Origin of the sequence: Mesorhizobium carmichaelinearum, assembly GCF_900199455.1 — a bacterium.
GTDB lineage: Bacteria > Pseudomonadota > Alphaproteobacteria > Rhizobiales > Rhizobiaceae > Mesorhizobium > Mesorhizobium carmichaelinearum.
Map to the genome: position 1 here is coordinate 216,358 of NZ_FZQR01000008.1, position 112,440 is coordinate 328,797.

At 62.8% G+C, this 112,440-nt stretch carries 103 protein-coding genes, 1 tRNA gene and 2 pseudogenes (1 of these 106 only partly in view); 61 read left to right on the forward strand and 45 right to left on the reverse strand.

Translation table 11 applies throughout. The annotated features are described in order from the left end of the window. Window positions 1-442: the 5' end (the start) of a serine hydroxymethyltransferase gene (gene glyA, locus CKW40_RS20130; RefSeq protein ID WP_095201590.1), read on the reverse strand. Its footprint begins 872 nt before the window's first position; the window shows 442 of its 1,314 coding nt (coding positions 1-442); its start codon is at window positions 440-442; its stop codon lies beyond the left edge, outside the window. 186 nt (window positions 443-628) lie between these two features. Further along, window positions 629-2,272 carry a Na+/H+ antiporter gene (locus CKW40_RS20135; protein ID WP_095201591.1) on the reverse strand — a complete coding sequence of 548 codons (1,644 nt, stop codon included), beginning with the start codon at window positions 2,270-2,272 and terminating at the stop codon, window positions 629-631. 27 nt (window positions 2,273-2,299) lie between these two features. On the opposite strand from CKW40_RS20135, the gene CKW40_RS43845 reads away from it, so the two are divergent. Then, a complete protein-coding gene (locus tag CKW40_RS43845; protein ID WP_179298036.1) occupies window positions 2,300-2,452 on the forward strand; it encodes a helix-turn-helix domain-containing protein in 153 nt (50 codons plus the stop codon). A gap of 58 nt (window positions 2,453-2,510) precedes the next feature. Here CKW40_RS43845 and CKW40_RS20140 read toward each other — a convergent pair whose 3' ends face one another. From CKW40_RS20140 to CKW40_RS20160, 5 genes are all read right to left on the reverse strand, one after another. Next, complete coding sequence (locus CKW40_RS20140; RefSeq protein WP_095201592.1) at window positions 2,511-3,764, reverse strand: L,D-transpeptidase family protein; 1,254 nt, start codon at window positions 3,762-3,764, stop codon at window positions 2,511-2,513. A gap of 336 nt (window positions 3,765-4,100) precedes the next feature. After that, window positions 4,101-4,445: a hypothetical protein gene (locus CKW40_RS20145; protein WP_244571228.1), complete on the reverse strand. Its 345-nt coding sequence runs from the start codon at window positions 4,443-4,445 to the stop codon at window positions 4,101-4,103. A gap of 274 nt (window positions 4,446-4,719) precedes the next feature. Continuing rightward, window positions 4,720-5,235, reverse strand: a complete 516-nt coding sequence (ldtR, locus tag CKW40_RS20150) for a transcriptional regulator LdtR (RefSeq protein ID WP_095201593.1) — start codon at window positions 5,233-5,235, stop codon at window positions 4,720-4,722. Window positions 5,236-5,473: 238 nt separating this feature from the next. Next, a complete protein-coding gene (locus CKW40_RS20155) occupies window positions 5,474-5,896 on the reverse strand; it encodes a DUF6163 family protein (RefSeq protein WP_095201594.1) in 423 nt (140 codons plus the stop codon). After that, window positions 5,893-6,936: an enoyl-CoA hydratase/isomerase family protein gene (locus CKW40_RS20160; RefSeq protein WP_095201595.1), complete on the reverse strand. Its 1,044-nt coding sequence runs from the start codon at window positions 6,934-6,936 to the stop codon at window positions 5,893-5,895. Before CKW40_RS20160 ends, CKW40_RS20155 begins: the two co-directional genes overlap by 4 nt. Before the next feature lie 186 nt (window positions 6,937-7,122). Here CKW40_RS20160 and CKW40_RS20165 point away from each other — a divergent pair, with 186 nt between their 5' ends. Then, window positions 7,123-7,944, forward strand: a complete 822-nt coding sequence (locus tag CKW40_RS20165) for a DUF8605 domain-containing protein (RefSeq protein WP_095201596.1) — start codon at window positions 7,123-7,125, stop codon at window positions 7,942-7,944. Between the two features lie 111 nt (window positions 7,945-8,055). After that, window positions 8,056-9,087: a porphobilinogen synthase gene (gene hemB / locus CKW40_RS20170; protein WP_095201597.1), complete on the forward strand. Its 1,032-nt coding sequence runs from the start codon at window positions 8,056-8,058 to the stop codon at window positions 9,085-9,087. Window positions 9,088-9,111: 24 nt separating this feature from the next. Here the strand turns inward: hemB and CKW40_RS20175 are convergent, their stop codons facing one another. Beyond that, a complete protein-coding gene (locus CKW40_RS20175; RefSeq protein WP_095201716.1) occupies window positions 9,112-9,792 on the reverse strand; it encodes a glutathione S-transferase family protein in 681 nt (226 codons plus the stop codon). A gap of 139 nt (window positions 9,793-9,931) precedes the next feature. Here CKW40_RS20175 and CKW40_RS20180 point away from each other — a divergent pair, with 139 nt between their 5' ends. From CKW40_RS20180 to CKW40_RS20190, 3 genes and pseudogenes are all read left to right on the forward strand, one after another. Next, window positions 9,932-11,140 carry a polyhydroxyalkanoate depolymerase gene (locus CKW40_RS20180; RefSeq protein WP_095201598.1) on the forward strand — a complete coding sequence of 403 codons (1,209 nt, stop codon included), beginning with the start codon at window positions 9,932-9,934 and terminating at the stop codon, window positions 11,138-11,140. Window positions 11,141-11,245: 105 nt separating this feature from the next. Beyond that, a pseudogene (locus tag CKW40_RS20185) lies at window positions 11,246-11,353 on the forward strand (glyoxalase superfamily protein); the annotation flags it as partial. A 179-nt stretch (window positions 11,354-11,532) separates the two neighbouring features. Then, entirely contained in the window at window positions 11,533-12,180 is a 648-nt protein-coding gene (locus CKW40_RS20190; RefSeq protein ID WP_095201599.1) for a dihydrofolate reductase family protein, read from the forward strand. A gap of 102 nt (window positions 12,181-12,282) precedes the next feature. On the opposite strand, the gene ppk2 is transcribed toward CKW40_RS20190, so the two are convergent. Further along, entirely contained in the window at window positions 12,283-13,203 is a 921-nt protein-coding gene (gene ppk2, locus CKW40_RS20195) for a polyphosphate kinase 2 (RefSeq protein ID WP_095201600.1), read from the reverse strand. 281 nt (window positions 13,204-13,484) lie between these two features. On the opposite strand from ppk2, the gene CKW40_RS20200 reads away from it, so the two are divergent. Further along, complete coding sequence (locus CKW40_RS20200; protein WP_095201601.1) at window positions 13,485-14,528, forward strand: aldo/keto reductase; 1,044 nt, start codon at window positions 13,485-13,487, stop codon at window positions 14,526-14,528. A gap of 18 nt (window positions 14,529-14,546) precedes the next feature. Here CKW40_RS20200 and CKW40_RS20205 read toward each other — a convergent pair whose 3' ends face one another. Next, complete coding sequence (locus CKW40_RS20205) at window positions 14,547-15,518, reverse strand: glycosyl transferase family 90 (RefSeq protein WP_095201602.1); 972 nt, start codon at window positions 15,516-15,518, stop codon at window positions 14,547-14,549. Between the two features lie 195 nt (window positions 15,519-15,713). Here CKW40_RS20205 and CKW40_RS20210 point away from each other — a divergent pair, with 195 nt between their 5' ends. Further along, window positions 15,714-15,860 carry a hypothetical protein gene (locus tag CKW40_RS20210; protein WP_095201603.1) on the forward strand — a complete coding sequence of 49 codons (147 nt, stop codon included), beginning with the start codon at window positions 15,714-15,716 and terminating at the stop codon, window positions 15,858-15,860. A gap of 54 nt (window positions 15,861-15,914) precedes the next feature. Here the strand turns inward: CKW40_RS20210 and CKW40_RS20215 are convergent, their stop codons facing one another. Both CKW40_RS20215 and CKW40_RS20220 read right to left on the reverse strand, forming a co-directional pair. Then, complete coding sequence (locus tag CKW40_RS20215; RefSeq protein WP_027028494.1) at window positions 15,915-16,175, reverse strand: DUF982 domain-containing protein; 261 nt, start codon at window positions 16,173-16,175, stop codon at window positions 15,915-15,917. Window positions 16,176-16,279: 104 nt separating this feature from the next. Then, window positions 16,280-16,945: a GntR family transcriptional regulator gene (locus CKW40_RS20220; protein WP_095201604.1), complete on the reverse strand. Its 666-nt coding sequence runs from the start codon at window positions 16,943-16,945 to the stop codon at window positions 16,280-16,282. A 118-nt stretch (window positions 16,946-17,063) separates the two neighbouring features. On the opposite strand from CKW40_RS20220, the gene CKW40_RS20225 reads away from it, so the two are divergent. Both CKW40_RS20225 and CKW40_RS20230 read left to right on the forward strand, forming a co-directional pair. Further along, window positions 17,064-18,317: an MFS transporter gene (locus CKW40_RS20225; RefSeq protein WP_095201605.1), complete on the forward strand. Its 1,254-nt coding sequence runs from the start codon at window positions 17,064-17,066 to the stop codon at window positions 18,315-18,317. Window positions 18,318-18,353: 36 nt separating this feature from the next. Continuing rightward, window positions 18,354-18,713, forward strand: a complete 360-nt coding sequence (locus tag CKW40_RS20230) for a DUF423 domain-containing protein (protein ID WP_095201606.1) — start codon at window positions 18,354-18,356, stop codon at window positions 18,711-18,713. Between the two features lie 12 nt (window positions 18,714-18,725). Here the strand turns inward: CKW40_RS20230 and CKW40_RS43850 are convergent, their stop codons facing one another. Then, window positions 18,726-18,875 (reverse strand): hypothetical protein, encoded by a 150-nt coding sequence (locus CKW40_RS43850; protein WP_095201607.1) that lies wholly within the window; start codon window positions 18,873-18,875, stop codon window positions 18,726-18,728. Between the two features lie 359 nt (window positions 18,876-19,234). Here CKW40_RS43850 and CKW40_RS20245 point away from each other — a divergent pair, with 359 nt between their 5' ends. Then, window positions 19,235-20,311: a LacI family DNA-binding transcriptional regulator gene (locus CKW40_RS20245; RefSeq protein WP_095201609.1), complete on the forward strand. Its 1,077-nt coding sequence runs from the start codon at window positions 19,235-19,237 to the stop codon at window positions 20,309-20,311. 12 nt (window positions 20,312-20,323) lie between these two features. Here CKW40_RS20245 and CKW40_RS20250 read toward each other — a convergent pair whose 3' ends face one another. Continuing rightward, window positions 20,324-21,523 carry an OpgC family protein gene (locus tag CKW40_RS20250; protein WP_095201610.1) on the reverse strand — a complete coding sequence of 400 codons (1,200 nt, stop codon included), beginning with the start codon at window positions 21,521-21,523 and terminating at the stop codon, window positions 20,324-20,326. 201 nt (window positions 21,524-21,724) lie between these two features. On the opposite strand from CKW40_RS20250, the gene CKW40_RS20255 reads away from it, so the two are divergent. The 5 genes from CKW40_RS20255 (at window position 21,725) to CKW40_RS20275 (ending at window position 26,960) form a co-directional block, all read left to right on the forward strand. Then, a complete protein-coding gene (locus tag CKW40_RS20255; RefSeq protein ID WP_095201611.1) occupies window positions 21,725-22,384 on the forward strand; it encodes an alpha/beta hydrolase in 660 nt (219 codons plus the stop codon). A gap of 175 nt (window positions 22,385-22,559) precedes the next feature. Further along, complete coding sequence (locus CKW40_RS20260; RefSeq protein WP_095201612.1) at window positions 22,560-23,639, forward strand: toxic anion resistance protein; 1,080 nt, start codon at window positions 22,560-22,562, stop codon at window positions 23,637-23,639. An 11-nt stretch (window positions 23,640-23,650) separates the two neighbouring features. Beyond that, on the forward strand, window positions 23,651-25,222 hold the full coding sequence (locus tag CKW40_RS20265; protein WP_095201613.1) for a substrate-binding domain-containing protein: 1,572 nt from the start codon (window positions 23,651-23,653) through the stop codon (window positions 25,220-25,222). 14 nt (window positions 25,223-25,236) lie between these two features. Continuing rightward, on the forward strand, window positions 25,237-25,854 hold the full coding sequence (locus CKW40_RS20270) for a 5-bromo-4-chloroindolyl phosphate hydrolysis family protein (protein WP_095201614.1): 618 nt from the start codon (window positions 25,237-25,239) through the stop codon (window positions 25,852-25,854). Beyond that, window positions 25,854-26,960, forward strand: coding sequence for a type 2 periplasmic-binding domain-containing protein (locus CKW40_RS20275; protein ID WP_095201615.1), 1,107 nt, complete (start codon window positions 25,854-25,856; stop codon window positions 26,958-26,960). The genes CKW40_RS20270 and CKW40_RS20275 overlap by 1 nt, the downstream gene beginning before the upstream one ends. Before the next feature lie 3 nt (window positions 26,961-26,963). Here the strand turns inward: CKW40_RS20275 and sthA are convergent, their stop codons facing one another. Beyond that, window positions 26,964-28,352, reverse strand: a complete 1,389-nt coding sequence (gene sthA, locus CKW40_RS20280) for a Si-specific NAD(P)(+) transhydrogenase (RefSeq protein WP_095201616.1) — start codon at window positions 28,350-28,352, stop codon at window positions 26,964-26,966. A 216-nt stretch (window positions 28,353-28,568) separates the two neighbouring features. Here sthA and CKW40_RS20285 point away from each other — a divergent pair, with 216 nt between their 5' ends. From CKW40_RS20285 to CKW40_RS20295, 3 genes are all read left to right on the forward strand, one after another. Beyond that, on the forward strand, window positions 28,569-29,039 hold the full coding sequence (locus tag CKW40_RS20285; protein ID WP_095201617.1) for an RDD family protein: 471 nt from the start codon (window positions 28,569-28,571) through the stop codon (window positions 29,037-29,039). Window positions 29,040-29,178: 139 nt separating this feature from the next. Next, entirely contained in the window at window positions 29,179-29,943 is a 765-nt protein-coding gene (locus CKW40_RS20290; RefSeq protein WP_095201618.1) for an arginyltransferase, read from the forward strand. Between the two features lie 129 nt (window positions 29,944-30,072). Then, window positions 30,073-30,969, forward strand: coding sequence for a DMT family transporter (locus tag CKW40_RS20295; protein ID WP_095201619.1), 897 nt, complete (start codon window positions 30,073-30,075; stop codon window positions 30,967-30,969). Window positions 30,970-30,984: 15 nt separating this feature from the next. On the opposite strand, the gene CKW40_RS20300 is transcribed toward CKW40_RS20295, so the two are convergent. Both CKW40_RS20300 and parC read right to left on the reverse strand, forming a co-directional pair. After that, complete coding sequence (locus CKW40_RS20300) at window positions 30,985-32,199, reverse strand: AI-2E family transporter (RefSeq protein ID WP_095201620.1); 1,215 nt, start codon at window positions 32,197-32,199, stop codon at window positions 30,985-30,987. Between the two features lie 280 nt (window positions 32,200-32,479). Beyond that, window positions 32,480-34,732 carry a DNA topoisomerase IV subunit A gene (gene parC / locus CKW40_RS20305; RefSeq protein ID WP_095201621.1) on the reverse strand — a complete coding sequence of 751 codons (2,253 nt, stop codon included), beginning with the start codon at window positions 34,730-34,732 and terminating at the stop codon, window positions 32,480-32,482. Between the two features lie 338 nt (window positions 34,733-35,070). Here parC and CKW40_RS20310 point away from each other — a divergent pair, with 338 nt between their 5' ends. Next, window positions 35,071-36,261, forward strand: coding sequence for an aq_1923 C-terminal domain (locus CKW40_RS20310; protein WP_095201622.1), 1,191 nt, complete (start codon window positions 35,071-35,073; stop codon window positions 36,259-36,261). A 116-nt stretch (window positions 36,262-36,377) separates the two neighbouring features. Here CKW40_RS20310 and aspS read toward each other — a convergent pair whose 3' ends face one another. Both aspS and CKW40_RS20320 read right to left on the reverse strand, forming a co-directional pair. Beyond that, complete coding sequence (aspS, locus tag CKW40_RS20315; RefSeq protein ID WP_179298047.1) at window positions 36,378-38,168, reverse strand: aspartate--tRNA ligase; 1,791 nt, start codon at window positions 38,166-38,168, stop codon at window positions 36,378-36,380. Between the two features lie 139 nt (window positions 38,169-38,307). Continuing rightward, the gene (locus tag CKW40_RS20320; protein WP_095201624.1) at window positions 38,308-39,066 is read right to left on the reverse strand and encodes a DeoR/GlpR family DNA-binding transcription regulator; all 759 of its coding nucleotides are present in this window, start codon (window positions 39,064-39,066) and stop codon (window positions 38,308-38,310) included. Between the two features lie 111 nt (window positions 39,067-39,177). On the opposite strand from CKW40_RS20320, the gene CKW40_RS20325 reads away from it, so the two are divergent. Continuing rightward, a complete protein-coding gene (locus CKW40_RS20325) occupies window positions 39,178-40,386 on the forward strand; it encodes an MFS transporter (RefSeq protein WP_095201625.1) in 1,209 nt (402 codons plus the stop codon). Window positions 40,387-40,430: 44 nt separating this feature from the next. Here CKW40_RS20325 and CKW40_RS20330 read toward each other — a convergent pair whose 3' ends face one another. Next, window positions 40,431-41,711 (reverse strand): D-tagatose-bisphosphate aldolase, class II, non-catalytic subunit, encoded by a 1,281-nt coding sequence (locus tag CKW40_RS20330; RefSeq protein WP_095201626.1) that lies wholly within the window; start codon window positions 41,709-41,711, stop codon window positions 40,431-40,433. Further along, complete coding sequence (locus CKW40_RS20335; protein ID WP_095201627.1) at window positions 41,711-42,691, reverse strand: tagatose kinase; 981 nt, start codon at window positions 42,689-42,691, stop codon at window positions 41,711-41,713. The genes CKW40_RS20330 and CKW40_RS20335 overlap by 1 nt, the downstream gene beginning before the upstream one ends. 302 nt (window positions 42,692-42,993) lie before the next feature. On the opposite strand from CKW40_RS20335, the gene CKW40_RS20340 reads away from it, so the two are divergent. The 4 genes from CKW40_RS20340 (at window position 42,994) to CKW40_RS20355 (ending at window position 47,600) form a co-directional block, all read left to right on the forward strand. Then, on the forward strand, window positions 42,994-44,313 hold the full coding sequence (locus CKW40_RS20340; protein WP_179298037.1) for an ABC transporter substrate-binding protein: 1,320 nt from the start codon (window positions 42,994-42,996) through the stop codon (window positions 44,311-44,313). Between the two features lie 312 nt (window positions 44,314-44,625). Continuing rightward, the gene (locus CKW40_RS20345; protein WP_095201718.1) at window positions 44,626-45,396 is read left to right on the forward strand and encodes an L-iditol 2-dehydrogenase; all 771 of its coding nucleotides are present in this window, start codon (window positions 44,626-44,628) and stop codon (window positions 45,394-45,396) included. Window positions 45,397-45,427: 31 nt separating this feature from the next. Continuing rightward, a complete protein-coding gene (locus tag CKW40_RS20350; RefSeq protein WP_095201628.1) occupies window positions 45,428-46,441 on the forward strand; it encodes a zinc-dependent alcohol dehydrogenase family protein in 1,014 nt (337 codons plus the stop codon). 151 nt (window positions 46,442-46,592) lie between these two features. Then, on the forward strand, window positions 46,593-47,600 hold the full coding sequence (locus CKW40_RS20355) for a LacI family DNA-binding transcriptional regulator (protein ID WP_244571233.1): 1,008 nt from the start codon (window positions 46,593-46,595) through the stop codon (window positions 47,598-47,600). Window positions 47,601-47,633: 33 nt separating this feature from the next. Here CKW40_RS20355 and CKW40_RS20360 read toward each other — a convergent pair whose 3' ends face one another. After that, window positions 47,634-48,500, reverse strand: coding sequence for a LysR family transcriptional regulator (locus CKW40_RS20360; RefSeq protein ID WP_095201630.1), 867 nt, complete (start codon window positions 48,498-48,500; stop codon window positions 47,634-47,636). A gap of 93 nt (window positions 48,501-48,593) precedes the next feature. Between CKW40_RS20360 and CKW40_RS20365 the strand changes: the two genes are divergently transcribed. The 3 genes from CKW40_RS20365 (at window position 48,594) to rnd (ending at window position 52,080) form a co-directional block, all read left to right on the forward strand. Next, complete coding sequence (locus CKW40_RS20365) at window positions 48,594-49,499, forward strand: DMT family transporter (protein ID WP_095201631.1); 906 nt, start codon at window positions 48,594-48,596, stop codon at window positions 49,497-49,499. Window positions 49,500-49,608: 109 nt separating this feature from the next. Then, the gene (locus CKW40_RS20370) at window positions 49,609-50,850 is read left to right on the forward strand and encodes an MFS transporter (protein WP_095201632.1); all 1,242 of its coding nucleotides are present in this window, start codon (window positions 49,609-49,611) and stop codon (window positions 50,848-50,850) included. A gap of 78 nt (window positions 50,851-50,928) precedes the next feature. Further along, window positions 50,929-52,080, forward strand: a complete 1,152-nt coding sequence (gene rnd / locus CKW40_RS20375; protein WP_095201633.1) for a ribonuclease D — start codon at window positions 50,929-50,931, stop codon at window positions 52,078-52,080. A 46-nt stretch (window positions 52,081-52,126) separates the two neighbouring features. On the opposite strand, the gene CKW40_RS20380 is transcribed toward rnd, so the two are convergent. The 3 genes from CKW40_RS20380 to guaB are packed head-to-tail and all read right to left on the reverse strand — an operon-like array spanning window position 52,127 to window position 54,654. Next, window positions 52,127-52,546 (reverse strand): MAPEG family protein, encoded by a 420-nt coding sequence (locus tag CKW40_RS20380; protein ID WP_095201634.1) that lies wholly within the window; start codon window positions 52,544-52,546, stop codon window positions 52,127-52,129. A 28-nt stretch (window positions 52,547-52,574) separates the two neighbouring features. Continuing rightward, on the reverse strand, window positions 52,575-53,201 hold the full coding sequence (locus CKW40_RS20385) for a hypothetical protein (RefSeq protein WP_095201635.1): 627 nt from the start codon (window positions 53,199-53,201) through the stop codon (window positions 52,575-52,577). Continuing rightward, window positions 53,152-54,654, reverse strand: a complete 1,503-nt coding sequence (guaB, locus tag CKW40_RS20390) for an IMP dehydrogenase (RefSeq protein ID WP_095201636.1) — start codon at window positions 54,652-54,654, stop codon at window positions 53,152-53,154. Before guaB ends, CKW40_RS20385 begins: the two co-directional genes overlap by 50 nt. Before the next feature lie 39 nt (window positions 54,655-54,693). On the opposite strand from guaB, the gene CKW40_RS43855 reads away from it, so the two are divergent. Both CKW40_RS43855 and CKW40_RS20395 read left to right on the forward strand, forming a co-directional pair. Further along, window positions 54,694-54,843, forward strand: coding sequence for a hypothetical protein (locus CKW40_RS43855; RefSeq protein ID WP_179298038.1), 150 nt, complete (start codon window positions 54,694-54,696; stop codon window positions 54,841-54,843). A gap of 115 nt (window positions 54,844-54,958) precedes the next feature. Next, window positions 54,959-56,380 carry an MFS transporter gene (locus CKW40_RS20395; RefSeq protein WP_095201637.1) on the forward strand — a complete coding sequence of 474 codons (1,422 nt, stop codon included), beginning with the start codon at window positions 54,959-54,961 and terminating at the stop codon, window positions 56,378-56,380. A gap of 175 nt (window positions 56,381-56,555) precedes the next feature. Here the strand turns inward: CKW40_RS20395 and CKW40_RS20400 are convergent, their stop codons facing one another. Together CKW40_RS20400 and CKW40_RS20405 are read right to left on the reverse strand one after the other, a co-directional pair. Continuing rightward, a complete protein-coding gene (locus CKW40_RS20400; RefSeq protein ID WP_095201638.1) occupies window positions 56,556-57,269 on the reverse strand; it encodes an RlmE family RNA methyltransferase in 714 nt (237 codons plus the stop codon). Next, the gene (locus CKW40_RS20405) at window positions 57,269-58,687 is read right to left on the reverse strand and encodes a Ppx/GppA phosphatase family protein (protein ID WP_439330999.1); all 1,419 of its coding nucleotides are present in this window, start codon (window positions 58,685-58,687) and stop codon (window positions 57,269-57,271) included. The genes CKW40_RS20400 and CKW40_RS20405 overlap by 1 nt, the downstream gene beginning before the upstream one ends. Before the next feature lie 354 nt (window positions 58,688-59,041). On the opposite strand from CKW40_RS20405, the gene CKW40_RS20410 reads away from it, so the two are divergent. Continuing rightward, on the forward strand, window positions 59,042-59,974 hold the full coding sequence (locus tag CKW40_RS20410; RefSeq protein WP_095201639.1) for a lysylphosphatidylglycerol synthase domain-containing protein: 933 nt from the start codon (window positions 59,042-59,044) through the stop codon (window positions 59,972-59,974). A gap of 179 nt (window positions 59,975-60,153) precedes the next feature. Next, window positions 60,154-60,227: transfer RNA gene (locus CKW40_RS20415), tRNA-Gln, on the forward strand. Between the two features lie 68 nt (window positions 60,228-60,295). Here CKW40_RS20415 and CKW40_RS20420 read toward each other — a convergent pair. Then, entirely contained in the window at window positions 60,296-61,561 is a 1,266-nt protein-coding gene (locus tag CKW40_RS20420) for a tyrosine-type recombinase/integrase (RefSeq protein WP_095201640.1), read from the reverse strand. Window positions 61,562-61,913: 352 nt separating this feature from the next. Here CKW40_RS20420 and CKW40_RS20425 point away from each other — a divergent pair, with 352 nt between their 5' ends. From CKW40_RS20425 to CKW40_RS20475, 11 genes are all read left to right on the forward strand, one after another. Continuing rightward, the gene (locus tag CKW40_RS20425; RefSeq protein ID WP_095201641.1) at window positions 61,914-62,117 is read left to right on the forward strand and encodes a helix-turn-helix domain-containing protein; all 204 of its coding nucleotides are present in this window, start codon (window positions 61,914-61,916) and stop codon (window positions 62,115-62,117) included. A gap of 195 nt (window positions 62,118-62,312) precedes the next feature. Next, window positions 62,313-62,606, forward strand: a complete 294-nt coding sequence (locus tag CKW40_RS20430; protein WP_143748339.1) for a hypothetical protein — start codon at window positions 62,313-62,315, stop codon at window positions 62,604-62,606. After that, window positions 62,603-62,782, forward strand: coding sequence for a hypothetical protein (locus CKW40_RS20435; protein ID WP_095201643.1), 180 nt, complete (start codon window positions 62,603-62,605; stop codon window positions 62,780-62,782). The genes CKW40_RS20430 and CKW40_RS20435 overlap by 4 nt, the downstream gene beginning before the upstream one ends. Beyond that, a complete protein-coding gene (locus CKW40_RS20440) occupies window positions 62,779-64,056 on the forward strand; it encodes a virulence-associated E family protein (protein ID WP_095201644.1) in 1,278 nt (425 codons plus the stop codon). Before CKW40_RS20435 ends, CKW40_RS20440 begins: the two co-directional genes overlap by 4 nt. 325 nt (window positions 64,057-64,381) lie before the next feature. Continuing rightward, window positions 64,382-64,777, forward strand: coding sequence for a hypothetical protein (locus CKW40_RS20445; RefSeq protein ID WP_244571229.1), 396 nt, complete (start codon window positions 64,382-64,384; stop codon window positions 64,775-64,777). Continuing rightward, the gene (locus CKW40_RS20450) at window positions 64,774-66,273 is read left to right on the forward strand and encodes a terminase large subunit domain-containing protein (protein WP_143748340.1); all 1,500 of its coding nucleotides are present in this window, start codon (window positions 64,774-64,776) and stop codon (window positions 66,271-66,273) included. Before CKW40_RS20445 ends, CKW40_RS20450 begins: the two co-directional genes overlap by 4 nt. 12 nt (window positions 66,274-66,285) lie before the next feature. After that, window positions 66,286-66,582 carry a hypothetical protein gene (locus CKW40_RS20455; RefSeq protein WP_095201646.1) on the forward strand — a complete coding sequence of 99 codons (297 nt, stop codon included), beginning with the start codon at window positions 66,286-66,288 and terminating at the stop codon, window positions 66,580-66,582. A gap of 13 nt (window positions 66,583-66,595) precedes the next feature. Then, window positions 66,596-67,351 carry a hypothetical protein gene (locus CKW40_RS20460; protein WP_095201647.1) on the forward strand — a complete coding sequence of 252 codons (756 nt, stop codon included), beginning with the start codon at window positions 66,596-66,598 and terminating at the stop codon, window positions 67,349-67,351. Window positions 67,352-67,362: 11 nt separating this feature from the next. After that, complete coding sequence (locus CKW40_RS20465) at window positions 67,363-67,719, forward strand: phage upper tail fiber protein (protein ID WP_095201648.1); 357 nt, start codon at window positions 67,363-67,365, stop codon at window positions 67,717-67,719. Between the two features lie 11 nt (window positions 67,720-67,730). Then, window positions 67,731-67,955 carry a hypothetical protein gene (locus CKW40_RS20470; RefSeq protein ID WP_095201649.1) on the forward strand — a complete coding sequence of 75 codons (225 nt, stop codon included), beginning with the start codon at window positions 67,731-67,733 and terminating at the stop codon, window positions 67,953-67,955. 315 nt (window positions 67,956-68,270) lie between these two features. Then, window positions 68,271-71,177 (forward strand): hypothetical protein, encoded by a 2,907-nt coding sequence (locus tag CKW40_RS20475; protein ID WP_179298039.1) that lies wholly within the window; start codon window positions 68,271-68,273, stop codon window positions 71,175-71,177. A 41-nt stretch (window positions 71,178-71,218) separates the two neighbouring features. On the opposite strand, the gene CKW40_RS20480 is transcribed toward CKW40_RS20475, so the two are convergent. Next, entirely contained in the window at window positions 71,219-71,440 is a 222-nt protein-coding gene (locus tag CKW40_RS20480; protein WP_143748342.1) for a hypothetical protein, read from the reverse strand. 300 nt (window positions 71,441-71,740) lie between these two features. Here CKW40_RS20480 and CKW40_RS20485 point away from each other — a divergent pair, with 300 nt between their 5' ends. Further along, window positions 71,741-71,962 carry a DUF768 domain-containing protein gene (locus tag CKW40_RS20485; RefSeq protein WP_095201652.1) on the forward strand — a complete coding sequence of 74 codons (222 nt, stop codon included), beginning with the start codon at window positions 71,741-71,743 and terminating at the stop codon, window positions 71,960-71,962. A gap of 224 nt (window positions 71,963-72,186) precedes the next feature. On the opposite strand, the gene CKW40_RS20490 is transcribed toward CKW40_RS20485, so the two are convergent. The 4 genes from CKW40_RS20490 to CKW40_RS43860 are packed head-to-tail and all read right to left on the reverse strand — an operon-like array spanning window position 72,187 to window position 73,458. After that, window positions 72,187-72,372 (reverse strand): hypothetical protein, encoded by a 186-nt coding sequence (locus CKW40_RS20490; RefSeq protein WP_095201653.1) that lies wholly within the window; start codon window positions 72,370-72,372, stop codon window positions 72,187-72,189. Window positions 72,373-72,383: 11 nt separating this feature from the next. Continuing rightward, window positions 72,384-72,710, reverse strand: a complete 327-nt coding sequence (locus tag CKW40_RS20495; RefSeq protein ID WP_143748343.1) for a hypothetical protein — start codon at window positions 72,708-72,710, stop codon at window positions 72,384-72,386. 59 nt (window positions 72,711-72,769) lie between these two features. Beyond that, on the reverse strand, window positions 72,770-73,297 hold the full coding sequence (locus CKW40_RS20500; RefSeq protein ID WP_095201655.1) for a DUF3102 domain-containing protein: 528 nt from the start codon (window positions 73,295-73,297) through the stop codon (window positions 72,770-72,772). Next, window positions 73,294-73,458 carry a type II toxin-antitoxin system antitoxin gene (locus CKW40_RS43860; RefSeq protein WP_179298040.1) on the reverse strand — a complete coding sequence of 55 codons (165 nt, stop codon included), beginning with the start codon at window positions 73,456-73,458 and terminating at the stop codon, window positions 73,294-73,296. Before CKW40_RS43860 ends, CKW40_RS20500 begins: the two co-directional genes overlap by 4 nt. A gap of 100 nt (window positions 73,459-73,558) precedes the next feature. Between CKW40_RS43860 and CKW40_RS20505 the strand changes: the two genes are divergently transcribed. The 4 genes and pseudogenes from CKW40_RS20505 (at window position 73,559) to CKW40_RS20530 (ending at window position 77,504) form a co-directional block, all read left to right on the forward strand. Beyond that, a complete protein-coding gene (locus CKW40_RS20505) occupies window positions 73,559-73,915 on the forward strand; it encodes a hypothetical protein (protein WP_143748344.1) in 357 nt (118 codons plus the stop codon). A 44-nt stretch (window positions 73,916-73,959) separates the two neighbouring features. Next, entirely contained in the window at window positions 73,960-74,373 is a 414-nt protein-coding gene (locus CKW40_RS20510; RefSeq protein ID WP_143748345.1) for a hypothetical protein, read from the forward strand. Window positions 74,374-75,967: 1,594 nt separating this feature from the next. Continuing rightward, a pseudogene (locus CKW40_RS45585) lies at window positions 75,968-76,164 on the forward strand (hypothetical protein). A gap of 959 nt (window positions 76,165-77,123) precedes the next feature. After that, window positions 77,124-77,504, forward strand: a complete 381-nt coding sequence (locus CKW40_RS20530; RefSeq protein ID WP_095201660.1) for a cupin domain-containing protein — start codon at window positions 77,124-77,126, stop codon at window positions 77,502-77,504. Window positions 77,505-77,636: 132 nt separating this feature from the next. On the opposite strand, the gene CKW40_RS20535 is transcribed toward CKW40_RS20530, so the two are convergent. Beyond that, complete coding sequence (locus CKW40_RS20535) at window positions 77,637-78,029, reverse strand: hypothetical protein (protein ID WP_095201661.1); 393 nt, start codon at window positions 78,027-78,029, stop codon at window positions 77,637-77,639. Window positions 78,030-78,294: 265 nt separating this feature from the next. On the opposite strand from CKW40_RS20535, the gene CKW40_RS20540 reads away from it, so the two are divergent. The 3 genes from CKW40_RS20540 (at window position 78,295) to CKW40_RS20550 (ending at window position 81,632) form a co-directional block, all read left to right on the forward strand. Then, entirely contained in the window at window positions 78,295-78,927 is a 633-nt protein-coding gene (locus CKW40_RS20540; protein ID WP_095201662.1) for a hypothetical protein, read from the forward strand. Between the two features lie 175 nt (window positions 78,928-79,102). Next, the gene (locus CKW40_RS20545; RefSeq protein WP_095201721.1) at window positions 79,103-79,816 is read left to right on the forward strand and encodes a hypothetical protein; all 714 of its coding nucleotides are present in this window, start codon (window positions 79,103-79,105) and stop codon (window positions 79,814-79,816) included. A 136-nt stretch (window positions 79,817-79,952) separates the two neighbouring features. Next, entirely contained in the window at window positions 79,953-81,632 is a 1,680-nt protein-coding gene (locus CKW40_RS20550) for a tetratricopeptide repeat protein (protein WP_095201722.1), read from the forward strand. A gap of 706 nt (window positions 81,633-82,338) precedes the next feature. Here the strand turns inward: CKW40_RS20550 and CKW40_RS20560 are convergent. Both CKW40_RS20560 and CKW40_RS20565 read right to left on the reverse strand, forming a co-directional pair. Then, window positions 82,339-83,103: a YciC family protein gene (locus CKW40_RS20560; RefSeq protein ID WP_143748347.1), complete on the reverse strand. Its 765-nt coding sequence runs from the start codon at window positions 83,101-83,103 to the stop codon at window positions 82,339-82,341. Window positions 83,104-83,115: 12 nt separating this feature from the next. Further along, window positions 83,116-83,898 (reverse strand): YciC family protein, encoded by a 783-nt coding sequence (locus CKW40_RS20565; RefSeq protein ID WP_095201664.1) that lies wholly within the window; start codon window positions 83,896-83,898, stop codon window positions 83,116-83,118. A gap of 149 nt (window positions 83,899-84,047) precedes the next feature. Here CKW40_RS20565 and CKW40_RS20570 point away from each other — a divergent pair, with 149 nt between their 5' ends. From CKW40_RS20570 to CKW40_RS20600, 7 genes are read left to right on the forward strand one after another with little or no spacing between them, the layout of a single operon-like run. Then, a complete protein-coding gene (locus CKW40_RS20570; RefSeq protein ID WP_095201723.1) occupies window positions 84,048-84,674 on the forward strand; it encodes a DUF4129 domain-containing protein in 627 nt (208 codons plus the stop codon). Beyond that, window positions 84,671-85,885: a DUF4350 domain-containing protein gene (locus CKW40_RS20575; RefSeq protein ID WP_095201665.1), complete on the forward strand. Its 1,215-nt coding sequence runs from the start codon at window positions 84,671-84,673 to the stop codon at window positions 85,883-85,885. The genes CKW40_RS20570 and CKW40_RS20575 overlap by 4 nt, the downstream gene beginning before the upstream one ends. Continuing rightward, entirely contained in the window at window positions 85,872-86,828 is a 957-nt protein-coding gene (locus tag CKW40_RS20580) for an AAA family ATPase (RefSeq protein WP_095201666.1), read from the forward strand. Before CKW40_RS20575 ends, CKW40_RS20580 begins: the two co-directional genes overlap by 14 nt. Then, the gene (locus CKW40_RS20585; RefSeq protein WP_095201667.1) at window positions 86,825-88,129 is read left to right on the forward strand and encodes a DUF58 domain-containing protein; all 1,305 of its coding nucleotides are present in this window, start codon (window positions 86,825-86,827) and stop codon (window positions 88,127-88,129) included. Before CKW40_RS20580 ends, CKW40_RS20585 begins: the two co-directional genes overlap by 4 nt. Further along, window positions 88,126-89,145, forward strand: a complete 1,020-nt coding sequence (locus CKW40_RS20590) for a stage II sporulation protein M (RefSeq protein ID WP_095201668.1) — start codon at window positions 88,126-88,128, stop codon at window positions 89,143-89,145. The genes CKW40_RS20585 and CKW40_RS20590 overlap by 4 nt, the downstream gene beginning before the upstream one ends. Further along, window positions 89,132-89,995: an RDD family protein gene (locus tag CKW40_RS20595; RefSeq protein WP_095201669.1), complete on the forward strand. Its 864-nt coding sequence runs from the start codon at window positions 89,132-89,134 to the stop codon at window positions 89,993-89,995. Before CKW40_RS20590 ends, CKW40_RS20595 begins: the two co-directional genes overlap by 14 nt. Before the next feature lie 24 nt (window positions 89,996-90,019). Beyond that, complete coding sequence (locus CKW40_RS20600; RefSeq protein WP_244571230.1) at window positions 90,020-90,301, forward strand: hypothetical protein; 282 nt, start codon at window positions 90,020-90,022, stop codon at window positions 90,299-90,301. 19 nt (window positions 90,302-90,320) lie between these two features. On the opposite strand, the gene CKW40_RS20605 is transcribed toward CKW40_RS20600, so the two are convergent. Next, on the reverse strand, window positions 90,321-91,007 hold the full coding sequence (locus CKW40_RS20605; protein WP_095201670.1) for a D-lyxose/D-mannose family sugar isomerase: 687 nt from the start codon (window positions 91,005-91,007) through the stop codon (window positions 90,321-90,323). Between the two features lie 187 nt (window positions 91,008-91,194). Here CKW40_RS20605 and CKW40_RS20610 point away from each other — a divergent pair, with 187 nt between their 5' ends. Then, window positions 91,195-92,253: a D-TA family PLP-dependent enzyme gene (locus tag CKW40_RS20610; protein ID WP_095201671.1), complete on the forward strand. Its 1,059-nt coding sequence runs from the start codon at window positions 91,195-91,197 to the stop codon at window positions 92,251-92,253. 32 nt (window positions 92,254-92,285) lie between these two features. Here CKW40_RS20610 and CKW40_RS20615 read toward each other — a convergent pair whose 3' ends face one another. The 8 genes from CKW40_RS20615 to hutI form a co-directional block, all read right to left on the reverse strand. Further along, window positions 92,286-93,044 (reverse strand): heme ABC transporter permease, encoded by a 759-nt coding sequence (locus tag CKW40_RS20615; RefSeq protein ID WP_095201672.1) that lies wholly within the window; start codon window positions 93,042-93,044, stop codon window positions 92,286-92,288. Window positions 93,045-93,212: 168 nt separating this feature from the next. Then, a complete protein-coding gene (locus tag CKW40_RS20620; RefSeq protein WP_095201673.1) occupies window positions 93,213-94,985 on the reverse strand; it encodes a glucan ABC transporter ATP-binding protein/ permease in 1,773 nt (590 codons plus the stop codon). Window positions 94,986-95,357: 372 nt separating this feature from the next. Further along, complete coding sequence (locus tag CKW40_RS20625; RefSeq protein WP_095201674.1) at window positions 95,358-103,961, reverse strand: glycoside hydrolase family 94 protein; 8,604 nt, start codon at window positions 103,959-103,961, stop codon at window positions 95,358-95,360. Window positions 103,962-104,249: 288 nt separating this feature from the next. Beyond that, window positions 104,250-104,828 (reverse strand): HutD/Ves family protein, encoded by a 579-nt coding sequence (locus CKW40_RS20630; protein WP_095201675.1) that lies wholly within the window; start codon window positions 104,826-104,828, stop codon window positions 104,250-104,252. 4 nt (window positions 104,829-104,832) lie between these two features. Next, complete coding sequence (gene hutU, locus CKW40_RS20635; protein ID WP_095201725.1) at window positions 104,833-106,503, reverse strand: urocanate hydratase; 1,671 nt, start codon at window positions 106,501-106,503, stop codon at window positions 104,833-104,835. Window positions 106,504-106,529: 26 nt separating this feature from the next. Further along, window positions 106,530-107,342, reverse strand: coding sequence for an N-formylglutamate deformylase (hutG, locus tag CKW40_RS20640; RefSeq protein ID WP_095201676.1), 813 nt, complete (start codon window positions 107,340-107,342; stop codon window positions 106,530-106,532). 1 nt (window position 107,343) lies between these two features. Then, window positions 107,344-108,882, reverse strand: coding sequence for a histidine ammonia-lyase (gene hutH / locus CKW40_RS20645; protein WP_095201677.1), 1,539 nt, complete (start codon window positions 108,880-108,882; stop codon window positions 107,344-107,346). Then, window positions 108,879-110,108 (reverse strand): imidazolonepropionase, encoded by a 1,230-nt coding sequence (gene hutI, locus CKW40_RS20650; RefSeq protein ID WP_179298043.1) that lies wholly within the window; start codon window positions 110,106-110,108, stop codon window positions 108,879-108,881. The genes hutH and hutI overlap by 4 nt, the downstream gene beginning before the upstream one ends. Window positions 110,109-110,205: 97 nt before the next feature. Here hutI and CKW40_RS20655 point away from each other — a divergent pair, with 97 nt between their 5' ends. Together CKW40_RS20655 and hutC are read left to right on the forward strand one after the other, a co-directional pair. After that, the gene (locus CKW40_RS20655) at window positions 110,206-111,558 is read left to right on the forward strand and encodes a formimidoylglutamate deiminase (protein WP_095201678.1); all 1,353 of its coding nucleotides are present in this window, start codon (window positions 110,206-110,208) and stop codon (window positions 111,556-111,558) included. Beyond that, complete coding sequence (gene hutC, locus CKW40_RS20660) at window positions 111,555-112,295, forward strand: histidine utilization transcriptional repressor HutC (protein ID WP_095201679.1); 741 nt, start codon at window positions 111,555-111,557, stop codon at window positions 112,293-112,295. Before CKW40_RS20655 ends, hutC begins: the two co-directional genes overlap by 4 nt. The last annotated feature ends 145 nt before the right edge of the window (window positions 112,296-112,440 follow it).

A 112,440-nucleotide genomic window follows, 5' to 3' on the forward strand; every position in this document is an offset into this window, starting at 1 on the left:
CGCTCATGTTGACCGGCGAACCGTGGGTGAGGTGGCCACCGGAATTGAGGTCGAGGCCCATGAAGGTGTCGCCCGGTTGCAGCAGCGCCAGGAACACCGCCTGGTTCATCTGGCTGCCCGAATTCGGCTGGACGTTGGCGAAATTGCAGCCGAACAGCTTCTTCGCCCGTTCGATGGCGAGTTCCTCGGCCACGTCGACGAACTGGCAACCGCCATAGTAGCGCTTGCCCGGATAGCCCTCGGCGTATTTGTTGGTCATGATCGACCCCTGCGCCTCGAGCACCGCGCGGGAAACGATGTTTTCCGAGGCGATCAGCTCGATCTCGTGGCGCTGGCGACCGAGCTCGTTGCGGATCGCGCCGAAAATCTCCGGATCGGCGTCTTCCAGCGTGGTTTCGAAGAAGGACTCGAATTTATTCGACGCTGCCGCTGCTGTTGCCATGGCCTGAAAATCCTCCGGTTCGGGGCAATTTATCTATGCTTATCGTTGCCCCAAAACCGCTGCGCACTTTTGGGCGACACGCATTGCCGCGCCATTAACACAGTTGTTTTCGACCCGCCACGTTTGCGGCGCGAAATTTGCTGGCCGGTTTGCGGCAGAGACGGCAAATCCGGCGCGGCAGGAGCCCTAGCTTCGCGCCTGCCTGCCGTTCAAAAGGGCTTCCGTGAGCGTAATCTCGGTGAACAGCGCCCGCGCCGTGTGGTCGTTGATCTCGCCGCGGCGAAGCATGGCGCGCAAGGCATCACGCTCGGCGGCTATGCCGGCGAGCCTCAGATCGATCTCCAGCCTGCCTGCCTCGCGCACCTCGGCGCGCGCCTCATCGGCCTCGTCGGACGCTGCGATGCGCCGCCGATAGGCAGCGACAATGCCGTTGGCGGCGGCGAGCCTGACGCCGGGTACATCGCCCTCCTCCTCATCCGTCTGCGTAATGCTCTCGAGGTGGGCGATTGCCGCCTTCGCCGCACCGACACGCGCCTTGCGTTCCTCAGCATCGCCGGCGTCTTCGCCCGGCTCGACCAGCCCGCGCGCGATCACCGGCAAGGCCAGGCTGGCGATGACCAGGGAGCAGATGATGACGCCGGCGGCGAGGAAGATGACCAGGTCCCGCGCGGGAAATGGCGAACCATCCTGCAAGGCCAGCGGCAGCGACAATATGCCGGCCAGCGTGATGGCGCCGCGCACACCGGCCACCGAACCGGCGAGCCGCACGCGCAGGCCGAACGGCTCGGCCTCGCGCTTGCCGAGCCGCGCCGCAAACCCCGCCGCGATGTCGCCAATCCAGATCCAGACGAAGCGCAGGCCTATCAGGCACAGCGTCAGCAGCAGAACCGTCAGGACCGGCTCCAGGAGCCAATGGCGGCTGGATAGCTCGGGCGGCACCTTGCGGATGATTTCGGGAAGCTGCAGGCCGAGCACGATGAACAGCGCGCCGTTGAAGACGAAGGAAAACGTCGTCCACAGCGAGATCGTCTGCATGCGCGCCGAGACGCCTAGGAAGCGGAATATGCCGGTGCTCCCGGTCAAGAGGCCGGCGGTCACCGCCGCCAAGATGCCCGAGGCGCCGAAATGCTCGGCGCCGAGATAGGCGACGAAGGGAAGCAGGATGGTGATCAGCACCTGCGCCTCGGCCGGCACGCCGCCGATGCGGTTCAAGAGTTGCAGCGCCTTGGCGGCGACGAACAAGGCCGCCACGCCGGCCAGGATGCCGACCGCCACGGCGTAGAGGAAACTCAGCGAAGCGGCTGCGAAGGAGAAACTGCCGGTCAATGCCGCCGCGACGGCAAAGCGGAACATGACAAGGCCCGACGCATCGTTGAGCAGCGACTCGCCTTCCAGAATGTGCATCAGGCGCGCCGGAACGACGTTCCTGTCGACGATCGAGGAGACGGCAACCGCATCGGTCGGCGACAGCACCGCGGCGAGCGCGAAGGCAACGACCAGCGGAATGCTCGGCACCAGCCAATGCAAGGCATAGCCGAAGCCGACGATTGTGAAGAAGACGAGGCCGATGGCAAGGTCGAGGATCGGCCCGCGCAATGCCAGCAGCTCGCGCTTGGGCGCGCCGAAAGCGTCACTGAACAGCAGCGGCGGAATGAACACCAGCAGGAACAGTTCCGGATCGATCTCGACATGGATGCCACGCACCGGCCAAGCAAGGGCAGCACCTATGGCGATCTGCAGGACCGGCAGCGGCACCCGCACCAGCCGCACCAGCGCGCCAGACACGGCGACGAAGACGAGCACGACGAGAATGAAGATGGCGGTTTGCATGGTGCGGTTCCGGCTGTTTGCCGGACCATGCGCAATCGTCGGCCTCGCGTCCAGACAGGCCGCGGCGCGGCGATGGTCGAGACGGCGGTGCGCTTCCATGTCGACAATGCCAGGCGCAAGCTCGGCGCCGTCAACCGCGCGCAAGCAGTGGCACGCCTGGTCAACCAGCGGCTGATCTAACGTTTCCGCAAACAAAAAGGCCGCCCTTCGGCGGCCTTTCGCTAGAATTATCAGTCGCTTAGAGCGAAGAGGTGATCTGGAGCTCGCTGGCGCCGTCCAGCGCGTAGACGTCGTCGCGGAACTGCACGACGCCGGGTCCGGTCGACCAGGCTGAGAGATAGAGGAAGTGCACCGGTACCGGGTTGGTGACCTGGATCGGCGTGTTCTGGCCGGTCTTGATCGCCGCCTCGAAATGCTGGCGGTCCCAGCCGGGCGTGTCGCGCAGGACCCAGGTGACGAGATCGCGCACGTTCTGGACGCGCACGCAGCCCGAGGAATCGAAGCGCATCATCTTGCCGAACAGGCTCTGCTGCGGCGTGTCATGCATGTAGACGCCATCCGGGCTCGGGAAGTTGATCTTGACCGACGCCATGGCGTTTTCCGAACCGGGATCCTGGCGGAACCGGTACTTGGCCGCATCATCCGTCGACCAGTCCACATTCATCGGATCGACTTCGCTGCCATCCGGCGCGAACAAGCGGATATGGCTGTTCTTCAGATAGTTGGGATCCTTCCGCATCAGCGGAATGATGTCCTTGCGCACGATCGAGACCGGCGCGTTCCAGTACGGGTTGACGATGATCTCGTTGATCTTGGAATTGACGATCGGCGTCTGGCGGTCGATCTTGCCGACGATGGCGGTGTGGCGAAGCACGACGCGGTCGTTCTCGACCGCTTCGACCTGCGCGGCCGGAATGTCGACCAGCACGTAGCGGTTGCCGAGCGTGCCGGCCTTTTCCTTCAGCCGCTGCAGATTGGTCTGCAACTGGCCAAGCCGGATCTGTGCCGAAACGTTCATCGCGGCGTAGGTGTATTTGCCCATGGAGCCGTCGGCCGGCAAGCCGTGGCGCAGCTGGAAACGCTTGACCGCCGAGTCGACATAGGAATCGAAGGCCGTCGAAATGCCGGCGCTCTGCGACAGGTCGCCCGCAATCATCAGGCGCTTGCGCAACGGCACGACATCGGGATCATCGACGCCGAGTTCCAATTTCTTGGTCGCGGGAACCTCTACCCAGCCGCCCTGCCCGACAATGCTCTGATATTGCGCGACCGCCTGCTCCGTGAACGCAACAGTCTGCGGGCTGAAGATCGGCAGCGTCGAAGCCACCTTGCCGCCTTCGCTGGCACGGGCGTCGAACTGGTCGTCCCAATTGCCGCGGGCCGAGGATTTCAGGATATCCCCGATCACATCCTGCGCGCTCGCACGGCCGGCCACCATGGCGGCGGCGAGCAACGAGGCTCCGGAAAGGAAAAGGCGGCGGCTGGTTCTCATGGACGTTCCAGACATAGGTAGCGGTTCGATCAATTGCTGCGTCGATCATCGGGCGATCTCGCCCGCACTCTAAAATTGGCAATCTTAACAATTAGCCAACCATGGCCCGTATCACGTTGGCAGGAAACGCACGCGGCGCGATACGGTTGCGGGTGGACGCATGGTCTTCACGACAGCATCACTGCCACCCTCGGTTCCACTGGAATATGGCGGCAACGTGGCCTTGCGCCCAATTTGGGCTGCCCCGGTATGGCGAAATGAAAGAGGCGTGCTTTTTCGGTACCGACCCACGTTGCCAGCGCTGGGACACCGCGCGGAGGAACAGCTTCGTCCCAGCTAAGGCTGTGAGCTGGTTTTGGCCTCCAGCTCCGAACACCGTTGCAGCACCTGATACTCGGGATATCGCAATATTTTGTTGTCCGGAAGTTTAAGCAGAAGCGCGCGTCGCTTTTCCACGCTCTGCTCATCGTCCGAACAGGTCATATCCAGGACGACGGCGTCCAGGCCTCTAAGCTGCTGGACCCTGTCGAGCGTGCACCCGACTTCCCACATCTCCACCGACTTGTCGGTGAACGTCACCCTGGAGTCATTGTTGTCGCAGGGGCTGCTGCCTTCCACGGCGAAGGAATCCTTCCACCATTCCTCCGCGATGGCCATTTCCGGCGCCAGCAGGAGCACCATGGCGACCGACCAGATTTTGAAGCAGCTCCCTCGACCCATCATGCCCCCTTGTGCGGCGACATTAGGCATTGTGCAGGCGAAAGCAAAGCGTGGGGCAGAAGTCGCGGCCTGCCGGCTACAGGTGGCAACCGGAACCATCGAGTGGCGGCTCGCTCAGCTCCCGGCTAGCTATCCATGATCAGAAAAAGGGCCGGTGCTTTCGGCACCGGCCCCTGACTGAAGGTCGCTATGTAGGCCGCGCTTCTGTGGCGCGGGCCGGATCCGATGCGGCGCCTTACATCCGGTAGGCGATGGTATCGTTCCAGAAGCGGTCGAGCCGCTGCAAGGCGCGGTTCATCTGCTTGAACTCGTCGGTGTTGATGCCACCGACCTGTTCGATCGAGCCGACATGGCGCTCATAGAGACCGGCGACGACGTCGGCCACCTCGTTGCCCTTCGGGGTCAGCGAGACGCGGACCGAACGGCGGTCGATGCGCGAGCGCTGGTGGTTGATGAAGCCGAGATCGACCAGCTTCTTCAGATTGTAGGAGACGTTCGAGCCGAGATAGTAGCCACGCGAGCGCAGCTCGCCGGCGGTCAGCTCGGAATTGCCGATGTTGAACAGCAGCAGCGCCTGGATGGCGTTGATGTCGGAACGGCCGTTGCGGTCGAACTCGTCCTTGATCACGTCAAGCAGACGGCGGTGCAGCCGCTCGACGAGCTGCAGCGATTCCATGTACAGGGTACGGATAGCCTCGCGGCGATCGTCGGATACGTTGGCGGTCTTCGCCGCCGGACGCGAATTGATCATTGTCTTTGCCTCTCGTTTGTCGCCCTGGTGATTTTTTGTTTTTCACCTTGATCGCGACACTATCGAATACTCATAAAATTCGACTTAAACGCTAGGGCTAACAAGAGCTTACCGGTAAGAGGTTTCGAAAGAGGCTTAACGAACGGTCACCCGAGCAAGGATAATTAACCTAAAGGCTTAGGCACCTTTCGCGGGGCTCAAATCCGGCGTTTGCCAAGTCGTCAATGCCCTCAACGGCTTAGTGCCGTACGGGGCGTTTCTGCAGCCAGATGACGACGCGAAAGACGATGTAGAGCAGCGCCACCGCCGCATGCGAGACGACGATCAGCGGGCGATGGCCGAAAAGCTCGGGAAAGCCGGCATACATGACGGTCTCGGTGACCGCGCAGATGAACCAGATCACCGGCCCCCAGGAAGCCAGCATCCACAGCCCCGCCGCGGCAAAGGGGAAAAACACGGCGAGCATCACCGCCGCCACTTGCCAATGCACGGGCATCAGGTCGAAGCGCCAGAGCGGGCCTGGGTAGAAGCCGATCAGCTTGATCCAGTACAGTATGCCGAACAGCAGACAGTAGCCGGCGATGACGCGCTGGAACCAGGCGAAGATCACCTCGACCGTCGAGGGCTGCAGCACGATGCGTCTCGACGTCACCTCGCTCATAGCGGCAGTTCCCGTTCACCGAGCGGGGCGAAATAGGCCTCGACATCCGCCTCGCCGACCGCATCGAGACTTGCCGGCCGCCATTGCGGCTTCGATCCCTTGTCGATGATGGCCGCGCGGATGCCTTCGTAAAAATCGTGGCCGGCAAGCATGCGGTTGAGGATGCGGAACTCCATCTTCATGCAGTCGTCCATCGACAAGGTCTGCCCGGCGCTGATCTGCCGCCAGGCGACGCGGAGGCTGGTCGGCGAGCGCGTGCGGATCGTCGCCAGCGTCTTTGCCGCGAATTCATCGGTGCTTGCCGCGCGATCCAGACTGTGGACGACATCCTGCAGCGACGGCTGGGCGAAATGGCGCGAGATCGCCTCAAGCGTCGGCCTGTCGGTCTCCCGCTTTGCCTGGACAAAGAAACCGCGCAGCACCGATTCCGGATCGCCGGTCAGCACCAGCCGATCGAGGAAGCTTGCCTGGTCTTCGGCCTTGATGGTGTGGGTGGCCAGCCCCGACCACAGCGCGTCGCCATAGCGGATGCGGTTGCCGGTCAGCGCCAGATACATGCCGAAAGAGCCGCCAAGGTCGGGCAGCAGATGGCTGGCGCCAACATCCGGGAAAAAGCCGATGCCGACCTCAGGCATGGCGAACTGGGCATTTTCGGTCATCACCCGGTGCGAGCCGTGAAAGGAAATGCCGACGCCGCCACCCATGACGATGCCGTCGATGAGGGCCACATAGGGTTTCTTGAAGCTGTTGATGCGGGCATTCAGCCGGTACTCGTCCGCGAAGAACTCGACCGGCGGCTTTCCGGCCCGGCCGGCTTCATAGATGTGCAGGATGTCGCCGCCGGCCGAAAACGCCCTGCCCTCGGCCTTGACGACGACGACGTCCACGCCGTCATCGCGCTCCCAGGCACGCAGGGCCTTGCCCAGCGCCTTGACCATGCCATGGGTGACGGCATTGAGCGCCTGCGGCCGCGTCAGCGTGACAACGCCGGCTCTGCCCAGCCGCTCGAAGCGGATCTCGTCGCCGCCGCCAAAATCCATCGCCAGAGAATCCCTTCCCCGCGCCTGCGGGACTGGAAGTGCTAAAGGCGGCGCATGGGTGCGTCAATGGCAGCAGCCTGTTCCCGCGATCTTGGCGGACGGCCGTGGCCGATGCTACGAAGATCGCCACCGTTGCAAGCGAAACGCCGATATTGCGGCGCGGACGGCCTCGGGGGACGGTTGGCCATGCCCGGATTTCTTCGTTGCACGCTTTTGACAGTCGGGCTTGTGATCGCCGGCTTTGCACCGCGCGCTGCATTCGCCGCCACGATAGACGATCTCTACAAATCGCAGACCATCGTCACCGGCCAGGGCGAGGTGAACCGCCAGATCGGCTTCAAGGACTGCCTGGACCGCGTCCTGGTCAGGGTTTCAGGCGATCAGCGGCTGCCGAAAAAGCCGGAAATGCTGGCACTCCGCGACAAGGCCGGCGATTTCGTCGACGCCTTCCGCTACCACGACCGGCTGGAGGGCATTCCGATCCATGACGAGCAAGGCACGCACGACCGGCCACATGATCTGACCTGTCTCTACAAGCCCGCCACGGTAGACAAGCTGCTGGCACAGCTCGGCAGCAAGCCCTGGCTTGGCGAGCGACCGACACTCACCGTCTTTCTCACCACCGAACAGGGCGCCCAACATTTCGTGCTGAGCGTAGAGGAGGAGCGCGGCAAGACGATGCGCGAGTCTTTCGCCAATGCCACCGATCCGCTGCTGATGCATGTCGCATTTCCGAAGGCTGCGCAGCTGGCCGATCTGGACGAAAAGGCGCTGCGCACCGAGGACATGGCAAAGCTGGATCAGTTGGCCAGACAGGTCGGTGGCGCGCAAGCGCTCGCCGGCAGCATCGTATGGAGCGACAAGGAACTCGGCTGGATCGCCGATTGGCGCCTGGACGATCACGGCAAGACCTATCGCTGGCAGGTGCGTGGCGTCAGCTTCGACGAGGCGTTCCGTGTGGCAATCGGAGGTGCGGCACAGATTCTTTCCGGCAATGGCCAGCCTTGACCGGATAGGCATGGCGGGACAGCGCCCCCCTCTGCCGGCCTGGCACAATCGTGTCGCATTGGTCAGCACCAAGGGCTCGTGGTAAAAGCCGATCGAACGAGAGTTTTGGCAATGAACAAATTCACCCCAACCAAGCCAGCCGGCGCGCGCAGCGTCGACGAAATCACCGGCAGCCGCCGCCTGCGCCGCATGCGCAAGGCCGACTGGTCGCGCCGCCTGGTGCAGGAGAACCGGCTTACGGTCGACGATTTGATCTGGCCGATCTTCGTCGTCGAGGGCAAGAATGTGCGCGAGCCGATCGCCGCCATGCCGGGCGTCTTCCGCCTGTCGGTCGACCTTGCCGTCAAGGAAGCCGAACGCGCGGCAAAGCTCGGCATTCCGGCACTCGCCACCTTCCCCAATGTCGACCTCGGCCTGCGTGACCAGACCGGCTCGCACATCCTCGATCCGCAAAACATCATCAACCGCGCCACCCGCGCCATCAAGGACGCGGTGCCCGGGATCGGCATCATCGCCGACGCGGCACTCGACCCGTTCACCAGCCACGGCCATGACGGCATCCTGCGTGACGGCATCATCGTCAATGACGAAACGGTCGAGCAGGTCGCGGCGGCGGCCGTCATCCAGGCGGCGGCCGGCGCCGACATCATTGCGCCGTCCGACATGATGGACGGCCGCATCGGCGCCATCCGCGACGCGCTCGACGCCAACGGTTTTCAGGACGTGGCGATCATGTCCTACGCGACGAAGTTCGCCTCGGCCTTCTACGGCCCCTATCGCGAGGCGGTCGGCACCGCCGGCCTGCTCAAGGGCGACAAGAAGACCTATTACATCGACCACGCCAATTCCGACGAGGCGGTGCGCGAGGCCGAGCAGGACATCGCCGAAGGCGCCGACATGCTGATGGTCAAGCCCGGCCTGCCCTATCTCGACATCATCCGCCGGCTAAAGGACGAGTTCCAGATGCCGACCTTCGCCTACCAGGTGTCGGGCGAATATTCGATGATCAAGGCGGCGGGCGCCAATGGCTGGATCGACGGCGAGAAGGCGATGCTGGAATCGCTGCTCGCCTTCAAGCGCGCCGGCTGCGACGGTATCTTGACCTATTTCGCGCCTGAAGTGGCGCAGATGCTGAAGGGGTAGCAGCGCCTTTCTGCTTCTATCGTTTCAAAACTCCACGTCGAGTTCGATGATGTCCTCGGGCTCGGCAAGCGCGTCTTGTGTCCACTCCTGCATCAGTGGCCAGGCGAGGATCGCGTCGCAATAGCCGGCGAGCGGTGGTTCGAGCTCAACCGCATAGGTGCGGAAGCGGGTACAGACAGGCGCGTACATCGCGTCGGCCACGGTCGGCGACGCGCCGAACAGCCAGGGACCGCCATAGGCCTCGAGGCATTCGGACCAGATCGTCTTGATCCGCTCCACATCCGGGCGGGCGCCGGAAAATATCTTGAAGCTCTTGTGCCGGGCCTTCAGGCTCATCGGCAGTGCCGAGCGCAAATTGTGAAAACCCGAATGCATCTCGCCGGACACCGCGCGGCAATGCGCGCGCGCCGCGCGGTCGGCCGGCAGGAGGCCTGCGCCCGGCATGGACTCGGCCAGATATTCGGCGATCGCCAGCGTGTCCCATACCGTCACTCCGTCATGGGTCAGCCGCGGCACCAGCACCGATGGCGACAGAAGCAGCAATTCCTGCCGCTGCTCGGGATCATCGATATCGATGCGCTCTTCCTCGAACTCCAGCCCGGCCATGCGGCAAAGCAGCCAGCCACGCAGCGACCAGGACGAATAATTCTTCGACGAAATCGTCAACGTCGCCGTGGTCGCCTTTGCCACGGGCGCCTTACTCATGGCCACCTTATTCTTGGCCGCCTTCGTCATGCTGTCGACCCTCCGAGCCCTTTGCCGGCAACAATCCTCTCGCAATGCACAAAATTTTGCACTAGATTTTTTGCACTGCCACATGGCCGCTGGGAATGGGACGTATTCAATGCTGTACCAGGCCTACCAGCTACAGGACGACCTCATCGCCCCGTCGCGTTTCTTCGCCGACCTCATGCACTCGGCGATGGGCGGCATTATCTCAGGCGACAGCGTGAAACAGCGCCTGGCCGCCGGGCTGGAGATGATCGGCCGCTTCAAGCTCACCCATACGCGGCCGGATTTCGATATCAAATCCGTCAGGGTGGGCAATCGCGACGTGCCGGTCAGCGTCGAGACGGCGCTCGACCTGCCGTTCGGCAAGCTTCTGCGCTTCGCCAAGGATATGGATACACGCCAACCCCGGGTGATGGTGATTGCCCCGCTATCGGGCCATTTCTCAACGCTGCTTCGCGGTACGGTGGAAACGCTTCTGGCTGACCATGAGGTCTACATCACCGACTGGGCCAATGCTCGCGACGTGCCGCCCGCGGCCGGCCGCTTCGGGGTGGACGACTATGTCGACTACATCATCCGCTTCCTGCAGGCGATCGGCCCGGGCGCGCATATACTGGCGGTCTGCCAGCCCTGCGTTCAGGCGCTTGCCGCCGTCGCGGTCATGTCCGAGGACAGGCATCCGGCGACACCGCGCTCGATGACGCTGATGGCAGGGCCGATCGATCCGCGCGAAAGTCCTACCAAGGTCAACGAATTCGCCGTCAGCAAGTCGCTGTCCTGGTTCCAGAATTCCGTCATCTCGCGTGTGCCGTGGCGCCATGCCGGCGGCGGACGCCGGGTCTATCCGGGCTTTCTGCAGCTTGCCGCCTTCATGGCCATGAACATGGATCGCCACACCAAGGCCCACCGCAAACTGCATGACCATCTGGCGGCCGGCGAGATCGCCGAGGCCGAGAAGATCAAGACTTTCTATGACGAGTATCTGGCGGTGCTCGACCTCACCGAGGAATTCTATCTCGAGACCATCGACCGCGTGTTCCACAAGGCAGAACTGGCCACCGGGACGTACACTTTCCGTGGCAGCCCGGTCGACCCGGGCGCGATCCGCAACACCGCGCTGCTCACTGTCGAGGGCGGGCGCGATGACATTTGCGCACTCGGCCAGACTTCGGCCGCCCATGAATTGTGCCGGTCCTTGCGCCCGCATCTGAAGCGCCATCACCTGCAGGCCAATGTAGGCCACTATGGCGTCTTCAACGGCAAACGCTGGGAGCGCGAAATCTATCCGATCGTGCGCAATCTCATCCTGTCGATGGAATAGCGTTTCATTCGACAACCGGCAATTTTTTGCACTGACAGAACGCGCCGGCTCCGGCTATGATGCCGGCACGGCCGGAGGCGGCCGGCAGCCCGCACCGGTAAGGACTACCGCTACATGAAACCCGGCCTGGAACACGAGGATGGGCGGTTGACGGTCGAGGTCATCGATCCGTTCAGCAACCACATCCGCTTCATGGAACTCACCGGCGAATGAGCTGGCGGCCGTCCTCGCGGCCGCCAATTATCATCCGAACCGATCGCCACGAAACAGTCCCGCCTGGCGGCGAAGTCTTGGCGCGCGCCTACCATCACCAAGATACCGCTTGCAATTTGCAATCAGTTTGCTAGAAGACAACCAATTGCACAATACAACTGGCTATCGAGGAGGCTTTCATGTCCAAGCTGCGTGTCAACGCTTTCACCCTATCGCTCGACGGTTATGGCGCCGGTCCCGATCAGGATCTGCAAAATCCGCTCGGCATCGGTGGGCAATCCTTGCACAAGTGGTTTGTCGACACCCCCACCTTCCGCAAGATGGTGCTCAGGCTAGATGGCGGCACCACCGATATCAACGAGGCGTTCGCGGCGCGCAGTTTCGAAAATGTCGGCGCCTGGATCCTCGGCCGCAACATGTTCGGGCCGATCCGCGGCGAATGGCCTGACGACAGCTGGAAAGGCTGGTGGGGCGACAACCCGCCCTACCATGTGCCGGTCTTCGTGCTGACGCACCACGAGCGTGCGCCCATCACGATGGAAGGTGGCACGACGTTTTATTTCGTGACCGACGGCATCCATTCGGCGCTCGAGCAGGCGAAGGCGGCGGCCGGCGGCAAGGATGTGCGGGTTGGTGGCGGCGTCTCCACCATTCGCCAATATCTGCAGGAGAGGTTGATCGACGAGATGCATCTGGCAATCTCGCCGGTGTTGCTTGGCAGGGGCGAGAACCTGTTTGCCGGCCTGGACATGTTGAAGCTTGGCTATCAATGCACCGAGCAGGTGGCCACGGCGCTTGCCACGCATGTGGTGATCAAGCGGGCGTAATTACAGCTCTTTCTCCCCGTTTACGGGGAGTTGAGGAGCGGTCCGCGAAGCGGACGAAAAGCCAATTGCTTGGCTTTTCGAGCGACGAGAAGGAAAAAATGCTCAATACTTCTCCGGCACGTAAAGCTCACGCGGCAGGGTCTGGCGCTCGTATTCGGGGTTGAAGACGCGCTCCGGCAGCGTGATCTCCTCGTGCGGCACCTCTTCATACGGCATCTGCTTGAGCAGATGATCGATGCAGTTCAGCCGCGCGCGCTTCTTGTCGTTGCCCTCGACGATGAACCAGGGCGCCTCGGGAATGTTGGTGCGGGCGAAGGTTTCTTCCTTGGCCTTGGTGTACTGCTCCCAGCGCACGCGCGACTGCAGGTCCATCGGCGACAGCTTCCACTGCTTCATCGGGTCATGGATGCGCATCAGAAAGCGCATCTGCTGCTCCTCGTCGGTGATCGAGAACCAGTACTTCACGACAGTGATGCCCGAGCGCACCAGCATGCGCTCGAACTCCGGCACGTCGCGGAAAAATTCCTCGACCTGACCCGCATCGGCAAAGCCCATCACCCGCTCGACGCCGGAGCGGTTGTACCAGGAGCGGTCGAACAGCACGATCTCGCCACCCGCCGGCAAATGCGGCACATAGCGCTGGAAATACCATTGCGACTTCTCGCGCTCCGTCGGCGCCGGCAGCGCCACGACACGGGCGATGCGCGGATTGAGCCGCTGGGTGATGCGCTTGATGACGCCGCCCTTCCCGGCAGAGTCGCGGCCCTCGAAAATCACCACCAGCTTCTTCTTGTGGTAGGCGACCCAGGACTGCAGCTTGATCAGCTCGGATTGCAAGGTGATCAGGTCGCGAAAATATTGCATGCGGTCAATCGAAGGCGGATGCGCGTTCTTGTAGATCTTGGCGATCTCCATCGACAGCGCCGGCTCCGACATTTCGAGCTCATAATCTTCGTCGAGCGTGTCTGCGAGCTCGGCTTCGAGCCAGTCTTTCGCGGGAGAATTCTGTCTTAGCTCGGTCATATCGGTCGCTCCGCTTGCAAGCCTGTCGGTTCATGTCCGGCACCCCAAACTGCTGGCCCGCGGCCTGGAATGGAAACACCTTAGCCGAATTCAATATAGGCCGGCAGTGACGGTTTTATTGCAGCCCAAGCGCGATTGCCGTCGCCACAAATCCCGCGAGGTATGATCGATCCGCCGTCCTGGCATGGCGACAAGGCGACCAAATTGTCCTACAAATGCCTGGTCGCATTCCGGGCGGCCCTTCGGCGGCGCCCCAATTCAACACAATCGCGAGGACTGACATGGAATACCGCACCCTTGGCCGTTCCGGCCTGAAGGTTTCGACGCTGACTTTGGGCACCATGACATTCGGCGGCGCAGGCCCGTTCGCCGCGGTCGGCAACAGCGATCTTGCCGAAGCCAAGCGCATGATCGACATGTGCATCGACGCCGGCATCAACCTCATCGACACCGCCAATGTCTATTCGAACGGCCTGTCGGAGGAGATCATCGGCGAGGCGCTCGGCGGCAAGCGCAAGAACGATGTGCTGATCGCCTCCAAGGCACGCATGCGGATCGGCAGCGGGCCCAACGATGAAGGCCTGTCGCGCCACCACCTGATCCGTGAGTGCGAGAAGAGCCTGAAACGGCTGAAGACCGACGTCATCGACATCTATTTCGTCCACCAGTGGGACGGCCTTACCCCGGTCGAGGAACCCGTCGCCGCGCTCGACACTTTGGTCAGCCAGGGCAAGGTGCGCTATATCGGCTGTTCCAACTGGTCCGGCTGGCAGGTGATGAAGGGGCTCTCGATCAGCGACAGCCGTCACCAGCAGCGCTTCGTGACCCAGCAGATCCACTACACGCTGGAGGCCCGCGAGGCCGAATATGAACTGCTGCCGATCTCGGTCGACCAGGGGCTGGGCGTGCTGGTCTGGAGCCCGCTCGCCGGCGGCTTGCTGTCCGGCAAATACCACCGCGACAGCCCGACCGCACGGCAGCTCGCTGGCTGGTCGGAACCGCCGATCCGCGACGAGGATCGGCTCTGGCGGATCGTCGACGTGCTGGTCGAGATCGGCAAGGCCCGTGGGGTATCGGCGGCGCAAGTGGCGCTTGCCTGGCTGCTCGGGCGCCCCGCCGTCTCCTCGCTGGTGATCGGCGCCCGCAACGATGTCCAGCTCAAGGATAATCTCGCGGCCGCAAGCCTGGGGCTCAGCCCTGAAGACCGCCAGCGGCTCGACGCGGTCAGCCGGCCGCCCCTGCTCTACCCCTATTGGCACCAGCAGTTCACGGCGAGGGATCGCTTCGGCCCCGCCGACATGGTTCTCGACCGCAGCGTCATCTGACCATCAGGCGGAGGCGCGCTAGCCCTCGATGAAACGCCAGAGTTCGGGATCGGGTTCGATCTGGCCGCTGAGCACGAAATATTTGTAGAGCACGAGCAGGGCGATCGCCTGCTCGTCTCGCTCATTGGAGAATTTCCGGCAATAGGCGTTGGCCGCGGCGATGATGCGCTCGGCCTGCGCCGGATGCTGTTCGAAATAGCGCACCTTTTCGCCGAGATCGGCGAAATCCAGATCGAGCGGCACATAATGGACATTGGCCTCGAGCTGCCGCTCCGCGAACCATGTCTCGTATGTCGGTGGCGGCATCAGGCAGAGCGACTTCGAGTTCAAGATCCATTTGAGGTTGGTCGCCACGTCATTGCCTTCGAGCGAAACGATGTAGCGGTAGCGCTGATGCTGGCCGATGCTGAGAAAGGGCTTGGCGTATTCGGCTGGCGCGTTCGGCTTGTGCGAGCCGGCATCGCAGAACGGCAGGTCGCGCACCGCTTGCAGGAACCGTGTCCTGATCGGATTGTTGAGATCGCCCCGCCAGACCACGGCCGGCAGCTTGTCACCAAACGAGATGGCGTCAGCCGGCATCTGGAAGTGACGAAACTTGTCGAGCTTCATGATGACCGCGTTCTGGTCGTCATCACGGATCGGCCGGTCCTTCACGATCGTCGGCACTTTCGGCACATTCCTGACGTCGCCGAATTCGATGTCGATGAGCAATCCGGGGTCGAAGTAGCGGGCGAATTCCTTCAGGTCGTAATAGTACATGGTCGGCGTGAAGGGCAGCTTGCTGATGCGCATGGCATTGGCGCTGGGCGCGAAACCATCCTGCAGCTTGTTGTAGTAGTTCAACCGTCGGCGCGCAGCCTCATCGCAAAGCCTGGCCTTTTCCAGGCGAACGGCCAGCCTGCGACGGAACAGGGCTTGTGGAACGATATCGCGCGCGGCGTTTCGCGCATAATAGAAAACCTTTGCCGACGTTCGCGCGATTGAGGCCATGATTCACTTGATCAAAACAAACAGGCAGCTCTCAACACGCTGGCGCCCGGCGTTTCCTACATCATTGTGGCGCCGATCTGGCAAGCCCCCTCGGATTTCCGAGGCTGCGCCCGCACGGTCGCTTCAGCTGTTGTGTTTGACGGCTAATGCTCCTAGGCAGGGTCAGAGCCGCAAGGCAGGACAAAAGGAGCCGATATGGCGCGAGCACCAAACTACGATCAGGAACGCAAGGAACGCGACCGGCAGAAGGCGGCGAAGAAGGCCGAAAAGCTTGCGGCCAGGGTTGCCGCGCGCGAACGTTCAAAGCCCGAGGGCGAGGTCGAAACCGAAACCGCGGAATGACGGCAAAAGGCCCGCATATGCGGGCCTTGCCTCAATCCAGGTTGTCGCCTTGCGTCAGGCGGGCGCCTTGTCGCTGACAAAAACGTCGACTTCACGCGCCGCGGCGATGAAGGCGCGGCGGGCGTTCATCGCCGGCTTGTCGCCGGCCAGCGCGTCGTGGCAGGCCTGCAGCGCCGCGCGATGCTTGGGGCTGCGCTTGCCGGGCCAACTGTTGAGCAGGTAATCGGAAGCCTCGCGGGCCGTGCGCAGGAGCTGAGTGCTTCCCGCCGTGACGGACTTGACGGTCACGGGTGTTTCAAATCGGTTGTTTTCCATCGCCGCTCTTACGCCATCGGCATCCGCGAAGCGAGGCCGAAAGTGCGGTGCGTACCTGGACGCCGCTTTTTTGCCCGGCAAGCGCCCTGCCCGGACCGGCAGCGCTAAGCAGCGACGACGGCGAAGCCCCTGGCGCGAAGACCGCGTCGATCGTTGGCGAGCGACGTCACCAGCCGATCGCGGCTGCCGACGATGTGGGCTGAAAGCCGGCGCGCCGCTTCATCGGCATCGCCAAGGCGCGTGGCCGCCAGAATGGCACGGTGCTCAGCCCAGGCGCGACCAAGGGCTGCTTCGTCACGCACCTCCAGCCAGCGGGCACGCGACAGGCGCGTCATGGCATCGCGCACTCCCCTGAACAGGAATTCATTGCCCGACAGGCGCGCCAGTTCGATGTGAAAATCCATGCCGACACGATGCCATTCCTCGCGCGCGGTGTTTTCGTCGCAGGAATCGAGCATCGCCTCGATGACATCGATGGCGTTGCCGTCGGCGTGCGTGCATGTCAGCCGCAGCGCCGCGACTTCGACCGCTTCGCGATAGACCGCGATCTGTTCGAGCTCGGCCAGGTTGATGGGCGACACCGTCCAGCCGCGGCCGTCCCTGCCCACCAGCCCCTCGGTCTCCAGCCGCAGCAGGGCTGCCCTGACCGGCGTGCGCGAGGCGCCGAAGCGGCCTTCGATCCAGCGCTCTGTCAGTTTCTCGCCTGGACCGATCTCCAGCCCCAGGATCATCTCGCGCAACTGTCGTTCGACATTCTGCATCTGCGACATAGCGCTTCCTTGGTTCCGAAGCCGCATTGACAGCAGCCGGGTTGGAGTTCATGACGGATACCAGTTTGGTATCCCAAAATGGTATCCGCAACAAGCGCTGATATCGGGCAGGCAGGACATGGCACAGGAAGACACGCAACAGAGCGGCTACAACATCCACTGGCGGCGCAATCTTGCCGTCTGTTTCGCAGGCTCGTTCAGCACGCTCATCGCCATGACCCTGTTGTTGCCTTTCCTGCCGCTCTATGTCGAACAGCTTGGCGCACAAGGCCATGCGGCGATCGTGCAGTGGTCCGGCATCGCCTATGGCGCCACCTTCTTCGCGGCAGCCCTGGTCGCGCCGCTGTGGGGGCGGCTGGGCGACCGCTACGGCCGCAAGGTGATGCTGGTGCGCGCCAGTTTCGGCATGGCGATCTGCATGTCGCTGACGGGCATGGTCGAGACGGTCTGGCAATTGGTGTTGCTGCGTCTGCTGATCGGCTTTGCCGGCGGCTACTCCTCAGGATCGACGATATTGGTGGCCATGCAGACGCCGAAGGATCGCTCCGGCTGGGCGCTGGGCGTCCTGTCTGCGGGGATCACCGCCGGTTCGCTGGTCGGCCCCTTGCTGGGCGGCGCACTGCCGCCGGTGATCGGCATCCGCGCCACCTTCCTGTTGTCCGGCGGCGTCATCTTCCTGGCTTTCTTGGCAACGACCTTCCTGATCAAGGAGACCCCGCGCCCGAAGCCGGCCAAAGCCGCATCGGCTGCGAAGCCGAAAAGCGGCTGGTCGCAGATCCCCGACAAGCGCCCGGTCGTGGCCATGCTGGCAACCGGCATGCTGCTCGCCTTCGCCAACATGTCGATCGAGCCGATCATCACCGTCTATGTGCAGCAGCTCATCGAGGATCCAAGCCGGGTGACGATGGTCGCCGGCGTGGTGATGTCGGCGGCGGCGCTGGGCACCATCCTGTCGGCGTCATGGCTCGGCAAGCTTGCTGACCGCGTCGGCCACTGGAACGTCGTCGTCGGGGCGTTGGCCGTCTCTGCCCTGCTGCTCATTCCGCAAGCCTTCGTCACCAAAGGCTGGCAACTGATCGGGTTGCGCTTCCTGATGGGCCTGGCGCTCGGCGGCCTGCTGCCCTGCATCACCAGCGTCATCCGCCACAACATCCCGGACGGAGTCGGCGGCAATGTGCTTGGCCTGGCGATTTCGGCGCAGTATGTCGGGCAGGTTGCGGGACCATTGACCGGCGGCTTCGTCGGCGGCCACTTCGGTATGCCGGCGGTGTTTCTCGGCACATCGGCCCTAATGGCCGGCGGCGCCGTCTACAACTGGATTGTCCAGTCGCGGCGCACACGGCATATGGCACTAGAAGCCAGCGAGTCCTGAGCGGCTCCAGATCGTTGTAACAGGGAACTAGCCGACATGAATTCCGCCGAACCCAGCCGTATCCTTGTGTTTGCCGGCGGTCTCGTCGGCGCGGCGGGCGTGGCGCTGTCGGCGGCCGCCGCGCATCGCGGCGGTGCCTTCACCGGCACGGCCGCGTCGTTCCTCTTGATGCACGCGCCGGTCTTCCTCGCCGTCGGCCTCATCGGCGCGAATCGCTGCCTGCGGATCGCGAGCGTCGTCCTGCTTGTCGGGCTCCTGCTTTTCGCGGGCGATCTTCTCGCTCGCGATTTCCTGGGATCGAGACTGTTTCCGATGTCGGCACCAATCGGCGGCACCCTGCTCATCGCCGGCTGGCTGGGGATAGCCATTTCTGCCCTGCTACGCCCGCGCTCCTGAGGCCAAGTAGGATCAATCCCGGGGACGTTCGGTGCGGACCCAAAGATCTCGATTGCGCGCGGCCGGATTTGTCAGGCGCCGCACCTTCGGCCGCTCGGCGGCCGGCGCGATGCCCCAGTAATTGCGATAGATGTCCTCGAACAAATGCTTGATGGGATGCATGATTTTTCTCCATTGAATCGATCCAATCGACAGGCGCAAAGAAACGCGCCGATCAGCTCCGCTTACGCTCCACTAGGAAGCGAAGGTCGCGAATCCATGGGCCGGTCCTGCCCCGACGCCTGGACCTGTCGGTGCCCGACCCGATGCTCCAGTCGTTGCGATAGATGTCTTCGAACAGATAATCGACGGGATGCATGGCGCACCTCCCCTAGGTCGTTTCGCAGAACAAATCTGCCACTTTGGATCGATTCAAATATAGGCCTTCAAGCATCTCCGGTCAAGCAAAATTTGAATCGATCCAACGAAAGTGCTAGATGCAAATCCGGAACGTGCTAAATGCATGTTAGGAGGCACGCACAATGGCGTCACTCACCGCAGGCAATCGAAGACCCGTCCGGCTGGCCGACATCGCCAAGGCCGCAGGGGTTTCGCACGGCACCGCATCCAATGTCTTCAGCCGCCCCGAGATCGTGCGCGAGGAAGTCCGCGAACGGGTGAAGGCCGCGGCCGAGGCGATGGGCTATGGCGGGCCGGATCCCAAGGGTCGCCTGTTGCGGGCCGGCAAAGTCAACGCCATCGGCGTCGCCACGGCCGAGCCCCTCTCCTACTTCTTCGACGATCCCTTCGCGCGCGTCATGATGGCGAGCATCTCGCAGGCCTGCGATGCAACGGGAGCCGGCATCTCCCTGGTTTCGGCTGCTAACAACGAACAGCTCGCCTGGAACATCCAGAGCGCCCTGGTCGACGGCTTCATCGTCTTCTGCGTCGAAGGTGGTTCGCGCCTGGTGGAACTGGCACGTGAGCGCAAACTGCCCTTCGTGGCGCTCGATCTGGACTCCGAGGATGGGGCGGTCGCGGCGATCGGTGTCGACAACATCGCAGGCGCCAGCCTGGCGGCGCGCCATCTCACCGATCTCGGACATCGTCGCTTTGCCGTTCTGGCACTGCCTTTTGCCGACGGCAGGACAGGTCTCGTTTCACCCGAGCAGGTTCGCTCCGCGACCTACGCGGGAACGCGCGACCGCCTCACCGGCTATCTTCAGGAGCTTTCGCGGGTTGGCGTCGACACATCCAAAGTGCCCGTCTACGAGACCGCCAACGATGCGGCCAGCGCGAAAGCCGGGCTCGAAACCATCTTCGCGGCCAAGGAGCCGCCCACGGCCATCCTGGCGATGTCGGACAAAATAGCCCTGGTAACGCTCGAATGGCTGAGCGCGCGCAAGCTCAACGTCCCCAACGATGTTTCCATCGTCGGGTTCGACGGTGTTCCGGAGTCCGCCGTATCCGAGCCGTCGCTGACCACGATCGCCCAGCCGATAGCCGAGATGGGCCGCCTTGCCGTCAAGGCGATCCTGGAAAACGACGGCAAGGTCAGCCGGCAGTTGCTGCCCGTCGAACTGATCGTGCGCGCCTCGTCGGCTCCGCCGCGCGGCTGAACCGCCCGCGCCTCAGCGATTGGCTCTTGCCACGGCGGAGATGCCGAAAGACGCTCGGACCGGCGTGACATCCTTTTGCGTCGCGCGGGCCTTGCCCGCGCCGCCGATGGTCGACAGCCATTCGAGATAGAAGGCGAGCGCGAACTGCATGGCGATGCCGGCTGATAGCAGCAGGCTGTCATAGGCAATACCACCCGGATTGATCAGTTTCATCACCTGCGCCACCATGGCGATCACCGTGCCGGCGATGAACACCGGCAGCGAGCGCTTGCCGAGAATCGCCAGCGGATGGTCCGGGCTGGTGCGGAACAGGTTCGACAGCGCCGGCAAGGCGACGATGAGGTAGCTGACCGCCAATATATGCAACAGACGTGGCAGCGACAGGAAGGTCTTGTCGAAGCCGCCGATCACCACCGGCAGCTTGAACCAGGTTATCTGCCCCCAGAGCGGACTGTGCACCCAGACCAGTGCCGCCACCACATAGGCCGCGGCCGCACCGACCAGCCAGCGGTTAACCGGAATGACACCGCCGCGCCTGACATGCAGCATGGCGGCCAAGCCGATGTTGAAGAGGAACTGCCAGGACAGCGGGTTCAGGAACCAGAAGCCGGGCTCGGGATAGTTGGGCGGGGCGATCTGCCAGATGCCGGCTACGAGCCACAGCGCGCCGGAGGCGACGAGCGCCGCGACGGGCCGGTAGCTGATGAACAGGACGAAGACCGGCGCCATCAAAAGCAGCGCGGCATAGACCGGCAGGATGTTGTTGTAGCCAAGCTGATGGCCGAGCGTGACGATGCCGACCATCACTTCCGGCGTGTTCTTCATCAACGGCTCGATGTTGATCAGTTTCAGCAGTTCCGGCCGCCTGGTGAACACCGCCACGGCGCAGAACAGGGCGATCACCGCCATCGTCGTGACGATATGGGCGATGTAGAGCATGCCTGCCCGCCGCCACATCTTCAATGTGGCCAGAAGCCGGCCACCCGGCCGGAACTTCGTGCCGTAGGCGAGCGCGACCGAGATGCCGGAAATCAGCACGAATGCCTCGGCAGCGTCCGAAAAGCCGAAATTCTTGTAGGTCAGGGTCTCGAAGGCGGTGCCCGGCACATGGTCGACGAAAATGGTGAGCAGTGCGAGCGCGCGCAGCACATCGATACGCGTGTCGCGTTCGGGGATACGCAAATTGCGATCCGACAAAACAGGGGTAGTCATCGACAAAAGGCCTCAAAGCTGGTTGTTCATGTCCAGCAATGCGACCCCCGGCGCACCGCTTCGATTCCTCCCACGTGGAGTGTATCGGCGCAGAAACGGGCTGGAATGCGCCTGGTTCAATCAACTTTCGCGGAGCACGAAAATATTGCGTTTTGAAGCCGGCAAATTCAGCGGAACCTCATATAATCAAGAGGATGCGGGATGACTGGCGACAGCGTCGAAAACGGCCCGCTGCTCAAGGATCTGGCCTTTCCTTACCGCATTCACGACGCCGGCAAAGACAGCCGTGAATGCCTGTTCCTGCTGCATGGATCGGGTGTTGACGAGACCACTTTGGTGCCGCTGGCAAGACGGATCGCACCCGACGCCGTGCTGGTCGCGGCGCGTGGCCGTGTCACCCAGGAGGACGGTTTCCGCTGGTTCGAGCGGATAACCCCGACGCGCTTCGAACAGAAGAGCATCCTCGCCGAAACGGCTGCTTTCGCGGCATTCGCAAGCGACGCCGCGAAGCGCCATGGACTTGATCTCGATCGCGCAACGTTCCTCGGCTATTCGAACGGCGCCAATCTGGTTTCCAGCCTGATGCTGCTCCACCCGGGTGTTGTCCGCAGAGCGGCGCTGCTGAGGCCGATGCCCGTGCTCGACCACGTGCCGGCAACGGATCTTGCGGGAACTCGGACGCTGATCATCGCCGGCGCTGCCGACGAGACCTACGGCCCCTTCGCGCCGGCGCTGGTGACGCTGCTCAACCAGCACGGCGCCGAGATCGACGCCCGGATCATTCCCTCGGGCCATGACATCGGCAATCCGGAGGCCGCCATCGTCAGGCAATGGCTGGCGGGATCGGCTGCCATGGCATAGGCAGAGCCGCTTGTGAGCGTCGGGCAGGCTGTTTCGCGGCAGGAAACCGCAGAATAAGTGTGACAAAAGCAACTGTTCACCAACGAAATGGGCCGTGGCTTCCATTGTCCACAGCGGCGACATATGTCTGTTACATCCGGTCTATCGAGATGCTGTCTACTGAGGGGAGGTCTGCATGGCCGACAAGAACAGCGTCACTTTGCTCGACGACACTTCACAATTGCCTGTCATTGCGGCCAATCCGGCCGAGATCGCCACGATTGAAAACGGCATCGACGTGCGCGACCGCGCCGCGATTTCGGTTTTTGGCGACCGCGCCCAGCAGGCCGTCAGCGATTACGCCGACAAGATCCTGTCCCAACTGCGCAACCGTGACCTTGGCGACACCGGCGACCTGCTGACCGACATCATCATGAAGGCCAAGAACCTCGATCCGGCCTCGCTGAAGGATCAGGGGTTTTTGAGCAATCTGTTTTCCTCGTTCAAGGCGCGGCTGGAACGCTTCAAGGAAAAATACGAGGACGTGGCGGGGCAGATCGACCGCATCGGCCTCGATCTCGACCGGCACAAGGACACGCTGCGGCGCGACATCGCCGTGCTCGACGATCTGCACGAGCAGACCAAGGATTCCATCCTCAAGCTCGACGCCTATGTGCAGGCGGGCAAGAAATTCGTCGATGATTATCGAACCAATGAGTTGCCGAAACTGAAGGCGGCTGCGGATAAGGCGGGCGGCGATGTCGGCGGCACGCTGGAGGCGCAGACCTACCAGGATGCGGTGCAGGCGCTGGATCGTCTGGAAAAGCGCGTCTTCTATCTGGTGCAGGCGCGCCAGCTCGGCATCCAGCAATTGCCGCAGATCCGCATCGTGCAGTCCGGCGACGAGACCCTGATCGAAAACCTCCAGGCCACCTCAGCGCTGACCGTGCCGGCATGGAAGCAGAAGATGGTCATCCTGCTTGGCCTGACCAACCAGAAATCGGCGCTCGAACTGCAAAAGACGGTGACGGACGCCACCAACGAGATGATCCGCCAGACCTCCAAGATGATGAAGGATCAGGCAATCTCCATCGAGGAGCAGGCGCAGCGCGGCATTGTCGATGTCGAAACGCTGGCGCAGGCCAATCGCGACCTCATCGACACGGTGCAAGGCGTGCTGAAGGTCCAGCAGGAGGGCCGCCAGAAGCGGGCCGACGCTGAGAAACAGATGGACCAGATGACGCTCGATCTGAAGAAAGCGTTGACTCAAGGCTGATCGGAACCGCCATGCCGAAGACGCTGACGTCCGTTCTGCTGCTGGCCTTCGCAGTGCTTTTGGCCGCCTGCAATTCGAGCAACGTCAAGTTCTCGATCGTCTCCGGGTCCGAAAACACGGTGCTGGAGCCGATCGTGCAGGAATTCTGTGCCAAACAAGGCGCGACCTGCACCTTCGCCTATGAAGGCTCGCTCGACATCGGCCTTGGCCTGCAACGGCCTGCCGGCCTCGACCAGGACGCGGTCTGGCCGGCCTCGAGTGTATGGGTGGATCTGTTCGATTCCGGCCGCAAGGTGCGCAATTTGACCTCGATCGCGCAGATGCCGGTCATTCTCGGCGTGCGCAAATCCAGGGCCGAAGAGCTCGGCTGGGTCGGCAAGCCGGTCTTCATGAAGGACATCCTGGCCGCGGTGAAGGATGGCAAGCTCAAATTCCTGATGACCTCGGCGACGCAGTCCAATTCCGGCGCCAGCGCCTATCTCGCCATGCTGTCCAGCGCGCTCGGCGGCAAGGAGGTGATCGAACCTGGCGATCTCGACAATCCCAACGTGCGCGAAACGGTAAGCGCGCTGCTGCAGGGCGTCGAGCGTTCGTCCGGCTCGTCGGGCTGGCTCGCCGATCTCTATGTCGACAGCGCAAGCAAGGGCACCGTCTACGACGCGATGTGGAACTATGAGGCGACGCTGAAGGAGACCAACGACAAACTGAAGCAGATGGGCAAGGAGCCGCTCTATGCCGTCTATCCGGCCGACGGCGTCGCGGTCGGCGATTCCCCGCTCGGCTTCATCGACCATGGACGCGGCCCGGAGGTCGAAAAATTCTTCACCGACCTGCTCGCCTATCTGCAGTCGGACGCGGTGCGCAAGCGCATCGCCGACACCGGCCGGCGGCTGCCGCTTGGCGGCTCGGCGATCCAGGCCGCGGCCGAGCCCGACTGGAATTTCGATCCGGGCAAGCTGGTGACGTCGATCCGCATGCCGGAGCCGGCGGTGATCCGCAAGGCGCTCGATCTCTACCAGGAGGCCCTGCGCAAGCCTTCGCTGACGGCGCTGTGCTTCGACTTCTCCGGCTCGATGGAGGACCAGGGCGAGAAACAGCTGCAGGCCGCCGCGCAGTTCCTGTTCACGCCGGAAAAGGCCAGCGAGGTGCTGGTGCAGTGGACGCCATCCGACCATATCTTCGTGCTGCCGTTCGACAGCGTCGTGCGCGCCAATTTCGCGGCAACCGGCGATGCGGCCGGGCAAGCCCAGCTGCTGGCTGCCGTCGCCGACCAGCACGCCGGCGGCGGCACCGACATGTATGCCTGTGCCCAGCAGGCGCTGCAGCAGATCACCGCCACGCCAGATCTGCCAAAATACCTGCCGGCGATCATCATCATGACCGATGGCAGGACGGATGGCAGCGCCGACTTCTTCCTCCAGCAATGGCGCAACGCGCCGGTGCGTGTGCCGGTGTTCGGCATCACCTTCGGCGATGCCGACAAGAGCCAGCTCGACAGTCTTGCCAAGGCGACTTCGGCACGCGTATTCGATGGCAGCGGCGATCTGGCGGGCGCCTTCCGCGCCGCCCGCGGCTACAACTGAGATGCGCGGCTAGGATGCGTGGCTTGTTCGGCAACGACTGGAACTGGATCGTGGCGGGCCTCGTCTCGGCGGCGTTGCTGGTCGGGCTGAGCCTGCTTATCCATTTTCCGTTCCTGGTGTCGGCGATCATCGCAGCACTTGTCTTTGCCGGACTGGTGTTCGTGCTGGCGCCGCGCCAGCTGTTCGAAGGCGTCGATCTGAACTCGTTCTCCGGCAGCCGGGTGGCGTTCGCCCGCGAGCTTCTGGCACAGGCCCAACCGGCCGCGGATCGGCTTGCCGCTGCGGCAGGCACGATTGCCAACAAGGATATGAAGGCGAAGGTGAAGAACCTCTCCGATATCGCCGCCGATGTGATTTCCAGGGTCGAGGCCAAGCCCGACAGCGCGCCTTCGGTGCGGCGGTTCCTCACCTACTACGTGCCGCAGGCGGCGGAGGTGGCGGAAGGCTATGCGACGCTGGCAAACCGGCGCGCGCCCAGTCAGGCGCGGCTGGCGAATGTCGGCGCTGTGATCACCAAGCTTCAGGACGGATTCGTGCACTATGCCGACAGCCTCGCCGATACCGAACTCGGCACGCTCGACGTAGACCTGCGACTCATTCAGGAGTCGCTCAAAGAGGATATTGGTCGCTGATGGCCATTTCGCGCCGCGCTTTTGGACTGGGCCTGCTGGGTGCGGCCGCCGCCGGCACCGGCGGCTATCTGACGCTCAAGGATCGCCCCGAATTCCGCGGCTATCTCGGCAACAAGGCACATCTGTTCGGCTTCATCGGCGGCGAGAAGCAGGCGTTCCTGGCCGATCCGGACGTCGTTCATGCGCTCGGCGGCTACGGGCTGGAGCTCGACGCGCGCGTCGCCGGCTCGGTCGAGATGGTGCGGGAAGCAGCACTTCTGTCGCAGAAACCGCAATTCCTGTGGCCATCCTCCTCGATCATGGTCGATCTTGCCCGCAAGAGCGGCGTGGCGATCCGCAACGACCAGGTGGTGCTCAACTCGCCGATCGTCGTCTACACTTGGGGGCCGGTGGTCGAAGGGCTGAAGAAGAGCGGACTGGTCACGGTCGCCGCCAAGGGCGGCTACAATCAGCTCGACCTCAAGGCCTTGCTCGATGCCATTCTGGCCGGCAAGAACTGGTCGGATCTCGGCATCGGCGAGCTTTATGGCCGGGCGCGTATCGTCTCCACCGACCCCAACCGCTCCAATTCCGGATTCATGTTCGCCGGCCTGGTGCTAAGCCTGATGAGCGGCGACGTGGCGACGCAGGAACTGCTGGCGCAGCACGGCGACCAGGCCAAGGCGATCTTCCGCAGCATGGGCCTGAAATCGTCATCATCGGGAAAACTGTTCGACCAGTATATCGCTGGCGGCCTTGGCGCCGAGCCGATGGTGGTCGGTTACGAAAACCAGTTGGTCGAATGGGCGCTCGCCGATCCGGCGCGCTGGCAAAGGGTGCAGGCCGGCATGGGCGCCAAACCGGAAATCCTCTACCCCCGGCCGACTGTCTACTCGGCGCATCCGCTGATCGTCGTCGATCCCGCGGTCGACCGGCTGCTGGAGGCGCTGACCAGCCCGAAGCTGCAAGAGCTTGCCTGGTCCAAGCACGGGTTCCGCGGGCCGCTCGGCACCGTGGCGGGTGACGCTGACGCTATAGCCGGGGTGAGACCGGCGGAAATCGAGGCGGTGCTGCCGATGCCGTCGGCCGACGTGATGCTTGCGCTGCTCGCCCAGATGGACAGTTAAGGCTTACCCTCGCCCCATCCGGTTCCATGCATCGAGCCCGGCGATCTTGTAGGCTTCCGCCAGCGTCGGATAGTTGAAGGTGTTGTTGACGAAAAAGTCGACGGTGCCGCCGAGATTGATGACCGCCTGGCCGATGTGAATGAGCTCGGTGGCGCCCTCGCCGACGATGTGCGCGCCGAGCAGGCGGCGCGTTTCGATCGAGAACAACAGTTTCAGGAAGCCGGTGTCGACCCCCATAATGTGGCCCCGCGAGGTTTCGCGAAAGCGGGCGACACCAACCTCATAGGCGCCGCCGCTCTGGCGCACCTGCTCCTCGGACTGACCGACGGTGGAAATCTCCGGCACCGCATAGATGCCATAGGGGAATGTTTCCGGCGGTGGCGGCAGCGCCACGCCGAAAGCGTGGCAGGCAGCCACCCTGCCCTGCTCCATCGAGGTCGAAGCGAGACTCGGAAAGCCAATGACGTCGCCGGCGGCGTAGATGTTGGGCACGCTGGTCTGAAACGTCTGCGGATCGACCTTGATGCGGCCTCGGGAGTCGGCCTCGATGCCGACCACGTCGAGGCCCAGGCTGCCGACATTGCCGGTGCGGCCGGCGGCGTAGAGCACCACCTCCGACCGGATGGTGCGGCCATCGGCCAGTTCCACCTCGGCGGTCTCCGGCTTCGAGCGGATTTCCTTCACCGCGCTGCCAAGCCTTATCGTCATGCCGCGATCGCGCATCTGGTGGATGAAATCGTCGACGATCTCGCGGTCGACGAAATCGAGGATGGAGTTGCGCGGCTCGACCAGCGTCACCGGCACGTCGAGCGCGGAAAAGATCGTGGCATATTCGACGCCGATGACGCCGCCGCCGATCACCGTCAGCGTGCGCGGCAGGCGATCGAGCTCCAGCATCTCGTCGCTGTCGAAGACGCGGGTCTTGTCGAAAGGCACGTCGCGCGGCCGGTGCGGCCTGGTGCCGACCGCGATCAGAGCATTGGCGAAGCCGACTTCGCTGTAATCGCCATTGTCTGATGTCAGGCTGACCTTGTTGGGGCCGATGAATTTCACCGCGGCGCGCGCGCTCTTGACCGTGTTGCGCATGAACTGGTGTTGCAGCACCTCGACCTCGTGATCGAGCGTCTTGTGCAGCCGTTCGATCAGGTCGCCGACGGAAATATCCTGCTTGACCCTGTAGCCGCGCCCGTAAAAGCCGCGTTCGCGCCAGCCCGAGAGGTTGAGCACGGTTTCGCGCAGCGTCTTCGAGGGAATGGTGCCGGTGTGCACGGAGACGCCGCCGAGACGCCGGCCGCGGTCGACCACCAGCACGGATTTGCCGAGCTTGGCCGACTGCACCGCGGCGCGGCGGCCCGAGGGGCCGCTGCCGATGACCAGCATGTCGTAGTCCATATTTCCCCGTCCCCTCGCCTCTGCTTCAGAGTGCTTTTGTTGCGCCGCAACAAACTAATGCCATCCGCGCGGCAAATTCAACCGATTCGGATCGTGTCCTGCGTCGCTCGATCCCTGCGCTCCGAAAAGCGCCGACCTTGATTCCGACACAGGCCTTCACCATTTCATCATCGAGCGGCCCGCACCCTATGTCGGGCCCTGTTACGAGGAAATGACATGAACGCGCGCGTTCTCGACGGCGAAATCATCAACACAAGGCTTGACGATGTCAGGGCCTATGAAGGCGTGCGCACAAGGCGCATCCTGGCCTTCGTGCTCGACTATATCATCGTCGCGCTGCTCACCATTCCGTTCGCCATATTGGTGTTTTTCCTCGGGCTTTTGACGCTCGGTCTCGGCTGGATGCTGTTCGGCATCCTGGTGCCGGCCGTCGCCATCCTCTACATCTGGAACACGCTGGGCAGCGCCGATCAGGCGACCACGGGCATGAAGGTGATGGGCATCCGCCTCGACCGTCTCGACGGCCGGCCGATCGACGGCCTGACCGCGGTCGTCCATTCCGTGCTGTTCTGGGCCGGCAATGTCATCCTGTCGCCACTGGTGCTGCTGGTGACCTTGTTCTCCGACCGCAAGCGCACGCTGCATGACTTTCTGCTCGGCACGGTGGTCAGCCGCAGCGGCCGTTAAAAGGCGTTTTCGGGAGCGCTTCCGCCTCGTCGGAGCAAATGTGAAGGCATCCGCTTGCGCGTACATTCACAATCCTGTTGAATTTTTCGCTTTCCGCGCCAAAGGTAGAGCGACTCGAAGGAGTGTTTCCAAGACTTAGATGACGCAGCATCCGACCCAGTCGCCGCAGTTCTTCCTGACCGCGCCGTCGCCGTGCCCCTATCTCGACGGCCAGTTCGAGCGCAAGGTGTTTACGCATCTGGTCGGCGACAAGGCCTCGGAGATGAACGACCTGCTCACGCAAGGCGGTTTCCGGCGCTCGCAGAACATTGCCTACAGGCCGGCCTGCGAGACCTGCCGCGCCTGTGTTTCGGTGCGCATCCTGGCCCAGGAATTTGTCCCCAGCCGCAATATGAAGCGCGTGCTGCAGCACAATTCCGACCTTGTCGGCGCCATGCACAATGCCGAGCCCTCGACCGAACAATATTCACTGTTCCGCAGCTATCTCGATGCCCGACACCGCCGCGGCGGCATGTCCGACATGACGGTGCTCGACTATGCCATGATGGTCGAGGACACCCATGTCGACACCAAGGTGATCGAGTACAGGCGGCGCGGACCCGACACGTTCATCACCGGCAAGGGTCAGGGCGAACTCATCGCGGTGGCGCTCACCGACAAGATGGCCGACGGCCTGTCGATGGTCTATTCCTATTTCAATCCCGAATTCGAGGAGCGTTCGCTCGGTACGTTCATGATCCTCGACCACATCGCCCGCGCCAGGGCGATGGGCCTGCCCCATGTCTACCTCGGCTACTGGGTCAACGGCTCGCGCAAGATGAATTATAAGATGCGCTTCATGCCGCAGGAGCATCTCGGCCCCAAGGGCTGGGAGCGCTACACCAACGAAGCGGTTTCACGCTGAGTTTTTCCACGATCCGCGCTTAAAACTGTTTCAAGGCAGGGGATGCTGGTCTTTCAGCCGGTTGGCTGGAGAGAGTGCGCCATTGCACCGGTCAGCCGTCGGCCTGCATTTCATTGCGAAAGTTCCTGCATGTCCTCTCACCATGATCACCAGAAGGGCCTTCTGATAACCGCGATCGGCGGGCTGACGCTGACCGTCGACATACCGTTGATCCGCCTCGCCGATGGTGGCGCATGGACCATCATGCTGCTGCGCACCGGCACCACATTCGTCGCCGCCATGGTCATCTGGTCGGTCTGGCGGGCGCTCAGCCGCAACGCCCCGCCGCTCATCCCCGGCTGGTCCGGCCTGATCGTGGCGATCTGCTATGGGCTGACCGGGATCACCTTCGTCACCGCCGTCTACCACACCTCGACCGCCGATCTGGTCTTCATCCTGGCCTTCAACACGGTGTTCGCGGGCTTGCTGTCCTGGCTATTCCTGAAGGAGAGGCCGCAGTTGGTGACGATCATCGCCATGTCGATCATGATCCTCGGCGTGCTGGTCATCGTCGGCGGGTCGGTCGGCACCGGCAAGCTGTTCGGCGATTTCATGGCGCTGTGCTCGGCCTTCTTCGTCGCCGTGGCCATCACCATCTCGCGCGCCAGCGGCAAGGACATGGGCTTCACGTCGCTGGTCGGCGTCCTTCTGCCGATGGCCCTGGCAGCCCTCATGGTGTCCGGCGAAGGCTTTCACGTGAACGCGCCCTGGTGGATCATCTTCAACGGCGCCGTCATCATGCCGATCTCGTTCTTCTGCCTTGCCGCCGGGCCGAAATACATTTCGGGGCCGGAAGTGGCGATGTTCTACCTGCTCGAAACCGTGCTGGCGCCGGTCTGGGTGTGGATGATCTTTGCCGAGGCACCGACCCGCAACTCCCTGATCGGCGGCGGTATCCTGATCGTCACGCTGATCGCCCATTCGCTGTGGCAGTTGCATGATGGCCGCAAGCGCCGCGATGACTTCGCGGTGCACCATCCAGTCTAGAACAAGCTTTCGGAATCAGGCGCTGGCTTTTTTCGCCGAACTGGGTTCCGGCAGGATCTCGATCTGCGGACCCGCTTCGATCTCGGCCGCCGAGCCGGCTGCGATCTCGTCGACCAGTTCCACCTCGCGCAGCCACTCGCGCCAGATGGCGACCAGCAGTGCCATCAGCACCGGGCCGATGAACAGACCGAGAAAACCCATCGTCTTGACGCCGCCGATCAGGCCGAAAAAGGTCGGCAGGAAGGGCAGTTTTATCGGTCCGCCGACGAGCTTCGGGCGCAGCGTCTTGTCGACGATGAACAGCTCGACCGCGCCCCACAGGAACAGCACCAGACCGGCCATGGGCGAACCGCTCGCCGCGAGGTAGATCGAGACAAGGGTGAAGGACAAAGGCGCGCCGCCGGGAATGAGCGCCATGACGCCGGTCAGGGCACCGAGCGTCACCGGCGACGGCACGCCGGCCAGCCAGTAGGCAATGCCCAGCACCAGGCCTTCGCCGATGGCGATGACCGTCATGCCGGTCACCGTCGAGGAAATCGTCGCCGGCACAACGCGCGAAATCCGCTCCCATCGCGTCGGCAGGATGCGCTCGCCGAGGCGGTCGACCTGGCCGGCGAAATGCTCGCCGTCACGATAGGCGAAGAACAGCGCGATCATCATGAACAGCAACGTCAAGAGCAGCCCAAAGGCACTGCCGCCGGCGGCAAGCGCGCCGCGATAGATGCTGCCGATATTGGCGCCGCTGACCAGTTGGATCAGCTCACCAATGCCGCCGGGATGACCAAAATTGGTCGTCCATTGTTCGTTCAGCCAGTCGCCAATGACAGGCATGGTTGCGATCCAGTGCGGCGTCACGGCCCCGTGCCGATTGGTCTCGATCGCCCAGCCAACCCACTCGCGCACCTCGTTGATGGCATAGGTGCCGGCAAGCGCGATCGGTATCACCAGGAAGGCGAGGATGAACAGGATAGCCAGAGTGGCGGCGATGGTGCGGTTGCCGCCAACGCCGGCCAGCAGCCGCTGGTAAAGCGGCCAGCTGGCGAAAGCGATGACCAGTGCGGCCAGCACCGGGAACAGGAAGCCGTGGAAGAAATAGACGCCGGCGGCGACGATCAGCACCAGCAGCCAGCGCGCCGCCGATAGCGGCGGAATGACAGCCGACCGCAGCGGCGTCGACAGGCCGAACAGGCGCTGCTGCCGTTCCGGTTTCTGGATCCTGGATTCCTTCAAACGCCCGTGTCTCCCAAACACCCTTCCCCGTTATGCACTGATATAGTGCAGCAATCGTGACGATACTCCAAATGAGTTGGGTGATGCTGCCAATCTCCCCCCTTGTGGGGGAGATGTCCGGCAGGACAGAGGGGGGCGCCGTAGAGCGCCAACGTTGGTCTTCTGCGACCAAGAACCGAGACAGGTGTTGGGGGGCCATGACTTATTTGATAGGCCGGCGGGACAGCGCCCCCCTCTGGCCTGCCGGCGATCTCCCCCACGAGGGGGGAGATCGCAGCGGTCAACCAAACTTGCCCGTCCTCGGGAAACCCTTCGGCACCATGCGCCCCGCCGAGGCCCGGGCGCCGATCCATTCGGCCAGATCCTCGCGCGACCGGGTGAACGTGCGGTCGGCCGAATCCTGCCAGGACAGGCCTGTCTCCAAGGTGAACGGCTTGAGATCGAGCAGGCCGCCATCCTTGTATTTCTGCAGCCGCACGCCCTTGCCGCGGCCCATCTCGGGAATTTCCGAAAGCGCGAACACCAGCATCTTGCGGTTCTCGCCGACGATGGCGAGGTGATCGCCGGTCACCGGTACGCAGCGCTTGGCTTCGTCCGGCGCCTTGACGTTCATCACCTGCTTGCCCTTGCGGGTGTTGGCGACCACTTCCTCCTCCGGCACGATGAAGCCGTTGGCGTCATATGAGGCCAGCAGCAGCTTGCGCTTTGGATCGTGGACGAAAGCGGTGACGATGTCCTGGTCATTGTCCATGTCGACAATGATGCGGATCGGCTCGCCATGGCCGCGCCCGCCGGGCAGCCGGTCGGCGCCGATTGTGTAGAACTTGCCACCGGTGGTGAAGACCAGCACCTTGTCCGTGGTCTGCGCATGGAAGGCGAGCTTCAAGCTGTCGCCTTCCTTGAAGGTCAGCGTCGAGAGATCGGCCAGATGGCCTTTCATCGCCCGCAGCCAGCCCTTTTCCGAAACCACTACGGTGACCGGCTCGCGCTCGATCATGGCGTGGGCGATGTCGGTCAAATCGTGCTCGGGCGCATCGGCGAACTGGGTGCGGCGCTTGCCGAGTTCTGTCTCCGGGCCGAATTTGTCGCGAATGCTGGTGACTTCCCACTTGATCGTCGCCCATTGCTTGGCATCGGACGCCAGCAGCGCCTCGATCTGCTTCTTCTCGGTGGTGAGGCCGTCGAATTCCTTGCGGATCTCGAATTCTTCCAGCTTGCGCAAGGCGCGCAGGCGCATGTTGAGGATGGCTTCAGCCTGGTTGTCGGTGAGCGACCAGCGGGCCATCATCACCTGCTTGGGCTCATCCTCCTCGCGGATGATCTTGATCACTTCGTCGATGTTGAGATAGGCGATCAGGTAGCCGGCCAGGATCTCCAGCCGTCTTTCGATCTCGCCCAGGCGATGTTTCGAGCGGCGGATCAGCACGTCGCGGCGATGATCGAGCCATTCCTGCAGCACGCCCTTCAGCGACAGGACATTGGGCACCTTGCCGCGTGACAGCACGTTCATGTTGAGCGGAAACCGGCTTTCGAGCTCGGTGAGCTTGAACAGCGATTCCATCAGGATGCCCGGATCGACGGAACGGCTTTTCGGCACCAGCACGACGCGGATGTCCTCGGCGCTTTCGTCCCTGATGTCCTCGAGCAGCGGCAGCTTGCGCGCCATCAACAGCTCGGCGATCTTCTCGATCAGCCGCGCCTTCTGCACGCCATAGGGGATTTCGGTGACGACGATGCTCCAGGTTCCCCTGCCCTGGTCTTCCTGGCTCCACTTCGAGCGCACGCGGAAACCACCGCGCCCGGTCTCATAGGCTTCGAGGATGGAGGCGCGGCTGTCGACGATGATGCCGCCGGTCGGGAAATCCGGGCCCTGGACGAAATCCATCAGCTTGGCCACCGGCGCATCCCGGTGTTCGATCAGGTGCAGTGCGGCGTCGCAAAGCTCGGCTGCGTTGTGCGGCGGGATCGATGTCGCCATGCCGACCGCGATGCCGGACGAGCCGTTGGCCAGGAGATTCGGGAAGGCGCCGGGAAGCACAACCGGCTCCTCGTCCTCTTCGTTATAGGTCGGCCGATAGTCGACGGCATCCTCAGTGATGCCGGCAAGCAGTTCGGTCGCCACGTCGGTCATGCGCGCTTCGGTGTAGCGCATGGCGGCGGCGTTATCGCCGTCGATGTTGCCGAAATTGCCCTGCCCGTCGACTAGGGGATAGCGCATCGAAAAATCCTGCGCCAACCGCACCAGCGCGTCATAGATCGACTGGTCGCCATGCGGATGGAACTTGCCCATCACCTCGCCGACGATGCGGGCGCATTTGGCAAAACCCTGATCAGGGTTGAGGCGCAGCAGGCGCATGGCGTGCATGATGCGGCGGTGGACCGGCTTCAGCCCGTCGCGAACGTCGGGCAGCGCCCGGTGCATGATGGTCGACAGCGCATAGGCAAGATAGCGCTCTTCCAGCGCCTTCTTCAGATCGACCGGTTCAATGTGATCGCCACCGCCATCTTGAGGCGGCAAAAGCCTTTTTCCCATGGGCTGGGACTAGCCGAGCGGGTGATTCGCGGCAAGAGGCGCGCACCGGACCGGACGACTTGTGCGCTGTTCTGCAACAGGAAACAGCAAGGTCGAGCTTGCCGGCCAACATCAGTCTGTTACATGCCACATCTATTGCGAACCACGGTAACGCTCTACGGCCCGACCTTCATGCCAAATTCACTGCATTCTCCAATAGCATTCGGATGGGGTTTGCCTTTCGCCGCGATTTTTGACCATTGTGCCGGGACACGCCTTTTTCCCGTCCAGTTCGTCACGGAATGGTGATGGCGCGAAGAATTGAAAAACAATTTCAGGACACTCTCAGGGACCTTGCGATGACAATCAAACGCTCAACTCTCCGGAAATTCGCTCTTTCGACCTTCTTGTTCACACTGCCGCTGAACGCGGCCCTTGCCCAGGACGCCGCGGTCGCCGACCGGCTTAAGGCGGCGCTGGCCGCCCAGGGCGTCGACATCTCCTGGACCGGCGTCACCGGCGACAACACCAGCATGGTGCTGCAGGGCGTTGCCATCAAGCCGGCGGCGGAAAAGGAAGCCCTCACCATCGGCGACGTCAAGCTTGAGAACGTGACCGCGGCCAATGGCGGCTTCGACATCGGCACCGTCTCGACCTCGGCCTTCGAACACAGCAAGGACGGCGTCACCCTCAACCTCAGCCCCTTCGTCATCCACGACATGACCGTTCCGGCCGATGGCGCCACCGGCCCGCTGGGCTCACTGATGATGTACAAGTCGGCTGAACTCTCCAACATGACGGTCAAGGTCGCCGACAAGACCGCCTTCTCGATGGATGGGCTTGCCATCCAGATCACGCCGCCCGCGGACGGCAAGGCGATGGAATTCACCGGCAACACGGAAAAGTTCACTGCCGATCTGTCGCTGGTCGACGATCCCAAGTCCAAGGAAGTCATCGACGCGCTCGGCTACCAGAACATCTCCGGCAATTTTGAGATGGCCGGCAACTGGCAGCCTTCGGACGGCAAGATGGAGCTGTCGAAATACGACATCTCCGTCGAGAATGCCGGCACGCTCGGCATGACCTTCGACCTCGGCGGCTACACGATGGACTTCATCAAGTCGCTGCAGGAAATGCAGAAGAAGATGGTCGCGCAGCCGGAAGGCGCCGACAATTCGGCGCAAGGCATGGCCATGCTCGGCCTGTTGCAGCAGCTTTCGTTCAACAGCGCCTCGATCCGCTTCGACGACGATTCGCTGACCGGCAAGGTGCTGGAATATGTCGGCAAGCAGCAAGGCATGTCGGCCAAGGACATCGCCAACCAGGCCAAGGCGATCGTGCCGTTCGGCATGGCGCAGCTCAACAACCCGGAACTGACGGCACAAGTGACGGCCGCGGTCAGCAAATATCTCGACGATCCGAAGAGCCTCGAAGTCTCGGCCGAGCCGCCGGCATCGGTGCCGTTCGCGCTGATCATGGCGGGCGCCATGTCCAACCCGCTCGACCTGCCGAAGACGCTTGGCGTCAGCGTCAAGGCGAACGAGGACTGATCGAACGGCCTCAAGACCAAGAAAAAGCCCGGCAGCGATGCCGGGCTTTCTTGTGGGATTATCGAGTCGAAAGAATCGGTTCTGCCGGTTTTTTAAAGTACCGCCGAAACTCGCGATCAGCCGTCCTTCTTGGTCGGTGCAACGCGCAGCGCCAGTTCGCGAAGCTGCTGCGGGCTCGCTTCCGACGGCGCGTTCATCAGCAAGTCATAGGCCTGCTGGTTCATCGGGAACATGGTGATCTCGCGCAGGTTCTTGGCGCCAACCAAGAGCATGACGACGCGGTCGACGCCGGCCGCCATGCCGCCATGCGGCGGCGCGCCATACTGGAAGGCGCGATAGAGGCCGCCGAAACGCTCTTCCACCGTCGCGCGGTCCAGGCCGACCGTCTCGAACGCCTTGACCATGGTTTCGGGTAGATGGTTGCGGATGCCGCCTGAGGCGATCTCGAAACCATTGCAGACCATGTCGTACTGGAAGGCCTTGATGCCGAGCAGGTCCTCGCCGTTCAGCGCATCGATGCCACCCTGCGGCATCGAGAACGGGTTGTGGGCGAAGTCGATCTTCTTCTCCTCCTCGTTCCATTCGAAGAACGGGAAGTCGACGATCCAGCACAATTCGAAGCGTTCGCGGTCGACGAGGTTCAGCTCCTCGCCGGCACGCGTGCGCGCGGCACCGGCGAAGGAAACGAATTTCTTCGGATCGCCAGCGACGAAGAAGGCGGCGTCGCCATCGGCAAGGCCGAGTTGCTGGCGGATCGCTTCGGTGCGCTCTTCGCCGATGTTCTTGGCGAGCGGGCCGGCGCCTTCGAGTTTTTCGCCTTCCTTGCGCCAGAAGATATAGCCCAACCCCGGCTGGCCCTCGCCTTGCGCCCAGGAATTCATGCGGTCGCAGAAGGCACGGCTGCCGCCGGTCTTGGCCGGAATGCCCCATACTTCGGCCTTCGGGTCGTTGGCCAGGATGTTGGCGAAGACCTTGAAGCCGGAATCGCGAAAATGGTCGGAGACGGCCTGCATCTCGATCGGGTTGCGCAGGTCCGGCTTGTCGGAGCCGTATTTGCGCATGGCGACATCATACGGAATGCGCTGGAATTTCTGCGTCACCGGCTTGCCGTTGGCGAAGGTCTCGAAGACCCCGCGGATGACAGGCTCCATCGTGTTGAGCACGTCGTCCTGCTCGACGAAGCTCATTTCGAGGTCGAGCTGGTAGAATTCGCCGGGCAGACGGTCGGCGCGCGGATCCTCGTCGCGGAAGCAGGGCGCGATCTGGAAATAGCGGTCGAAGCCCGAAACCATGATCAGCTGCTTGTACTGCTGCGGCGCCTGCGGCAGCGCGTAGAAAGTGCCGGGATGGATGCGCGACGGGACCAGGAAGTCGCGTGCGCCTTCCGGCGACGAAGCCGTCAGGATCGGCGTCGAGAATTCGGTGAAGCCGACATCGGTCATGCGCCTGCGCATCTCGGCGATGATCTTGGTGCGCGCCACAATGTTTTTGTGCAGCGTGTCGCGGCGCAGGTCGAGGAAGCGGTACTTCAGCCTGATATCCTCGGGATAATCCGGCTCGCCGAACACCGGCAGCGGCAGTTCCTTGGCCGCCGACAGCACCTCGATCTCGCGGGCGAAAATCTCGATCTCGCCGGTCGGCAAGTTGGCGTTCGTGGTCTCGGGCAAGCGCGCCTTGACCTCGCCGTCGACGCGGATGACCCATTCGCCGCGCACGGTCTCGGCGACCTTGAAGGCAGGCGAATCGGGATCGGCGACGATCTGGGTCAGGCCGTAATGGTCGCGCAGATCGATGAAGAGCAGGCCGCCATGGTCGCGCACGCGGTGCACCCAGCCCGACAGGCGAACGGAAGAGCCGACGTCGCTCTTTCTCAACTGGGCACAGGTATGGCTGCGGTAACGGTGCATTGTCATTGTCAAAAGTCCGGGGTGCTGGGTTGCGGCCGAAGCATCAAAGCCCGGCCCAAAATTTGCGCGAAAAGCGCATGTGAGGCCGGATTTGTCAAGGCAAGCGGGCGATCCCGATGCCCGGCATGCCGCCAAGTGTTCAAGCGAAGTGGATTTCAGCGCCCTGGCGTTCGAAATCGGCGAGGATCGCGGCCGGCGCGGTCTTTTCGACCACCAGATGGCGGATCGCATCGGCCCCGGCGACGCGATAGGGTGCTGCGGTGGCGAGCTTGTCGTTGGTGACGGCGATGACGATGCCGGCGCTGTTCTTGGCCATAGCCCGCTTCACTTCGGCCTCGGCCGAATCGAATGCCGTCACACCACGTGAGGCATCCAGTCCGCAGGAGCCGAGGAAAAACAGATCGGCGCCAAGCTGCGCAATGGCGGCCAGCGTGTCGGCGCCGACGCAGGTTCCGAGGTCGCGGACGAACCTGCCGCCGAGCATCGTCAGCTCGACCAGGGGATGGTCGGACAGCGCCGAGGCAACACCGAGCGAATTGGTGGCAATGGTCAGTTCAAGGTCGCGCGGAATGGCCTTGGCGATGGCAACGTTGGTGCTGCCGCCGTCGATGAACAGGGTCTGCCCCCTGGAGAGCAACGCCACGGCCGTGCCTGCCAGCCGCGCCTTCTCCTCGACCGCATGGCCGCCGCGCAGACCGATGGGGGCCGCGGCAAAGGGCGCCGCCGCAACCGCGCCGCCATAGACCCGGCGGCAGTGCCCGGCTTTCGCCAGTTCCCTGAGGTCGCGGCGCACCGTGTCTTCCGAAACGCCGAAGCGGCTCGCCAGTTCGCCGGCGAGCACTCTCCCCTCCGCCGCGAGGCGGTCGCGGATAAGCTGGTGCCGTTGATCGGTCAGCATTGCCTGTTCCTATTTCTATTTGCACGTTCTTGCATGTTCTGCACGTTTGTGCAAGGAGTGACCAATCGGGCTGCTGGACAAGCTCGCCTCTCCTCCTTTGAAAGCACCGTGATGCGCTTTGGCCTCAACCTTGCCCCACAACACCGCGTCTATGCCGGGTTCGCGATCTATTCCTTCGCGATGGGCAACATTTTTCCGCGGCTGCCCGATATCAAGCAGGCCATGGGCATCGAGGACGGCACGCTCGGCCTCGCCCTGATCGGAACGCCGATCGGCACCTTGACGGCGCTGACGCTGGCGACGCCGCTGCTCGAGCGCGTCGGCTTCCGCCGCGCGCTGCTTGCCCTGGTCCCGCTGGTGGCGCTTGCCTATGCCATCGCGGTGCATGCGCCGGGTCCGCTGGCGCTTTTCCTGATGCTCTTCCCGGTCGGCCTGATGATCGGCAGTGTCGAGATCATGCTCAATGTCGAGGCCGACCGGACCGAATTCCTGCTCAAGCGCCGCATCATGAACCGCGCGCATTCGTTCTGGAGCATCGGCTTTTTCGGGGCCGGCCTGTTCGGCGCGGCGCTGGCGCATCTCGGCATATCGCCGCAACTGCATCTGGCGCTGATCGTGCCGATCGTCGCGATCTCGATGGCGCTGTTCCTCGGCGGCTACCAGCCGGCACCAAGCCGTTTTGCGGGCACCGGCGAGAAGGCACCCGTGCTGGCGCGGCCGACATTGCCGATCCTCGTCCTCGTCGCGGTGACGCTCTCGGCGATGCTGATGGAAGGCGCCAGCATCGACTGGTCGGCGATCTATATGCGCACGGTGTTCGACTCAGGTCCTTTCGTCGCCGGCTTCACCGTGGCGCTGTTCGCCTTCTCTCAGGCAACCACGCGCTTCTTCGCCGACAGTTTCGTCGACCGCCATTCGCCGAGCGGCGTGGCGCGAGTGCTGCTGGTGATGATGGCGGCCGGCGTGCTGATTGTCTTTTTCTCGCCCGCGCCGTTCTTCTCCATGCTGGGCTTTGCTCTTCTGGGGATCGGCACCAGCGCCCTCTTCCCGCTGGCGATCTCGGCCGCCGCCCAGCGGACGGACCGGCCGGCGGCGATCAATGTCGCGGCGCTGTCGCAGATCTCCTTCGTCGCCTTCCTGCTCGGCCCGCCGCTGCTTGGCTTCGTCTCCGACCATTGGGGCATCCGCTCGGCCTTTGGCATCGGCATACCGTTCATCATCCTCAGCCTGCTGACCGCAGGATCGCTTGGCCGGCGGCCGGCCGCCGATAAACCCGCCGCGCCGGCAGACAAGATACTGGCGCGGGTAGCAGAAGGGTGAATGCGCCTCGCTCGTCAAATGACGGGAGAAAGGGGCAAAAGGGCTCAGGCGGTGCGCCCGCGGCAAGCCGCGTCGTAATCGGCCAGCACCTGGCCGATCGCGTCGTGAAGAATGGCGTTTGGATCTCCCGCCGGCCCGAGCGCGGCCGGTACCATCGGCAGGAACTGCCGCATCAGCGTTTCGGGAATGCTGACGCCGTTGAGCGCCTCTTGCAGGCGGCCGACGGCAACGGCGGCGGCGGGGTTGTTCCAGTAGTAGCGAATGCGGTCGCTGTAGCTGTAATGCCGCTGCAGATGGAGGTTGGTTTCATTGCCATGATAGTGGCTGTGCCAATGGCCGGGCGCTGCCAGCATCACGCGTTCCATCGTGCGGGCAAGCGACCTGTCGCCATAGTCCGCGATCATTTCGCTGGCGATCAGGTCGAGCCCGTAAAGCGCCTCGCGCAAGGCGAATGTCAGGCCTGGACCCACTTTAAGGATCGGAAAGCCGTTACCGACAAGCGCGGTCAGCGCCGCGCGGCTCTGGTAGTCCGTGGAATGCGCCTCGTAGACGAGCGACGGTTCCTCGTCGAGCAAACCGGTCAGCGGCTTCGATGCCTCGGGCCTGTAGGCGACGACGTTCTGGCTGCCGAACTCGACGCCGGGCTGCACGACAACGGCAATTACGCGACCAAACGCTTCCGCCAGACCCTCGCGGGCAAAGATCTCGCGATGAACCTCGATGGTGCGGCGCGCCGCCGCCGCCTCGGTGGGCTTGAGCTCGCTGATCGCGTGATCGACGCCGCCCGGGGCGGGAACCTCGGTGCCGATAATGTAGACTGGCAATGCGCCACCGGCCGCGCGCGCCGCCTTTTCTGCCGCCTTGGCCAGTCGCGCCGCCCGGGTCGCGATGGTCTCGTCATCCAGGGCTGCCGGCTCGCCGGCGCAGCCCATCGACGCGTCGAGATGGATCTTGCTGAAACCGGCCCAGACATAAGCGGTGACCATGGCCTCGGCCTTGTTCATCGCTTGTGCGGCCAGCTCCGTGCGCCACGGGTTCGGTCCGAGATGGTCGCCGCCAAAGATGATGCGCTGGGGGTTGAGACCTTCCCTGTTGGCGATCTCCAGCACGAAGGCGACGAACAGGTCCGGGGTCATCCCGGTGTAGCCACCGAACTGGTTGACCTGGTTGCAGGTTGCCTCGATCAGCAGCGAGGCTTCCTTGTCGGCGACGGCACGCCTGATCGCCGTCTGGATCACCAGCGGATGGGCCGAGCAGATCGAGGTGATGCCGTAGGGCGATCCGTTTCTGTGCGCGGTGGCGAGAGCTGCGAGCGGATTGGCCATCATGTCGCCCTCTGGGTCCCGGCAATGAAATCGTCAAGCACGTCGAAGCCGGCAAGGCCCTCCATGGGCCCACGCCGCGTGACGTTGCGGGCGCCGGCGGCATTGGCATAAAACAGCGCCTTGGCAGGCTCCATCCCCTTGCGCCGGCAGGTCAGGTAGGTCGCGCCGAAACAGTCGCCGGCCCCGGTGGGGTCGACTTCTTCCACCAGGAAGCCGGCACAGTCGATCCTGCTGCCATCGGCGCCGAAACGGGTAGAACCGGCAGCGCCGCGTTTCAGCACAATCTCGCCGACGCCCCGGGCGATCAGCGCCGTCACCGCCTGGCGTTCGTCATCGACGCCGGCGGCGGCAAGCAGCTCGTCGCCGGAAGGCAGCAGCAGATCCGCATCGTCGACCAGCGCGGAGAATTGCGCGCCGTCGGCGCCGTCGATCAGTTCCTTGCGCACATTCGGATCGAAGGAGGTCGAGCCGCCGCGGGCACGCACGGCCTTCGCGGTATAGGCGACGATCTCCTTCAGCCCGGATACGGACAGGGTCGACCCCATGACATGCAGATGGCCTGCCTTGTCCGCCAGTTGGCGCGCCTCGGCGGTAAGCCGGATCTGCCCGGCGGCGGATTCGGCGATGTTGTAGACGAAGTCCCGGCCGCCGTCCGGCCTGTAGCGCACGAACGCGCTTCCCGTCGGGTAGCGGTCGCTGACGACCACGGCCGAGACGTCGACGCCGTCGCGCCGGAGCCTTTCCAGGTTGATGGTTCCAAAATCGTCGCGGCCGACGCAGCCGATGAGGCCGGCGCCGCCGCCGAGCCTTGCGACCTGATCGATGAAGATGGCCGGTGCCCCGCTCGGATAGGGGCCCATCAGCGTCAGCGGCTCGAGGAAGCCCAGACCCCGCTCCGTCGCCATGATCTCGACCAGGATTTCGCCGGCGACTATCGTCGGCCCCGTGGATTCGGAGGCGATCTCCCTTCGGCGGTTCATTCCCTGCAATTCCTTCTCCCCCAGCCGCGCGCCGGTCACGGCGAGCCGACTGCACGATAGCGCCTGTCCGCAGCCGACGTAAATTGCGGCAAGGTTGAAGTCAACAGAAACTGCACGTACGTCCACTTATTTTACTGCGCATGCGGCTTTCTTCGTCGTCCCGGATGGCGAACCATCAAGCGTAGGGCGAAGGCATGACGCCAGAATCAGGCGACGATACGCTTGACTTGGCTTTCCTGTAGCGCAATAAAATGTATACGCATGTTCACTTACACATGCGCATTCGTAAAGGAGGAGACGAAATGCTGAGAGGTAAGCGTATCGGAATTCTTGGCCTGTCGGCCGCCGCTTCGGCACTGGCGGCCAGCGCCGCCCTGTCCGAGGAGATCACGGTTGCGACGGTCAACAATGGCGACATGATCATCATGCAGAAGCTGTCACCGGAATGGGAGAAGGCGACCGGCAACAAGGTCAACTGGGTAGTGCTGGAGGAAAACGTCCTGCGCGAGCGGGTCACCACCGACATTGCCACCAAGGGCGGTCAGTTCGACGTACTGACCATCGGTGGCTATGAGACCCCGATCTGGGGCAAGAGCGGCTGGCTGACATCGCTCAACGATCTCGGCGACGATTACGACTATGACGACCTGATCGCTCCGGTGCGCAGCGGCCTGACCGTCGACGGCAAGCTCTATGCCGTCCCCTTCTACGCCGAAAGCTCCTTCACGCTCTACCGCAAGGATCTGTTCGACGCCGCCGGCCTGAAGATGCCGGAGCAGCCCACCTATGACCAGATCACGGAATTCGCCGACAAGCTCACAGACAAGTCGAAGGAACAATACGGCCTGTGCCTGCGCGGCAAGCCGGGCTGGGGCGAGAACATGGCCTTTGTCGGCACGCTGGTGAACACGTTCGGCGGCCGCTGGTTCGACATGGACTGGAAGCCGCAGATCAATTCCGACGCGTGGAAGAAGGCGATCGGCTGGTATGTCGATACGATGAAAAAGGATGGTCCTCCGGGAATAAGCTCCAACGGTTTCAACGAGAACCAGACGTTGTTCGCCTCCGGCCATTGCGCCATGTGGATCGACGCCACGTCGGCGGCGGGTCGCGTCTATGATCCGAAGCAAAGCAAGGTCGCCGACAAGGTTGCCTTCGCCAAGGCGCCGGTGGCGGTCACGCCAAACGGTTCGGCCTGGGGCTGGGCATGGAGCCTCGCCATCCCGGCCTCGACGAAGAAGGCGGATGCAGCAAAATCCTTCGTCAAGTGGGCAACTTCGAAAGCCTATGTCCAGCGCGTCGGCGAGACCGAAGGCTGGGTCGCGGCACCTCCGGGAACCCGCAAGTCCACCTATGCCAGCCCGGACTACCAGAAGGCCGCGCCCTTCGCCACGACGGTGCTTGCCGCGATCGAATCCGCCGATCCGACCAAGCAGACCAAGGATCCGGTTCCCTATACCGGCATCCAGTTCGTCGCCATCCCTGAATTCCAGGGCATCGGGACCGATGTCGGTCAGGCGATCGCCGCAGCGGTGACCGGCCAGCAGTCAGTCGACGACGCGCTCAACGGCGCCCAGACCGCCGTGGAGAAGACAATGACGGAAGCCGGCTACATCAAATAAGCAGACTCGAAACCCAAACAACCAGGGGGCGGAACGTGCGCCGCCCCTTGGCGATCCCGGCCTGTCATACCTCCCGTTGCAGCGGGCCGGGAGGATGCACGGATCCGCTGAAGCAATTCCAGGAAAAGCGCCTGGCGGTTTTCCCATAGGAATTGCGTGAGCAATCTGCAGGTCCGTGCGTTCCTCGCGGCAATCAGGGCAAAAGAGCCTGACGGCTTGCGCCCGGAATTGCGAAAAAGCCCAGCCATGCGCCGGACGCCGGCTGGCCGCAACGACACCGTTTTCGAACAGTCAGGAAGGCTGGAACTGGACATGAAACTGAAGAGCAAGACGGCCCTGATCACCGGTGGCGCGCGCGGCATTGGCCTCGGCTTCGCGCAAGCCTATGCGCGCGAAGGCGCCAAGGTTGTGATCGCCGATATCGACATCGAGCGCGCCACGCGGGCCGCCGCCGCGATCGGTCCGGCGGCCAGCGCCGTCAAGCTCGATGTCACCGACCTCGATGCGATCGAGAGGGTGGCGGCAGAGGTCGACCAAGCGTCCGGTGGCATCGACATCCTCGTCAACAATGCGGCCATCTTCGACATGGCGCCGATCACCGATATCACCGAAGCAAGCTACGACAAGGTCTTCGACATCAATCTCAAGGGGCCGCTGTTCATGATGAAGGCGGTGGCCAATCTGATGATCAAGCGCGGCCGTGGCGGCAAGATCATCAATATGGCCAGCCAGGCCGGCCGCCGCGGCGAGGCGCTGGTGCTGCTATACTGCGCCTCCAAGGCAGCGATCATCTCGGCGACGCAGTCTGCGGCACTGGCGCTCGTCAAGCACGGCATCAACGTCAATGCCATCGCGCCCGGCGTCGTCGACGGCGAGCACTGGGATGTCGTCGACGCCCATTTTGCCCGCTGGGAAGGCCTGAAGCCGGGCGAGAAGAAGGCGGCGGTGGCAAAGTCCGTCCCGATCGGCCGGTTCGCGAACCCTGAGGATATTGCGGGGCTGGCCGTGTTCCTCGCCTCCTCCGACAGCGACTACATCCTGGCGCAAACCTATAATGTCGACGGCGGCAACTGGATGAGCTGAAGCTCGTTGCGCAAAGTCAAGGGAGACTGACATGAAGGCCATACGATTTGCCGCGGCCGGCGTCGCCGGCATGGCGGACCTCGAAATGCCCCGCATCAAAGCCGGCCACGCCTTGGTGCGCGTCCGCGCGGCCGGGCTTTGCCACACCGACATCGAGGTGCTGCATGGCCGCTACGGCGTGGGCGCGTTTCCGCTGGTCCCCGGTCATGAATATGCCGGCACTGTCGAGGCGGTCGCCGACGATGTCGTGACGGTCAAGCCCGGCGACCGGGTCGCAATCGATCCCAACATACCGTGCGGGCATTGTGCCGCTTGCCGGAAAGGCCTGACCAATCTGTGCGCCTCGCTGAAAGCCTATGGCGTGACCGAAAATGGCGGCTTCGCCGAGTTCAGCCTCGTGGCTGTCGCTCATCTGCACAACATCGGCGATCTCGCCTTCGATACGGCAGCACTTGCCGAACCGCTCGCCTGTGTCCTCAACGGCCTGGGTGCCGCAGGCGTCGAGGCCGGCAAAAACGTACCCGGCAATGCGCTGGTCTTCGGCGCCGGTCCGATCGGCCTGCTCATGGCGCTGTCACTCAAGGCCAAGGGGGTGGGAAGCGTGGCGGTCGCTGACATCAGCGAACAGCGGCTTGCCTTCGCCGAGGCTCTCGGACTGGAACCGTTGGTATCCGGATCGCAGGCACTGTCGACGCGGGCGCGCGGCTTCGATTTCGTCGCCGACGCCACCGGTGTCGCCAAGGTGGTCGAGGGCATGATCGGCTTCACCGCCGATGGCGGCACGGCACTGGTCTTCGGCGTCTGCGCGCCCGACGCCAGGATCTCGGTCGCGCCCTTCGAGATCTTCCGCCGGCAGATCAGGCTGGCGGGGTCGCACTCGCTCAACCGCAACATCCCGCAGGCGCTCGATATCCTCAAACGCGACGACGGCACGATGGCGCGGCTTGTCAGCCACCAGCTGCCGCTTTCCGAACTGCTGCCGTTTTTCAGCAAAAGCAGCGGCGACCCAGCAACGATGAAAGTACAGTTTTCAGCGGAGTCGTGATCTCAAAGAGTGCAGCCGCGCCAGGGGCCACAGGCAGATTCCCCATTTGGAAAGCACATCCCTCCTCCTTTCCGCAAAAAGGTGACTCAAGTAGACAGTGACGACGGCATTTCGAACAAGGAGCCCACGGATGGCAAAGACGATAAGGACGATGGAGGACTTCTCAGCCTTTGTCGGCCTGTCTCGCACCACCGTTTCCAAATATTTCAACGATCCCGGCTCGGTGCGGAAAAACACTCGAAACGTGATCGAGGCTGCGCAAAAGAAGTCCGGCTTCCGGCCGAGCATGTTCGCCGTCAATCTCAACCGCCGCCGCAGCAACATTCTCGGCGTCATCATTCCGAATTCGACGGATCCGTTCTACATGGCGCTGACGCGCCGCATCGAAACGATCGCCAACGAAGCCGGATTCCTGGCATTTGTGCTGTCCTCCGACGGGCACGCCGAGATGGAGGACCAGGCGATCCAGACATTCAGGTCGATGAACATTGCCGGTGCCATCATCGCGCCGCTCGGCGTGCAATCCCATCACCGGATACTCGCGGAACTCGGATCAAGCATCCCGCTGATCTATGTCGACTCGCCGCTTGACGAGACCTCCTCGTTCGTTGGCACCGACAACAGGCAGAGTTTCAGGCTGATCGTCGACTATCTCTGCCGGTCCGGCGAGCCGCCCTGCTACTTCGCCATGCCGTTGGTCAACAACAACGCCTCGGCCAGACAGGACGCCTATGTCGAGGCCATGCACCAGTTCAAGATGATACCTGAAATCGTGCCCGTCACTGATGCGCGGTCATGGGATTTCGAGAAGTTCGGCTACGACGAAGCGCTTCGCATCCTGAAGGCGGAGGGCTTTGCCACCAAGACAGTGCTTTGCGCCAATGACCGTGTTGCCTTCGGCGTCATCGCGGCCGCCTATCATCTGGGCCTGAAGGTGGGCCACGGATCCGACTGCGATTTGCGGGTGGCGGGACACGACGACCATCCGCTGTCGCGCTACGCCTGCCCGCCGATCACCACCGTTGCGCAAAACTACAATGAGATCGGCCGCCTGGCCATCGAACTTCTGCTGGAGAGGCTGGATGAAGAATCCTCGGCGAAGGCAGGCAACGGGCGCATCCTGCTCAATGCCGAACTCATGCTGCGGAGCTCGGCCTGACCGCTCTCGGCGACCTTGAAGGCTGGCGAATCCCTATGAACCCAACGCTGACAGCCGCAGGCGCTGTGCGAGGTGGTCGACCACCAATGCAGTGCCGGCGGAAGATTTTGCGGCCCGATGAAGGCGTATCTCGGCCCCGGGCAGATGCGGCACATGTCGACCCGGATGGACGCCCCGCAAGCCGGGTGCAAGCATGCTGCCTTTGACCACGGTGATTGCCAGGCCCTGCTCGACGATTGCCTCCGTGGCGGCGAGGCTCGGGCTGACATAGGCCAATCGCCATGGCCGGCCTGCTGTGTTGAGTGCCTCGACGGCCCAGGCGCGAAACAGGCAATCGGGATAGGACAAGGCAACGGGCAGCGGATCGGTCTCCTCGACGGCACGGGTCGCAGCAGCCGCCCAAATCGCCCTTTCGCGGCATATCAGATCACCCTCGACCGTGCCTTCCGGATGCATGGCGATGACTGCGTCGAACGATGAACCGAGCCGTTTGAGAAGCAGAGCCGTGAGACCGATCTCCATGTCGACCTGCACCAGGGGAAATCGCTCGGCAATGTCGGCGAGGAGGCGCGGCAGGATCTTAGTGCCATAGTCTTCCATGACCCCGATGCGAACGTGTCCAGCCACCCGCTGATTGGAAACACGTGCAATCGCCTGCTCATTGAGGGCAAGGATGCGGCGTGCATCGGTCAGAAAGCCCTCCCCGGCAGCCGTGAGTTCAACGCGGGCGGTGGAGCGGTGAAACAGGGCGGTATCGAGGCGTTCTTCGAGACGCTTGACCTGCAGGTTGACGGCGGCCTGCGTTCGATTGAGCTGCTCGGCGGCGCGCGTGAACGAGAGACGGTCGGCAACAACGACGAAGGCGCGCAGCAGGTCGGGATCAAGGCTTGGGGTGTTCATAGCGGAACATTATCAAACTCATTGAGCTTATTCGATTCCTTTCGATCCGCCTGCCCGATATCGCTGACACCGAACTGGCAGAGGTCGGGAACCATGGAAATTCTGGGCGTGCTCGCGGCAATTCTCTCCAGTGCTCTTGGCGGCACGGCGGTCGGCGCAACACGATTTCTCGCCGGCACACTCGATCCGCTCACCATCGGTGCGGTCCGGTTCGGCGGCGGGTTTCTGGTCCTGGTCGCCGTGGCGCTGATGCGGCAGGACAGATGGCCGCCGAAGAGTGACTGGCCCGGCGCCGGCGCATTGGGTGTCTTGTTCTTCGGCCTGTTTCCTGTGCTCTTCAATGGAGCCCTTGTCTACACGACGGCGGCACGCGGAGCCCTGGCACTGTCGACACTGCCCCTGCTCACCATGCTTGCCGGGGCGGTTCTGAGGATCGAGACGCCGACCATGCGCAAGATCGTCGGCGTCCTGATCGCCATGGCCGGGGTGGCCATCGCACTCGGCACCAGCCTGGCGACCGCTCCCCCGGGTGCATGGCGTGGAGACCTGCTCATGGTCGCCGCCGCATGCTGCATGGCGCTCTACAATGTCTGGTCGCGACCCTTTCTGTCTCGCACAGCGCCGATCCCGTTCGTGGCGTTTGGCATGGGCGTGGGTGCGGTCTGCCTGTCGGCCCTGGTGGCGTCGAGCGGAGGGTTCGCGCGGCTTGCCACGCTTGGCACCCCTCAGTGGATCGCGGCCGGTTATCTGGCCATAATCTGCGGCGCCTTGATTTTCTTCCTGTGGGGATTTGCGCTTGGACGCGCGGCGCCGACACTGGTTGCCGTCTCCGTTGCGGTCAATCCGGTCACGGCATCGATCTTCGGTGTCGTCTTCCTGGGCGAACAGGTGAGCGCGAAGCTGATTGTCGGGCTCGTCGCGGTCCTCGCCGGAATAGCCATCGCATCGGGAGCAGGGTTCGGCTCAAGACATCGGGAGGCCCGGCGCCGGCCCTCCTGAACCAAATTCAGGCGGATATACCGATCATCCCTGTTGGCACGGGGAATTGCGCTGGCATTGACAAAAGCGATGGTTCAAGAAGGGATCACCGATCCGTGATTGCTTGTTCATGTCGTCCATCCGCCCGCTGATCCCGCTCCTTCTCGCCGCAGGCATCCTGCTCGGCGGCAACGGCCTGCAGGGCACGCTGATCGCGCTGCGCGGTGCGCAGGAAGGGTTTCCCGCTTCCGACATCGGCCTGATGGGCACCTTCTATTTCGCCGGCTTCCTGCTCGGCTGCCTAGCCATCACCCGCATCATGAAGGCGGTCGGCCATATCAGGGCGTTTTCGGCACTTGCCGCGATCGCCTCGGTCGGCACTCTGCTTTTGGTTCTGGTGCTCGATCCGGTGATGTGGTGCGCGGTGCGCTTTGCCGGCGGCTTCTGTTTCGCCGGGCTGTTCACCATCGTCGAAAGCTGGCTGAATTCCGGTGTCACCAACAAGGATCGCGCCCGCGTGCTGGCGATCTACCGGATGGTCGATACCGGCTCGGTGACATCAGCCCAGTTCCTGATCCCTGTCTTCGGCGCCGGCGGCTTCACCATCTTCGCCATCATGTCGATCATGATCACGCTGTCGCTGGTGCCGGTTTCGCTCGGCGACCGCTCCAACCCGACACCGCCGGAGGAGGTCAAGCTCGACCTGGCACGCGTCTGGCGCATTTCCCCGCTCGGCTGCTTCGGCTGCATTGCCGTCGGCGTCACCAACAGTGCGTTCCGCACCCTGTCGCCGGTCTATGCCGAACAGATCGGCATGTCGGTCGCCGATGTCGTCACCTTCGTCAGCGTCGGCATCTTTGGCGGCGCCATCATCCAATATCCGCTCGGCTACCTCTCCGATCGCTGGGACCGGCGCCGGGTGCTGTTGCTGACGACCTGCTGCGCGATGCTCTCCGCTTTGGCGTTGGTGTTCATCGCCGGCAGCAATCCGCTGCTCAACTTCATCATCATCTTCATCTTCGGCTGTTTCGCCATGCCGCTCTATTCGCTGTCGGCGGCGCACTCCAACGACCGCGCCGACACGGGCGAGTTCGTGCTGATCAATGCGGCGCTAATGCTGTTCTACTCCTTCGGCGCCATCGGCGGCCCGTTCGCCGCCTCCACCGCGATGCAGCATTTCGGGCCGAGCGCGCTGTTCGTGTTCAGTGCCACCGTCTACGCGATCTTCATCGCCGTCATCCTCTACCGCATGCAGGCGCGGTCCGGCGTGCCCGTGGGCAAGCGCAGCCGCTTCACCGCGCTGTTGCGCACTTCGACCATTTTCGCGCGGCTGGCCAGGCGGAATGGTGATTCCGATGACCCGGGAAGCTGATGATGGAGGCGCCAAAGCTTGACGAAAGCCTTCCCGGCTGAAATCTAGAAAGACCTTACTCCTGCCAAAAGCGATTTGATGCACGTCATCACCACCCAGAAAGAACTCGAGACCGTTCTCGCCGCTTTCGAAAAATCGGATTTCGTCACCGTCGACACCGAGTTCATCCGCGAAACGACCTTCTGGCCAGTCCTGTGCCTGATCCAGATGGCGGCGCCTGGCGTCACCGCGCTGATCGACCCGCTGTCGCCCGACATCAACCTCGCCCCGTTCTTCCGGCTGATGGCCAACGAGGCGGTGGTGAAAGTCTTCCATGCCGCCCGGCAGGACATCGAAATCATCGTCCATCTCGGCGATCTGGTTCCGCACCCGGTGTTCGACACACAGGTCGCGGCAATGGTTTGCGGCTTCGGCGACAGCGTTTCCTACGACCAGCTCGTGCAGCGCATCACCGGGGCGCGGCTCGACAAGTCTTCACGCTTCACCGACTGGCGCCACCGGCCGCTGTCCGACAAGCAGCTCGACTACGCGCTGGCCGACGTTACCCATCTGATCGAGGTCTATCAGCATTTGAGCGCCGAGCTGGCGCGGGAAAACCGTGCCCATTGGCTGAATGAGGAAATGGACGTCCTGACCTCGCGCGAGACTTATGATCCACACCCCGAGGATGCCTGGAAGCGGCTGAAGATGCGGCTGCGCAAGCCGCAGGAACTGGCGATCGTGCAGGCCGTGGCGGCATGGCGCGAGCGCGAGGCGCGCGAGCGCGACGTGCCGCGCGGCCGCGTGCTCAAGGACGATGCGATCTACGAGGTGGCGCAGCAGGCACCGCGCGACGCGGCCGCCCTTGGCAAGCTGCGCACCACGCCAAAAGGCTGGGAGCGCTCCTCGACGGCGACGGCCCTGCTTGGAGCGGTCAACACGGCGCTGGCCCTGCCCAAGGAGCAGATGCCAAAACTGCCGAAGAATTTCCAGCCGCCCGAGGGCTCGAGCGCCGCAGCGGAACTGTTGAAAGTGCTGCTGCGGATCGTCGCCGAAAAGCAAGGCGTAGCCTCGAAAGTGCTGGCTTCCAGCGACGACATCGACCGCATCGCGGCCGAGGGCGAGGATGCCGATGTGCCGGCGCTGCAAGGATGGCGGCGCGCCGTCTTCGGCGAGGCGGCACTGAAGCTGGTGCGCGGCGAGATCGGGATAAAGTTCGACAAGCGAAAGATAGCGGTGTTCGATTTGTAGCTTCTTCCCCCTCCCCTTGTTGTGGGGGAAGGAAGAACTGCTCTGCTCAAACCGCTCCCAGCAGGTGCAGCGCAAACCAGCTCCAGGCCAGCGCCAGCACCGCCGCGCCTGCGAAGAAAGAGCGGCTGCGCAATCGCAGATTGTTGCTGGTCAGGTGCACCCAGGCGTGGAAATAGCGCGAGGCGACGAAAATCCACATCAGCGCCAAGGTCAGATAGTTGACGCCGTTGGTGACGTGGAGCGTCAGGCACAGCACATAGAAAAGCACCGGCAGTTCGAACTGGTTGCAGAGATTGGCGGCAACGGTGACGCTCGATGCAGGCTCGGTCGAACGCGTCTTGAACTGGCCGACCTTGGCCTCGCCGGACTTCACCGCGACGAACCGGCGCCGGCCCATCACGACGTAAACGATATAGACCAGCAGAACCTGCGCCAGAACAGGCCAGAAGATCGCGGTCTGGTTCATGGTTGCCCCCTGCCCTGCTAAACCTCGATCACCCGTGGCGCGGCTTCTGGCCCGCCAGGGCAAGAATCGCGATGACGACCAGCGGGATGGCGAGAAGCGCGAATTTGGTGACGATCAGCGCCGAAGCCAAAGACAGCGAATCCGGGTTGGCTGACAGGAAATCGGACAGAAGCCGCGCCACGGCGATATTCTGGGCATAATCGGCAAGCGTGTAGGGCAGCACCAGAACAAGCGCGAAGATCGACTGCACCTGCCCCGGCAGCGTGCGGAAAGTCTTCAGGCGCCGGCCGGTGGCCAGGATCAGGCTGACCAGGGTCAGCGACAGCAGCGCCGGAAACAGGAGATCGAAGGTCAGATAGTGCCAGACCAGAATGATCTCGCCGCCGCGCCGGCCGAGCGCCGTCAGCCAGGCCATGCCTTCGTCGGGCGTAAAACCGAAATAGCGCATGTCGAGCGACGGCAGGCCGCCGCTCAACTGGCGGAAATAGAGGAATTCCAGCACCGTCATGGCGATGAAGACGGCCGCCGACAGGAAACACAGCGCGGCCGCGTGACGGGGCAGCCGCAGGATCGTCGCGGTCAGGCTCCGCCCGAGCCCGTATTGTTCAGGCTCCGCCGGGATAGTTCGGGCTTTCGCGGGTAATCGTGACGTCATGGGCGTGGCTTTCACGAAGTCCGGCGTTGGATATGCGCACAAAAGTGGCGCGGTCGCGGAAATCGGCAAGATCGCGGCCACCGACATAACCCATAGCGGCTTTTAGCCCGCCTGCAAGCTGGTGCAGCACGCCAGACACAGGTCCTTTGTACGGAACCTGGCCTTCAATCCCTTCCGGCACCAGTTTGAGCGTATCGCGCACCTCGGCCTGGAAGTAGCGATCGGCCGAGCCGCGCGCCATGGCGCCGACCGAGCCCATGCCGCGATAGGCTTTGAAGGAGCGGCCCTGGTGCAGATAGACCTCGCCCGGGCTTTCGTCGGTACCGGCCAGCAGCGAGCCGATCATGGCGGCGCTGGCGCCCGCGGCGAGCGCCTTGGCGAGATCGCCGGAATATTTGATGCCGCCATCGGCAATCACCGAAACGCCGGATTTGTGCGCCGTCTCGACCGCCGACATGATGGCCGAAAGCTGCGGCACGCCGACACCGGCAACGATGCGGGTGGTGCAGATGGAACCCGGGCCGATGCCGACCTTGACGGCGTCGGCGCCGGCGTCGATCAGCGCCTGCGTGCCTTCGGCGGTGGCGACATTGCCGGCCAGGATGCGGACAGAGTTGGAGAGTTTTTTCGCCCGCGTCACCGCGTCGAGCACGCGCTGCGAGTGACCATGCGCGGTGTCGATGACCAGAAGGTCGACGCCGGCATCGATCAAGCGCTCGGCGCGCTCGAAGCCGTCGTCGCCGACGCTGGTGGCGGCTGCCGCGCGCAGGCGACCCTGCGCATCCTTGGTGGCGTGCGGGTTCAACTGCGACTTCTCGATGTCCTTGACGGTGATCAGGCCAACGCAATTGCCTTGTTTGTCGACGACGACGAGCTTTTCGATCCGGTGCTGGTGCAGAAGCCGCTTGGCCTCGTCCTGGTCGACATTCTCCTTGACCGTGATCAGGTTCTCACGGGTCATCAACTCGTAGACCTTCTGCGCCGGGTCGGAGGCAAAGCGTACGTCGCGGTTGGTCAGTATGCCCACCAGCCGGCCTATTCTGTGGCCGCCGGTGCCGCCATTCTCGACCACCGGAATGCCCGAGATCGAGTAGGTGCGCATCAGCGACAGTGCGTCGGCGAGCGTGGCGTCGGGACCGATGGTGACCGGATTGACCACCATGCCGGATTCGAATTTCTTCACCTGCCGCACCTGCTCGGCCTGTTCCGCCGGCGAGAAATTGCGGTGGATGACGCCGATGCCGCCGGCCTGGGCCATGGCGATGGCAAGACGCGCCTCGGTGACGGTGTCCATCGCGGCGGAGAGGATCGGCACGTTGAGATCGATGTCGCCGGCAATGCGGGTGCGGACATCGGTTTCGCCAGGCATGACCTCGGAATGACCCGGCTGCAAAAGCACGTCGTCAAAGGTCAGCGCCAGTGCGCCAGTGGACGTTTCGATGATTTTTGCCATGGCCAGCCCTTTAGAATGCGGAAAAAGCGCTGGACCAGGATGGACAGCGCCGACTCTCATCTTCCCTTTCAGGATTGGCGCTGGCTGGTAACACGTCGCGACACGGATGAAAAGCCGATCGTTGCATTGCACAACAGCGTCTTCGATCATTTGATTGTGCCACCCGTGGTTGCGGTCGCACAAAAGTGACAGCAAATTAACACGACATCGGTGGCCAGCCGTGATAACCGCCCCCACATATCGGCTCATTCCCCTTTTCTGAACGAGAATTGGGCCGGAAAGAAAATCTGAAACGGTCACGCTCGTGAATCGCACCATTCCGCTGATCCTGGCGGTCGCATTGTTCATGGAAAACATGGATTCGACCGTCATCGCGACATCGCTGCCGGCGATCGCCGTCGACATCCACACCAGCCCGATCGCACTAAAGCTGGCGCTGACCGCCTATCTGGTGTCGCTGGCGATCTTCATTCCGATCAGCGGCTGGATGGCCGACCGCTTCGGCGCCAAGACCATTTTTCGCGCCGCGATCGCGGTGTTTATCGTCGGCTCGGTCGCCTGCGCCTTCTCCGGTTCGCTGCCGGCCTTCGTGGTGTCGCGCTTCCTGCAAGGCATTGGCGGCGCCATGATGACGCCGGTCGGGCGCCTGGTGCTGGTGCGGGCGACGCCCAAGAGTGACCTGGTCGCCGCCATGTCGTGGCTGACCGTTCCGGCATTGGTCGGACCGCTGGTCGGCCCGCCGATCGGCGGCTTCATCACCACCTACTTCACCTGGCACTGGATCTTCCTGATCAATGTGCCGATCGGCCTGATCGGCATCTGGCTGGCCACGCGCTTCCTGCCGGAAACCGAATCGATGGAAACGCCGCCGCTCGATTTCATCGGCTTCGTGCTGAGCGGGGTGGCGGCATCCGGTGTGGTGTTCGGCTTGTCGGTGGTAAGCCTGCCCTATCTGCCGCCGGCGACCGGGTTCATCACCGTGGCCGTCGGGCTGCTGTCCGGCGCGCTCTACCTGATGCATGCGCGCCGCACCAAAGATCCGCTGCTGGCGCTCGAACTGTTCCGCAACCAGGTGTTCCGCTCGTCGGTGCTTGGCGGCTCGCTGTTTCGCATCGGCATCGGCGCGGTGCCGTTCCTGCTGCCGCTGATGTTCCAGATCGGCTTCGGACTGACGCCGTTCCAGTCCGGCATGATCACCTTCGTCTCGGCGGTCGGCGCCATCGGCATGAAATTCGTCACCGCGCTGATCTTCCGCGTTGCCGGCTTCCGCCGCGTGCTGATCGTCGGCTCGCTGGTCGCCGCCGCATCGATCGCAATCTACGGCCTCTTCACCCCTGAAACGCCTTATGTGCTGATGCTGGCCATATTGCTGGTCGGCGGCTTCATCCGCTCGATGTTCTTCACCGGTGTCAACGCGCTGTCCTATGCCGAGGTGTCGGCCGAAGACACCAGCAAGGCAACGCCGATCACGGCAGTGTTCCAGCAATTGTCGATCGCACTCGGCGTAGCGCTCGCCGGCGGCATTCTGGAAGTCTCGACCTCGATCCATGGCGGCCCGCTGACGCTGGGCGATTTCCATATCGCCTTCTTCATCGTGGCGGCGGTATCGGCGGCGGCGTCGCTGTCGTTCATGCGGCTGGCGCCCGATGCCGGCAATGCCGTCTCCGGCCATGGCCGGCTGACCACGCCAAAGACACTGGAACCGGCGAGGTCGCCGGGGGAGTGAAGGCGCGGTTAGGCGCCTCTTCCTTCTCCCCTTGTTGTGGGAGAAGGTGGATCGGCGCGCAGCGCCGAGACGGTTGAGGGGCGTTCCAGCGAAGTGAGACGTTGGTGTTCCCAGGAGCACCCCTCATCCGACCTCGCTTCCACCTTCTCCCACAAGAAGGGGAGAAGGGAAGGCGCTACTCGCCGGCCGCTTCGCGCCCTTTGAAGTCTTTTGCCAGCAGATAAAGCTCCACCGATTCATCGCGCGAGGCCGGCGGCTTGACGTGATGCACCGAGCGGAAATTCTTCTTGAGCATGGAGAGCAGCTCGTTTTCGGCGCCGCCCTGGAAAGTCTTGGCGAGGAAATGACCGCCCGGCTTCAGGACGGACAGCGCGAAATCGGCTGCCACCTCGCACAGATGCATGGTCCGGATGTGGTCGGTCCGCTTATGGCCGGTGGTTGGTGCCGCCATGTCGGACAACACGACATCCGGATTCCCGCCCAGCGCTTCGGCCAGCTTGCGCGGCGCATCCGCGTCCAGGAAATCCATCAAAAGCACCGGCGCGCCAGGCACCGCATCCATCTCCAGATAGTCGATGCCGATGACATGCGGATTGTCCGCCGTCGATTTCGTGCGCGCGGCCGCGACCTGGCACCAGCCGCCGGGGGCAGCGCCTAAATCGATCACCTTCATGCCGGGTTTGAGCAGATGGTGCTTGTCGTCGATCTCGATCAGCTTGTAGGCCGCGCGCGAGCGGTAACCGTCCGCCTTCGACCGCTGGACATAGGGATCGTTGATGTGGCGCTGCAGCCAGCGGCGCGACGATTCCTTCAGGCCGCTCTTCTTCTTGATCCGCGTCTTCAAGACGCGAATGCTGGCCGAGCCTGGTTTTTCCGGTTTCTTGGTCATTAACGGCCACGCCCATCGTTGCGCCAGACGCCGTCATCGGCCATCAGCTCGCTCAATATGCCTTCGCGCAGGCCCCGGTCGGCGACACGCAGCCGCTCCGAGGGCCAGACCGCGCGGATCGCTTCGAGGATAGCGCAGCCAGCCAGCACCAGATCGGCGCGGTCCGCACCGATGCAAGGGTTGGCGCAGCGCTGCTGGAAATCCCAGCCGACCAGCCTCTCCACCATGCGGTCGACGCTGTCGCGGTCCATCCACAGCCCGTCGACCCGACGCCGGTCGTAACGTTCGAGATCGAGGTGAACGCCGGCGAGCGTCGTCACCGTGCCGGACGTGCCGAGCAGATGGAAATTCGGGCTGGCCTTGAGGTGGCTCAGCCGGTCGCGGCCATCGAAAGCGGCCAGCCGGCCGGCGACGTCATCGACCATGGCGGTGAAGATGTCGCGCGTTACCGTGCGGCCGCCAAAGCGCTCGGCCAGCGAGACGACGCCGACCGGCAGCGACGTCCACGAGACGATGTGGTTGGCGAGGCGCGGCGAACGGCGGCCGGTAAGATCGATCAGCGCGATTTCGGAAGAGCCGCCGCCTATATCGAACAGGACGACGCCTTGCGTGTCGCGCTCGACCAGAGAGCCGCAGCCGGAAACCGCCAGCCGCGCCTCGGTCTGGCGGTCGATGATCTCGAGCTTCAGGCCGGCCTCGCGCTCGACGCGTTCGAGGAACTCGACGCCGTTCTCGGCCGAGCGGCAGGCTTCGGTGGCGATCAGCCTGGCCTTCCTGATCTTGCGGCTGCGCAATTTGTCGCCGCAGATCTTCAGCGCCTCGACGGCGCGGTCCATCGCCGGCTGGCCGAGCCGGCCATTGGCGGTGAGCCCCTCACCCAGCCTGACGATGCGCGAAAATGCATCGATGACGCGGAACTGGCCATGCCGTGTGGGAACGGCAACCAGCAGCCGGCAATTGTTGGTGCCGAGGTCGAGTGCGGCAAAGACCGGAAGTTCGTGCACCGGCGACCGGCGCGCGCCCTGTTCGGGGCGTGGCGTTGGAGCGGCGGGCGAGATTGCCGGCGCCGTTGGCTGCTTCGGTTCCAAAGCCGGGGCAGCGGCCTGGCTCGGGGTCGGCGATCGACTGCCCTGCGGGTGCGCTTCGTCGCGCGCAAAAACCTTGCGCCCGCGCCTTCGCTTGCGCCGTTTTTTGGGCTTGCCCTTCTGGTGATGGGTAGCGTCGCCCGCCTGCGCATCGGCGGAGCGCTGCTCCGTCGGGCGGCGTTGCTGCCAACCGGCTGTCCCCGGGCCCGATGGCCCTGGGGAAGCGCTGGACGCGCCCACCTCCGACGCGCCTGCGCCGGTGTCGCGGTCTTCCACTGTCGTTCCTTCCGGCGCCGCGCGAACCGATGAAGGACGCAGCAGGCGCTTTGGCATGTTTCAAGTTGCCGCCAGACTAACAGTGCCGTGCCCGATCACCAAGAGCCGCACGCCGAATTTTGCCGGCTGGTGGCGAACCGCCTTTTCGCCCCGCCGCGTAATGTAGCCGCAAGGCTGGATTGGTAGCGCAATGCTGGCGAGGACAACTCTCGTCGAAGCCGATGCCTCATCGCTGGCCGTTGCACTGCTTTCGCTGCTGGCAGATCTTGCCGGCGGCCGGCGCGACAAGTGTTCGCGGTTGAATAGCCGGCTTCAATGAGGCATTTCTGAAATGTACGGAAGTCACCGGGCAGCCGGCCTCCCACCATCAAGCGAAAAGGAAGCGGACACGCAACGCATGGCAGTCAGGCAATGAACTGGAGACGCTATTTCTGGCCGGTGGTCGGCTTAGCCGCGGTGATCTTCTCGCTGCTGCTGCTCTGGCACGAGCTGCGCGGCATTTCGCTCGACGATGTCTGGGACGGGCTCGCCGCCATTCCAACCCGCGGCTGGGTGCTGGCGGCGCTGAGTTCCGTCATCGCCTATGCCGCGCTCGCCGGCTACGACCACATCGCGCTGCTCCACATCGGTAAGCGTGTGTCATGGCTGTTCGTGACGCTGTGCTCCTTTACCACCTACGCACTGTCGCACAATATCGGCGGCTCGGTGTTCTCCGGTGCCGTCATCCGCTACCGCGCCTATGGCACCAGGGGCCTGACCGGCCAGGATGTCGGTGTGCTGGTGGCGATCTGCTGGATCACCTTCGTGCTGTCCAGTCTTCTGGCCGGCGGTCTGGTGCTGGTGCTGGAGCCGCAAATCGTCGACCGCTTCTCAGGCGCCCCGCATCACGGGCTGGCGATCGCCGCCGGCCTTGGCATGCTGATTCTCATCAGCGCCTACATCTTCGGCAGCGCGCTGCATCTGCGCCCGCTGAAGATCGCCAGCTTTCAGCTGCACTATCCGGCACTACCGATCGTCGCCAGGCAATTGCTGATCGGCCCGATCGAACTGATTGCCGCCGCGGCGATCATCTTCTTTGCCCTGCCCGAGATGCACAATCCCGGCTATTTCGTCGTGCTCGGCGTCTTCCTCGTCTCCTTCTCGGTCGCTCAGCTCTCGCATGCGCCGGGCGGGCTCGGCGTGTTCGAGGTGGTGTTCCTGGCCGGGCTTTCGGACATGGACCCGGTCGGTGTGCTGGCGGCGCTGCTGGTGTTCCGGCTGTTTTATCTCATCATCCCGCTGATTCTGGGCCTCGGCGTGGTGCTGTTCTTCGAACGCTCGCAGTTCAGCCGGACGGAGAGCTGAGGCGCGGATAGGATTTCATGTCCGCGCCTGGGAGCGCTGCGAAGCATGGCGCCTGAAACCGGCTGACAAAACCTGACGATTGAACCGCAGAGCAGGCTTGACTATTTTCCGCTGGCGGCTACAAGGCAGCGCTCAAGCGGCTCAGCCGTTCGGCCCGCGCGGTCCATGACCGCGCCTGCTGGGGAATAGGTTAACGGTAGACCCACGGACTCTGACTCCGTTAGTCCTGGTTCGAATCCAGGTTCCCCAGCCAAACAATTTCAAGCACTTAGCCAACTCTCGACACGCCGAACAAGCCGCCATGTCGCGTTTGTGTCGCGTTCAGGCTTCCAACAGCGCCTTTTCGGCCGCCGCCAATTCGTCCCGATTATGGGAGCCGGGGAAAAGATGGCCGTAGGTGTCCGCAGTCATCACGATGCTCGAATGGCCCATGAGTGTCTGGACTGTCTTGATGTCTTTCCCCTGCCCGCCCTTCTCTTTTGGGTTGATCAACCAGCTTGCATAGAAATGGCGAAGCGCGTGAAGGCCGGTATATTTCGCGGCCATGATCGGCTTGCCCTCTTTGTCGACCTTGGGCTTCCTGTTCCTATCGAGCGCGGGTACCGTGAGGCCGGCAGCGAACTGTGGCGGCTGCAAGCCGCGCTTCACGATGTTGGAGTGAAACTCGATATTGCCCTCACCATTTGGGAACACCAGATCGAGCTTGCCCTTAGGGCATTTCAGCTTCCATTCCCGCAAGGTGTTGATGACCATCGGCGCCAGGGGAATGGTGCGGTCTTCGCCAGCCTCCGATTTCGGCAGGCCAATGGGGTCATAACCCTCATCGACGTATTTCTTCGCGTGGTAGCGATCGGCCCGCTGCCGCACATGAAGCTCTGCCGCTTTCAGATCCACGTCAGCCCACCGCAAGCCGCGCAGTTCGGACGAGCGAAGCCCGGTAAAGATGGCTGTGATGATCAGCGGGCGGTGCCAGCCCTTGCTGTGTTCGAGAATTAGGCGAATTTCAGACGGCTCGGGAATATCTATCCCGGCCTTAAGCTTCGGCTTGCGGTCAGTCTTCTTTTTCCGCTTCCGGCCACCCTTAGACATGTCATGCACGACGTTGCGGGCAACTAGTCCCCGCTCCTGCGCATCGGCCAGCAGAGAACCCAGGCTGACCGTGACGCGCTTGATCATGTCGGCGCTGCAAGGTTGATTCTTGGTGCCGTGCGGCTCGGCCCGGAGCCGGTCCTGAAACTGGCGCACCACGGGAATGCTGAGTTTCGACAGGCGCAGATTGCCGAGGAAGGGGAGAATATGCTCGTTCAGGTGTTGGCGGCGTTGGTCGAGCGTCGTGCGCTCAAGACCGGCTGCCGTGCCATCCTCAAGCCAGTAGACGCCGGCCTCCTTCACGGTGACGGTAGCGCGGTCGGCGACGTGCGTCCCCTCATCTATGGATACGGTTGTCTTTGCCTCCCAGGCATCCGCATCCTTCTTCTTGTCGAAGGTCTTCAGCCTACGTGTTCCATTGCCGTCAGCATAGTCGACGACCCAGGCCTCTTTCTCGACGCCCTTGGCCGTGGTCCATTTGCGCTTGCGAACTGACATCGTTCCCTCCGTAGCAGCCGGTAATGGCTGAAATCATGTCGCATTATGTCGCAATTAGTCCGCTTGTCAAGATATGGTAAATGTTGAAAACCCATAGCGACCCCTTGCAATGCTGGCTGTTTTATGGCAGACCTGACGTATTCTCTTGGGCGAGAAGCTCACCTTCCCTTCACGCGTTAATGCGAACAAAGGGGGAAACCCCTCGAATGAGGGGCGCGGATGCGCGGTGAGTGTTGGTAGCCCGTTACTGCCGGATGGCGGAGAGCTCGCGGAAAATTAACCCGCGCTCGCCGCCATTTTGATTCCTGCGGGAACATTGAAGCGAGCGCCGATTTTTTTAGGAGCTTGCCCGGTGACGAGCAACGATCTTTCTGACCTGGAACTCATCTGGGGCGCGCCCACCATTGCGCGCGCCGTGAACCTGAACCAGCGCCAAACCTACTACGCCCTGGAAAGCGGTCACCTGCCGGCCCAAAAAGTCGGATCTCAGTGGGTGACAAGCAAGAGTGCCCTTCGGCAATATTTTGCGTCCCTCCTTCCTGGGGAGGCCGCTTAAGATGTGTCCTGAAGCAGCAAAGCCGCCCTCGGTAAAGGGCGGCTCGCTGGTGATGTCGAATTGCTTGGCGGCTTTCGATACCAGCGACCATAACGAACCCCTTGTCTGTAGGCAAGCGCTCCGCATCCGTCAGCGGTTCCCCGTGTCGACCTACGTGGCGCTGGTCGCCGCTCGTCTGGTTTATGGGGGCGCGTCATGAGCATTCGCCCCAATATCCCGAGCAGCATTGAGGACTTGTATGTCGATGCAGCCGTCGGACACCTGACGGCGGCTCGCAACCATCTGCAACGCGCCGTGCTTAACTTTGACGACGCGGGCTACGAGCACGATCCGACCGCGAGATCCTACAGCTACGTCGCCGGCATCGTCGCCGAGTTCAACGGAAGGCCATATCGGCCGGTGCCCTCGCCGGCACCGGAAGTGCCGTCGCATATCGCGGATGCGGCGATTGCCTGGCGTGACGATCGAGACAGGAGGGCGCGGCGATGAGCGACGACCTCCTACCAGATCCCGTGGATGACGCAGCGATATGGGCCACGGCCCATTGGTGGACCGCCGGTCGGCCACTGCTCCCGCTGCTTGTCCGAAAGTTCAAGATTTCAGATGACGAAGCGATGCAAGCCATCCGTGCCGCCTTCGATGTCATCACGAGGCGCTCGACATGAACGAGATAGATGAAGTTTTCGCCGGCAAGGCCATCCCGCGTGGCAACAAGATTGTTCCGATCGCCGATCTCAGGCAGAAGCGCGCGCGACGTGGCGCAAGCCCTGTATGGCTGGACGACTGCATATTGCGGCCCAACGGCTCACCATTTCCTATCCTGGCAAACGCGCTGATCGGCCTTCGGGCAATGATGCCAGACGCCTTCGCCTACGACGAGATGTTGTGCATGCCTGTGCTTCAGCGCCCGCTCGATCAAGAGCCGTTTCAACCGCGGCCAATCTCCGACTCGGATATCAGCATCGTGCAGGATCGCCTGCAGCACGCTGGTCTCTCTCAGCTAAGCCGGGACGTCGTATATCAGGCCGTCACGCATCGCGCCCATGAATGCCGGTTCCACCCGATACGGGACTGGCTTGATAGTCTGGAGTGGGACGGGACTGAACGGCTTCCTTCTCTGTTCCCCGCTTACCTCGGCGCCGACGCTTCGGCCTACACCGCCGCCATCGGGCGCATGTTCCTGATCTCGATGGTCGCACGCATCTACAAGCCGGGGTGCAAGGCCGATCACTTGCCGGTTCTGGAGGGCAAGCAAGGGACCATGAAATCGTCGGCTTGCCGGATTCTTGGCGGCGAATGGTTTTCTGATGCGCTCCCTGACATCAGCGCCGGCAAGGACGCCTCGCAACACCTGCGTGGCAAATGGTTGATCGAAGTCGCCGAGATGCACGCCATGGGCAAGGCCGAGGCTACCATGCTCAAGAGCTTCATCAGCCGCGACACCGAACGGTACAGGCCCAGCTATGGCCGCGCCGAAGTCATGGAGCCGCGCCAGTGCATTTTCGTTGGCACCACCAACCAGAGCGCCTATCTCCGCGATCCCACAGGCGGCCGCCGGTTCTGGCCCGTCAAGACAGGTCGCATTGATGTCGACGCCCTAGCCCGCGATCGCGACCAACTCTTTGCCGAGGCCGTGGCACGGTTCCGGCGCAACGAGCCCTGGTGGCCGAGCAAGGACTTCGAGGCCAAGCACATCGCACCCGAGCAGGAGGCCCGTTACGAAGGCGATACATGGGAAGAGACCATTCGGGATTTCATCGCGACCCGTAGCAAGGTGCTTGTGGGCGAGATTGCCAAAGAGGCGCTGCATTTCGAAACCAGCCGGATCGGTCGCGCAGACCAGAACCGTATCATCGCAGTTCTGGAGCAAATCGGGTGGGCGCGGCAACCGAAGGACTGGAAAGGCAACGTCCCATGGGGGCCAGCACCAAGAGCTTGAGCACCACGGATGACGGACAACCACGGACGATATTTACATAGAGGACTTGGGGCTCTGTCAGGTCTTCTATGTAAAATCATCCTTGGTCATCCGGTTATCCGTGGTTTGCAGCCTGAAAACACCGCCACAGACAGCGGTGCCCGCCCTCGCCTTTTGTTACGATCGATATAACCGTCCAGGGCCACCCGAAACGCACGATCCGACAAGCGGATTGTTTATCCGCTAGTCGTTCTGTAAATAGTTGATTTCAAACCATAATTTTCACCGTGTTGCAATCATGTCGTGTCGGTGTTATTTTCGAATTAACTGATTTGGAGTTAATTGCGTGCCCGAAAATACCGCAGAGATAGCAGACACCAAGGCCTATGGCCGCTCCGCCGTCACGAACGGTAGCACGCTGCTACCAGGCGTTGACGGCCGATCGATCTGGGCGCGCCGATTCCGTGATTTGCTAGGCCAGCACGTTGCCGACCTTGGCGGCGAGGGTGCCGTGTCGGAAGCCGAGCGTTCGATTGCCCGCCGCGCTACCGCTCTTGAGGTTGAGTTGGAACGCCTGGAGCTACGCTTTGCCACAGCGGGTGAAGCCGAAGCCGCCGACCTTGATCTCTACAGCCGCGCCTCGAACACCATGCGCCGACACTTCGAAGCCCTAGGTCTTCAGCGCCGGCAACGTGACATCACGCCGAGCCTTCGCGACCAGATGCGGGGTGCGGCATCGTGAGCGCTACTTCGCCTTCGCCGATGGACTTCTTTGCCCGCCTTAGGTGGATAGACGGCAAGCCCCTTCTTGACACCATGGAAGACTATCGACGCGAGTTCATGACGCGGGCGCTCTACACCCTGCGACCAGATGGAACGCCGCTCTACAACCTTGTGCTGTCAGGCAGGGGCAAGAAAAACAACAAGACCACGGATCTGGTGTTGGCCAGCTTCTATCGGCTTTTGATCTGGGACAGCCCGCACGGCAACGACGTCAATATTCTCGCCAATGACGAAGACCAGGCTGGCGATGACCTGAAGCTCGCCAAGAAGCTAATTGATGCGAACCCGGGCACGCTGGGGCCGGAAGTCATTTCGCTCGCAAAGGGCATACACAGGCGCGACGGCCGGGGCGAGATTCGAATCCTGCCCGCCCGTGATGCACTTGGTGCTCACGGCAAGACAGCCTCGCTGAACGCCTATGACGAGATCCATGGTTATCGCAATTGGGATATCTTCGAAGCATTGGCGCCGGACCCGACCAGAGCAGACGCGCTGCAATGGATCACCAGCTATGACACGATTTATTCGAGCCCCGGAGTTCCGCTGTTTGACTTGAAGGCGATCGGCAAGGCTGGTGACGATCCGCGCATGCTGTTCTCATGGTATTCCGGCGAGCTTTGCACTGATCCAAACTTCGCCGAGTTGCCACCGCGCGAACGTGCCAATCCGAGCATGAAATCGTGGCCCGATGGCGAAGGCTATCTTGACCAGCAACAGCGGCGCTTGCCGACCCACAAGTATCGCCGTCTGCACCTGAACATGCCCGGGGCTCCCGATGGCGCCTTCCTGAATGCTGATCTCGTCCTTGCCGCTGTGCGGAAGGGCGTGAACGTGCTGAAGCCGCAGGAGGGCCGCACCTACCGGTTTTTTGTAGATATGTCAGGCGGGAGCGCGGACGACGCGACACTCGGCGTCGCGCACAACGACGACGGAAGGGCCGTGGTTGATCTCGTCATGAAGCAGGCCGGCAATCCACCCTTCAATCCGCGCGCCGCAGTCAAACGCTTCGCCAGAGTGATCAAGGAATATGGGGGCAAGAAGGTCGTCGGGGATGCCTACGCTGGCCTTACCTACCGCCAGGATTTCGAAGATGAGGGTATTGAATACCAGCTCTGTGGGAAGACCAAGACCCAGCTTTATGAGGCATTGGAGCCCCGCCTGAACGCTGGTGAAGTCGAATTGCCCGACGAGCCGAAGATGCAGGAGCAATTGCTCACGCTTGTCGTCAAAGGCGCCAGGATCGATCACCAAAACGGCGATCATGATGACTGGGCGAACTCGGCGGCAGGTGCAGTGGACCTAGTTGCAGCCCAGGAAGAGAAGGCGCCGACGCCATACACGGTTTCGTTCAGTCGATGCGCCGGACCCTCAGCCTATAGCGTCCCGATGGGACATCAAAGCCCATACGACCAGATCGAAAACATCCTGGCTGAAGCCGCCAGATCTCAACGATAAGGAAACTTCAAAATGACGCCTGCCGAACTTCTGGAATCCCACGCCGCAGCCGGCCGCCGATATGCCACTGCGCTTCTCGAATTGGAAGCCGCGTTCATCGATTTGGCCGGTCACGACCGGGCGCTTGAAAACCAGAATGTTCCGGTCGGCCCGACGCCCGTCCGTGGATTTTTTGGACATCCTGATTCCAGGCCGTGGCCGCTTCGCCATGCCGAGTTTGCACCCGGTGCCGGGTCGAATTGGCAGGACGAGTCCCGCGCGCGCGGCGACGCCCTGATCGCCAGCGTCATGACCGACGCGGCAGCCTGAAAGGGGAATGACAATGAACAGAATTGATCAGCTGAAAGCCAGGTGGAAGCCGGAATGGAACGATCGCGCCGATCTCGCTAAGTTGAGCGGCGCTTTTTCGAAGGCCCTGTCTTTCATCGAAGCTGTGCCGAAGAGCCGTACAACGCTCGCCGGGCCTGGAAATTTGAGCCCGAAGGGGCTCAACGAAGCGGTGCGTGCCATTGCGGCCGAAAAGGTCGTCCCTGAGCTTCGTCGCGCGCAGTTCGAGGCCGAAAAGGCAGCAAACGGAATCAAGAACGACAAGGCTCGGATGGCTGTGCCGAAGCCGGACAAAGCCGACATCGCTGGCGCGATCTTGCGCCAGGATATTCGGGCCTTTCTTCGCGGTAGCGACAAGCGCCTGGATCTAATCCAGAACAATCAAGACCTCGCCATTGCTGCTTTTGAGGGTCCGCCCGAGCTTTCCGGCCTAACCCATGAGCAGCGCGGCCATCTTCAGCGCGACATCATCGAAAAAACCCATGGCGCCGCGCTTCAAGCAATCGAGAGCGCCCAAGAGGCCACGGAGTTGCTGCAAGCCGCGATTGAAATGGCCGTAGGTAGCGTGAAGACTGCCGGCGGTTTTCCCGAGGGTCAGGACCATCTCTTCAACAGCTGGATGAACGCAGCCAGCGCGTCGGTCGAGCGCGAAATTGCTGTCGAAAAAGCTCCTGCGGCGGAAGCTCCAGCGGTCTTCGATAACAAGACGTTCAACGAGCGGTTCGACCAACTCCTCAGAGAAGCCGTTTAGGAGGAAATGCAATGTCGACTCTTCCCGCGACCGGTCTCGAAGTCATCAGCCTTCCGCCGTATAGCGCAATTTCAATCACGGTGGCCGGCGGTGCCGGCTCGGGCAGCATCGAGCGGCTCGGCAATAATCCGGGCGAAGCCTCTTTCGGAGAGGTGGCGCTCACTGCCAGCACGACAATTGGCCCGTTTCCTGTGCCGACGAGGCATCTACTGCGGTGCAGCCCTGCCAACCATCTGAGCTACACCGTCGCCGCAGCCGATTTCCCGGCTGTTACCTCCGGCGTCGAGCGCATCGTGAACCTATCCCAAGCGGAATATGAGGCGCTGTCACCGCCCGACGCGGCAACCCTTTACTTAATCGTCGGCTAGGAGGCCAAATCATGTCAACCGTGACACTCGAAGACGTCAAAGCCGCACGGGACACTGCCGCCGCGCGTTACCAAGCTGTACTGGCTGACCTCTCAGTTGCCTACGCTGATCTGGCTGGCATCGACATCGCCCTGGCGCAGCTTTCCGGCTCCGCCGAGATCGTCAACATCGGCAAGCATCTGGCTAAGCTGATCGGCGAACAACTGGCCAAGCCGGCTGCTGTCGGAGGGGAATGAACCATGGAAACCGCCGGCAACGTCACAATCCAGATCAGCGGCAACATCGCACCCTTCGAAGCGAAGCTTGCGCAGGCGCAGCAGCTTGCGACGAAATTCGACGCTGAAATCACGGCGAAACTGAACGGTGCCGGCCTATCTGAAGGATTGGCCAGGATCGCGGCCGGTGTTGACGCAACCAATGCGCTGCTGACCAAGCTGACGACTTCCAGCGCCGGGGCTGGATTGGCGCTGAGCAAAGTGGCCGCATCGACCACGGCCACCACGGCGGCTCTGACACAGGTCGCCACAGCAACGAAGCTCGTCAACGCCGAGATGGCCAGCATAGGCGGCTCTGGCGGTGGCGCGGCAGCGCTTGCAACGGGCACGATTGCAGCAAAGGATTTTGCCGCCGCATTGGAGGCCACAGGCGGCAATTTGTCGAAGATCACGCCGCAAATGGTCGGGTTGGCGACGGAAACTGAGGCCGTCGCGGTAGCAAGCAAAGCCGCTGCCGTTGGCATGGCGGAACTTGGCGTTGCCGAGACTAGAACGGCTGGCCTTGGCGCTGGCGTCACGAGGGAATTTTCAGTGCTTGGCGCCGAAATTGCGCGCGGCAATTTCTCAAGAATTCCGGGCAGCCTGATCGTGCTGAACGAGCGCCTTGTCAGCACCGGCACCGGTGTCCTGACCCTCAGAAACGGGCTCACTGCCCTTGGCGGTCTCGCCTCGGCTGTCTTCAATCCCTTCACGCTCGGCTTCCTGGCCATCTCCATCGGTTCGGAGGTGGCTATCAGGGCTTTCAGCGGCATGAAGGGGAGCATTCTGGACGTCAACACGGTCCTTGAGAACAACAAGAAACTGATCGACGAAATCGCCAAGGCCTATCCAGAAGCGGCAATTGCGGCCAAGCAGTATGAGGAACAGGCAAACCAGATACCGAAGTCCATCGTAGCCGCCGATACGGCAAACCAGATAGCAGATGCGAGGAAGACGCTTTCAGCGGATCTGGACGCGCTCCGCATCGACATGCATGCGCTTGGCGGTGAGTTCGCGCTGACGGGCAAGGCCGGCTCCGAGGCGTTCGAAGCCCTTTCAGGCAGGGTGCACGACGGCACGATCAGCGCCCAGGCTCTCTATAGCGAGATCGGCAAACTTGAGCTTGATCCCAAGCTGAGCGCCGAGGCGCACTCTTTCGCAAGGTCGCTGGAGGATGCGGCGAAGAAAGCCGCGGATCTGGAAAGGTCAATCTCCGCCGATACGGGGATTAATAACATCATCCAGAACAATGAGAAGGCACAGCACACGCTTTTCGAAATCTCTGCCGGCTTCAAGGACGTGTCCGCCAGCGCAGGCAGCGCCGATGCTACGATTGCCAAGCTGTTCGGCACGATGAATTCCGGTGGCTCTGGTGGGTTCGGGGTAACGCGCTCTTTGGCGGGTCAGTTTGGCGGCCAGGTAAACGGCCAACTACAGACCACGCTCGGATTGTTCCAGCAGGTAGACGCTGCGGTGCAGAATGCCCGGCAAAATCAGTTGGCCGGAATGGTCCAGCTTGAATCGCAGTTCCGCGCCACAACCACTCAGGTTGACGTGCTGAAGCAGGCGCTCGCTACAGCGGGCGGCAAGGACAACATTCAAGCCTTCTTCGGCGATGTTGCTGGCATCAAGGACGCCAACAGCGAGATTGCCGATGCCACGGCCACAGTGCGTAAGCTCTTTGCCGCAATGGCCACGGGTAACGCCACCGTGAATGCCGTGTATCAGGGGCTCGACATGGTGCGACAGACCCTGATCAAGGACGGATTCCCCGTCGATAAGGTCAATAACTTCGTCGACTCTTTGGTGCGGACCAATCAGGAGCTCGTCGCCGACACGGGCGCCGCCAAGCAGCTCAACGCGGCAATTCAGGCTATCAAAAACCGTACCGTAACCATCACGGTCGTCACGCAGCAAGTCGGCACGGGCACGAAGTCGATTTACGATGTCGGCACCACTGGCGGGATCGGCGTCACCCGCTACGGTGCCGCACCAGGCTCGCCATCTGGTCCGTCGATGACCTCATACCAAGTGCCAAGCACCGCAGGCGGCATGGTCGACACCAGCCTCGGCGGCACCAGTGGCGTCACCGTCACGCGCTTCAGCAGCGAAGGGCCATGGCAGAACCCGAATGGCGCCACGGCGGCCGAATGGTCGCAACTCACGCCTCAGAACAAGAAGGATATCTATAACGGCAAGACCGACTACGCCCATATCCTCTACCCGGATTATTACCGTGCTGGCGGCGGTCCGGTAAGCGCACACACTCCATATTGGGTAGGCGAGCAAGGTCCGGAACTGGTTGTGCCCTCCGGCAACGGCACCGTCATTCCCAACGCCCAATCCCTTGCGCTTGCTCAGTCGCTCGCCAGCCCGCAATCCGGCTTCACCGGCACCCAGCCGACACAGCAGTCCGATCGCATGTGGACGGTCATGATGAACATCGAGGCCAACACGCGCAAGACGGCGCAGCTGCTCGATGAAGTCAATACCAGGGGCGCATCGGCCGCAAGCAGTGGCGGTTCGTCGGGCGCTTCGGGCACCATGACGAAAATCGGCGGCGAACTCTACGATTCCAACGGGCTGAATGCCGGCGGCCATACGGCACAACAGGTAGCCGCCTACAGCAAGGTCTTGACCTCCGCCATGTCCAATTATTCGGCAATCGGCGGCATGGGTCTTGTTGGCTATGGGGCGAATGGCCTGGCGGCGACACCACAGCAGATCGCCTACAACCTCGTCTATGGCGGCATGAAGTCGGTCGGCATCCCGTCAAATTCAAAAGTCGGCCCATCTGCGCCGACCGCACTGCATGGCGGCGACCCGTACAATTCGATGCTCAACGGGCTGACCCCAGGCACGGCGCAATATGCGCAGGTCTATGCCCAGGCGCTCGCCGCGTCGAACAAGGCGAAGGGCTTTGTCACCGGCGGCATGATCGATGCCGGCGACACGCAAAAGGTCGAGTTCTTCAAGAACCCAAATGAGAAGGTGATCATCGCGCGTCCAGATCAGTTCGCCGATGTGCGGCCGGGATCGACGGGGACAAGTTCCAGCAGCGGCAACGACAATCATCCGATCGTCGTCAACCAGACCCACAACTGGAATGGCAACGCGCCGCCTTCCAAGGATAGCCAGGCTGAAATCCGCAGGCAGACCGCGCTTGGCATCCGCGACGCTTTGAGGTCCGTCAATGGCCGTTGATAGGATGATGCTGGCGCTCGCCTTTGTCGCATCGATCGCCATCATCCTGGCGCTGGCGTGGCCGTTCTAAGCCTCTTGGCGACGAGCCTTACCTGCCAAGGGGGGGCGGCCATTTCGGCGCGCGCAATGACTTCGCGGACATTCTTTGTCAGCCGGCGGTTCTGCTCAATGAGTTCCTGAGTTTCTTTAATGCGGATGAGGGCCTGCCGCTCCCTCTCATCGAAGGGCGTAACGAGCTTTTCGGTGTCGTTGATCTGTTGCATGACGATGCCGCCTTCGTGTTCCACCTAGAGATAGAAACCCGCGAGGCTGGAAACCGTTCCCTTTAGGCACCCGCATTGCATGACCTTGGTCGGCCCGCATCCGCTGCAAATGGGCGCGGGCCATCAGGCGGAACCGAATGAGGGGCTTGCAACTTGTTAGCTTAGACGAAGCTTGCATGAGGCACGCCTAATGTTCAGGGATAAAGAAACACGAGTTTTAGAAGCCGCCCTGCTCGCCGCAGTGCCAATCTCGATTCTGATCGCGGTGGCGATGGTTAGCCTTACGTTCCGTTGGTTCGGATGAGCAAGCGCGGTACAGATTTCTTGTACAGATGGATTTCGGCGAACGTTCCCGAAACGGTCGGCGCCGATGTCATATCGGTTGCCGAACTGACCCAGAAGCTGTTTGCCGATGCAAAGGCAATCGGCATCAGCAGCACGGCGATCGAGGAAGACACCGGCAGCGTCTACGAGGCGATCCTTGACGCGATTGTGCACCATGATGCCGGCTTGGCGGACTGAGGCCGCTTGCTCTATACCGACGACATGGGAAAAGGCTGGACGGTTCAAACGCTCATCGACGGCAAGATGAAGCTGACGGCGTTCTGCCACGATTCCCAGGCCGATTTCGAAGCCTAGGAGCAAGTTCGCTGCCATCTTCAAGGCAAGCGCGCTGTAGCGGCTTCCCTGCCTGCCTAAGAGGCCTTCACTGCGTTGGCGGTATCATCACGCTTACATTGCCAACTCTATTGAACTAGCAACCTAGCCAAGACCTGTCTGATAGTTTGCCCGGAACTGCCAACCGGGATCTCGTCCACCTGAATCACCATAGGAACACCCAAATCTATTGCGGCGTCCCAGGCGATCGACAATTCCATCGCCAATTTGACAACCCGTTGGGCCGCCTTTCCCTGTTCGTCCGTCATATCCATGCGAAGAACCTTCAATGAGAATTGGAGTAACAACGTACCTGAATGTTGTTAGCGAACTCGGAAATCGTCTGCTGCTTGTTTTCTTCGACGCTGAACAATGGCATCTGATAGGCCAAAATAACCATCTGCCTAGCCAAGTCCTTGAGGTTGGGGTCTTTATCGAATTTATCGACCACGGCCATCATTTCGGACATATCTGTCCCGGTCTGACGCTTCTGCATTATGTTCCGAGCAAGTTCGCCAATTGCGGTACAGTTTTCCGTCAAAATGTCCGCCTTTGTAGGCGATACCAGTGAAAGCGTGCCCGCGACGAATGCGGCGACCCTAAAAATATTCATTCCCAAGTCCCTCCCAAGACTTGCGTGTAGCATCAATCAAAGTCGGTTCTTCTGCAAGATCAGCTTTTCCGAAGCCTCACACCAGCACCGCCGCCATTCTCCGGGAAGGTCACCTGACTTTCAGGAACACCTTGTTCCTTCGCAAGTCTCGCCAATTCCAGGCGCCATTGTTTCCGCCATGCAGGCTTAGCCTTCTTCCACCACGTCAGCATCGTAAGGAGGGCAGTCTGGTCCTCATCCGAAAACTCGTCCGCGTCTTCGATGCCGAGGTCCAGTAGCTTCTCGGCGACCGGGCGTTCGGCAATGAACGCGGCCAGATCGCGCAAGTTCAAATCCGCAACGCGTTGCGCTTTTGCCGTATCGTCGCCCACGTATGCCGCAGCCTTCATATAGAGCTGCGCTGTTCGCGTCGAGAAGGCGCATTGCTCAGCGACCCAGGCTGCCCACTGCCCATGCTCTACGGTGGCCTTGGCTTCCGTCAGGAGCCGACCGCATTCGAGAGCGTGGCCGATCGCCTCTCGTTTCGACCTTTCAACGGCGTCGTGCGCGGCATTGATCGCAACGGCGATGTTTGATCCCGTGTTCATTCGGCGGCTCCCTTCGGAAGATAGCCCTTGGCCTCAAGTTCCGCCACGATCAGCATCTCGACATAGGCAGCGACGGTGCGCCGATCATCTTTTGCGGCGCGTTCCAGTGCTTCCTTCACAATGGGTTCGATTCTCAATCCGAGTGCGGCGGTACGGGCCATTTCGCTTCCTGTTTGCAATTGTTAGCAGACGATAGTTGACCGCTAACGGCTAATGATTTACACCTGCTAACGTTGTAACACAATGCTAGGAGAAATCCAAATGCCGAAACTCACGTTTCCGGCGGCCGGCGAAGCTATGCCCGCTGCCGAGGGAATGCACTTCATCACCGGGCGGTTTTCCCGCCGCACCCTGCTTGTCGGGATCGTTCCTGCCGCCTTGGCGGCTTCCGTCGTGCCGGCGCTGACTCTGATCGCTCCAGTCAAAGAAAGCCGCGAGGCCAGAAGACGCCGCCTCCAGGCCCTCTTGGAGAGCCTTCCGCCCGAACAGCAAGAGTTCATCCTCACGCGTTTCGGCCAGATAGCCGACCACGTGAGGGCGATGCAGGCGAGCGGCGCCGACTCGCCGACGATCCTTGCCTACATTCGCCGCCGGGCGCGCGAAGAGGTGGTGCTATGAACACGCACGTGAGGACTTTGAAGCCCTTGGGGATGCCAAAGGGCATGGATCCACGTCAATGGCGCCAGTCTGTCGAGAAACGCCTCAACGAGCTTCTGGACAGCGCCATGTCGCTGATCACCGCGCTGGACCTGATGGAAGTCGATTGCGACCTAGAGGACACGGCCGATGACGAGCCTTCGCTCGGCTGGTGCGAGCGTGGCCCTCAGACTGTGGCTGCCTTCCATGACGGCAGGGGAAGCCCTTACGACGACCGCGAGTTGGACAACGCCGACGATGAGGACGACGGCACCGAGGAACCTACCCTCGGCGCTCCCAACCGTACATCACAGTTGCACTGGGCAGATGGCGCGCGCGGCGATCATGAGCGCGAAGCCGACGCTGACTTTGAGGCCGAACACGATCCCGAAACCGTCATGTGGGGCGATGACCTCAAGTCTCAGGAAGTGCTGGTGTAAAGTGGGACAGTCTGTCCCACTTTCTAAGCCTAAGCCGACAATTGGCCCGCTGCCTCACGGTGGCGGGCTTTTTCATGTCGCGAGCATGTCGCGTGGAGTTGCCGTAAGCCAGTGAAAGCCATTGTAAATCAATGGTAGCCAGTTGCAACATGAGGCGGCCATGCCCTGCCCGTGACTGGCATTTAACCAATTGATTTTGCTTCGTTAAAGTCGCTATAGTGCCGCGAAAACCCACGGACTCTGACTCCGTTAGTCCTGGTTCGAATCCAGGTTCCCCAGCCAAGCAATTTCAACCACTTGCGATATCTAAGCCTCGCCTTCAGGCGTTTGTGTCGCGTCAAGCTCCAAGCAGAGCTTTTCAGCCGCCGCCAATGTCCAGTGTAAGGGCGCGGACAGGGGTCCAGGCGTCTGTACGGGGCGCTCTGACGGCTTTGGCAAGATCGTCGAAGATCGTGTCCATGGGCCGACTCTAGATCCAAACCCCGAATCTGTGGCCCCCCGGCCGGAACATTCTTTGCCGGGTGAAGTTTGGAACCTGCCTTGGTTTTAATCCCCGTGGGCCAAGGCAGGAGGCTGCCTCCATTCAGCTTCCGCGGCCCGCCTCGGACGGAGGCAAAACCGTCTGGGGCGGGCTTCGGTTCAACCTTGTCGCCAAGCGATCATGGTTTTCCACCGTTAACTCTTTGGATCGAGTTTTCTTGCTGGAGCTTCGGTGACTCGTTTATTAGAAAGCCCTTATGGAGCGACGGCACGCAATCCGAAGAGTCATGGATGGGCTCTGGGAGGTCTACGACATAGACAACGACAAGGTTGTGCGCGTGGGTGGAGTGCCCTTGACAAACTTATTGGATGAGGACGCGCTCGACGCGTTGGACCTGATAAGGGATGGCTTCCTGACTCCTGGCCAGTCCAGGAGGAAAAAGGCCTAAGGCGAGATACCAGTTCCGCACGACTAGTCGGGCGTCGGCGGCTGCAATCCCAGGCGCAAACTCTGACCTTCAGCGAAAGCCACGGCATCTGGCTCACGTTCGAAGGCTCTGGAATAGCTGTTGCCGTCCGTTGTTACGATCCTAACAACCCACTCGCCTAAGGATTGGCTGATTTCTACTGCTGGGGCATACGGTCTGTTATCGGCCATGCCCCTGCTTTAAAAACTGACGGTTTCGGAATGTCTCACGAAGTTCGTCGCCCCCTTTATTAGCTCATCTTAATATAATGCCATAACAATAGCTATGCCAGCTTAAGCCAGCACAAACGGCACGCTTCCAGACCACGTGCGGCAACCGCCAGCGCCGACACGCAGACGCCAAGGCGGCCGGCATCAAGCGGCACGAGATCGACGAAGAAGTGGACAGCCTCTACCGCACAATCCTCGACGCAATGCTGCGCTATGACATAAGCGTGCAAAAAAGGCCCCGGCGCAGGGTGAATCGCCGGGGCCTTTAGCCATGTACGAGATACTTAGCATGTCCGCTCATTACGATGCGCTAACGTGCTCAAGAATGCGTAAATCCGCTACACAACCTGTAGCAGGTGGCAGGTGAGGGAAGTACAGGACAATCCTCCCCGTTGCGGCGCCCCACCCAAAACGGAGATCGCCGAACCTTCCAAACAGTTATCGCAGGCTGAAATCGAGCGCTTCCTGGTGGCAGCGGAAGCGCTGCACAAGAGCATCGTGAACCGCTCATATCGCCTACCTGCGATCACTACCGCGCAACGCGAACCCTGCATGAAGTATTGTTGAAGGCGGTGAGGGATGTCACTGGCAAGGACGTCGAGTTCATCCAGTAGAACACCACGGGACCAGTTCGGCCCCCTGTGGGTAGGGACTTCGGTCTTAGTTGAGCAATCGCTAATATGCTTATAACTTAGGCAGTGCGGGGGACGATCCCAAATCGAAGCCTAACCCGCAATGGCCGGTGCCGCCCGCTTCCAACCCAAGCATCCCTGCACCGGCCATTCTTTTGCGCCCCCCGATCCGTGCGGCAGGCGGTGCCCTCCATACCCTGCCGAAGATCGTGCGCGGGCTTTTCCAACTTTCCAAGGGGCAGCCACGACCGACAAGCCTGCAACCACGTATGTCGTTAGCGTCTTCGACAAGCAGCACTGGCAGACCGTCCTCACCACTAAAGACAAGGCAGAAGCCGAGGCGCTTGAACAGGCGATGGTCCAGGACGGCGTAGAGCGCGGGTCGAGGAGATTACCCCGAAGCCGAAGAAGCGCTAAAGGGCTCGGCGCAGTCGGCGACATATCCGGTGATCGATCGGCGAGCTTTGAAGATCTCGAGCTGCCTGAGTGAACAGCAACACGACAAAGAGAACGACCACTGCTGATGCGAACCCGGTAACGAGAGCCATCCGCGCAAACGTCGCCGACGTCAGGATGTTCCCTTGAAAATGGCCGGCGCCCGTTGGGCGGGTGGCGTTGGGTAAAGGCGCCGGCCAGGCGGAAACAGGTCCGCCGCGCCGCACAGATGGCCGATTTATCGGGCCGGCGTTATGGCGTGATCGCGGAAGCTTAATGTTTTCCAGGCAGGAGCAACGCTTCGCCCCCGCGCGGCGTGCTTGACCATTGCCGGCAACTTTGTGGGTGAGGGATTCGTATAGCAATTGTCCTGATGTAGGGCATTCCAGGTCACCCGTTTAGGTGGGTGAGCGCCGGCTGTAGTCGACCTTCGCGATATAAAAGCAATTGCTAACATAATGAAAAAGTGCCAGCGTCTGGCTCCGCGTCGCGTATGGGAGGATGCCATGGCCGATGGTGGAATGAATGTCACCAAACTTGAATCCAAATCTCACGACAACCCGGATGAAGTTCGCTCGCCCGCCAAGACACGCGTTGAGGTGGTGCGGCTTCCAGGCTTTACGCTCGGGCGGCTCAATATGGAGCCGGGATGGAAATGGTCCGAATGTGTGAAGCCGGTCGTCAAGACGGATAGCTGTCAGGTATCGCATGTCGGCTACGTCGTTTCCGGAACCATCACCATCAGGATGAACGACGGAACTCAGAAAACCTTCACGAAGGGTACGTCCTATACGATCCCGCCCGGCCACGACGCCTGGGTGGAAGGCAACGAACGCTTCGTCTGCATCGAGGTCATGAGCGCCGAGCAATACGCCAAGCCGGCGTAAGGCAGGCTGCAAACCGGTTGGCTAAAAGGTTCGCGTCGGGCGGCGAGGCTGATGCCACGACATGAATATGTAGTCCACAACCGCCGCAAATATCAGCGCGATGACATCGTCGTGGTTGCGCGCCGGGTCGCCTCATCCCTTCCACATCGTCGATCGGAGAACGGCCTGCATATGCTCCGGGAGGTCGAGTTCGCCGCGCGCCTCTATCTCCAAAAGATATTGGGCCTTGGCCAGGCGATCGCCTTCCTCGACCGCGGCATAGCCGCAGATGGCGAGCAGCGCCCTCTCCTCCTCCCGGCTGGCTCTGTCGGAGTCGCCGCCTATGCCGTGCAGCGCCTTGCCGAACGCCGCATATGCAATCCTGTGCGCCTCAAGCAGCTCTCGCAGCCTATCGGACGGTTCCTGGTCTTGGCCCGGCGGCTCTATGCCGAGTGCCGTTGCCGCTGCCGTCGAGGCGACGACTGCGCTGCCGGAGTGGAAAAGCAAGGCGCGGCGATTGATCCTGGACGTGGCGAACTCTCCCATTTGCTTCGATGGCTATCAGTTCGATGACATGACACCATTGGACCGTAACACGACGGTTTGCACATTCGTGTCAGGATGGAAGGCCAAGGCAGCCGAGGCTGGCTGATGCGCAGCACCTGAATCCAGCTTCCCGTCCCGAAAACACGAACGGCTCATCACTTTGAGCGGCTTGAGGCAGGTGAGATTTGCAAGACAAAAAGATTGGTGGCCGCTGGCGCGCTCCAATGGCTAAGTTGCGTAAACGTTTCCTGCACGAGGCCGCGTAGTGGTCACAGACACTGAGTTCATTCTCGAAAGCATCAGCCAAGGCTGCGTGACGCTCGCCGATGGCGAATTCCTTATCGACAGGCTGGTGAAGTATGTCGGCAACGGAAGGATCCGCTGGCATGTCGAGTTTCGTGGGCATCGCGTCGAGTTCACAACCGGTCAGCTCAAGAAGCAGCCTACCTTCCGAAGAAAGATGCTCGAACAGGCCGGTGTGCTGCCGCCCCAGCGTGCGGGGGCCAGCTACAGGCGTTGGGCACTCGATCTGAGGAAGAATGCCATCGAGCTTCCCTGGCGGGATCGGCCGGTTGATGCCGGTTTCGTCATCGACAGCCTTGTCAGTCTTGGGGGCGACCGCTGGACGGTTGACTATCAAGGCAAGGTCATCAAGTTCACGACGACCAAACTCCGCCGGCAGACCAGTTTCCGCAAGCGGATGCTGCTGAAGGCCAAGGTGCTGCCGCCCCAGCTTGATCCGGTTGCCTATCGGAAGTGGGTGGACTGGCTGATCCAAAACGCCACAGAGGCTGCACCGCAGGCCAGCGATGCCTTGATGAGCGAGAAAAGTTGGCTTGACGACCTGCCCGAGCTGGCCGGCTGGCAAAACGAAGCGCTGCACGACGGGACCAACTAGGGGCTGAGCGCCACCGACAGTCCCCGTTGTGGTCACCCAAAACCTGGTTCGAATCCAGGAACCCCAGCCAGAAGTTTCTCGCGAAATTCCCAAAGCAGGCTGTTTGCAGTCTTGGATGGCGAAATGCGCTGGACCAAGTCTTCATTCATGAATGACGCCTATACAGGCAAACTCGATGATCATCGAGGGAGGGCTGGCGTTGAGACGTAGTAACAAGGTCATCGTCATCGTCATCACTGCCGCTCTTGCTGTCTGGTTCCTGGGGCCAAGGTTACTTGGATTCCGGAGTTGGGGATGGCATCAAAAGCTCGTGCTTGAGGTGAATACCCCTGGTGGCCTTGTGTCAGGGGGAAGCACCATCTCGGCAGCCATAAGCATGGCGCCCAAATGGGTCCCGACCAACGCAGGAAACTTGCACGGCACGATCAGGGGAGAGTCATCGTTTGTGGAGGTCTCGCCTGGCAGGTATCTCTTTGCGCTGCTCAACGATCGTGAGACCGAGCGCGCGATGGTTTCTTTCCATTTCAAGGCGAGCGAAACCAGTTCTCAGATCTTCAGTGCGCTGAGCACCGAGCACGGGACAGGTTTCGTGCCTTACAGCCTTTATCCGGAACTGGTGACGTTTGATGACCTTTCCGACCCGAAATCAGTGAGAGAGGTCGATCCCCATAACCTTGAGGCGACTTTTGGACCGGGTGTATCCCTGAAACGCATTGCACTGGAGGTCACCCGTGAACGAGTGACAGCCGGCCCCATAGAAGAGATATTGAAGTGGCTGCCCGATTATTGCGGAATTCGCTTCGACGGTGCCCGATCTGGGACATTGTCTGCCTCGAACAGGCTCGCCAATTCGTTGAGTTCCGGAGCGTTTAAGATCCCGTGCCGGTGAAACACCAGCCTTGCCCTCTCAAACACTGGCAATGGCACTCGTGGCGTTGCCATGCCTATAGATTTCGGCACACATTGATGGCCAAGGAATCTGGCCTGAGCGTGCCTCGCGGCTCACCAAACTTCGAATGGAAGACATGGACCGCTTCAATCTCGGCACCTATCGCCGCCCCATCTCCACGCGCTCCACTGAGACCCAGCGCTGGTTCGATATCGGGCTCAACTGGTGCTACGGCTTCAACCATGAGGAAGGCATCAAGTGCTTCGAGAGAGCGCTGGAGACCGATCCCGTCTGCGCTTTCGTGCATTGGGGCATCGCCTATGCCGCCGGGCCTTTCTATAACCTGACCTGGAAGGAACATGGCGAGGCCGAGGCCAACAGCGCGACCAAGCGCTGCTTCGAGCATGTCCAGCTGGCACGGGCCAACGCGGCTGGCGCCAGCGAGATCGAACGACGATTGATCGAGGCGCTGGCCCGCCGTTTCCAGAAGCTGCACAGAGTGAGCCCGCAGGAATTCGAACAGTGGGATGATGCCTATGCCGCCGCGATGCGGCAGGTGTACCAGGATTTTCCCGACGACCATGATGTGATGGCGCTGTTGGTCGAGGCGCTGATGATGCGCACGGTGCGGCGGCTGTGGAACCTCAAGACCGGTGCACCGGCGCCGAATTCGGACGTGCTTGAAGCGCTGGAGGTTTGCGAGCGGTCGATCCGGCTCGCCGACGAGGCGGGTGCCGCACAACACCCGGCGATCCTGCACCTGCACATCCATTTGCTGGAAATGTCCACCATGCCGGAACGCGGCTTGCGCTCGGCCGATCGGCTTGGCGAAATGTGCCCCGATGCCGGGCACATGAACCATATGCCGGGGCATATCCATGTGCTGTGCGGGGACTATGAGAAGGCGAAGATCGCGAGCGAAAAGGCGGTCCGCGCCAACGACCTTTATCTCGCCTATGCCGACGAGCCGACCTATTACCTGCTCGGCTGCTGCCACGATCTGCATCTGATGATGTTCACCTGCATGTTCCTTGGCCAGTATCGGCCGGCGCTGTGGGCCGCCGACAAGGTGCGCAGCCTGGTGACGCGCGACGTGGTCGCCATCCAGGACCGGCCCAAGCTGACGCAAACAGTGGAAGGTTATCATGCGATGAAATCGCATGTGCAGGTGCGCTTCGGCCGCTGGCAGGAGATCATCGACGAGCCGCCAGTCGAAGAGCCCGGCCTCTATGTGCTGACGGCGGCCATGCAGCATTATGCCAAGGGTGTCGCGCATGCGACGCTGCGGCAATTCGCTGGGGCCGAGCGCGAGCGCGACCAGTTCCATCGGCATGTGGCGGACATTCCGGCCGAGCGGCGTTTCCTCAGCAACCCGACCCGCGCCTCGCTCGCCGTCGGTGCCGCCTTGCTCGATGGCGAGCTTGCCTACCATCAGGGCCGGCACGACGAAGCCTACGCCCATTTGCGGCAAGCGGTCGAGCTGGACGACAACCTCTCCTACACCGAGCCATGGGCGTGGATGCACCCTCCCCGCCATGCGCTGGCGGCACTGCTTCTCGGCCAGGGCCATGCTGAGGAAGCCGAGCAGGTCTATCGCGACGATCTCGGCCTGAGCGGCAAGGTGCAGCGCTGCGCCCAGCATCCGGACAATGTCTGGGCGCTGCACGGGCTGGTGGAATGTTTGAGGCATAGCGGTGAGAGCGAAGAGCTGCCGCTGCTGCAGGCAAAGCTTACCACGGCATTGGCCAAGGCAGATGTGGCGATCAGTTCGTCATGCCTGTGCCGGACGAGCGTGCAGCGCAGCTGCTGTCACTGAGATTCCGATCTGAGGATGTTTCTATCCGAACCCGGCCTTGATGGAAGCCCGAGCCGCCACCGCCCGGACCAGGCCTTGGATCAGGATTTTATGGCCGCAGCGCGGACAGTCCTCGCTTGATCGCTGAAGTACGCTGCGCGCAATTCTTGATCAGGCGACGGAAAACGGCATCAGCCGATCAGGCCAGGCTCAATGAACGGCTTTCCTCAATTAGCGCAGAGCAGTCGATCTCGTCGTGAAATTGGGCGTATGCGTCAGGCGCAAGCCAGGAAGCGTAAGATCGAAGCCGCTTGAGCCTGGCTGTTTTCTCGAGCCGCGCCAGGCGCTCATCTTCGGCTGGTTGGGCACGAGGCGGCCTTTTGTTCCTCTCGGCAGGATCTTGCATATCGACTCTCCTCGGTCGGAGCCTATTAAGAGGCCCGCTCAATGAGCGAGTTGGCCCACTCACCGGAAGGATGGAACCACCTGTTGCTCCGGTGGGCCGCACTCCACCTGGGCAGGATGCCACCACAGGCGCGGCCGAAAGTCGCCATCCATTTTGATGAAGCTGCCGCAAATTGGCGTCGGACTCGGCAGACCTATCCTCAAACCCTTAAGCCTTGTCGCCCTTGATCCAGTCTTCATGCCTGTGCCGGATGAGCGTGCAATCAGATCCTTGCTGCTGTCATTGAATTGGGCGTCGCCCTCATGCGAACGGCGCCGTTCGCTACGAGAATATCTCAGCCAGTTGTTCCACGCTGGTGCCCTCCTTGAGCTGCCGCAATTCGACATAGCTGACTGCGGCGGCAACCGATGAAAGCACCGTCACAGCCGCCTTCACCACGGCTTCGACAATCAAGCCGAAGGTGAAATTCAAGGGAACGACGAGGCGAGGCGCCACGACACCCACCAGCGTTCCACCCAGTATGAGGATCAGCCACAGCCCGAGCAATGCCCAGCGGCTCTCCTTGGTCAGGTCTCGGCTGCGCGCCATGCTGTCGAGAATATTTCGTCTTTCCTGGATCAGGACCGGCATCGCGACCGACCAGCGAAGCAGAAGCAGGATTCCGGGTACGATCAGCAGGACCAGCCCCAGCACGATGGCCAGCGTCACCACCAACGAGGTCAGCAGGACCGGAAAAAACATGGCAATGGCGACAGCCAGGCAATCACCTGGGGAAGGTTTTTCGCCCTGCATATCGACAATGGCCGCGCGTATAAGGGCTGTCTGCAAGATGGCGATCACGCCGACATAGAAAAGCAGGCCGGCAATGACGAATATCTGGTACTGGCTCAAGAGGGCCAACCCGGAACTGCCACTGGCGAAGGTCGCCTCGACGTACCAGAACGAGAGGCCAAACCTCGGCACGGCGTAGAGAACAGCGCCGAGGCCGAGGCACAGCACAGGATTGCGGTAAATGACCGCCAGACTGTCATTCAACACCCGGCCGATTCGGAATCGGTCGGCCCGCTCCAGTACTGCAGAGGACATCAAAATGGGCGCCTACGAGAATATCTTCGCCAGTTCGTCGATGCTTGCGCCTTCCTTGACCTGGCGCAGTTCGACATAGCTGACCGCGGCGGCGATCGACAGCACCATCGAGACCACGGTCTGCACCAGTGCAGCGCCCAACTGGGCCAGAATTCCACCAAACAGGACGAAAACCAGCAATATCCCCCACTGGATGACCATCGCGATGATCATCAGTATGAGAAACAGGCCAAACAGCGACCAGCGGTTGCCCTTTGTCAGGGCGCGGCTGCGCGACATCGAACCGAATACGCCCCGCCGCTCCTGGATCAGGACCGGCACCGACATCGACCATCCGAGCCACAAGATGATGCCGGGCACGATCAGGGCCAGCATGGCAAGGCCGGCGCCAAGGGCGACGAGGAAGCCAATCGCCAGCGTCGGCAGCAGGAAGCGGACCGCAATCTGAATGCAATCGCCGAAGGACGGTCGCCTGCCATTCAGGTCCTCGATGGTCGCCCGGACCAGCGACGACTGAAGCAGCAGCGTGAAAACGAAGGAAACCAGCCCGGCGATAAGGCTGAGGTAGGAATTGCGAAACATCGCATGGGGATCCGCCATCGCGCCCGGATCGCCATGCAACATCGCGTCGATCTGCGGCTGGGTCCACAACCGGATAAGCAGTGTCGGCACGCCCGCGAACAGTGCGGCAAGGCCAAGGCAAAGCCCGATGTTGCGGCCGATGACGGCAAAGGTGTTGTTGAACACCCTGCCGATCTCGAACCGGCTGGGTTGTCCCAGTGTCGCAGTGGTCATGACATTTCCCCCCGGTCGCCGCCGCATCCAAACGGCCGACATCGAAAGTAAATCTGCCAAGATTGAAAGGCTTCGTCCAGTGGACTTGCAATTGTCGAGGCGTATTGCCAGTGTCGGCGCCGAACCGCAGGTTGCAGAGGGGCGAGCGGGTGACAGTCGCACAGCCGCAGGACGCCGAATGGCTGGCAAAGCTACACAAGCAGCTGCTGTCGGACGATTCGATCCAGTTTGACCTGCCGACGCTGGTTCAGCCCACGCCGCCGGAATGGCTGAGGCCTTTTCTGGACGCATTGGCGAAGATCGGCCCTTACATGATCTATCTGTTCTGGGGCGCTGTGATCACCGGCGTCGCAGTCATCGCGCTTCTCGTCGCCCTCGAAGCGAAGGGGGTGGCCTGGCGCCTGCCGTGGCGGCGCGCCCGCAAGGAGACCGAGGCTGAAGAGGCATGGCGCCCGGACGCCGCGGCGGCGCAGATCCTGCTGTCCGAGGCCGACGCACTCGCCGCACGCGGCGACTATGAGGAGGCGGTGCATCTTCTGCTTCGGCGCAGCGTCGCCGACATTGCGGGGCGACTGCCCGACTTCCTGCGCCCGTCGCTGACGTCGCGCGACATTGCCACGGCCCCATCGCTGCCGTCGCGGGCGCGCCAGGCATTCAGCGAGATCGCGCGCATCGTCGAGGCTGCCCTGTTCGCCCGCCGGCCGGTTGGGGCCGAGGGCTGGCAGCAAGCACGCGGCGCCTATGAGCGCTTCGCCTTCCGGGATGCCTGGACATGAGCGCGCCGACCGTCGAGGCGGTGCAGGAACCGTTCAGCCGAAAAACCCTGTTCTGGGGCATTTTTGCCAGCCTGCTCGCGGCGGCGGGATTTTTCCTGCTGTCGACCTACGCGCCCGACTTCCGCCAGCCGGAAGGTGGCGGCACGCCTCTCTCCAAGGGCGGCTCCGGCTATGCCGGGCTCGTCGAATGGCTGAAACTTGCCAATGGACAGTCGGCGCCCATGGCCCGAAGCGAGGAGGCTCTAAGTTCCGGCTTGGCATCGCGTTTCCTGCTGATCGTCACCATCGCGCCGAACAGCGATCCGGCTGCGCTGGCGAGAATCGTCAAGCTTCGCTCGGGCAAGGCCACGCTGTTCGTGTTGCCCAAATGGATCACCTTGCCGCAGCAAGACCATGAAGGCTGGGAGATGAAGATCGAACGGCTGCCCGATACGGTCGTCAACGACTGGCTCGGCCGCATCACCAAGGCAAAGCTCGGTGAAGGCGACAGCACCATAAAACAACTTGATGTCGAAGGCCGTACAGTCGCTGCGCCCGACGAGTTGAAGTGGGTGGCCGACAATCACCCCTTGATCGCGGCGGGTACAGGAAGAGCCGTTCTCACCGAGCTCGACAAAGAGCCGTTCTACATCCTGACCGACCCGGATCTCATCAACAATGCGGCGCTGAAGGATCCGCAAAAGGCGGCGGCGGCACTCGACATGATAGCCATGCTGGAGCCCGGCAAGGGCGCGGTGATGTTCGACCTGACATTGCATGGCATCGGGCAGAAATACGATCTGGCGAAACTCCTGGTCGAGCCGCCCTTCCTGGCGCTAACGCTGTCGGTGCTGGCGGCCGCCGCACTTGCCTTCCTGCACGGGCTCGGCCGGTTCGGACCGCCGCGCACGGAGGGCCGCGCCATCGCCTTCGGCAAACGGGCGCTGGTCGACACGACGGCGATGCTTTTGAAACGCGCCGGGCGGATCGAGGAGCTCGGCGACCGTTATGCGATGCTGATGCGTGCGCGCGCCAGCGCATTGCTCGGCGCGCCGCAAGGCTTGCCAGGCGAAGCGCTCGACCGCTGGCTCGATTCCCGCGACCGCGGCGAACCGCAGGGTTTCAGCCGTCGCTTCAAGGCCGCGAACGAAGCTGGGAATCTGGCTCAAATGCATGAAGCAGCACAGGCGCTGCATGACTGGACGACAAGGAGGCTCGGTGAACGTCGATGATGTGAAGGCCCTGGCGACCGCGATCAGGGAAGAAGTGGCGAAAGCGATCACCGGGCAGCACGACACGGTCGATCTGATGCTGACGGCATTGTTCGCCGGCGGACACATATTGCTCGAAGGCCCGCCGGGAACCGCCAAGACGATGACCGCGCGATGCTTCGCGCAAGCACTCGGCGTTGCCTATGGCCGCATCCAGTTCACGCCCGACCTGATGCCTGGCGATATCGTCGGCTCCAACATCTACAATTTCCAGAGCGGGCAGTTCACGCTGACGCGCGGACCGATCTTCTGCGACCTCTTGCTTGCCGACGAAATCAACCGCACGCCGCCGAAGACGCAGGCCGCACTCTTGGAAGCCATGCAGGAACATGCCGTCACCTTCGACGGCACGACGCATGCGCTCAGCCAGAACTTCATGGTGGTGGCGACGCAGAACCCGATCGAGCATCAGGGCGTCTATCCCCTGCCCGAAGCCCAGCTCGACCGTTTCCTGTTCAAGCACCGGGTAAGCTATCCCGATGCACAGGAGGAACGTGCCATCATCGTGCATCACGGCGGCGGTTCCGCCTCGCACGACATCAAGCAATACGGCATCAAGGCGCAGACCGACCGCAAGACGCTGGAGGCAGCACTTGCCACCGTCGGCGATGTCACGCTGGTCGACGATATCGTCGGCTACATCGCAGCCCTTGTGCGCGGCACCCGCGAAAGCCCGGATCTGGAGGTTGGCGCCAGTCCTCGCGCCGGCGCCATGCTGGCGCGTGCCGCCCGTGCCAGGGCAGCGCTCGACGGCCGCGCCTATGTCATTCCCGACGACGTGAAGGCGCTGGCCGTGCCAGCGCTGCGCCACCGCGTCATCCTGTCGCCGGCGGCGCAGATCGACGGACGGCTGGTGGAGCAGATCGTCTCGGACCTTGTCGACCAGACGGCAGCGCCCCGTTGATCTACCCAAGCGGCAAAGCGGTTTGGGCAGCCGCGGCGGGTGCCATCCCCGCCTTCCTGATCGCGCTTGCACTGCCCTCCTTCTGGTATCTCGGCCTGTTGTGGATCTGCATTCTGCTCGCCTTCCTGGCGGTCGATGCAGCGGCCGGGCGCGGACGCGCCTCACTCAGCGCCAGTCTTTCGGCACCGCCGCAGGTCGGCGTCGGCGGGCGTTTTACCGTACATGTCGCGGCCAGCCTCGGCCAGCGGGCGCGTATGTTGCAAGCGCGCGTCGGCCACGATCAGCGTGTTGAGCCGGTCACCCGCACAGGCGGCGCGTTGCCGGCGAAAGGCGGCACGCTCGATCTCGAATTCACGGCACGGAGGCGCGGCATTGCCAGTTTCGACCGGATCTGGTTGCGCTGGAACGGCCCGTTCGGGCTGATCTGGAACCAGGTCGTCCTGCCGATGGACCGCAAGGTGGCGATACTGCCTGATGTCAGCAGCGCACGCGACGAGGCGATCACCTTGCTGCAGCGCTCCGCGCTCGCCGACGGCCACGCGCAAAGGCGGGCCGGCCAGGGCCGCGAGTTCGAGGCGCTGAAGGACTATCAGCCAGGCATGGGCCGGCGGATGATCGACTGGAAGCGCAGCGCGCGCCACGGCAAGCTTCTGGCGCGCGAGTTCAGGGTCGAGGAGAACAACAACATCGTGCTGGCGATCGACAGCGGGAGGCTGATGTGCGAACCGGTCGACGGTGTGCCGAAAGTCGACCGGGCGGTAACGGCAGCGCTGTTGTCGGCCTTCATTGCGCTCAAGGGCGGCGACCTCGTCAGCCTGTTCTCCTTCGACGCCAGGCCGCGCGTCTCGAGCGGCGCCGTGCGCGGCTCGGCGAGTTTCATGATGATCCAGAAGCGTGCGGCCGAGATCGACTATTCCAGCGAGGAGACCAATTTCACGCTCGCCCTGACGACATTGGCGGCCAAGCTCGACAGGCGCTCGCTGGTCATCGTCTTCACCGATTTCGTCGACCCGATCAGCGCCGAACTGATGCTGCGCACCGTGGGCCGGCTGACCGAGCGGCATCTGGTTTTGTTCATGCTGATGAAGGATGTCGAACTGGAGACGCTGGCCGACATGCAACCTACGAAGCCCGAGGATGTGGCCCGCGCAGTCACCGCGGGCGGCCTGCTTCGGGAGCGGCAAGTGGTGATCGGCCGGCTGCGGCTGCTGGGCGCGCATGTGATCGAGGCCGACCACCAGCGGCTCGGTCCGGCGCTGGTCGAACGCTATATCCAGCTCAAGGAGGAAAACCTCTTATGACGCTGCCCGCCGGCACCGATGCCGTACGCCAGTCGCTGGCAAGCTTCCGCCAGGAGCGCGAAGCCGACTGGAAGGCGTTCGAGGCGCTGCTTGCGCGCGTCGAGAAACGCGCGCCGCGTACACTTTCGGAAGACGAGTTGCTGTCGCTGCCACTGCTTTACCGTTCGGCACTGTCCTCGCTTTCGGTGGCGCGCGCGACGTCGCTCGACAGCGCGCTGATCGCCTATCTCGAGGCACTCTGCCTGCGCGGCTATTTCTACCTCTATGGCGCACGGCGCGGCCTGAGGCAGCGTGTCGGCGATTTCTTCCTGCGCGACTGGCCGGCGGCGATCCGCGATCTGTGGCGCGAGACCTGGGTCTCGGTCGGACTGACGGTGATCGGCGCGATTGCCGCCTACTGGCTGGTAGCCTCCGACAGCCGCTGGTACGACGCCATCATTGCGCCCAGCCTCGCCGGCGGGCGCAATCCGGACTCGTCGGTGGAGACGCTGCGCAACGTGCTTTATGACAACGGCGGCGACCATTTCCTGTCCGGCTTCGCCGCCTATCTGTTCACCCACAACACGCAGGTGGCGATCCTGGCTTTTGCACTGGGCTTCGCTTTCGCGGTGCCCAGCGTGCTGCTGATCCTGATGAACGGATGCATGCTGGGCGCGCTGTTCCAGGTCTACGCGGCCAAGGGGTTGGGCTTCGAGCTCGGCGGTTGGCTGTCGATCCACGGCACGACGGAATTGTTCGCCATCGCGCTGGCTGGCGCGGCCGGCATGCGGATCGGCACACGCATCGCCTTCCCCGGGGAACTGACCCGGATGGCGGCCGCGGCCCAGGCGGGGCGGGTGGCGGCGACCGCCATGGTCGGCGTCATGATCATGCTTCTGTTTGCCGGCCTGCTCGAAGGCATCGGCCGGCAGACGATCACCAGCGATGCGACGCGCTACGCCATAGGTGGCGGCATGCTGGCGTTATGGATCGCCTATTTCTACCTGTTCCGGATGGTGCGGCATGGCAACGGCTAGGAACCCTGCCGCGCTAACGAGGCCGCTGATCACGCCGGAAGGCGTCGATCTCAGGGTCAAGCTGGCCGACGCCGGCACACGGGCCGCAGCCTTCCTGCTCGATGTGGTGATCATCGTCGCCGCCGCTGTTGTGGTCACCCTCGTCGTCATCTTCGGCCTCGGCGGCCTTGGCGTGAAGGAGGCGGAGCCGCTCTTCATCGTCTGGATGATCTTCATCTTCCTGCTGCGCAACGTCTATTTCATCGCCTTCGAGGCGGGGCGGCGGGCCGCGACGCCCGGCAAGCGGATCGTCGGCGTGCGGGTCGCCTCGCGCAGTGGCGCGGGTCTCACCATCGATCAGGTCATCGCGCGCAACCTGATGCGCGAGATCGAGGTTTTCCTGCCGCTGTCGATCATCGCCGCGCGCGGCGGCGCCGGCGTCGCCGACACGCTGTCGACGATTTTCGGACTGGTGTGGGCGCTGCTGTTTTCGCTGTTCCTGCTGTTCAACCGCGATCGCCTGCGCATCGGCGACCTGCTAGCCGGAACCTGGGTGGTAGAGACGCCGAAATTCAAGCTGGTCGAGGATCTTTCGCAGCGCCAAGACCCGATTGCCAAGCGCTTCCATTTCAGCCCGGCGCAGCTCGACGCCTATGGCATCGCCGAGTTGCACAAGCTGGAGGAAGTGCTGCGCCGCGACGACTATTTCGCGATGAAGGCCGTTGCCGAGACCATCGGCGGCAAGATCGGCGCGAAGATCGAGCCTGTCGATTCAAAGGCCTTTTTGACCGCCTATTACGGTGAGTTGAGGGCGCATCTGGAGCGCAAGCTTCTGCTTGGAAACCGCAAGGCCGACAAATATGCGCGGTAGCAACCCACAGCCAACGAGCCTGCTATGAACATGAACACGTCGCCGTCCGACCTCGAACTTCAGGACATGGAGGCCCGGGCGGCTGCGGCCCAGTGCGGTCCGTGGAAGTCATGGATCGAGGGCCGGGATTTTCTAAGCGGATCGAATTTCATCCAAACCGGGGAAGGAGCTGACCGAGGCGAAGATATCGAACTGAGCGGTGCTACTGTCGCTGACCAAGATTTCATAGCAGCCGCACGCCAGGACATCCCTCGCCTCGTAGCCGAAGTCCGCAGACTTCGCGGAATCCTCGATCATACCGCATAGGGAGGCAGCGAGGACTGCCTCACCTCAGCCACTTCTCATAGTCGGCCACCAGCAGGTGCACCGGGGCGACATCTTCGTCGATGTTGGAGAAGCGGCCGATCGGCTCGCGGAAGACATTGTCGGTGAGGTCGTCGTTGACCGTCGACACCTCGCCGATCAGCACATCCTTGCCCTCGGCCCAGAAGGCGTGCCAGACGCCGGGCAAAAGCGTGACGCTCTGGCCCGGGTCGAGCTTGAGCAGACCGCCCGCGGGCAGTCGGTGGATGGTTCCGTCGACCGGCACCGACACCTCAGCCTTGGGGTCGATGCCGCCGTCGCGATCGTGCATGAACAGTTCCAGCACCAGCTTGCCGCCGCCACGGTTGATGATGTCCTCGGCCTTGATGTTGTGGCGGTGCATCGGCGACAACTGGTCCTTGCGCGAGATCATGATCTTCTCGGCATAGAGCATGCCCATGCCCTTCTTCATGTCCTCGTAGCGGCCATTGCGCACGGTGAACAGGAACAGGCCGAGCTCCTTGAACTTCTCCTGGCCGTAGTCGGTGATGTCCCAGCCGAGCCGCGAGGTATAGATCGCCGAGGAATCGACTTGGCGCGCCTTCATCTCCTCCGGCGACCAGTAGGCGAAGGGCGGCATGATGTAGCCGAACGAGCGGATGAAAGCGTCGGCTTCGCGGATGATGTCGTTGATGGCGGAGCGTTTCATGATCGTGGTCCTTCGTGTCGACTTTTTCGACAAATCGCATAGCCGAACGCCGCTGCGGTGTCGATCCACCTTGCCGCCTGCCCCGCCCTTGGCAACACGCGGATGGCCCACCGATCCGGTCCGCTGGCCGCGTGACATCACGCGCTTTCAAGCTCATAAACCCTGCGAATTCTCACAGGAATAGAAGATGCCGACGATCCACGACCTCGATACGCCGTCGATCCTGATCGACGCCGCGCGCGCTGAAGCCAATATTGCCCGCGCGCAGGCCCATGCCGACAGAAACGGGCTAAAACTCAGGCCGCACATCAAGACGCACAAGCTGCCTTACTGGGCGAAGAAGCAGGTGGCGGCAGGTGCCGTCGGCATCACATGCCAGAAGATCGGCGAGGCCGAGGTGATGGCCGATGCCGGGTTGTCCGACATCTTTCTGCCCTACAACATTCTCGGCCGTGCCAAGCTTGAACGGCTGAAGGCGCTGCACGGTCGCGTCACCCTGTCGGTCACAGCGGACAGCATGGAGACGCTGGAGGGGCTCGCAGCGACTTTCACCGATGCCGGCCACCCCCTGCCGGTGCTGGTCGAATGCGACACCGGCATGGGCCGCTGCGGCGTGCAAACGTCCGATGAAGCGGTGGCGCTGGCAAGGCTGATCGACAAGGCCGGTGGTCTCGCCTTCGGCGGGCTGATGACCTATCCGGCCGCCGGCCGCGCGGCCGAGGCCGAAGCCTGGCTCGCTGGTGCCAAACAGGCGCTGGCCGCTTCTGGTCTCGCCTGCGAGCGCATCTCCAGCGGCGGCACGCCTGATATGTGGCGCTCCAGCGAAGCATCCGTCGTCACCGAATACCGCCCCGGCACCTACATCTATCTCGACCGCTATCAGGTCGCCAAAGGCGTCGGCACCCTGGACGATTGCGCGCTGACGGTGCTGTCGACGGTGGTCAGCCGTCCGACGCCAACACGCGCCATTTTGGACAGCGGCAGCAAGGCGCTGTCCAGCGACACGCTCGGGCTGAAGGATTTTGGCGAGCTGCTCGGCGCTCCCGACGCAAGGGTCACCGGGCTCAGCGAAGAACACGGCACCGTCACGCTTTCCGGTGACGCGAAGCTGCGCATCGGCGAGCGCGTGCGCGTGGTGCCTGACCATTGTTGCGTCGTCACCAATTTGTTCAATGAGGTCAATCTCATCGACGGCGAGAAGGTGCTGGACACACTGCCGGTGGCAGCGCGGGGGAAAATGGGATGAGTGGCCCACCCTTCTCTCCCTGTGGGAGAAGGTTAAGCCCGCTCCGCTTGGCGCGCCGCCACACGCCGCATCGCGATCACCCGGCGGCGGCGGATTTCGGTGCGCATCGCCATCAGGTGCAAGGCGAAGAACAGCACCGTGAAGCCGACAGCCATGACCAGCAGCGGCCATAGCAGGCTGGGATCAATGGTCGGGCCGCCGAGGCGGAACACCGAGGCCGGCTGGTGCAGCGTGTTCCACCAGTCGACCGAGAATTTGATGATCGGGATGTTGATGAAGCCGACCAGCGTGATGATGGCGGCGGCCCAGGCGGCGCGGCTGGCATCGTCGAGCGCGCGGGTCAGCGCAATAATGCCGAGATACATCAGGAACAGCACGAAGACAGAGGTCAGGCGTGCGTCCCAAACCCACCAGGTGCCCCACATCGGCTTGCCCCAGATCGAACCGGTGATCAGCGCAAGTGCTGTGAAGACGGCGCCGATGGGAGCCGCCGATTTCAGCGCGACATCGGCCAGCGGGTGCCGCCAGACCAGCGTGCCAAGGGCCGACACCGCCATCAGCGTGTAGCACATCATGGCGAGCCAGGCGAAAGGCACGTGGATGTACATGATGCGGACGGTGATGCCTTGCTGGAAATCCTCGGGCGCCGCGAAGCTCATATAGAGGCCGACGGCAAGGATGAGTGCGGCAATCGTTGCCAGCCACGGCACGATCTTGTCGGCCAACGCGACGAAGCGTGTCGGGTTGGCAAGGTCCATCCAGCCGCTCAGGCGTGAAGTCGTGTCGCTCATGCGACTTTACATAGACCGCCGGCGCGATCGGGGCAATCGAGCGGTGGTGTCGCAGGCTTTGTTACCCCTTGTGGGGAGGGTCGCTGCGAAGCAGCGGGGTGGGGGGCGCTGCCCCCACCCGGACCTTCGGTCCGACCTCCCCACGAGGGGGAGGTAAAAGGACTATGCTTACGCGGCCTCGCCCTGCACGGAGCGGCTGAGGCGGCGGACTTCTTCGTCGTTGAGCAGGCCGCCGGCGCGCAGCAGGCTGGCAAAGCGGCCGTTGCGCAGCGACAGTTCGGCGAAGCCACCCATTTCGACCACCCTGCCCTTGTCCATGAACACGACCAGATCGGCGTCGCGAACGGTGGTCAGGCGGTGGGCGATGATGAAGGTGGTGCGGTCGCGCCTCAGTTCGTCGATCGCTTCCTTGACGCGGTCCTCGGTCTCGACGTCGAGCGCGCTGGTCGCCTCGTCGAGCACCAGGATCGGGGCGTCCTTGAGCACGGCGCGGGCAATGGCGATGCGCTGACGCTCGCCACCCGACAGCTGGCCCCCGCGCTCGCCGACCACCGTGTCGTAGCCATTGCTCTTGGCCAGGATGAAATCCTGCGCGGCAGCCGCGATGGCTGCGGCATGGATCTCGTCATTGCTGGCTTCGGCGCGGCCGACACGGATGTTGTCCTCGATCGAGCGGTTGAGAAGCCCGGCATCCTGGAACACGGTGGCGATCGAATGGCGCAGCGACTTGCGGCTCACCGAGCGGGTGTCGATGCCGTCGATCAGGATACGGCCGCTGGACGGCGAGAAGACGCGCTGCAGCAGGTTGATCAGCGTCGTCTTGCCGGCACCCGTCGGTCCGACGATGGCGACGGTCTGGCCGGCCTGGACCTCGAAGGAGACGTCGCTGACGCCCTGCCCCGAATTGGCGAATTCGAAGCCGACATCCTCGAAACGGACATGGCCGGTGACGTTGGTGAGATCGCGCAGGCCATCCGGCTCGGCGGTATCGGCGGCCGAGTCCTCGAGCTTGTAGAACTCCTCAAGCTTGGCGCGGGCTTCCGAAATCTGGTTGGCGAAAGCCGACATCTGGTCGAGCCGCGAGATCAGCAGCGTGGCAAAGCCGGTGAAGGCGATGACATCGCCGATGCGCAACTGGCCATGGGTGACCAGATAGGCTCCGATCAGAAGCACCACCATCATCGAGATCGTCGACGACAGACGGTTGAGCGCATTGGCGATAGCCCACCAGTCGAGCACCGGGTTTTGCGCATCCAGCAGATTCTTGACGTACCGGCGCAGCGTCTCGGCCTCATGACCAAGGCGGTTGTAGCTCTGGAGAACGGCAACGTTGCTGACGGAGTCCGTCACATGCGCGAACACCTTGTGATAGTGGCGCTCAACGGCCGCCTGGCCTGCCTTGGTTCGCTTCATCACCAGCCGGCCGATGCAGACATAGAGCACACCGAGCACGAGCAGCACCATCGACATGCGCACGTCCATGGCGAGAGCCGTCGGCACCAGCAGAACCAGCGCCACCGCCGTCGACAGATGCTGGCGCATGAATTCGAGCCACAGGCTGAACAGCGTCTCGACCGCGCGCAACAGCGTGTGCAGGGCGTTGGAGGTGCCGCGCTGGTGGTGCCAGGCGAGCGGCATTGTGATCACGCGCTCGAAGGACTCGCAGAGCACTTCGCTGCGGCGGGCATGCGCGAAACGGTCGGCGCCGCGCGAGACCAGAACGACGGCCAAGACATTGAACGCGCCGAGGCCGGCCCAGACGGCGAGCGTCGAAAACACCGAACCGTGATCGGAGATAGCGTCGATAACCCGGCCGAACATGATCGGCTCGAGGATGGCAACCATGGCCAGCGCGACATTGGCGCCGCAAATCAGCGCGACGCGCTTCTTGTCGGCGGCCAGATACCCCAGCGCTCTCCAATAGATCTGCAGAAGTGACACTTCAGCTACTCCGCCAACTCTCTATTGTGCCCAATACCAATATTGTGCACTGCACCATTCCTTGACACGTAACGGTTGATGCGTCGCAAAACAATGCCCGTCTATCGCTTCCGTTCCCATTTAGCGAACAAAACATGACGACGATGCGAAATCTGACGTGATCACCTAACGGTTTGAGATAAAAGGTGAAATGCCAGCCTTGCGGCAAAATCATGGCAGCAGCCGAGCACTGCCACATTTTTAATCACGACCGTATTGCAAGGCTTAATCGGGAGGCATCTTGCCGGCGCAGTGGCGGATCGCGCGCAAGTAACGAGACGCAGGGTCGCGCGTCCCGAAGGACGCGCGAACAAGCAACCCAAGCTGTTGATTTTACCCCGGTATCTTGACCACGATCTCGGTCTTTGTGCCGGCTTTGGGTTCGAATGAAGCGGACTTTGTTTTCGAACCATCGACTTCTAGCGAGATCGTCTTGGTCTTTTTGTCGCGAACGACGTGAACCTTGATCTCTGCACCCAGCATCTTGAGCGTGGCGTGGTAGCCATCCCAGTGGCTGGGCAGTTTGGGCCGGAACGTGATCTGCTTGCCGCGCCGTTCGATGCCAAGGATGCCTTCGACCGCCGCACGGTAGAGCCAGCCCGCCGAGCCGGTGTACCAGGTCCAGCCGCCGCGCCCGCCCTTGTCGTCTCCGGCATAGATATCGGCGGCGACCACATAGGGTTCGACACGGTATTGCTCGGCCGAAGCCTCATCGGATGCGTGGTTGACCGGATTGAGCATCGAGAAGCAGCGATAGGCTTCATCGGTCTGCCCCATCTCGGCCAGCGCAATGACGAACCACGTCGCCGCATGGGTGTACTGGCCGCCATTCTCCCGCACGCCCGGCGGATAGCTCTTGATATAGCCGGGGTCCTTCTGCGTCTTCGAGAAGGGTGGCGTGAACAGCTTGACGATCTTGAGCTTGTCGTCGACGAGCAGGCTGGTCGCCTGCTGCATCGCCGTCGTCGACCGCGCCGGGTCGCCCTCGCCCGAAAGCACGCTCCAGGACTGGGCTATGGAGTCGATCCTGCACTCTTCGGATGTACGCGACCCCAAAGCCGTGCCGTCGTCAAAACTGCCGCGCCTGTACCATTCGCCGTCCCATGCCGTGCTCTCAAGCGCCCGCTTCAGCGCCTCGGCATGCTTTGCCCAGGCCTGCGCGCGCTTGCTGTCGCCTTCGCTCTTGGCGACGGCGGCGAAGTCGCCAAGCGTCTTCAGCAGGAACCAGCCCAGCCATACGCTCTCGCCCTTGCCGTGCTCGCCGACACGGTTCATGCCGTCGTTCCAGTCGCCGCCAAGGATCAGCGGCAGGCCGGCGGGGCTGCTGCGCTTGATGGCAAGGTCGAGCGCACGCGCGCAATGGTCGTAGAGCGACACCGTCTTCTTCAAGATTTCCGGGGTGAAGAAGGCATCATGCTCGCCCTCGCCCAGCGCCTGTCCATCGATGAAGGGCAACTGCTCCTTCAGGATGGCGGCGTCGCCGGTCACACTGAGATAGCGCGCCGTGGCGTGGGCCAGCCAGACCACGTCGTCGGAAATCATGGTGCGCACGCCGGCTCCGGTGCGCGGCAGCCACCAGTGCTGCACGTCGCCCTCCGGGAACTGCCGCCGCGCGGCGTTGAGGATCTGGTCGCGCGCCAACGTCGGATCATGCGCCAGCAGCGCCAGCGTGTCCTGCAACTGGTCGCGGAAGCCGAAGGCGCCGCTTGCCTGATAGAAGGCCGAGCGGGCGCGGATGCGGCAGGCAAGGCTCTGATAGGGCAGCCAGTGATTGACCATGGCATCGAGCGTCTTATCCGGCGTCTCGACCTGAATGGTATCGAGGAACGCGCGCCACTCGCGCTCGTTGTCGGCCAGGCGCTGGTCGAAATCCTTGCCCCGGTGCGTCTGCACCAGTGCGCTCGCCTGCGCAGGGGTGTCGGCATCGCCGAGCAGCCAGAGCAGCGTGACGTCGCCGCCGGCCGGGATCTCGACATCGCGGGCGATCGCCGCGCAGGGATCGTCCCCGGCCTCGACACGGCCCGACAGCGCCGCGCCGGTCAGCACCGCCTGCGGCAGTTCGCTGGACCCGTGCCGGCCGAGGAATTCGGAGCGATCCGTCGTCACCGAATGAACAGCGGCATCGGCGGCGAGGAAGGCCACCCGCTCGCTGAAATCGAGCCCGTAGGGGTTTTGCGCCAGCAACGCGCCGGTCGCCCCGTCGCGCGACGGCACGATGGTAGCGGCCGTGCGCGAGCGATGCCCGCCAAGCACCCATTCGGCATAGGCATAGACGCGCAGCCGCGCCGGCACCGAGCCGGAATTCTGAATGCGCAGCCGCGTGATCTTCACCGGATCGACGGGGTCGACCACATGGGTCAGGTCCATCGACAAGGGCCCACGCTTCGAGCGGAAGGTGGAGAAGCCCTGACCATGCCAGGCTTCGTAGGTCATCGAGGGATCGCGCACCACCGCGGCGATCGGCGAGAACGCCCTGCCACTGGCCTGATCGTAGATATAGACGCCCTCGCCCGGCCGGTTGGAGACCGGATCGTTCGACCACGGCGTCAGCTGGTAGTCGCGGCTGTTGCGGCTCCAGGTGAAGGCGGCGCCCTCGGCGGACGTATGGAAGCCGAACGAGGCGTTGGACACGACGTTGATCCAGGGCTGCGGCGTGGTGCGCCGGCCGGCCAGACGGACCACATAGTGCCGTCCGTCGCCGTCGAAACCGCCAAAGCCGTTCCATTGGCTGAGGCCGGTGCCATCGGCACTGACATCCGCCACGGCCTGCGAGGCGAATGCATGCACCGTGTACGCCGGCGCTGGAATTTCACGCAGCGTCGGCAATCCGGTGGGCAGCAGAGTGTCGCGCGCCTGCAAAGCAGCCGCTTCGGCCCGCTCGATCTGATCGAAGATGGTGCCGTTGCGTGTATGCAGCACCACCCGGGCGACGGCGAGCAGCGTCTTGTAGGTGGTCTCTTCCATCAGGTCGCGGCGCACCGCGAAAATGTGCTGGCGGGGGCCAAGTTCCTTGCCGCGCAGACGGCTGTTTTCGCACAGCGTCTCGACCGCACGCTGCAGGTCCTGGACGTAGGACGAGGCCTGCTCGTTGACGACGACGAAGTCGATCATCATGCCTCGGGTGCGCATATACTCCTGGAAGCGCAGCGCCTGGGCAACGATCTCCAGATCGGCAACGTCGCCGATCCTGACCAGGAAGATTGGGAAATCGCCCGAAATGCTGGTCGGCCACAGGCTCGACTGCTTGCCGAGGCCCGAAGCGATAGATTCGGCCGGCAGGCGCAGGAACGCATCGGGATAGATCAGATAGCGCGCCAGTTTCTGTACATTGGCGGCGTCGGTCAGGCTGAGGCCCATATGGCGGGTCTGTACCTGGCTGCGCGTCCAGGCAAGCATGGCCTGGCGGGCAAAGCTCTCCTGATGGTCGAGGCGGTTTATCGCCTCTTCCAGCTCGGGGCGGTTGGCTCCGACCACGGTCCAGAAGGTCAGCGATATCTTCTTGTTGGCGGGCACGCGCACCTGACGGCGCAGCGAGGCGATGGGATCGAGCGTGAAGCCGGAATGGCCGCCGAGCCTGGCGCCCGGATCGAAGGCGGCGGCATCGACGATGGAGCGGCCACGGCCGATGAAGGCACGCCTGTCGGTCTCGGCCTCGGCATCACGCGCCGGTCCGGACGGATCGGTGACGAAATGCGCCAGGGTGATATCGGGCTCGCTGGTTTCGCGCTTGCGGCGCGTGGCGAAGATCGCGCCGTTGTTGGCAGCGATTTCGGTCTCCACGAACATCTTCGAGAAGGCCGGATGCGCGTTGTCGGAAGCCTCCGAACCCAGCACCAGCTCGGCAAAGGACGTCACCTCGATGTGACGGTCGGATGTGCTTTCATTGTAGAGCGTGATGCGACGGCCTTCGCCATTGCCTTCGGAAACGACGATGCATTCAACCTCGGAGCGCAACGTGCCGACCGATTTGACGAAGCTCGCCTTGTCGTCGGAGAACAGGGTCTGCGCCTTCTCCTCAGGCGCGCGCTTTGGCTCCGCCGTCGCCGACCACCAGTCACCCGTGCTGACGTCACGCAGGAAGATATAGGAGCCCAAACGGTCCTCGACCGGGTCCGGCTGCCAGCGGGTCACTGACAGATCGCCCCAGCGGCTGTAGCCGGAGCCTGTCGCGGTCACCATCACCGAATAGCGGCCGTTCGACATCACATTGGTCGAACGCAATGCCCGCAGGGGATCGAGCACAATGCGGGTGTCGGGGCTCTCGGTCTCGGTCTCGTCTTTCGCGCGCTCGTCAGCTTCGGTCCTGACGGTCGCGGTCGGGATGTCGCGCGGCGCCCTCTCCTGCAGCAAGAGTTCGGCCGATTCAATGACCGGATCGCTGTGGAAACGGTCGCGCAGGCGGCCCTCGAAGATCGCGTCGGCGACCGCCGCGATCGACATGCCCGAATGGTGCGCATAGTAGTTCAGAACGACCGCGTGGTTGGTGCCTTCAGGCACGCGCTGCGGCGTGAAATCGACAGCATCGTAATAGCCATGCGGGCCAAGCGCACCGATCTCGCGCAGACGCTCAAGATTATGCACGGCTTCACGCGGGTTGAACTGCGCCGCCAGTATGGTGGCGTAAGGCGCGATCACCGTGTTCTGGCCAAGGCCGCGCTTCAGCCCAAGCCCGGGCACGCCGAAATTGGTGTACTGATAGGTCAGTTCCCGGTCGCGGGCGTTGTAGGCGGCTTCCGAAATGCCCCACGGCACGTTTTTCTGCCGGCCGTACTGCATCTGGCGCTTGATGATCAGCTTGCTCGTCTGGTTGAGGATCGAGCCTTGCGGCTCCTTCATCACCAGCGGCGGCATCAGATACTCGAACATCGAGCCCGACCAGGACATCAGCGCGCCCTGGAACCCGATCTCGACGATCGGGCGGCCGAGCCGGAACCAGTGCTCGGTCGGCAGGTCGCCCTTGGCGATGGCGAACAGGCTGGTCAGCCGCGCCTCGGATGCGAGAAGGTCGTAGCAGCTTTCGTCGAGCTGGTGCTCCTCGACGCGGTAGCCGATCGACAGCAGCTTGCGTTCCGGCCGCATCAGGAAGGCGAATTCCATCTCGAAGGCGAAACGGCGCGTACGCTCGCGCAAGGTCAGGAGCTTGGCGCGCAGCGCCTCGACGGCGTTGTCGTCGCTGTGGGCGTCGTGAACATGCGCCTCGCAGGTAGCCTCGAGCCTCGCTGCCCAGTCGACGATGACATCGCTCTGGGCCGATGCCGCCTCGGTGTGGATGGCGGTCGCCAGCTTGCGGATCTCGCCCGCCAGCACGGCGAGGTTGATGGTGCGGATCGAGGCCATTTCCGGCTGCGCCTTGATCGTTTCGACGGCGCGCCGCATGCCGTCCAGGCGATCGACGAGACGCTGGCGCAGAGGCCTGAGCTGACGACGGTCGTCGGGCAACTGATCGAGGCTTTCGCTCAGAATGGTGACCGTATCGAGAATGCCTTCGAAATCGCCCTGGAGGTGAACGGACGGTGCTTCCGCCCATTCGGCACAGGCAGCCGCCACCGCCACCAGGTGGCCGGCGAGATTGCCGCTGTCGACGGCCGAAATATAGAGCGGGTAGAGCGGCTTCAGCGTCGTGGTGTCATACCAGTTGAAGAGATGGCCACGGTGGCGCGGCATGCTCTCTATGGTCGTCATGGTGGCGTCGATGCGGGTGATGGCATCCGACAGGCTGATCCAGCCGAAATCACGCGCCGAAACGACCGACAGCAGATAGACGCCGACATTGGTCGGCGACGTGCGCGGTGCCACGACGGGTGCCGGGCTTTCCTGGAAGTTGTCCGGTGGCAGATTGTGGTGCTCTTCGGTGACGAAGCTCTCGAAATAGTGCCAGGTGCGTCGCGCCACGGTGCGCAGCGCATGGATGTCGGCCTGCGATATGCGCAGGCGATCCTCGGTTTCGGCCGAGCGGCTGATCCAGCTGGCGATCGCCGGCGAGCCGATCCAGAACAGGGCGAAGAAGAAGGCGACGAAGGCGCCGGTGGAATCGGCCAGCACCGGAATGGCGAGGCCAACGAAGCCGATGATCACGGCGCCGTACATCATGCCGTAGTAGGAACCGACATCATTGTCGCCGGCCTTGTGCGCCTGCGAGGCGGTGCGCCATTCCAGGAGGTTCTGGCGGCTGACGAACAGCCGGTAGAGCGTGCGCACGATGGCGTCGCCCATCATCCAGGCGTTGTGCGCCATCAGCACGATCTTCAGCGCCACCATGGCGGTGCCGAAGGCGACGTCGCGTGCAAGGGCCGAGAAATGGCCGCGCGGCGTCTGGTCGCCGCTCTTGGGCAGGATGGCGTTGACGACGTCGAAGGTCGGCGCCATGAACAGGCTGAGGATCAGCAGGGCCTGCCATTGCGCGGCCTGCGTGAAGGGCAGCAAGGTCCAGCCGGCAATCGCCGCCATCACCCAGAAGATCGGCGTCAGCGAGCGGCGCAGATTATCGACCATCTTCCAGCGCGACAGGGCCGGAACGCCGGAGCGCGGATCGAGGATGAAGCCCAGCAGCTGCCAGTCGCCGCGTGCCCAGCGGTGGTGGCGCGAGGCGTCGACCGAGTAGCGGGTCGGGTAGTCCTCGACCAGTTCGACGTCGGTGACAAGTGCTGCGCGCGCCAGCGCGCCTTCGAGCAGATCGTGGCTGAGGACGGTGTTTTCCTCGATGCGGCCTTGCAGGGCGGCCTCGAAGGCATCGACGTGGTAGAGGCCCTTGCCGGTGAAAGACCCATCGCTGAAGACGTCCTGATAAAGGTCGGAGACGGCGAAGACGTAGGGGTCCAGACCGCGATTGGCCGAGAACACACGCTGGAAGAACGAAGCCTCGTCGCCTGATGTCAGCGACGCGGTGATGCGCGGCTGCAGGATCGTGTAGCCGGCAGTAACAACGCGTTTGGTGGCGTCGAAATGCGGGCGGTTGAGCGGATGGCAGAGCTTGCCGACGAGGCTCGCCACCGCATCGCGGGTGGTGCGCGTGTCGGCGTCGAGCGTCATCACATGGACGACTTTTTCCGGCAGCGGCACTTCGAGCGGCAGGAAAGTGGTGTCGCTGTCGCCACGCAGCAAAAGGTCAAGCTCATGCAGCTTGCCGCGCTTGCGCTCCCAGCCCATCCAGGCCCCTTGAGCCGCGTTGAAGAGCCGGCGGCGGTGCAGGATGTAGAAGCGCGGCGCGCCTTCGGAGGGATAGCGGGCGTTGAGACGGGCGATCTCGGCACGGGCATATTCGAGGATCTCGGTGTCCGCCGCGTCGATCTCGATCTTGCTGTCGGGCCAGTCCGACAGCAGCGCGAAATGGATCTCGTCCACCAGATTGGCAAGGTAGTGCACTTCGAGGTTGCGGATGTTTTCCTCGACATCGTCGCGCGAGCCGATCAGCGACGGCACAACCACCAGAGTGCGCGCCTCGGGTGGCACGCCGTGCCGATAGTCATAGCCGATCAGGCGTGTCGGTTTGAGGAACAGCGAGACCACGGTGTTGAAGAAGGCCAGCGCGCCCTCGCTCGCCGGCACGGCAAACAGCGCCAGCATCACGATGATCGAGGTCACCGACAGGCCGAGATGGGCCAACGCATTGCCGGTGAGGACAAGAAGCAGGGCCGTCAGGGCGAAGACCGGCAGGACGATGCCTAGCCATCCGGTCTTGGCGAAGGTCCGCTTCACCGTCTGGCTGATGGTCGGCCGATAGCCGATCGCTTTTTCCAGCTCCAGTCGGCGCGGGCCGACGAGGAAGAAGCCGACATCGGTATGCGCGGACGGAGCCGGAGTGGAATCGTCGCCATCACCAACCGATGCGTGTTCACTGGCGGCGTGTTCACTGGCGGCTTGACCGGCCAGTTCAATCGCCTTTTCGGCGACGCGGTATTCCGACAGGTTCGAGCGGCGCGCCAGTTCCTCGATCGCGGTGCGGTATTGGTCGCGCGAGAAGAAGTCGAGCGCGGCGAAATCGGTGCGCTCGCGCAGCACGGTATCGATGCGGCTGACGCCTTCGAACCACACGGTCCAGTCGACGTCGTTGATGAGGCGCAGGCCTCGGATGATGTTGCCGGTCGTCACATTGCCGCTGGACAGCGTGTGATGCTCGGAGATGATGATCTCCTCGGCATCGGAGCCGGTCTTTTCGAGCTCGCCTTCCAGCCATTCCAGGGCCTTGCCGGCATTCTGCGATCCATCGCGCAAGCGATAGAGAAGCTGCGTGGCAAAGGTGGTGTCCTGCGCATGCGCACTGAAATTGGCCAGGATTGCCTGCCGGTCGGCGCTGTCGTCGGTCGCGAGAACCTTGTCAGCCACATCGTTGGATATCTGGCGCATCTGGCGGGTGCGATTGACCCTGACGGCGAGCCGGCGGAGATTTTCGATCAGCACGAAGCGCAGCAGCGACGGCAGCGCCCAGAGTTCACCGATCTTCAGCGGCTCGACCGACTGAAACCCCTGGACGATCGCCTTGAACATGGTCGCCGAGACGGAACTGTCCGAATGCGCCACATAGGTCCAGGCCAGCGCCAGCGCGCGCGGCACGGTGCCGCCACCAGGGAGTTTCAGCGTCGGCAGCTGGCGATAAAAGCGGCGCGGCAGGTCGCGCTTGACCTGGAAAATGGTCTCCTCGACCAGATAGTTGTTGTCGAGCAGCCATTGCGCGGCCGGGGTGATCGTTTCGCCCTTGGCCTGCGCAGCATTGGTCGACCGGTAGACTTCGAGGATCTTCTTGGCGCTGTCGCGGATGCGGACCTGGAAATCGAACGGGATGAGGCCGAACAGGTCGGTGAGATCGCCCTTTGCCAGGCTTTCGCCGAGCAACCGAAGACGCTCCTCGGGCAGGAATGTCGACCGTATCGGCTCTTCCGTGATGGCCGGAAAGCTCGCGCTTGTCTTCTCGATCTGGGCAGGATTCGTCTGAATATTCATTGAAAATTCCGTAAGCGGGCACTCAGCGGCGTCACCGCCACGGCAATGGCCCTAAAACCGGTTCAAATGCAATTGGTTGCATCAACCCCTATGCCGAAAGTTTGTTTCCGCACCACGACAGGGCGTCATCTTTCGACCAAACTCAAAGACGAGCGCCCCTCGCTCCCGTCGGGATCGATCGACGGGGAGGATTCGGGCTTTTTCGTGATGCCGGCAAGAGCTTACGCTATATTTCGCCGGCATTGCGATCATGTTTGGAAACAGGCGGTAACCGTTGGCGCGAAAGCATCAGGCCGCGGTGGTTATCCGGACCACGAACAGCGTCGTATCCCGAGCCGGCTCAACCCGCAGGACGGAAGCATCCGACCCGAGCAGCAGCGTGTCGAGCGGGCCGAGGCGAATTGACTGAGCTTCGGGGAAAACAGCTTCGCCCTTGTGACAAAGGATGAGGGTCGAACCGGCGCGGGTTGCGATGTCCACAGGCCGCGAAACCGCCAGACGCTCGACCGAATGCAGCATGCGGCCACGGCGCGTCATGACGTTGAGGTCGGTGATCGGGCCGGCGATCAGCGCAGCACTGGTCGGCAGGTCGGCTGGAAAGGCATAAGGCTGGGAAACCGGTGTCAGCCGGGCCGCCGGTTGGCCGGCGACATCAAGCACCATCCCCTCGCCTTCCAGCACCGACAGCGTGCGGTCGATGCCGGTAAAGCTGGAGAACGGCCCGCTGCCCTCGACGCGCGCCATCGAGACGCGCCAGTCGAACGCGTCGAGACCGGCGCTGTCAGGCGAAACGGCGACCTCGGTCGTCGTGCCGCCGCCGTTCTTCCACGGCATGACGCGGTAGTCAGCGGCACGAAGGATGCGCATGATGTCAGCCGAGAATGCCGGGCAGATTGAGCTGGTGCTCCTTTGCGCATTCGATGGCGATGTCGTAGCCGGCATCGGCATGGCGCATGACACCGGTCGCCGGGTCGTTCCACAGCACGCGCTCCAGGCGCCTGGCGGCGTCCGGCGTGCCGTCGGCGACGATGACCATGCCTGCATGCTGGGAAAAACCCATGCCGACGCCGCCGCCATGGTGCAGCGACACCCAGGTGGCGCCCGACGCGGTGTTGAGCAGCGCGTTGAGCAGCGGCCAGTCGGACACGGCGTCCGAACCGTCCTTCATCGCTTCCGTCTCGCGGTTCGGCGAAGCGACCGAGCCGGAATCGAGGTGATCGCGGCCGATGACGACCGGCGCCTTGAGTTCGCCCTTGGCCACCATCTCGTTGAAGGCGAGACCCAGCCGGTGGCGATCGCCAAGACCGACCCAGCAGATGCGCGCCGGCAGACCCTGAAAGGCAATGCGCTCGCGCGCCATGTCCAGCCAGTTGTGCAGATGGGTGTTGCCGGGGGTGAGTTCGCGCACCTTGGCGTCGGTCTTGTAGATATCCTCCGGATCGCCGGAGAGCGCGGCCCAGCGGAACGGACCGATGCCGCGGCAGAACAGCGGGCGGATATAGGCCGGCACGAAACCCGGGAAGGCGAAGGCGTTCTCGAACCCTTCGTCCTTGGCAACCTGGCGGATGTTGTTGCCGTAGTCGAGCGTCGGCACGCCGGCGTTCCAGAACGCCACCATCGCCTCGACATGTTCACGCATGGAGGCACGGGCCGCCTTCTCGACAGCCTTCGGGTCGCTGACACGCTTCTCGCGCCATTCGGCCATGGTCCAGCCCTTCGGCAGATAACCGTTGATGGGGTCGTGCGCCGAGGTCTGGTCGGTGACCATATCGGGGCGGATGCCGCGTCTGAACATTTCCGGCACGATTTCGGCCGCATTGCCGAGCAGGCCGACCGACTTCGCCTCGCCGGCCTTGGTCCAGCGCTCGATCATCTCCATCGCTTCGTCGAGCGTCTCGGCCTTCTCGTCGACATAGCGGGTGCGCAGGCGGAAATCGATGGAGTCCGGATTGCATTCGATGGCCAGGCAGCAGGCGCCGGCCATGACGGCCGCCAGCGGCTGCGCGCCGCCCATGCCGCCGAGGCCGCCGGTCAGGATCCATTTGCCCTTGAGGTTGCCGCCATAATGCTGGCGGCCGGCTTCGACGAAGGTCTCGTAGGTGCCCTGCACGATGCCTTGCGTGCCGATGTAGATCCACGAGCCGGCCGTCATCTGGCCGTACATCATCAGGCCCTTTTTATCGAGCTCGTTGAATTTATCCCAGGTCGCCCAATGCGGCACCAGATTGGAGTTGGCGATCAGCACGCGCGGCGCATCGGCGTGGGTGCGGAACACGCCGACCGGCTTGCCCGACTGCACCAGCAGCGTCTCGTCCTCGCCAAGCGTCTTCAGCGAGGCGACGATGCTGTCAAAATCGTTCCAGGTGCGCGCCGCCCGGCCGATGCCGCCATAGACGACCAGCTCGTTGGGGTTCTCCGCGACCTCGGGGTCGAGATTGTTCATCAGCATGCGCAGCGGCGCTTCGGTCGTCCAATAGCGGGCGTTGAGCTTGTCGCCGCGCGGCGCACGGACTTCGCGAATGTTGTGGCGAGGATTGTTCATCATTGTCCCTTTCGGATGGCGGCGCGTCAGCGCCCTGCCCAGTCAATGGCGGTTTGAAGGATTTTGGTCAGTGTGGCGCGGATCGGCGCGGCAAACTCGGCGTCATAAGGAACCGGCCAATTGTCCGGCTCGCCCTTGGCCTCGGGCTCGCGCAGATAGCCGCGATCGGCGAGTTCCATCTGCAACGCATGGTAGCCGCCTTGCGGATTGCCGAAGTAGCGCGTGATCCAGCCACCCTTGAAGCGGCCGTTGATGACATAGCTTTTACCGCTTTCAGCCACGATCTGGCCGACCAATGCCTGCAGCGTCGGGTCGGCGGTCTGGCCGTCATTGGTGCCGAGATTGAACACCGGCAGGGTGCCGTAGAACAGGCGCGGCAGCACCGAACGGATCGAGTGGCAATCGTAGATGACGATTTTTTCGTGCAGGCCGCGCAGCCTGACGGCCTGGGCCGCCAGCATTTCATGGTAGGGCACGAAATAGGATATGCGGCGCTGGTCTATCTCCGCCGGCGTCGGCTCTTCGCCGGGCAGGTAAAGCGGATCGCCGTCGAAAGTCTCCGTCGGGCAAAGGGTCGTCGTTGTCTGCCCCGGATAGAGCGACGCGCCGGAAGGATCACGGTTGACGTCGATGACCGTGCGCGAGATCGACGTATGCACCACCGTCGCGCCAAGGCCGGCGGCAAAATCGTAGAGATTGTCGATCCACCAGTCGCAATCGCGGCGGCCGAGCCAGGGCGAGACCAGCCGGTTGTCGATTCCGGCGAGATCGGTGCCGGTATGCGGGATCGACACCAGCAGAGGTGCCGTGCCTTCCGTCACTGTCAGCCAGTCGGTCATGTCAGGCTCCCGAGATCGAAGGCAGTGTTACCGCGCCGGCCGCCTTGATCGTCGCACCGCTGCGCACCATGGCGATCGCCCTTTCCATGTCGGGGTGGAAATGCCGGTCATTGTCGAGATGCGGCACTTCGGCCCGGACCAGCTTGCGTACCGCTTCCAGCGCGTTGCTCGACGCCAGCGGCTGGTGGAAATCGCAGCCTTGCGCGGCCGCCAGCAATTCGATGCCAATCACCGCCGTCGCGTTCTCGACCATGCTAATCAGCCGGCGCGCGCCGTGCGCGGCCATCGAGACGTGGTCTTCCTGGTTGGCCGAGGTCGGGATGGAATCGACACTGGCCGGATAGGCCTTCTGCTTGTTTTCTGAAACGAGTGCCGCCGCCGTCACCTGCGGGATCATGAAGCCGGAGTTGAGGCCGGGCTTGGGCGTCAGGAAGGCTGGCATGCCGGACAGCGCCGGATCGACCAGCATGGCGATGCGGCGTTCCGAGAGCGAGCCGATCTCGCAGACGGCCAGCGCGATCATGTCGGCGGCGAAAGCCACCGGCTCGGCGTGGAAATTGCCGCCGGAAAGGGCCGTGTCGTCCTCGGCGAAGATCAGCGGGTTGTCGGTGACGCCATTGGCTTCGGTGCCCAGCGTGTCCGCCGCCTGACGTAGCACCGTGAGCGCGGCGCCCATCACTTGCGGCTGGCAGCGCAGGCAATAGGGATCCTGGACGCGTTCGTCGCCGACACGGTGCGATTCCCTGATAGCGCTGCCGGCCATCAGATTGCGCAGAGCGTCCGCCGTCTCGATCTGGCCACGGTGCTTCCTCAGCACATGGATACGCGGATCGAACGGCGCATCGGACCCCTTGGCGGCATCGGTCGACAGCGCGCCGGCAACCAGCGCCGACTGGTAGAGCACTTCAGCCTCGAACAAGGCGGCCAGCGCATAGGCGGTGGAGAACTGCGTGCCGTTGAGCAGCGCCAGGCCTTCCTTGGCGCCCAATGTCACCGGCTCGAGCCCGTGCGAGACAAAGGCGACCTTGGCCGGGAAGCGGCCATGCGGCGTAAAGCATTCGCCGACGCCGATCATTACCGCCGTCATGTGCGATAGCGGCGCGAGGTCGCCAGACGCGCCGACGGAGCCTTGCGCCGGCACCACCGGGATGACGTCGTTGGCGAGCATCGCCTCCAGCAACTCGATGGTTTCAGAGCGCACACCCGAGGCGCCCTGCGCCAGGCTGGCAAGTTTCAGCGCCATCATCAGACGGGCAATGGCGACCGGCATCGGCTCGCCGACACCGGCGGCGTGCGACAGGACGATGTTGCGCTGCAAGGTCTCGAGATCGCTGGCTGGGATGCGCACGCTGGCCAGTTTGCCGAAACCGGTGTTGATGCCGTAGACCGGCTCGCCCTTGGCGACGATCCTGGCGACAGCCTCGGCGCTCGCCTTGATTTTTGGACGGCAGGCATCATCCAGCTTCGGCACGGCGCCACGGTAGATGGCGCGCCAGTCGGCCAGCGTCGCGTTGCCGGGCTTCAAGGTCAGTTCGGTCATTGTCCTCTCCAGATGCGGGCATGGAGCGGGTTGAAGCCCATGCGGTAAACGAGTTCGGCGGGTCGCTCGATGTCCCAGATCGCCAGGTCGGCGGATTTGCCAGCCTCCAGCGTGCCAGCTTTGTCGAGAAGGCCAAGCGCACGCGCGGCCTCGCGGGTGACGCCGGCGAGGCACTCATCGACGGTCAAGCCAAAGAGCGTCGCTGCCATATTCATGGTGAGCAAGAGCGAGGTAAGCGGCGAGGTGCCGGGATTGCTGTCCGTCGCCACCGCCATCTTCACGCCATGGCGGCGGAACAAGTCGACTGGCGGCTTCTTGGTTTCGCGGATGAAGTAATAGGCGCCGGGCAGGATGGTCGCCACCGTGCCGGCCTTGGCCATCGCGGCAGCGCCCGCCTCGTCGGTATATTCGAGATGGTCGGCTGACAGCGCGCCATAGCTTGCGGCAAGCGCGGCGCCATGCAGGTTGGACAGTTGGTCGGCGTGAAGCTTGACCGGCAGGCCCAGGGCCTTGGCGGCATCGAAAACGCGCGCCATCTGCTCCGGCGAGAACGCTATGCCTTCGCAAAAACCGTCGACCGCATCGGCCAGGCCCTCGGCGGCAACCGCCGGTATGATGGTTCCGGCGACGAGATCGATGAAGGCGTCCTTGTCGCCCTTGGCTTCGGGCGGCAGCGCGTGCGCGGCGAGGCACGTCGTGCGGACGGTGACGGGACGCTCATTGGCCAGCCGGCGGGCGGCGCGCAGCGACTTCTTCTCATTGTCGAGATCGAGGCCGTAGCCCGATTTGACTTCGACCGTCGTGGCACCTTCGGCCATCAGTGCATCGAGGCGCGGCAGCGTCTGGGCAACGAGTTCATCCTCGCTGGCAGCGCGCAGCGACTTGACCGACGACACAATGCCGCCACCGGCGCGGGCGACTTCCTCATAGGTGGCGCCAGCCAGCCGCATCTCGAATTCATTGGCGCGGTTGCCGGCATAGACAAGATGCGTGTGGCAATCGATCAGGCCGGGCGTGATCCAGCGGCCCTCGCAATCGATCGTCTCGGCGCCCTGTCCTGCCGAAGCCGGCATCGAGGCCTCCGCGCCGGCATAAACAATGAGACCGTCGCGCGCGGCGATCGCGCCTTTCTCGACAATGCCGAGGCCGGCCACACCGTCGGCCATGGTCGCCAGGCGCGCATTGCGCCAGACACGAAGGCCGCTCTTCCCGTTTGCTCCACCCATCATCTTTTCCATTTGAAAGGACGGCGATTATGTATATACATATTGAAACGCGACGCAAGTGGTCTCGTCGCTCAGGCATGCAGATTTGGAGACGGACGTGACGGCGATCTTTGCGCAACAGGCGCTGCTGCCCGAGGGCTGGCAAGGCAATGTCAGGATCACGCTCGATGGAGGCCGCATCGCCTCTGTCGAAGCGGGCGCAGCGCCACAGGCCGGCGACGAGCGCCATGCCATTCTCGTGCCTGGCATGCCGAACCTGCACAGTCACGCCTTCCAGCGCGGCATGGCCGGGCTTGCCGAGCTTCGCGGTCCTTCCGCCGACAGTTTCTGGAGCTGGCGCGAGGTGATGTATCGTTTCGCTCTGTCGATGACGCCCGATCAGGTCGAGGCGGTTGCCGCACAGCTCTATGTCGAGATGCTGGAGGCCGGGTTTTCCCGTGTCGGCGAATTTCACTATTTGCATCACGACCGCGACGGAAAGCCCTACGCCAATCTCGCCGAGATGGCCGAGCGGATCGCGGCCGCCGCCGGCGAAACCGGCATCGGCCTGACGCTGCTGCCGGTGTTTTATGCTCATTCTTCTTTCGGCGGCGCGGCTCCGAACGAAGGCCAAAGGCGATTTATCAACGATGTGAATCGGTTCTCCCGGCTTGTTGAGAAGAGCCGCGAATCGGTTCGCGCGTTGAATCAGGCCGTCGTCGGCGTCGCGCCGCACAGTCTGCGCGCCGCGACGCCGGAGGAACTGACCCAAGTTGCTGCTTTGGCGCCGAATGGGCCGATCCACATCCACGTCGCCGAACAGATGAAGGAAATAGAGGACTGCCTTGTCTGGTCCGGCGCGCGGCCGGTGGAGTTTCTACTGGCCAACGCTGAGGTCGACCAGCGCTGGTGCCTGATTCATGCTACCCATATGACTGATACCGAAACCATCGGTATGGCGAAGAGCGGCTCCATTGCCGGCCTTTGCCCGATCACCGAGGCCAATCTCGGCGATGGCACGTTTGCCGCACCGCTGTTCACCGAGCATGGCGGCCGCTTCGGTGTCGGCTCCGATTCCAACGTGCTGATCGGCCTGCCGGATGAGCTGAGGCAGCTCGAATATTCGCAGCGTCTCGCCCACCGCGCCCGCAATGTGCTGGCCGTGGCCGGCGGTTCGACCGGCCGCGCGCTGTTCGACGCAGCACTCGACGGTGGCAGCGTCGCGCTCGGCGCCGGCGCCGCGCAGATCGCCGTTGGCGCACCCGCCGATCTCGTCTCGCTCGACGCCAACACCCCCTCACTGGCCGGCAAGACCGGCGACGCGATCCTCGACGCCTGGATCTTCGCTAATGGCAGCAAGGTCGACTGCGTCTGGGTGCATGGGCAGAAGCAAGTGAGCGGTGGCCGGCACGCCAAACGCGAAGCCATCGCCGAGCGCTTTCGCTCCGTGATAACGGCGCTTTCGGCATGAGCACGGTCGAGACGACGGATGCGGACGGTGGCGGTTCGCTGCACCAGCGTATCCTGTCCGACATCAGCGAAAAAATCATGTCAGGCGCCTGGGCGCCTGGACATCGCATTCCGTTCGAGCACGAGTTGACGACCGAGTACAATTGCTCGCGCATGACGGTGAACAAGGCGCTGTCGCAGTTGGCGAAGGCTGGGCTGATCGAGCGGCGCCGCCGTTCAGGCAGCTTCGTGCGGCAGCCACAGTCGCAGGCCGCGGTGCTGGAACTTCACGACATCAGGATCGAAGTCGAAGCGCTTGGCCTGCCCTATCGCTATGAGCGGCTGAAGCGCCTGAAGCGGCGCAGCAATGCGGAAGACAGGATGCTGCTCGGGCTGTCCGCCGCAGGGTCGGTGCTATGGGTCGAAGGCTTGCATTTTGCCGGCGAGCGGCCATTCGCACTCGAGCAGCGCCTGATCAATCTTTCGGCGGTTCCGGAAGCCGGGGACGAAGAGTTCAGGGAAATCGCCGCCGGGCCCTGGCTGATCGGCCGCGTGCCCTGGAGCGAGGCCGAGCACCGCATCCGCGCCATGGCCGCCGATGAGACCGTTGCCGATGCGCTCGACATCGATCCCGGCGCGCCCTGCCTTGTGGTCGAGCGGCGGACATGGAGTGCCGAGCATCCGGTGACGCATGTCCGGTTTATCTATCCGGCGGAAAGCCACACGCTGGTGGCGAGATTCACGCCGTCGCAGGGGTGAGTGATCTCCCCCCTTGTGGGCAGGGCTATCGCATATGAGCGATTGCCTGGATGAGATAGTCGTCATTCCAAGCGCATTTCTTGATGCGGTGGCTGATGGGGACTTTGTCGATGTCGGCGGCCTGAAGGATATTTCTGGCGATGCG

Excerpts from the sequence above, each read along its gene's own strand:
- CKW40_RS20295 (WP_095201619.1), top strand. The coding sequence starts at position 30,073 with ATGTCCTCTCACCATGATCACCAGAAGGGCCTTCTGATAACCGCGATC.
- CKW40_RS20330 (WP_095201626.1), bottom strand. The coding sequence starts at position 41,711 with ATGGCCAATCCGCTCGCAGCTCTCGCCACCGCGCACAGAAACGGATCG.
- CKW40_RS20545 (WP_095201721.1), top strand. The coding sequence starts at position 79,103 with ATGATCATCGAGGGAGGGCTGGCGTTGAGACGTAGTAACAAGGTCATC.
- CKW40_RS20410 (WP_095201639.1), top strand. The coding sequence starts at position 59,042 with ATGAACTGGAGACGCTATTTCTGGCCGGTGGTCGGCTTAGCCGCGGTG.
- CKW40_RS20245 (WP_095201609.1), top strand. The coding sequence starts at position 19,235 with ATGGCGTCACTCACCGCAGGCAATCGAAGACCCGTCCGGCTGGCCGAC.
- CKW40_RS20420 (WP_095201640.1), bottom strand. The coding sequence starts at position 61,561 with ATGTCAGTTCGCAAGCGCAAATGGACCACGGCCAAGGGCGTCGAGAAA.
- CKW40_RS20625 (WP_095201674.1), bottom strand. The coding sequence starts at position 103,961 with ATGAATATTCAGACGAATCCTGCCCAGATCGAGAAGACAAGCGCGAGC.
- CKW40_RS20135 (WP_095201591.1), bottom strand. The coding sequence starts at position 2,272 with ATGCAAACCGCCATCTTCATTCTCGTCGTGCTCGTCTTCGTCGCCGTG.
- CKW40_RS20265 (WP_095201613.1), top strand. The coding sequence starts at position 23,651 with ATGCCGAAGACGCTGACGTCCGTTCTGCTGCTGGCCTTCGCAGTGCTT.
- aspS (WP_179298047.1), bottom strand. The coding sequence starts at position 38,168 with ATGCACCGTTACCGCAGCCATACCTGTGCCCAGTTGAGAAAGAGCGAC.
- CKW40_RS20455 (WP_095201646.1), top strand. The coding sequence starts at position 66,286 with ATGACGCCTGCCGAACTTCTGGAATCCCACGCCGCAGCCGGCCGCCGA.
- CKW40_RS20400 (WP_095201638.1), bottom strand. The coding sequence starts at position 57,269 with ATGACCAAGAAACCGGAAAAACCAGGCTCGGCCAGCATTCGCGTCTTG.
- CKW40_RS20465 (WP_095201648.1), top strand. The coding sequence starts at position 67,363 with ATGTCGACTCTTCCCGCGACCGGTCTCGAAGTCATCAGCCTTCCGCCG.
- CKW40_RS20535 (WP_095201661.1), bottom strand. The coding sequence starts at position 78,029 with ATGGGAGAGTTCGCCACGTCCAGGATCAATCGCCGCGCCTTGCTTTTC.
- ppk2 (WP_095201600.1), bottom strand. The coding sequence starts at position 13,203 with ATGACCGAGCTAAGACAGAATTCTCCCGCGAAAGACTGGCTCGAAGCC.
- hutG (WP_095201676.1), bottom strand. The coding sequence starts at position 107,342 with ATGACCGACTGGCTGACAGTGACGGAAGGCACGGCACCTCTGCTGGTG.
- hutH (WP_095201677.1), bottom strand. The coding sequence starts at position 108,882 with ATGACCGAACTGACCTTGAAGCCCGGCAACGCGACGCTGGCCGACTGG.
- CKW40_RS20290 (WP_095201618.1), top strand. The coding sequence starts at position 29,179 with ATGACGCAGCATCCGACCCAGTCGCCGCAGTTCTTCCTGACCGCGCCG.
- CKW40_RS20610 (WP_095201671.1), top strand. The coding sequence starts at position 91,195 with ATGCCGACGATCCACGACCTCGATACGCCGTCGATCCTGATCGACGCC.
- CKW40_RS20310 (WP_095201622.1), top strand. The coding sequence starts at position 35,071 with ATGACAATCAAACGCTCAACTCTCCGGAAATTCGCTCTTTCGACCTTC.
- CKW40_RS20260 (WP_095201612.1), top strand. The coding sequence starts at position 22,560 with ATGGCCGACAAGAACAGCGTCACTTTGCTCGACGACACTTCACAATTG.
- guaB (WP_095201636.1), bottom strand. The coding sequence starts at position 54,654 with ATGGCAAAAATCATCGAAACGTCCACTGGCGCACTGGCGCTGACCTTT.
- CKW40_RS43850 (WP_095201607.1), bottom strand. The coding sequence starts at position 18,875 with ATGCATCCCATCAAGCATTTGTTCGAGGACATCTATCGCAATTACTGG.
- CKW40_RS20220 (WP_095201604.1), bottom strand. The coding sequence starts at position 16,945 with ATGTCGCAGATGCAGAATGTCGAACGACAGTTGCGCGAGATGATCCTG.
- CKW40_RS20370 (WP_095201632.1), top strand. The coding sequence starts at position 49,609 with ATGTCGTCCATCCGCCCGCTGATCCCGCTCCTTCTCGCCGCAGGCATC.
- CKW40_RS20340 (WP_179298037.1), top strand. The coding sequence starts at position 42,994 with ATGCTGAGAGGTAAGCGTATCGGAATTCTTGGCCTGTCGGCCGCCGCT.
- CKW40_RS20460 (WP_095201647.1), top strand. The coding sequence starts at position 66,596 with ATGAACAGAATTGATCAGCTGAAAGCCAGGTGGAAGCCGGAATGGAAC.
- CKW40_RS20270 (WP_095201614.1), top strand. The coding sequence starts at position 25,237 with ATGCGTGGCTTGTTCGGCAACGACTGGAACTGGATCGTGGCGGGCCTC.
- CKW40_RS20440 (WP_095201644.1), top strand. The coding sequence starts at position 62,779 with ATGAACGAGATAGATGAAGTTTTCGCCGGCAAGGCCATCCCGCGTGGC.
- CKW40_RS20350 (WP_095201628.1), top strand. The coding sequence starts at position 45,428 with ATGAAGGCCATACGATTTGCCGCGGCCGGCGTCGCCGGCATGGCGGAC.
- hutI (WP_179298043.1), bottom strand. The coding sequence starts at position 110,108 with ATGGGTGGAGCAAACGGGAAGAGCGGCCTTCGTGTCTGGCGCAATGCG.
- CKW40_RS20550 (WP_095201722.1), top strand. The coding sequence starts at position 79,953 with ATGGACCGCTTCAATCTCGGCACCTATCGCCGCCCCATCTCCACGCGC.
- CKW40_RS20160 (WP_095201595.1), bottom strand. The coding sequence starts at position 6,936 with ATGGATTTTGGCGGCGGCGACGAGATCCGCTTCGAGCGGCTGGGCAGA.
- CKW40_RS20495 (WP_143748343.1), bottom strand. The coding sequence starts at position 72,710 with ATGAATATTTTTAGGGTCGCCGCATTCGTCGCGGGCACGCTTTCACTG.
- CKW40_RS20385 (WP_095201635.1), bottom strand. The coding sequence starts at position 53,201 with ATGACGTCACGATTACCCGCGAAAGCCCGAACTATCCCGGCGGAGCCT.
- CKW40_RS20485 (WP_095201652.1), top strand. The coding sequence starts at position 71,741 with ATGAGCAAGCGCGGTACAGATTTCTTGTACAGATGGATTTCGGCGAAC.
- CKW40_RS20615 (WP_095201672.1), bottom strand. The coding sequence starts at position 93,044 with ATGAGCGACACGACTTCACGCCTGAGCGGCTGGATGGACCTTGCCAAC.
- CKW40_RS20190 (WP_095201599.1), top strand. The coding sequence starts at position 11,533 with ATGTCCAAGCTGCGTGTCAACGCTTTCACCCTATCGCTCGACGGTTAT.
- CKW40_RS20365 (WP_095201631.1), top strand. The coding sequence starts at position 48,594 with ATGGAAATTCTGGGCGTGCTCGCGGCAATTCTCTCCAGTGCTCTTGGC.
- CKW40_RS20605 (WP_095201670.1), bottom strand. The coding sequence starts at position 91,007 with ATGAAACGCTCCGCCATCAACGACATCATCCGCGAAGCCGACGCTTTC.
- CKW40_RS20230 (WP_095201606.1), top strand. The coding sequence starts at position 18,354 with ATGAATTCCGCCGAACCCAGCCGTATCCTTGTGTTTGCCGGCGGTCTC.
- CKW40_RS20480 (WP_143748342.1), bottom strand. The coding sequence starts at position 71,440 with ATGCAACAGATCAACGACACCGAAAAGCTCGTTACGCCCTTCGATGAG.
- CKW40_RS20630 (WP_095201675.1), bottom strand. The coding sequence starts at position 104,828 with ATGCGCATCCTTCGTGCCGCTGACTACCGCGTCATGCCGTGGAAGAAC.
- CKW40_RS20140 (WP_095201592.1), bottom strand. The coding sequence starts at position 3,764 with ATGAGAACCAGCCGCCGCCTTTTCCTTTCCGGAGCCTCGTTGCTCGCC.
- CKW40_RS43845 (WP_179298036.1), top strand. The coding sequence starts at position 2,300 with ATGCGCAATCGTCGGCCTCGCGTCCAGACAGGCCGCGGCGCGGCGATG.
- hemB (WP_095201597.1), top strand. The coding sequence starts at position 8,056 with ATGAACAAATTCACCCCAACCAAGCCAGCCGGCGCGCGCAGCGTCGAC.
- CKW40_RS20335 (WP_095201627.1), bottom strand. The coding sequence starts at position 42,691 with ATGAACCGCCGAAGGGAGATCGCCTCCGAATCCACGGGGCCGACGATA.
- CKW40_RS20255 (WP_095201611.1), top strand. The coding sequence starts at position 21,725 with ATGACTGGCGACAGCGTCGAAAACGGCCCGCTGCTCAAGGATCTGGCC.
- CKW40_RS20565 (WP_095201664.1), bottom strand. The coding sequence starts at position 83,898 with ATGACCACTGCGACACTGGGACAACCCAGCCGGTTCGAGATCGGCAGG.
- CKW40_RS20145 (WP_244571228.1), bottom strand. The coding sequence starts at position 4,445 with ATGGTGCTCCTGCTGGCGCCGGAAATGGCCATCGCGGAGGAATGGTGG.
- CKW40_RS20435 (WP_095201643.1), top strand. The coding sequence starts at position 62,603 with ATGAGCGACGACCTCCTACCAGATCCCGTGGATGACGCAGCGATATGG.
- CKW40_RS20210 (WP_095201603.1), top strand. The coding sequence starts at position 15,714 with ATGGCGCGAGCACCAAACTACGATCAGGAACGCAAGGAACGCGACCGG.
- CKW40_RS20180 (WP_095201598.1), top strand. The coding sequence starts at position 9,932 with ATGCTGTACCAGGCCTACCAGCTACAGGACGACCTCATCGCCCCGTCG.
- CKW40_RS20200 (WP_095201601.1), top strand. The coding sequence starts at position 13,485 with ATGGAATACCGCACCCTTGGCCGTTCCGGCCTGAAGGTTTCGACGCTG.
- CKW40_RS20345 (WP_095201718.1), top strand. The coding sequence starts at position 44,626 with ATGAAACTGAAGAGCAAGACGGCCCTGATCACCGGTGGCGCGCGCGGC.
- sthA (WP_095201616.1), bottom strand. The coding sequence starts at position 28,352 with ATGGACTACGACATGCTGGTCATCGGCAGCGGCCCCTCGGGCCGCCGC.
- CKW40_RS20225 (WP_095201605.1), top strand. The coding sequence starts at position 17,064 with ATGGCACAGGAAGACACGCAACAGAGCGGCTACAACATCCACTGGCGG.
- hutC (WP_095201679.1), top strand. The coding sequence starts at position 111,555 with ATGAGCACGGTCGAGACGACGGATGCGGACGGTGGCGGTTCGCTGCAC.
- hutU (WP_095201725.1), bottom strand. The coding sequence starts at position 106,503 with ATGAACAATCCTCGCCACAACATTCGCGAAGTCCGTGCGCCGCGCGGC.
- CKW40_RS20600 (WP_244571230.1), top strand. The coding sequence starts at position 90,020 with ATGAACATGAACACGTCGCCGTCCGACCTCGAACTTCAGGACATGGAG.
- CKW40_RS20325 (WP_095201625.1), top strand. The coding sequence starts at position 39,178 with ATGCGCTTTGGCCTCAACCTTGCCCCACAACACCGCGTCTATGCCGGG.
- CKW40_RS20595 (WP_095201669.1), top strand. The coding sequence starts at position 89,132 with ATGGCAACGGCTAGGAACCCTGCCGCGCTAACGAGGCCGCTGATCACG.
- CKW40_RS20575 (WP_095201665.1), top strand. The coding sequence starts at position 84,671 with ATGAGCGCGCCGACCGTCGAGGCGGTGCAGGAACCGTTCAGCCGAAAA.
- CKW40_RS43855 (WP_179298038.1), top strand. The coding sequence starts at position 54,694 with ATGGACAGCGCCGACTCTCATCTTCCCTTTCAGGATTGGCGCTGGCTG.
- CKW40_RS20475 (WP_179298039.1), top strand. The coding sequence starts at position 68,271 with ATGGCCAGCATAGGCGGCTCTGGCGGTGGCGCGGCAGCGCTTGCAACG.
- CKW40_RS20505 (WP_143748344.1), top strand. The coding sequence starts at position 73,559 with ATGCCGAAACTCACGTTTCCGGCGGCCGGCGAAGCTATGCCCGCTGCC.
- CKW40_RS20360 (WP_095201630.1), bottom strand. The coding sequence starts at position 48,500 with ATGAACACCCCAAGCCTTGATCCCGACCTGCTGCGCGCCTTCGTCGTT.
- CKW40_RS20320 (WP_095201624.1), bottom strand. The coding sequence starts at position 39,066 with ATGCTGACCGATCAACGGCACCAGCTTATCCGCGACCGCCTCGCGGCG.
- CKW40_RS20430 (WP_143748339.1), top strand. The coding sequence starts at position 62,313 with ATGAGCATTCGCCCCAATATCCCGAGCAGCATTGAGGACTTGTATGTC.
- CKW40_RS20490 (WP_095201653.1), bottom strand. The coding sequence starts at position 72,372 with ATGGATATGACGGACGAACAGGGAAAGGCGGCCCAACGGGTTGTCAAA.
- CKW40_RS20165 (WP_095201596.1), top strand. The coding sequence starts at position 7,123 with ATGCCCGGATTTCTTCGTTGCACGCTTTTGACAGTCGGGCTTGTGATC.
- parC (WP_095201621.1), bottom strand. The coding sequence starts at position 34,732 with ATGGGAAAAAGGCTTTTGCCGCCTCAAGATGGCGGTGGCGATCACATT.
- CKW40_RS20275 (WP_095201615.1), top strand. The coding sequence starts at position 25,854 with ATGGCCATTTCGCGCCGCGCTTTTGGACTGGGCCTGCTGGGTGCGGCC.
- CKW40_RS20530 (WP_095201660.1), top strand. The coding sequence starts at position 77,124 with ATGGCCGATGGTGGAATGAATGTCACCAAACTTGAATCCAAATCTCAC.
- rnd (WP_095201633.1), top strand. The coding sequence starts at position 50,929 with ATGCACGTCATCACCACCCAGAAAGAACTCGAGACCGTTCTCGCCGCT.
- CKW40_RS20250 (WP_095201610.1), bottom strand. The coding sequence starts at position 21,523 with ATGACTACCCCTGTTTTGTCGGATCGCAATTTGCGTATCCCCGAACGC.
- CKW40_RS20470 (WP_095201649.1), top strand. The coding sequence starts at position 67,731 with ATGTCAACCGTGACACTCGAAGACGTCAAAGCCGCACGGGACACTGCC.
- CKW40_RS20205 (WP_095201602.1), bottom strand. The coding sequence starts at position 15,518 with ATGGCCTCAATCGCGCGAACGTCGGCAAAGGTTTTCTATTATGCGCGA.
- CKW40_RS20155 (WP_095201594.1), bottom strand. The coding sequence starts at position 5,896 with ATGAGCGAGGTGACGTCGAGACGCATCGTGCTGCAGCCCTCGACGGTC.
- CKW40_RS20175 (WP_095201716.1), bottom strand. The coding sequence starts at position 9,792 with ATGAGTAAGGCGCCCGTGGCAAAGGCGACCACGGCGACGTTGACGATT.
- CKW40_RS20590 (WP_095201668.1), top strand. The coding sequence starts at position 88,126 with ATGACGCTGCCCGCCGGCACCGATGCCGTACGCCAGTCGCTGGCAAGC.
- CKW40_RS20380 (WP_095201634.1), bottom strand. The coding sequence starts at position 52,546 with ATGAACCAGACCGCGATCTTCTGGCCTGTTCTGGCGCAGGTTCTGCTG.
- CKW40_RS20405 (WP_439330999.1), bottom strand. The coding sequence starts at position 58,687 with ATGCCAAAGCGCCTGCTGCGTCCTTCATCGGTTCGCGCGGCGCCGGAA.
- CKW40_RS20510 (WP_143748345.1), top strand. The coding sequence starts at position 73,960 with ATGGATCCACGTCAATGGCGCCAGTCTGTCGAGAAACGCCTCAACGAG.
- CKW40_RS20560 (WP_143748347.1), bottom strand. The coding sequence starts at position 83,103 with ATGTCCTCTGCAGTACTGGAGCGGGCCGACCGATTCCGAATCGGCCGG.
- CKW40_RS43860 (WP_179298040.1), bottom strand. The coding sequence starts at position 73,458 with ATGGCCCGTACCGCCGCACTCGGATTGAGAATCGAACCCATTGTGAAG.
- CKW40_RS20355 (WP_244571233.1), top strand. The coding sequence starts at position 46,593 with ATGGAGGACTTCTCAGCCTTTGTCGGCCTGTCTCGCACCACCGTTTCC.
- CKW40_RS20500 (WP_095201655.1), bottom strand. The coding sequence starts at position 73,297 with ATGAACACGGGATCAAACATCGCCGTTGCGATCAATGCCGCGCACGAC.
- CKW40_RS20215 (WP_027028494.1), bottom strand. The coding sequence starts at position 16,175 with ATGGAAAACAACCGATTTGAAACACCCGTGACCGTCAAGTCCGTCACG.
- ldtR (WP_095201593.1), bottom strand. The coding sequence starts at position 5,235 with ATGATCAATTCGCGTCCGGCGGCGAAGACCGCCAACGTATCCGACGAT.
- CKW40_RS20285 (WP_095201617.1), top strand. The coding sequence starts at position 28,569 with ATGAACGCGCGCGTTCTCGACGGCGAAATCATCAACACAAGGCTTGAC.